The sequence below is a fragment of the Cohnella sp. OV330 genome, assembly GCF_900112065.1.
In the GTDB taxonomy this organism is placed as follows: domain Bacteria; phylum Bacillota; class Bacilli; order Paenibacillales; family Paenibacillaceae; genus Cohnella.
In genome coordinates this window covers 605,527-720,869 of the sequence record NZ_FOKE01000002.1, presented here as the reverse complement: position 1 = coordinate 720,869, position 115,343 = coordinate 605,527, and the positions used below count along the sequence as shown (strand labels likewise).

At 59.9% G+C, this 115,343-nt stretch carries 98 protein-coding genes, 2 pseudogenes, 1 riboswitch and 1 other annotated feature (2 of these 102 only partly in view); of the genes and pseudogenes, 82 read left to right on the top strand and 18 right to left on the bottom strand.

What is annotated here, in order from left to right; genetic code table 11:
• A protein-coding gene (locus tag BM235_RS06925) for an SRPBCC family protein (protein ID WP_090110884.1) crosses the window boundary here: on the bottom strand, positions 1-366 show its 5' portion. 60 nt of this gene lie to the left of the window's left edge; 366 of the gene's 426 nt are visible here — the first part of the coding sequence; its start codon is at positions 364-366; the stop codon falls past the left edge of the window.
• Positions 367-771: 405 nt separating this feature from the next.
• Positions 772-1,956: a conserved virulence factor C family protein gene (locus BM235_RS06920; protein WP_090110882.1), complete on the bottom strand. Its 1,185-nt coding sequence runs from the start codon at positions 1,954-1,956 to the stop codon at positions 772-774.
• A 167-nt stretch (positions 1,957-2,123) separates the two neighbouring features.
• Between BM235_RS06920 and BM235_RS06915 the strand changes: the two genes are divergently transcribed.
• The 10 genes from BM235_RS06915 (at position 2,124) to BM235_RS06870 (ending at position 16,190) form a co-directional block, all read left to right on the top strand.
• Complete coding sequence (locus tag BM235_RS06915) at positions 2,124-3,095, top strand: MBL fold metallo-hydrolase (RefSeq protein ID WP_090110880.1); 972 nt, start codon at positions 2,124-2,126, stop codon at positions 3,093-3,095.
• Positions 3,092-4,711, top strand: coding sequence for an ABC-F family ATP-binding cassette domain-containing protein (locus tag BM235_RS06910; RefSeq protein ID WP_090110878.1), 1,620 nt, complete (start codon positions 3,092-3,094; stop codon positions 4,709-4,711). Before BM235_RS06915 ends, BM235_RS06910 begins: the two co-directional genes overlap by 4 nt.
• Positions 4,712-4,943: 232 nt before the next feature.
• The gene (locus tag BM235_RS06905) at positions 4,944-6,764 is read left to right on the top strand and encodes a sensor histidine kinase (protein WP_090110876.1); all 1,821 of its coding nucleotides are present in this window, start codon (positions 4,944-4,946) and stop codon (positions 6,762-6,764) included.
• Complete coding sequence (locus tag BM235_RS06900; RefSeq protein WP_090110873.1) at positions 6,739-8,394, top strand: response regulator transcription factor; 1,656 nt, start codon at positions 6,739-6,741, stop codon at positions 8,392-8,394. The genes BM235_RS06905 and BM235_RS06900 overlap by 26 nt, the downstream gene beginning before the upstream one ends.
• A 65-nt stretch (positions 8,395-8,459) precedes the next feature.
• Positions 8,460-9,374, top strand: a complete 915-nt coding sequence (locus BM235_RS06895) for a carbohydrate ABC transporter permease (protein WP_090110871.1) — start codon at positions 8,460-8,462, stop codon at positions 9,372-9,374.
• Between the two features lie 6 nt (positions 9,375-9,380).
• On the top strand, positions 9,381-10,223 hold the full coding sequence (locus tag BM235_RS06890) for a carbohydrate ABC transporter permease (protein WP_090110869.1): 843 nt from the start codon (positions 9,381-9,383) through the stop codon (positions 10,221-10,223).
• Positions 10,224-10,361: 138 nt separating this feature from the next.
• Entirely contained in the window at positions 10,362-11,714 is a 1,353-nt protein-coding gene (locus BM235_RS06885) for an ABC transporter substrate-binding protein (RefSeq protein ID WP_090110867.1), read from the top strand.
• Positions 11,715-11,831: 117 nt separating this feature from the next.
• Positions 11,832-13,475 carry an MGH1-like glycoside hydrolase domain-containing protein gene (locus BM235_RS06880; protein ID WP_255374109.1) on the top strand — a complete coding sequence of 548 codons (1,644 nt, stop codon included), beginning with the start codon at positions 11,832-11,834 and terminating at the stop codon, positions 13,473-13,475.
• Positions 13,476-13,487: 12 nt separating this feature from the next.
• Positions 13,488-14,405, top strand: coding sequence for a glycoside hydrolase family 43 protein (locus tag BM235_RS06875; protein WP_255374108.1), 918 nt, complete (start codon positions 13,488-13,490; stop codon positions 14,403-14,405).
• Positions 14,406-14,777: 372 nt separating this feature from the next.
• Positions 14,778-16,190, top strand: a complete 1,413-nt coding sequence (locus tag BM235_RS06870; protein ID WP_158543880.1) for an SH3 domain-containing C40 family peptidase — start codon at positions 14,778-14,780, stop codon at positions 16,188-16,190.
• Positions 16,191-16,255: 65 nt separating this feature from the next.
• On the opposite strand, the gene BM235_RS06865 is transcribed toward BM235_RS06870, so the two are convergent.
• The gene (locus tag BM235_RS06865; RefSeq protein WP_090110863.1) at positions 16,256-17,395 is read right to left on the bottom strand and encodes an MGDG synthase family glycosyltransferase; all 1,140 of its coding nucleotides are present in this window, start codon (positions 17,393-17,395) and stop codon (positions 16,256-16,258) included.
• A 178-nt stretch (positions 17,396-17,573) separates the two neighbouring features.
• Between BM235_RS06865 and kapB the strand changes: the two genes are divergently transcribed.
• From kapB to BM235_RS06845, 4 genes are all read left to right on the top strand, one after another.
• The gene (gene kapB, locus BM235_RS06860; RefSeq protein WP_090110861.1) at positions 17,574-17,957 is read left to right on the top strand and encodes a sporulation phosphorelay system protein KapB; all 384 of its coding nucleotides are present in this window, start codon (positions 17,574-17,576) and stop codon (positions 17,955-17,957) included.
• 116 nt (positions 17,958-18,073) lie between these two features.
• Positions 18,074-18,670, top strand: a complete 597-nt coding sequence (locus BM235_RS06855; protein ID WP_090110859.1) for a TetR/AcrR family transcriptional regulator — start codon at positions 18,074-18,076, stop codon at positions 18,668-18,670.
• An 88-nt stretch (positions 18,671-18,758) separates the two neighbouring features.
• Positions 18,759-20,864 carry a YhgE/Pip domain-containing protein gene (locus tag BM235_RS06850; protein ID WP_158543881.1) on the top strand — a complete coding sequence of 702 codons (2,106 nt, stop codon included), beginning with the start codon at positions 18,759-18,761 and terminating at the stop codon, positions 20,862-20,864.
• Positions 20,865-21,059: 195 nt separating this feature from the next.
• Positions 21,060-23,300, top strand: coding sequence for an Ig-like domain-containing protein (locus BM235_RS06845; RefSeq protein WP_090110855.1), 2,241 nt, complete (start codon positions 21,060-21,062; stop codon positions 23,298-23,300).
• Between the two features lie 244 nt (positions 23,301-23,544).
• Here the strand turns inward: BM235_RS06845 and BM235_RS06840 are convergent, their stop codons facing one another.
• On the bottom strand, positions 23,545-24,849 hold the full coding sequence (locus BM235_RS06840) for a stalk domain-containing protein (RefSeq protein WP_090110853.1): 1,305 nt from the start codon (positions 24,847-24,849) through the stop codon (positions 23,545-23,547).
• Positions 24,850-25,204: 355 nt separating this feature from the next.
• On the opposite strand from BM235_RS06840, the gene gltB reads away from it, so the two are divergent.
• A complete protein-coding gene (gene gltB, locus BM235_RS06835) occupies positions 25,205-29,809 on the top strand; it encodes a glutamate synthase large subunit (RefSeq protein WP_090110851.1) in 4,605 nt (1,534 codons plus the stop codon).
• 703 nt (positions 29,810-30,512) lie between these two features.
• Here the strand turns inward: gltB and BM235_RS06830 are convergent.
• The 4 genes and pseudogenes from BM235_RS06830 to BM235_RS06820 all read right to left on the bottom strand — a co-directional run bounded on the left by BM235_RS06830 (position 30,513) and on the right by BM235_RS06820 (position 36,735).
• The gene (locus BM235_RS06830) at positions 30,513-30,884 is read right to left on the bottom strand and encodes a helix-turn-helix domain-containing protein (protein WP_090110849.1); all 372 of its coding nucleotides are present in this window, start codon (positions 30,882-30,884) and stop codon (positions 30,513-30,515) included.
• 200 nt (positions 30,885-31,084) lie between these two features.
• Complete coding sequence (locus BM235_RS32490; RefSeq protein WP_255374134.1) at positions 31,085-32,566, bottom strand: hypothetical protein; 1,482 nt, start codon at positions 32,564-32,566, stop codon at positions 31,085-31,087.
• A gap of 1,002 nt (positions 32,567-33,568) precedes the next feature.
• A pseudogene (locus BM235_RS32900) lies at positions 33,569-33,745 on the bottom strand (glycosyl hydrolase family 28-related protein); the annotation flags it as partial.
• A 98-nt stretch (positions 33,746-33,843) separates the two neighbouring features.
• Complete coding sequence (locus tag BM235_RS06820; RefSeq protein WP_143106640.1) at positions 33,844-36,735, bottom strand: hypothetical protein; 2,892 nt, start codon at positions 36,733-36,735, stop codon at positions 33,844-33,846.
• 205 nt (positions 36,736-36,940) lie between these two features.
• On the opposite strand from BM235_RS06820, the gene BM235_RS06815 reads away from it, so the two are divergent.
• From BM235_RS06815 to BM235_RS06670, 31 genes are all read left to right on the top strand, one after another.
• A complete protein-coding gene (locus tag BM235_RS06815) occupies positions 36,941-38,926 on the top strand; it encodes an asparagine synthase-related protein (RefSeq protein WP_090110843.1) in 1,986 nt (661 codons plus the stop codon).
• Positions 38,886-39,008: a paeninodin family lasso peptide gene (locus BM235_RS31600; RefSeq protein ID WP_110468933.1), complete on the top strand. Its 123-nt coding sequence runs from the start codon at positions 38,886-38,888 to the stop codon at positions 39,006-39,008. The genes BM235_RS06815 and BM235_RS31600 overlap by 41 nt, the downstream gene beginning before the upstream one ends.
• Positions 38,983-40,035 (top strand): phosphoenolpyruvate carboxykinase (ATP), encoded by a 1,053-nt coding sequence (locus tag BM235_RS06810; protein ID WP_255374104.1) that lies wholly within the window; start codon positions 38,983-38,985, stop codon positions 40,033-40,035. The genes BM235_RS31600 and BM235_RS06810 overlap by 26 nt, the downstream gene beginning before the upstream one ends.
• Positions 40,032-40,349 carry a lasso peptide biosynthesis PqqD family chaperone gene (locus BM235_RS06805; RefSeq protein WP_090110839.1) on the top strand — a complete coding sequence of 106 codons (318 nt, stop codon included), beginning with the start codon at positions 40,032-40,034 and terminating at the stop codon, positions 40,347-40,349. Before BM235_RS06810 ends, BM235_RS06805 begins: the two co-directional genes overlap by 4 nt.
• A complete protein-coding gene (locus tag BM235_RS06800) occupies positions 40,336-40,812 on the top strand; it encodes a lasso peptide biosynthesis B2 protein (protein WP_090110837.1) in 477 nt (158 codons plus the stop codon). Before BM235_RS06805 ends, BM235_RS06800 begins: the two co-directional genes overlap by 14 nt.
• On the top strand, positions 40,809-42,014 hold the full coding sequence (locus BM235_RS06795; RefSeq protein WP_090110835.1) for a nucleotidyltransferase domain-containing protein: 1,206 nt from the start codon (positions 40,809-40,811) through the stop codon (positions 42,012-42,014). Before BM235_RS06800 ends, BM235_RS06795 begins: the two co-directional genes overlap by 4 nt.
• Positions 42,011-43,810 carry an ABC transporter ATP-binding protein gene (locus BM235_RS06790; protein WP_090110833.1) on the top strand — a complete coding sequence of 600 codons (1,800 nt, stop codon included), beginning with the start codon at positions 42,011-42,013 and terminating at the stop codon, positions 43,808-43,810. The genes BM235_RS06795 and BM235_RS06790 overlap by 4 nt, the downstream gene beginning before the upstream one ends.
• Positions 43,811-44,164: 354 nt before the next feature.
• On the top strand, positions 44,165-44,932 hold the full coding sequence (locus tag BM235_RS06785; protein ID WP_090110831.1) for a YveK family protein: 768 nt from the start codon (positions 44,165-44,167) through the stop codon (positions 44,930-44,932).
• Positions 44,932-45,582: a CpsD/CapB family tyrosine-protein kinase gene (locus tag BM235_RS06780; protein ID WP_090110829.1), complete on the top strand. Its 651-nt coding sequence runs from the start codon at positions 44,932-44,934 to the stop codon at positions 45,580-45,582. The genes BM235_RS06785 and BM235_RS06780 overlap by 1 nt, the downstream gene beginning before the upstream one ends.
• Positions 45,583-45,790: 208 nt before the next feature.
• Positions 45,791-46,681: a UTP--glucose-1-phosphate uridylyltransferase GalU gene (gene galU, locus BM235_RS06775; RefSeq protein ID WP_090110827.1), complete on the top strand. Its 891-nt coding sequence runs from the start codon at positions 45,791-45,793 to the stop codon at positions 46,679-46,681.
• 9 nt (positions 46,682-46,690) lie between these two features.
• Complete coding sequence (locus tag BM235_RS06770; RefSeq protein ID WP_255374103.1) at positions 46,691-47,386, top strand: sugar transferase; 696 nt, start codon at positions 46,691-46,693, stop codon at positions 47,384-47,386.
• 30 nt (positions 47,387-47,416) lie between these two features.
• Positions 47,417-48,784: a UDP-glucose dehydrogenase family protein gene (locus BM235_RS06765; RefSeq protein ID WP_090110825.1), complete on the top strand. Its 1,368-nt coding sequence runs from the start codon at positions 47,417-47,419 to the stop codon at positions 48,782-48,784.
• Between the two features lie 55 nt (positions 48,785-48,839).
• Positions 48,840-49,910, top strand: a complete 1,071-nt coding sequence (locus tag BM235_RS32480) for a glycosyltransferase family 4 protein (RefSeq protein ID WP_158543883.1) — start codon at positions 48,840-48,842, stop codon at positions 49,908-49,910.
• 71 nt (positions 49,911-49,981) lie between these two features.
• Positions 49,982-51,403 carry an O-antigen ligase family protein gene (locus BM235_RS06755; RefSeq protein ID WP_158543884.1) on the top strand — a complete coding sequence of 474 codons (1,422 nt, stop codon included), beginning with the start codon at positions 49,982-49,984 and terminating at the stop codon, positions 51,401-51,403.
• Positions 51,400-52,515 carry a glycosyltransferase gene (locus BM235_RS06750; RefSeq protein ID WP_090110819.1) on the top strand — a complete coding sequence of 372 codons (1,116 nt, stop codon included), beginning with the start codon at positions 51,400-51,402 and terminating at the stop codon, positions 52,513-52,515. Before BM235_RS06755 ends, BM235_RS06750 begins: the two co-directional genes overlap by 4 nt.
• Before the next feature lie 24 nt (positions 52,516-52,539).
• A complete protein-coding gene (locus tag BM235_RS06745) occupies positions 52,540-53,850 on the top strand; it encodes a lipopolysaccharide biosynthesis protein (RefSeq protein WP_158543885.1) in 1,311 nt (436 codons plus the stop codon).
• A gap of 28 nt (positions 53,851-53,878) precedes the next feature.
• Positions 53,879-54,838 carry a glycosyltransferase family 2 protein gene (locus BM235_RS06740; RefSeq protein ID WP_090110815.1) on the top strand — a complete coding sequence of 320 codons (960 nt, stop codon included), beginning with the start codon at positions 53,879-53,881 and terminating at the stop codon, positions 54,836-54,838.
• Entirely contained in the window at positions 54,775-56,019 is a 1,245-nt protein-coding gene (locus BM235_RS06735; RefSeq protein ID WP_158543886.1) for a glycosyltransferase family 4 protein, read from the top strand. The genes BM235_RS06740 and BM235_RS06735 overlap by 64 nt, the downstream gene beginning before the upstream one ends.
• A gap of 140 nt (positions 56,020-56,159) precedes the next feature.
• Complete coding sequence (locus BM235_RS06730) at positions 56,160-57,182, top strand: glycosyltransferase family 4 protein (protein ID WP_158543887.1); 1,023 nt, start codon at positions 56,160-56,162, stop codon at positions 57,180-57,182.
• 5 nt (positions 57,183-57,187) lie between these two features.
• Positions 57,188-57,868 carry a CatB-related O-acetyltransferase gene (locus BM235_RS32835; RefSeq protein WP_304441392.1) on the top strand — a complete coding sequence of 227 codons (681 nt, stop codon included), beginning with the start codon at positions 57,188-57,190 and terminating at the stop codon, positions 57,866-57,868.
• A complete protein-coding gene (locus BM235_RS06720; protein ID WP_090110807.1) occupies positions 57,865-58,596 on the top strand; it encodes a CatB-related O-acetyltransferase in 732 nt (243 codons plus the stop codon). The genes BM235_RS32835 and BM235_RS06720 overlap by 4 nt, the downstream gene beginning before the upstream one ends.
• A complete protein-coding gene (locus BM235_RS06715) occupies positions 58,593-59,780 on the top strand; it encodes a glycosyltransferase family 4 protein (protein WP_090110805.1) in 1,188 nt (395 codons plus the stop codon). The genes BM235_RS06720 and BM235_RS06715 overlap by 4 nt, the downstream gene beginning before the upstream one ends.
• Positions 59,777-62,119: a glycosyltransferase family 4 protein gene (locus BM235_RS06710; RefSeq protein ID WP_090110803.1), complete on the top strand. Its 2,343-nt coding sequence runs from the start codon at positions 59,777-59,779 to the stop codon at positions 62,117-62,119. Before BM235_RS06715 ends, BM235_RS06710 begins: the two co-directional genes overlap by 4 nt.
• Positions 62,116-63,489, top strand: a complete 1,374-nt coding sequence (locus tag BM235_RS06705; protein WP_090110802.1) for a sugar phosphate nucleotidyltransferase — start codon at positions 62,116-62,118, stop codon at positions 63,487-63,489. The genes BM235_RS06710 and BM235_RS06705 overlap by 4 nt, the downstream gene beginning before the upstream one ends.
• Before the next feature lie 203 nt (positions 63,490-63,692).
• Complete coding sequence (locus BM235_RS06700; RefSeq protein ID WP_090110801.1) at positions 63,693-64,223, top strand: VanZ family protein; 531 nt, start codon at positions 63,693-63,695, stop codon at positions 64,221-64,223.
• Positions 64,224-64,312: 89 nt separating this feature from the next.
• Positions 64,313-64,789, top strand: a complete 477-nt coding sequence (locus BM235_RS06695) for a PilZ domain-containing protein (protein WP_158543888.1) — start codon at positions 64,313-64,315, stop codon at positions 64,787-64,789.
• Between the two features lie 187 nt (positions 64,790-64,976).
• Positions 64,977-65,204: a hypothetical protein gene (locus BM235_RS06690; RefSeq protein ID WP_090110797.1), complete on the top strand. Its 228-nt coding sequence runs from the start codon at positions 64,977-64,979 to the stop codon at positions 65,202-65,204.
• 102 nt (positions 65,205-65,306) lie between these two features.
• Complete coding sequence (locus BM235_RS06685; RefSeq protein WP_090111105.1) at positions 65,307-65,915, top strand: P-loop nucleotide/nucleoside kinase family protein; 609 nt, start codon at positions 65,307-65,309, stop codon at positions 65,913-65,915.
• Positions 65,916-66,159: 244 nt separating this feature from the next.
• Positions 66,160-67,083, top strand: a complete 924-nt coding sequence (locus BM235_RS06680; RefSeq protein WP_090110795.1) for an ABC transporter ATP-binding protein — start codon at positions 66,160-66,162, stop codon at positions 67,081-67,083.
• Positions 67,067-67,882 carry an ABC transporter permease gene (locus tag BM235_RS06675; protein WP_255374101.1) on the top strand — a complete coding sequence of 272 codons (816 nt, stop codon included), beginning with the start codon at positions 67,067-67,069 and terminating at the stop codon, positions 67,880-67,882. Before BM235_RS06680 ends, BM235_RS06675 begins: the two co-directional genes overlap by 17 nt.
• 165 nt (positions 67,883-68,047) lie before the next feature.
• A complete protein-coding gene (locus BM235_RS06670; protein ID WP_090110793.1) occupies positions 68,048-72,121 on the top strand; it encodes a choice-of-anchor I family protein in 4,074 nt (1,357 codons plus the stop codon).
• Here the strand turns inward: BM235_RS06670 and BM235_RS06665 are convergent, their stop codons facing one another.
• Positions 72,122-72,478, bottom strand: a complete 357-nt coding sequence (locus tag BM235_RS06665; protein WP_090110791.1) for a hypothetical protein — start codon at positions 72,476-72,478, stop codon at positions 72,122-72,124.
• A 179-nt stretch (positions 72,479-72,657) separates the two neighbouring features.
• Between BM235_RS06665 and cls the strand changes: the two genes are divergently transcribed.
• Positions 72,658-74,088 carry a cardiolipin synthase gene (gene cls / locus BM235_RS06660; protein WP_090110789.1) on the top strand — a complete coding sequence of 477 codons (1,431 nt, stop codon included), beginning with the start codon at positions 72,658-72,660 and terminating at the stop codon, positions 74,086-74,088.
• 16 nt (positions 74,089-74,104) lie between these two features.
• Here cls and ligD read toward each other — a convergent pair whose 3' ends face one another.
• On the bottom strand, positions 74,105-75,001 hold the full coding sequence (ligD, locus tag BM235_RS06655) for a non-homologous end-joining DNA ligase (RefSeq protein WP_255374100.1): 897 nt from the start codon (positions 74,999-75,001) through the stop codon (positions 74,105-74,107).
• Between the two features lie 242 nt (positions 75,002-75,243).
• On the opposite strand from ligD, the gene BM235_RS06650 reads away from it, so the two are divergent.
• Positions 75,244-75,474 carry a hypothetical protein gene (locus tag BM235_RS06650; RefSeq protein WP_143106639.1) on the top strand — a complete coding sequence of 77 codons (231 nt, stop codon included), beginning with the start codon at positions 75,244-75,246 and terminating at the stop codon, positions 75,472-75,474.
• A 77-nt stretch (positions 75,475-75,551) separates the two neighbouring features.
• Here the strand turns inward: BM235_RS06650 and BM235_RS06645 are convergent, their stop codons facing one another.
• Together BM235_RS06645 and BM235_RS06640 are read right to left on the bottom strand one after the other, a co-directional pair.
• The gene (locus BM235_RS06645) at positions 75,552-76,376 is read right to left on the bottom strand and encodes a CAP domain-containing protein (RefSeq protein ID WP_090110785.1); all 825 of its coding nucleotides are present in this window, start codon (positions 76,374-76,376) and stop codon (positions 75,552-75,554) included.
• Between the two features lie 10 nt (positions 76,377-76,386).
• Positions 76,387-76,514, bottom strand: a riboswitch (cyclic di-AMP (ydaO/yuaA leader).
• A gap of 259 nt (positions 76,515-76,773) precedes the next feature.
• Positions 76,774-77,778 carry a non-homologous end joining protein Ku gene (locus BM235_RS06640; protein WP_090110783.1) on the bottom strand — a complete coding sequence of 335 codons (1,005 nt, stop codon included), beginning with the start codon at positions 77,776-77,778 and terminating at the stop codon, positions 76,774-76,776.
• A 135-nt stretch (positions 77,779-77,913) separates the two neighbouring features.
• On the opposite strand from BM235_RS06640, the gene BM235_RS06635 reads away from it, so the two are divergent.
• Together BM235_RS06635 and BM235_RS06630 are read left to right on the top strand one after the other, a co-directional pair.
• Complete coding sequence (locus BM235_RS06635) at positions 77,914-78,099, top strand: hypothetical protein (protein ID WP_090110781.1); 186 nt, start codon at positions 77,914-77,916, stop codon at positions 78,097-78,099.
• Positions 78,096-78,272 (top strand): H-type small acid-soluble spore protein, encoded by a 177-nt coding sequence (locus BM235_RS06630; protein ID WP_090110779.1) that lies wholly within the window; start codon positions 78,096-78,098, stop codon positions 78,270-78,272. Before BM235_RS06635 ends, BM235_RS06630 begins: the two co-directional genes overlap by 4 nt.
• A gap of 68 nt (positions 78,273-78,340) precedes the next feature.
• Here BM235_RS06630 and BM235_RS06625 read toward each other — a convergent pair whose 3' ends face one another.
• Entirely contained in the window at positions 78,341-79,171 is an 831-nt protein-coding gene (locus BM235_RS06625) for an immunoglobulin-like domain-containing protein (protein WP_090110777.1), read from the bottom strand.
• 330 nt (positions 79,172-79,501) lie between these two features.
• Between BM235_RS06625 and BM235_RS06620 the strand changes: the two genes are divergently transcribed.
• Positions 79,502-79,702, top strand: a complete 201-nt coding sequence (locus BM235_RS06620) for a CsbD family protein (RefSeq protein ID WP_090110775.1) — start codon at positions 79,502-79,504, stop codon at positions 79,700-79,702.
• A 176-nt stretch (positions 79,703-79,878) separates the two neighbouring features.
• Positions 79,879-80,325, top strand: a complete 447-nt coding sequence (locus BM235_RS06615; RefSeq protein WP_090110773.1) for a hypothetical protein — start codon at positions 79,879-79,881, stop codon at positions 80,323-80,325.
• 150 nt (positions 80,326-80,475) lie between these two features.
• Here BM235_RS06615 and BM235_RS06610 read toward each other — a convergent pair whose 3' ends face one another.
• Positions 80,476-80,685 carry a hypothetical protein gene (locus BM235_RS06610; protein ID WP_090110771.1) on the bottom strand — a complete coding sequence of 70 codons (210 nt, stop codon included), beginning with the start codon at positions 80,683-80,685 and terminating at the stop codon, positions 80,476-80,478.
• Between the two features lie 230 nt (positions 80,686-80,915).
• Between BM235_RS06610 and BM235_RS06605 the strand changes: the two genes are divergently transcribed.
• Complete coding sequence (locus BM235_RS06605; RefSeq protein WP_090110769.1) at positions 80,916-82,346, top strand: aminotransferase-like domain-containing protein; 1,431 nt, start codon at positions 80,916-80,918, stop codon at positions 82,344-82,346.
• Between the two features lie 56 nt (positions 82,347-82,402).
• Here the strand turns inward: BM235_RS06605 and BM235_RS06600 are convergent, their stop codons facing one another.
• On the bottom strand, positions 82,403-82,963 hold the full coding sequence (locus BM235_RS06600) for a hypothetical protein (protein ID WP_090110767.1): 561 nt from the start codon (positions 82,961-82,963) through the stop codon (positions 82,403-82,405).
• 655 nt (positions 82,964-83,618) lie between these two features.
• Here BM235_RS06600 and tsaE point away from each other — a divergent pair.
• The 6 genes from tsaE to BM235_RS06570 all read left to right on the top strand — a co-directional run bounded on the left by tsaE (position 83,619) and on the right by BM235_RS06570 (position 90,364).
• Positions 83,619-84,161: a tRNA (adenosine(37)-N6)-threonylcarbamoyltransferase complex ATPase subunit type 1 TsaE gene (gene tsaE / locus BM235_RS06595; RefSeq protein WP_090110765.1), complete on the top strand. Its 543-nt coding sequence runs from the start codon at positions 83,619-83,621 to the stop codon at positions 84,159-84,161.
• Positions 84,145-84,948, top strand: a complete 804-nt coding sequence (tsaB, locus tag BM235_RS06590; RefSeq protein WP_090110763.1) for a tRNA (adenosine(37)-N6)-threonylcarbamoyltransferase complex dimerization subunit type 1 TsaB — start codon at positions 84,145-84,147, stop codon at positions 84,946-84,948. Before tsaE ends, tsaB begins: the two co-directional genes overlap by 17 nt.
• A complete protein-coding gene (gene rimI, locus BM235_RS06585) occupies positions 84,945-85,433 on the top strand; it encodes a ribosomal protein S18-alanine N-acetyltransferase (protein WP_255374099.1) in 489 nt (162 codons plus the stop codon). Before tsaB ends, rimI begins: the two co-directional genes overlap by 4 nt.
• Complete coding sequence (gene tsaD, locus BM235_RS06580; RefSeq protein WP_090110761.1) at positions 85,430-86,476, top strand: tRNA (adenosine(37)-N6)-threonylcarbamoyltransferase complex transferase subunit TsaD; 1,047 nt, start codon at positions 85,430-85,432, stop codon at positions 86,474-86,476. The genes rimI and tsaD overlap by 4 nt, the downstream gene beginning before the upstream one ends.
• Before the next feature lie 630 nt (positions 86,477-87,106).
• Positions 87,107-87,388 (top strand) — a binding site (T-box leader).
• Between the two features lie 141 nt (positions 87,389-87,529).
• On the top strand, positions 87,530-89,179 hold the full coding sequence (locus tag BM235_RS06575; RefSeq protein WP_090110759.1) for a 2-isopropylmalate synthase: 1,650 nt from the start codon (positions 87,530-87,532) through the stop codon (positions 89,177-89,179).
• A 378-nt stretch (positions 89,180-89,557) separates the two neighbouring features.
• Positions 89,558-90,364, top strand: coding sequence for a class I SAM-dependent methyltransferase (locus BM235_RS06570; protein ID WP_369803483.1), 807 nt, complete (start codon positions 89,558-89,560; stop codon positions 90,362-90,364).
• 17 nt (positions 90,365-90,381) lie between these two features.
• Here BM235_RS06570 and BM235_RS06565 read toward each other — a convergent pair whose 3' ends face one another.
• Positions 90,382-92,316 carry an ABC-F family ATP-binding cassette domain-containing protein gene (locus BM235_RS06565; RefSeq protein ID WP_090110755.1) on the bottom strand — a complete coding sequence of 645 codons (1,935 nt, stop codon included), beginning with the start codon at positions 92,314-92,316 and terminating at the stop codon, positions 90,382-90,384.
• A 193-nt stretch (positions 92,317-92,509) separates the two neighbouring features.
• Here BM235_RS06565 and BM235_RS06560 point away from each other — a divergent pair, with 193 nt between their 5' ends.
• The 21 genes and pseudogenes from BM235_RS06560 (at position 92,510) to rbsK (ending at position 110,852) form a co-directional block, all read left to right on the top strand.
• Positions 92,510-93,145 (top strand): 5-formyltetrahydrofolate cyclo-ligase, encoded by a 636-nt coding sequence (locus tag BM235_RS06560; protein WP_158543889.1) that lies wholly within the window; start codon positions 92,510-92,512, stop codon positions 93,143-93,145.
• A complete protein-coding gene (gene moaC / locus BM235_RS06555; protein ID WP_090110751.1) occupies positions 93,145-93,633 on the top strand; it encodes a cyclic pyranopterin monophosphate synthase MoaC in 489 nt (162 codons plus the stop codon). The genes BM235_RS06560 and moaC overlap by 1 nt, the downstream gene beginning before the upstream one ends.
• 59 nt (positions 93,634-93,692) lie before the next feature.
• Positions 93,693-94,187 (top strand): MogA/MoaB family molybdenum cofactor biosynthesis protein, encoded by a 495-nt coding sequence (locus tag BM235_RS06550; RefSeq protein WP_090111088.1) that lies wholly within the window; start codon positions 93,693-93,695, stop codon positions 94,185-94,187.
• Complete coding sequence (locus tag BM235_RS06545) at positions 94,187-95,215, top strand: molybdopterin-binding protein (protein ID WP_090110749.1); 1,029 nt, start codon at positions 94,187-94,189, stop codon at positions 95,213-95,215. Before BM235_RS06550 ends, BM235_RS06545 begins: the two co-directional genes overlap by 1 nt.
• Positions 95,216-95,324: 109 nt before the next feature.
• A complete protein-coding gene (tatA, locus tag BM235_RS06540; RefSeq protein ID WP_090110747.1) occupies positions 95,325-95,552 on the top strand; it encodes a twin-arginine translocase TatA/TatE family subunit in 228 nt (75 codons plus the stop codon).
• A gap of 128 nt (positions 95,553-95,680) precedes the next feature.
• The gene (gene tatC, locus BM235_RS06535; RefSeq protein WP_255374098.1) at positions 95,681-96,472 is read left to right on the top strand and encodes a twin-arginine translocase subunit TatC; all 792 of its coding nucleotides are present in this window, start codon (positions 95,681-95,683) and stop codon (positions 96,470-96,472) included.
• Between the two features lie 587 nt (positions 96,473-97,059).
• Positions 97,060-98,337 carry a methyl-accepting chemotaxis protein gene (locus BM235_RS06530; protein WP_090110745.1) on the top strand — a complete coding sequence of 426 codons (1,278 nt, stop codon included), beginning with the start codon at positions 97,060-97,062 and terminating at the stop codon, positions 98,335-98,337.
• Between the two features lie 242 nt (positions 98,338-98,579).
• Positions 98,580-98,864, top strand: a complete 285-nt coding sequence (gene groES, locus BM235_RS06525; RefSeq protein WP_090110743.1) for a co-chaperone GroES — start codon at positions 98,580-98,582, stop codon at positions 98,862-98,864.
• 84 nt (positions 98,865-98,948) lie between these two features.
• Positions 98,949-100,583 carry a chaperonin GroEL gene (gene groL, locus BM235_RS06520; protein WP_090110741.1) on the top strand — a complete coding sequence of 545 codons (1,635 nt, stop codon included), beginning with the start codon at positions 98,949-98,951 and terminating at the stop codon, positions 100,581-100,583.
• 147 nt (positions 100,584-100,730) lie between these two features.
• Positions 100,731-100,847: pseudogene (locus BM235_RS06515) on the top strand (MgtC/SapB family protein); the annotation flags it as partial.
• A gap of 31 nt (positions 100,848-100,878) precedes the next feature.
• The gene (locus BM235_RS31970; protein ID WP_158543890.1) at positions 100,879-101,055 is read left to right on the top strand and encodes a hypothetical protein; all 177 of its coding nucleotides are present in this window, start codon (positions 100,879-100,881) and stop codon (positions 101,053-101,055) included.
• A gap of 137 nt (positions 101,056-101,192) precedes the next feature.
• Positions 101,193-102,152, top strand: a complete 960-nt coding sequence (locus BM235_RS06510; protein WP_090110739.1) for an alpha/beta fold hydrolase — start codon at positions 101,193-101,195, stop codon at positions 102,150-102,152.
• Between the two features lie 91 nt (positions 102,153-102,243).
• Entirely contained in the window at positions 102,244-103,458 is a 1,215-nt protein-coding gene (locus BM235_RS06505; RefSeq protein ID WP_090111084.1) for an MFS transporter, read from the top strand.
• Positions 103,455-104,381: an AEC family transporter gene (locus BM235_RS06500; protein ID WP_090110738.1), complete on the top strand. Its 927-nt coding sequence runs from the start codon at positions 103,455-103,457 to the stop codon at positions 104,379-104,381. Before BM235_RS06505 ends, BM235_RS06500 begins: the two co-directional genes overlap by 4 nt.
• A gap of 70 nt (positions 104,382-104,451) precedes the next feature.
• Complete coding sequence (locus BM235_RS06495; RefSeq protein ID WP_143106636.1) at positions 104,452-105,291, top strand: hypothetical protein; 840 nt, start codon at positions 104,452-104,454, stop codon at positions 105,289-105,291.
• 198 nt (positions 105,292-105,489) lie between these two features.
• A complete protein-coding gene (locus tag BM235_RS06490) occupies positions 105,490-106,020 on the top strand; it encodes a YceI family protein (RefSeq protein ID WP_090110734.1) in 531 nt (176 codons plus the stop codon).
• 137 nt (positions 106,021-106,157) lie between these two features.
• Positions 106,158-107,003, top strand: a complete 846-nt coding sequence (locus tag BM235_RS06485; protein WP_090110732.1) for an AraC family transcriptional regulator — start codon at positions 106,158-106,160, stop codon at positions 107,001-107,003.
• Between the two features lie 106 nt (positions 107,004-107,109).
• On the top strand, positions 107,110-108,519 hold the full coding sequence (locus BM235_RS06480; protein WP_090110729.1) for an ADP-ribosylglycohydrolase family protein: 1,410 nt from the start codon (positions 107,110-107,112) through the stop codon (positions 108,517-108,519).
• Between the two features lie 269 nt (positions 108,520-108,788).
• The gene (gene yunB, locus BM235_RS06475) at positions 108,789-109,544 is read left to right on the top strand and encodes a sporulation protein YunB (RefSeq protein ID WP_255374097.1); all 756 of its coding nucleotides are present in this window, start codon (positions 108,789-108,791) and stop codon (positions 109,542-109,544) included.
• A gap of 77 nt (positions 109,545-109,621) precedes the next feature.
• Positions 109,622-109,897 (top strand): Fe-S cluster assembly protein HesB, encoded by a 276-nt coding sequence (locus BM235_RS06470; protein WP_090110715.1) that lies wholly within the window; start codon positions 109,622-109,624, stop codon positions 109,895-109,897.
• A 40-nt stretch (positions 109,898-109,937) separates the two neighbouring features.
• Entirely contained in the window at positions 109,938-110,852 is a 915-nt protein-coding gene (gene rbsK / locus BM235_RS06465; protein WP_090110713.1) for a ribokinase, read from the top strand.
• A gap of 540 nt (positions 110,853-111,392) precedes the next feature.
• Here rbsK and BM235_RS06460 read toward each other — a convergent pair.
• On the bottom strand, positions 111,393-112,436 hold the full coding sequence (locus BM235_RS06460; protein ID WP_090110711.1) for a M23 family metallopeptidase: 1,044 nt from the start codon (positions 112,434-112,436) through the stop codon (positions 111,393-111,395).
• A 108-nt stretch (positions 112,437-112,544) separates the two neighbouring features.
• Here BM235_RS06460 and lipA point away from each other — a divergent pair, with 108 nt between their 5' ends.
• Both lipA and BM235_RS32895 read left to right on the top strand, forming a co-directional pair.
• Entirely contained in the window at positions 112,545-113,477 is a 933-nt protein-coding gene (gene lipA, locus BM235_RS06455) for a lipoyl synthase (protein ID WP_090110709.1), read from the top strand.
• An 85-nt stretch (positions 113,478-113,562) separates the two neighbouring features.
• Complete coding sequence (locus tag BM235_RS32895; RefSeq protein ID WP_369803478.1) at positions 113,563-114,783, top strand: YutD family protein; 1,221 nt, start codon at positions 113,563-113,565, stop codon at positions 114,781-114,783.
• 152 nt (positions 114,784-114,935) lie between these two features.
• Here BM235_RS32895 and BM235_RS06445 read toward each other — a convergent pair whose 3' ends face one another.
• A protein-coding gene (locus BM235_RS06445; protein WP_090110707.1) for an NAD kinase crosses the window boundary here: on the bottom strand, positions 114,936-115,343 show its end. It continues 453 nt past the right edge of the window; only the last 408 of its 861 coding nucleotides appear in the window; its start codon lies off the right edge, out of view; it ends in the stop codon at positions 114,936-114,938.

The following is a 115,343-nucleotide window of genomic DNA, read 5'->3' as shown; positions in this document are numbered from 1 at the left end:
CTCGCGGATCGAGCCGTGCGGCTGGCCGAATTCGGTCAGTGCGTCCTCGTCCCAGCCGCCGTGAGTTAGCGTGAATGAAGTACGCGCATTTGCCAGCGGCTTTAGATCGAACGACAGCGTCCAGTCCTTGCCCCAATTAAAGGAGAGCCGCTCGGGCGGATCGAACGCCGTGATTTTGCACGGAGACATGCCGAACTGTCCCGCGTTCAGCGTGAATTCATGGCCGACGACCGGCTCGAAGCCGTTCGGTGGCATGAACCAGGCGGAGATGCCTTCTGCCGTGGATACCATGTTCCAAACCTTCTCGATCGGCGCGTTCAACTCAAGGGTACGTACGATATCGGGCAATTTGCGGGATTCGTTCATTCCATTTAACCTCCTTGAAATAAAGGAAACCATTTGGTTTCGCAAACACATCATACGAAACTAAATGGTTTCCTGTCAACAGGGTGCCATACAAAAGTTTCTTGGGCCTATGGCATGCAGATACAACCTCTATTTTTCCCGTTTTAACGATATCCCCTTCAAACAGGAAAGCGAATGCGGACATCGTCCGCACTCGCCTCCATCGCTTGTCTCGCTTGCATGCCTGTATCGATTGACTCGTTGCTTGCCGAATGTATGGAAGAGCAAGGTTCCGTCGGCGGGAACCCGCCTTCCTTCGCTTGCCCTCGAATTTTCGCTAAGAGACGCCCGACGGTAATCGACCGAACCTGCACAGCGGACGAGATGTTCAAGCGCTTCGAATCGCGGGAGCGGGCAAGCTTGCCTTTACGCTTCGTCTTCGCCTTGCCGCTGCTCGCGCATCCGCGTCATCTGCTGCCAGACCGAGCCGGCGGCTTCTTCGCCGCTGCGGATGCGGGCGATGGCGATCTCGGCCTGCAGCTTCACCTCGAACTCGGTCTCGGCCGCAGCCAGTCGCTCCAGCGCCTCCACCGCGGACTCGTCGCCGGCCTCGTACAGGAAGCGCGCGGCGCGCCAGCGCACGAGCTTGTTGGCGTCGCCCAGCGCCTCTGCCATCGCCGGACCCGCGGCGGGATCGCCGATGTCCGAGAGCGTGTCCCCGGCCGTCCGGCGCACGGCCGCCGACGAATCCTTCAGCGCGGCCAGCAGCGGCGGCAACGCTTCGGGAATGCGCAGGTCGCCGAGGTAAACCACGGCGAGCCGGCGCACCGACACCTGCGGGTCGCGCGCGGCCTGCGCGAGCAGCGGCAGCAGCTCCGCGTCCGGCTTCGCCCGCGACAGCGCCGCATAGCGCGTCTGCCAGTCCGGCGCGCCAAGCGCCGCCTCCAGCTCGTCCGGCGTCGTCGCCCGGCTCGCCGCGGCGCCGCCTTCGGGCGCGTCGGCCGCGGCTGCGCCATCGCCTGCGCCGGCCGCCTGCGCGGCCGCGATCAGCTCGCGCAGCCGCTCGTCCGGGTAGGCCGCGTCCAGCTCGCGCGCGACCTCCTCCAAAATCTCCTGCGGCTCGCCGTAGCGAACGCCGAACTCGGCGAGCCGCCGCTCGCGAATGAACGTGCCGCCCGCGGCCTCGTTCACGGCGTCCGTGAACCGCTGGCCGAGCGCGGCTCGCGATTCTTGGCCGCCGCTCTGCACGCGGATCTGCATCGGGACGCCGCGATACATCTGAACGAGCACGCGGGCTTCGCCGAAGCTATAGGCCAGCGCGTCGTCGCCCGCGCCGGCGCCTCCGCCGTCCGCGGCGGCGCCGAACAGCTCGCGCACGGCCGCAAGGATGCCGGCCCAGTCCGCGCTCGGGCGGCGGTCCAGCGCGAAGAAGTCGGCCGTCCTGAACGCCGACTTCACGCCGGGAATGTCGAGCAGCTTCGCCACGAAGGGCGGCAGCTGGTCTTTTTTGTCCATCGTATAGGTATGGCGCTCGCCGGCAGGCAGCTTTTCGTCCACGTTCAGCTTCATTGAATTCGGGCTGGGCGTCGGCTCAATTGACAGCAGCTTCATGTACACACGACCTCGCTTTGCATATGGTGATCTCGCCAATCTCTCTCTATACAATACCGCACCGCGTTCCGTATTGCCAAAGGAGGGGTATTTAAGTGACAGATCGGTCTTGGAACATTGGCCTGATTCCTGCTATAGTAAGATTAGTACGTCAACGGAGGGGTACCATGCCTAAGAGCCGCTTCGGCAACCTGGATTCCATTCGCGCGGGCGCCGCGGGGAAGGACCAGTTCGCGCGATGGCGTCAGGAACGCCTGCAGAAGATGAGGAACAAGGGATATCTGGAATGCGTCCCGAACGTGAAGCCGGATCTGCCATTCCTTCATCATAACCGTCAAGAGCCGTCCGTTACCTGGATCGGGCATTCTACGTTTTTGCTGCAGATGGGCGGCCTTAATATCGTCACCGACCCGGTATGGGCGCGCCGCATGGCGCTGCAGAAGCGGCTGGCGCCGCCCGGCGTCGAGCTGTCCGACATGCCGTCCGTCGACCTCGTGCTCGTCTCCCATTCTCACTACGACCACCTGCACTTCGGATCGCTGCGCCGCCTGCGGGGGCCCAAGCGGCTGTACGTACCGGCCGGCCTGAAGCGCAAGATGGCGGTCAGGGGGTTCGGCGAGGTTCACGAGATGCACTGGTGGGAGAACTGCACCGTGCACGGCGTGAAGTTCACCTTCGTGCCGGCCCAGCACTGGACCCGGCGCAATCCCTGGGACATGAACAACTCCCACTGGGGCGGCTGGGTCATGGAGACGCATCACGGTCCGACGATCTACTTCGCGGGCGACAGCGGCTACTTCAGGGGCTTCGAGGAGATCGGCCGCCGCTTCAAGATCGACGTGGCGCTTATGCCGATCGGCGCCTACGACCCCGAGTGGTTCATGGCCGCGCAGCACGTGAGCCCCGAAGAGGCGCTCAAGGCCTATCAGGACCTGAAGGCCGATATTTTCGTCCCCATGCACTACGGCGCTTTCAAGCTGTCGGACGACACGCCGATGGAGGCGCTCGAAAGGCTCGAGGCGGAGCGCGCGCGCCTCGGCATTCCGCAGGAGAAAATCTTCCTGCTCCAGCACGGAGAGACCATGCGCTTCTCGCGGAGCCATGTCATCGATAACGAAGCAAAGGATGGATTGGATTGATCACAGTTAATAACGTCAGCCTCAGATTCGGCAAGCGTCCGCTCTTTGAGGATGTCAACATCAAGTTCACGCCAGGCAACTGCTACGGCCTGATCGGCGCGAACGGAGCGGGCAAGTCGACGTTCCTGAAGATTCTGTCTGGCGAAGTGGAGCCTTCTAGCGGCGAGGTGTTCATCACGCCTGGCGAGCGCTTCGCGGTGCTCAAGCAGAACCACTTCGAGTACGACGAATTCAAGGTGCTCGACACCGTTATTATGGGCTACGAGCGCCTGTATCAAGTGATGAAGGAGAAGGACGCCATCTACGCGAAGGCAGACTTCACCGACGAGGACGGCATGCGCGCGGGCGAGCTCGAGGCCGAGTTCGCGGAGATGAACGGCTGGGAAGCCGAGAGCGACGCGGCCGAAATGCTGAACGGCCTCGGCATCACGACCGACCTTCATGACAAGCAGATGTCCGAGCTTGACGGCAACGCAAAGGTTCGCGTTCTGCTGGCGCAGGCGTTGTTCGGCCAGCCGAACATTCTGCTGCTCGACGAGCCTACCAACCACTTGGACCTCGAATCGATCAACTGGCTCGAAGAGTTCCTGGCGCGTTACACCGGCACCGTCATCGTCGTATCGCACGACCGTCACTTCCTGAACCAGGTTTGTACGCATATCGCGGACATCGACTTCGCCAAGATCCAGATGTACGTGGGCAACTACGACTTCTGGTACGAGTCGAGCCAGCTCGCCACTCAGCTGATGCGCGACCAGAACAAGAAGAAGGAAGACAAGATCAAGGAGCTGCAGGCGTTCATCCAGCGCTTCTCGGCGAACAAGTCCAAGGCCAAGCAAGCGACCAGCCGCCGCAAGATGCTCGACAAGATCTCGCTGGACGACATCCGTCCGTCGAGCCGCAAATATCCGTTCATCCAGTTCAAGCCGGAGCGCGAAGCGGGCAAGCAGATCGTCACGGTCGACAACGTCAGCCTGACGGTCGACGGCGAGAAGCTGCTGGACGGCGTGTCCTTCGTCGTGAACAAGGGCGACAAGATCGCGCTGGTCGGTCCGTACGGACAGGCCAAGACCGCCCTGTTCCAGGTGATGATGAACGAGGTCGAGCCGGACGAAGGCTCCGTGCAGTGGGGCGTCACGATTACGCCGGCGTATTTCCCCAAGGACAACTCGGCTTACTTCGAAGGCAACGACGATTCGCTCGTCGACTGGCTGCGCCAGTACTCCAAGGACCAGGACGAGTCGTTCATCCGCGGCTTCCTCGGCCGGATGCTGTTCTCCGGCGACGAAGCGCTGAAGAAGGCGTCCGTGCTGTCGGGGGGCGAGAAGGTCCGCTGCATGCTGTCCAAGATGATGCTGACCAGCGCCAACACGCTGCTGCTCGACGAGCCGACCAACCACTTGGACCTCGAGTCCATCACGGCGCTGAACAACGCGCTCGTCGACACCGACGAGACGATGATCTTCACGTCGCATGACCATCAGTTCATCCAGACGATCGCCAACCGCATCATCGAGATCACGCCGAACGGCTTGATCGACCGGATGACGACGTACGACGAATACCTGGAAAACCCGGAGATCGCGGCCCTGCGCGCGCGCATGCTGCCGGCTTGATAAGCCGACGGAGCGCCTGACGGTAAGGCCTCCGGTACATTTTCGAAGCTTCGACATTTCTGTAACACAATTGTAATGTGCATTTTCGTTTCAACTGCGGTCGATTTGTACAATGTATGAGTGACCCCCCTTTTCAATATATCTTTCTTAAGAGCCTTCCGGCCGGATGCCGGGGGCTCTCTTTTTTTTGTGGTATGATGGTTAAACTCATACCGCGATGAAGGGGACGACTATGTTCTATTCGCTCAGAAACCGGCTGATCGCCTTTTTTGTCCTGCTGTTCGTCCTGTCGTTCGGCGCGCTGTCCGTGCTGATCTTCAACGAATCCCGCTCGATCATCCGCTCCTACATCGAATCTTCGGCGCTGGAGAAAATGGACGAGTACGGCTCGTACGTCGACATGGTGCAGACGCAGATCTACGACCTCGCTTCGCTCATCTTCAACAGCGACCTGACGGACGAATGGGACGAGGCCGCGTCGGACCCGAATCTGCCGGAAGGCGAGAAGATGCTGGCGCATCTGCAGATGAGCAAATATCTATCGCAGACGAACAACAGCTACACGAGCGTCTCTTCCGTCGCGATTTATCGCCAGGAAGGCCTGTGGGTCAGCATGAGCAATCAGGTCGTGCGCGACAAGTCGTTCCTGGACCAGCAGTGGTATCGCAGCTTCAAGACCGCGAACGAACGCTGGCTGCCGGCGCATACCGACGACGTCGAGCTGCAGATCCGCGGCAACGCGCATCCGGTCGTCAGCATGCTGATGCCGCTCGGCGTCTTCGAGCCGTCGCAGGCGCGCAACGTGCTGAAGGTAAATGTAAGCGCCGACTATTTCCTCGAGCCGCTGAACCGGATTCACCTCGGGGAGAGCGGCACGATCTACTTGCTCGATCGCGGGGGCAACCCGCTGCTCTCCCAGAGCGAGTACGGCTCGCAAGGAGAGGCGCAGAGCCAGGTCGAAGCCGTGCAGAAGGGCTGGCGCAAGCAGGGCGTCGTTTATTTCAAAAACGAGCAGGGACAGTCCCAAATCCTCGTATATAAGAAGCTGGCGTTGACGGACTGGATGCTGGTCGGCTTCGTCTCCGAGCGTGACCTGTATGCGCAACTGCTGAAGCTGCGCAACAGCATCGTGTTCCTGTTCGCGCTCCTGCTGGTCGTCTCGCTGTTCCTCGCATTTTGGCTGTCGCACGGCGTCACCAAGCCGCTCTCTCGGCTCGTGTCCGCGATGCGCCACGTGCAGCGCGGCGACTTCGACAGCGCCGAGAGCCGGCTGCCGCCCGCGCGGCGCGTCCGGAGCGAGGTCGGCTTCGCCACCGCGACCTTCCGCACCATGATCGTTCGCCTTCGCCAGCATATCCAAAGCGAATTCGAGCTGAAGCTGCTGCGGCAGCAGGCCGAGTACAAAGCGCTGCTCATGCAGATCAACCCGCATTTCCTGTTCAATACGCTGGAACTGCTCAGCAGCCTCGCCATGCAGAAGCGGACGGACGACACGGTCAAGGTGATCGTTTCGCTCGGCAAAATGCTGCGCTTCTCGCTTCGCCTGAGCGACGACCTGGTCGGCCTGAAGGAGGAAATGAAGTACGTGCGGGATTACGCGTCGATCCTGCAGGTGCGCTTCGGGGATAAGCTGCGTCTTTCGATCGTGGAAGAAGGAGACGTAGCGTCGCTGACCGTCGTGAAATTCATTTTGCAGCCGCTCATCGAAAACGCCGTGAAGTACGGCTTCAGGCAGCATCCCGAGGCGATCGTGGAAGTCCGGGCGTTCCGGACGGACGGGCGCCTGCATCTGTGCGTATCAGACAACGGGCCCGGCATGCCCGAGCAGCTGCGCCTGCAGCTGATCGAAGGATCCGCGTCCAGGCTCGACGAGATTCTGAGCAGCCGGGAGCGGCAGATCGGGCTGGGCAACGTGCTCGCGCGCTGCCGCTTGTATTACGGCTCGCTGTTTGAAGTGCGAATCAATGCCGCGGACGGAACGGGCACGCGCATTGAACTCATCATTCCCGTACAGGAGGCGTCCAGCGATGTACCGAGTATTGATCGTGGATGACGAACCGGAGATCCGGCAGGGCCTGAGGCTGAAAATCGATGCGGGCAAGCTCGGGCTTGAACTGGCCGGGGAGGCTTCGAACGGCGTCGAGGCGTTGGAGCGCCTGGAGGACGAAGCCTACGACATCGTTATCACGGATATGAACATGCCGGTCATGGACGGCGTCTCGTTCCTCGAGGCGTGCCGCGAGCGCCATCCCGACATCCGTCTCGTCGTCATTACGGGCTACGAGGACTTTCAATATGCGAGAGCCGCGCTGCGGCACCAGGCCAGCGACTATCTGCTGAAGCCCGTCGCCGCCGACGAGCTGGCCGACGTGCTCTCGAAGGTGACCGGCGAACTGGACGGCGAACGGCAGGAGACGGCGCGCGAGGAGCGGACCCGGTGGGAGCTCTCGCAGTACTACAAAGAGATGAAGGAGCACTTCGTCGTCCGTCTTATCAAAGGCGAGGTGGACCGGGAGGCTGCGGCTTTGGAGCGGGCACGCAGATTCGGGCTGGACGCTTGGTCGGAGGCGGAGGTCCGCTTCTTGACCGTCGGCTTGCGAGAGCGGGCGCCTGCGAACCGCCAGCCTGCGCAGGCTGAAGTGGATGGCGCAACGATCGGCGGGAACCCGGACCGTTCCCCGGACCAGTTCCGCCTGCCGCTCGAGCTGATCTGCAGGGAGCGGGCGCTGGAGAGCGGCGGGGCTTGCGAGGCGTTTCGCGATGCGGGCTACCCGGGTCTCGTCCACTTCGCGACCGTCGAGAGCGAGGCTTGGCTGGGGGACTTCGCTGCCCAGCTCGCGGAGCAAACGGCCGCGCTGCTCGGCTTCGAGCTGGCCGTCGGAATCGGCCGGCCCGCGATCGGCTTCAAGCAGTGGAAGGAGGGCTACCTCTCGTCGCTGCTCGCCTGGAATCTGTCCGGGAGCGGGCTCCACGAGGAGGACCGCCGGTCGCCCGCAGGCCGGACAGCGATGACCGGCGAGGAGCTCAAGGTGATCGAGCGCTATCTGGAACGCGGAGAACCCGAAGCGTTCGAGCGCGCGATCCGCCTGCCGCTGGACGAGGCGTTCGCGGCTTCGCAGGCCGGCTTCGTCAAGGTCATCTTCCAGCTGTACCTGCAGCTCGAGTCGCAGGCGAACGAGTCGGGCATCGCGCTGGACCACGCGGAGCAGCTGTGGCTGCGCCCCGAGATGGCGCTCGCGCTGGATACCGCGGACAAGGCCCGCGTATTTCTGACGCGGATCGCCGAGAAGGTGGCGCTGCAGCATCGGCACGAAGCGGAGGAGAGCGATCATGCGCTCATCGACGCCGTGCTGCGCTTTATCGACGAGAATTATATGACGGACCTGAACCTGACCGACCTGGCCGAACGGTTCAACTACAACCCCTCCTATTTCTCGGAAATGTTCAAGAGCAAGGTCGGCAAGACGTTCATTCAATACGTGACCGACGCCCGGATGGCACAGGCGATCCGGCTGCTGGAGGGTACGCAGCTAAGCCTGTGGGACATCGCGGAGCTGACGGGCTTCTCCAACGCCAGCTACTTTAGCTCGAAGTTCAAGCGAACGTACGGCGTGACGCCGTCCGACTATCGGCAGCGGGCGTCCGCAACCGGAAAAATTGATAGCGAATTGCCGAAGAAATAGAATTCAGCCATCCGCCTCCGATGCTTATGATGAGGATATCATCATCGCAAAGGAGGCGTCGCGATATGCGGACTGCGCGCCGGCAACGGATTTATCCCCACAACCGTACGGCTTATTTGTTTTTGCTGCCCTGGCTGATCGGTCTTTTTTGCCTGACGCTCGGGCCGATGCTCGGCTCGCTGTATTTGTCGCTGACGAAGTATAATCTGCTCAGCGCGCCCGAGTGGATCGGCTTCGCCAATTTCAAAACCATTTTTACCGACGACTCGACCTTCACGGGATCGCTGAAGCTGACGTTCAAATACGTCATCCTGTCTGTCCCGCTGCGGCTCATTTTCGCGCTGCTCGTGGCTATGGCGCTGAACAAAGGGATCAAGGCGCTCGGCATTTACCGCACCGTCTACTACATCCCGTCCCTGCTCGGAGGCAGCGTCGCCATCTCGATCGTCTGGCGCCAGATCTTCGACACCGACGGCCTGATCAACGGCTTCCTCGGCTGGTTCGGTATCCACGGGCCCGCTTGGATCGCCCACCCCGACTACCTGATCTACCCGATCGTGACGCTGTCGATCTGGCAGTTCGGCTCCGCGATGGTCATCTTCCTGGCGGGGCTCAAGCAGATTCCGGCCGACCTGTACGAAGCCTCCCAGGTGGACGGCGCGGGCAAGGTCCGCCAGTTTTTCAAGATCTCGCTGCCGATGCTGACGCCCGTCATTTTCTTCAACCTGATCATGAGCATCATCAACTCCTTCCAAGCGTTCACGCCGGCCTACGTCATCGGGGACGGACACGGAGGACCCCTCGACGCGTCGATGTTCTACACGTTGTACCTGTACCTGAAGGGCTTCTCTTACTTCGACATGGGCTATGCCAGCGCGCTGGCCTGGATCATGCTCGTCATCATCGCCGTCTTCACGGGGATCATCTTCGCCACGTCCCGGTTCTGGGTGTTCTACGGCGACGGCAAGGAAGGGAGGTAATCGGGTATGCTGACGTTTAGACGCTATTCCGGCAGCGGACTGCGGCATCTGCTTATCGTCGCGATCGGCCTGGCGATGCTCTACCCGGTGCTGTGGCTGCTTGCGAGCTCGTTCAAGCCGAACCAGGATATCTTCACGGATACCGGCCTCTGGCCGAGCACGTGGACGCTGGATAATTACCGCAACGGATGGAGAGGCTTCCAGGGCATCACGTTCGCCCGTTTCTTCGGCAACTCGGCTCTGGTCTCCATCTTGGCCGTGCTCGGCAACATCGTTACATGTTCGTTCGCTGCCTACGCGTTCGCACGGCTCGAGTTCCGGTTCAAAAAGATCTGGTTCGCCATGATGCTGGTGACGATCATGCTGCCGTACCACGTGACGCTCGTCCCGCAATACATCATCTTCAGCGAGCTGCACTGGATCAATACGTACCTGCCGCTCTTCCTGCCGAAGTGGCTGGCGCACGATTCGTTTTTTATCCTGCTCATGGTCCAATTCATCCGCGGCATCCCGAAGGAGCTGGACGAGAGCGCGACGATCGACGGCTGCAGCCAGCAAAAGCTGTACTTCCGCATCATCATGCCGCTGCTGTTGCCCGCGCTCATCACGACCGCGATCTTTACCTTCATCTGGACGTGGGACGACTTTTTCAGCCAAATGATCTATATCAGCGACATCAAGCTGTTTACGGTGCAGCTCGGCATCCGGGCGCTGTTCGACCCGTCGGGCACCTCGGATTGGGGGGCGCTCATGGCGATCTCTGTCCTCTCGCTTCTGCCGATCACGCTGATTTTCCTCGTCTTCCAGCGCTACTTCCTGGACGGCATCGCGACGACGGGCCTGAAGTGAACGAGGCTCGGGATCGGGGCCGCCTGAAAAAATTGATAGCGAACAGCCGAAGGAATGACATTCAAGCGGCCGGCGAATCCAAGTAGGATGAGCATTGTAAACGCTTCTCATCTCAATACGATTAGGGGAGAGCTCACGATGAAAAAAAGATGGCTTCCGATCGCAGTAACCGCCATGGCGGTCGCGCTCAGCGCTTGCGGCAATTCCGGCGGCGCAGGAAATAACGCGGCAGGATCGAGCTCGCCGGCAGGCTCGAGCGATTCGGGCGGCGCCAGCGGAGAGCAAAAGCAGGTCGAGCTCCGCATGATGTGGTGGGGCGACCAGAAGCGCGCCGACCTGACGAACAAGGCGATCGAGCTGTTCGAGCAGAAAAATCCGGGCATCGCGATCACCGGCGAATTCGGGCCGCAGGACGGCTACTTCGACAAGCTGAACACGCAGCTCGCCTCCGGCACCGCGCCCGACATCTTCTTCCTCGGAGGCAACGTGGTCGACTACGCCAACAAGGGCGTGCTCCTCGATCTGGGACCTTACAAGGACAAGGAACTGAACCTGTCCGATATGGATACGACGATGGTGCAGTACGGCACGCTCGGCGGCAAGCTGGTGCACATTTCGGCAGGCGCGAACGCCCGCGGCATCGTCATCAACAAGACGATGTTCGAGAAGGCCGGCGTCGAGTTGCCGCAGGACGGCTGGAACTGGGACGACTACGCCCGCATCAGCAAGGAAATTTCCGACAAGCTGGGCAAGGGCTACTACGGCACCTACAACTTCACGACCGACAGCCTGGACATTTACCTGAAGCAAAACGGCAAGCAGCTGTACGATATGGCGAACAACAAGTTAGGTTTCGAGGAAGCGGACTTGCTGCCGTGGTTCCAGTATTGGGACAAGACGTCCAAGGCCGGAGGCGTCGTGACGCCGGACCTGCAGGTATCCAATCCGCCGACCGACGCGAGCAAGTCGCTCATCATCACCGGCAAGGTCGCGATGACGCTGCTCCCGTCCAACATGCTGGCTTCGTTCCAAAGCACGACGAAAGACGAACTGACGATGGTGCAGGTGCCTCGCGGTCCGAAGGGAACTGGCGTCGTCTTCGAATCGAGCCAGGGCATCTCGGGTTACGGCAAGACGGAGCATCCGGCGGAAGTCGCCAAGTTCATGAACTTCTGGATCAACGATCCCGAGGCGGCGAAAATTCTCGGCAGCAACCGCGGCGTGCCGGTAACGGCTTCGAGCCGCGCGGCCCTGGAAGCGGAAGCGACCGCGGCCGACAAGATCGTGTACGACTTCACGAGCCGAGTCTCCGAGGCGAACAAGAAGGAGCCGTTCGCGATCAGCTACAATCCGCCCGGCAACGCGGAGTTCATCAAGCTGTCGGACAACACGGTTCAGAAGATCGGCTTCGGCAAAGAAAGCGTGGAGAAGGCGGTCTCGGAATTCTATAGCGGTACGGTCAAGATTTTCAACAGCAACAGCAATTCTTGATTGCGAAATAACAGGCCATGATGCGCGAATAATCCCCCGCCGCTGCGGGACCGGCCGTTGTCGCCGGCCCCGCGGTCGCGGGGGATTCCAATTTGATGAAGGCGGGGCGATGGCAGGATGGTCTTGCAAGCGGAGCGATTGCTCGACAAGTTAAGGGGGCTGCGCCAGGCGGACGGCGACGGGCAGGAGCGCCTTATTCCCGAGGCGCTGCGGCGCTCGGGCGTCAGGTTCGCGGCGTCGGAAGGCCGGCTCGAAGGCGTCTATTACCGGGCGATGCGCCAGCTTATGGAATGCATCAAACCGACGGGCGGCGGCGATCCGATCCTGCAGGAGGGGGGCATCTACTTCGGCTGCTGGCTGGAGAGCACGGGGACGATCAACGCGGAGCTGCTCTCCCGCTTCCTGCCGGAAGTGTCGGAGGCGACGTACCGGTCGTTCGCGAAGCATCAGCGCGGGGACGGCTTATTCCCGTATAAGGTGACAGAGCGCGGTCCGTCCTTCAGGCAGATCCAGCTCGTCACGCCGCTCGCGCGCAGCGTTTGGAACCACTATTCGCTCAACGGCGGGGATCCTGCATTCTTGCGCGAAATGTACGACGCCATGGTCCGCTATGACGGCTGGCTCGCCGCGAACCGCAACACGCGCGGCACCGGCTGCGTGGAGGCGTTCAGCGCCTTCGATACGGGGCACGACCTGTCGCCGCGTTTTTGGCACGCGCCGGATGCGCCTTACCAGGGGGACGCCTCCCGATGGGATCCGGATTCGCCGGTGCTGCCGTTTCTCGCGCCGGACTTGACGGCCAACGTCTATTGCCAGCGCCGGTATTTGGCACGGATCGCCGAGGAGCTGGGCGAGTCGGGCGACGAATGGCGGGAGAAGGCAGGCGCGAGCTTGCAGAGCTTGTTCAGGGAGTGCTTCGACGAAAAGGACCATTTCTTCTACGACCGCGACCGGCACGGGCGATTGGTGCGGATACAGTCCGACATCCTGCTCCGCGTCATGGCATGCGAAGTCGGCGACAGGGCTTTCTTCGACGAGATGCTCGAGCGATATCTGCTGAACACGAGGAAGTTTTTCGCCAAATACCCGTTCACCTCGATCGCGATGGACGACCCGCGGTTCGATCCTTTTTCCAACTACAACAGCTGGGCCGGGCCGTCCAACTACCTCAGCCTGATCCGTGCGCCGCACGCGTTCGAGCAGCACGGCCGTCATGTCGAGCTGACTTGGGCGATACAGCCGATTCTGGCTTCGTTCGCCCGGGCGCCGCGCTTCGCGCAGACGGTGAGTCCCTGGACGGGGGAGGCGGGCTTCACCGAAGCCTATTCGCCTTCGATCCTGTGCCTGCTCGATTATGTGGAGAGGCTGTGCGGCATCCTGCCGACGCCCGAGGGCGAGCTCTGGTTCACGGGACTGCTGCCCGACGCCAGAGATCACGGGGAAGATGCGACGGGGGAGACGGCCTACGGCAGAACGGTGGACGGCGTCGTCTACGAATTGGTCAATACTCGCGAGACCTCGCAGGTATATCGCGACGAACGTCCGTGGATGACATTCCCTTCCGGCGTCCGCGCGATCACGGACCGCGCGGGCCGGCTGACGGGGCTGCTCGGCATGAGCGCGCGCGCCGTTACGGGCGAGCTGGCGTGGGACGGTCGAACCGTGCCCTTCAGCGTCAAGGGCAACGAACTGCTCGCCTATGCGGACGGAAGCTTCGAGAGCGTGCTTGATATCGGGCTCGTCTATCCGACTTACGAATAAGGAGGTGCGGTCGTGCTGAAATCCGCTTTGAAATGCAAAGACATTCAGATCCGCGACCCGTTCGTGCTGCCCTTGGAGGAAGCGGGCAAGTATTATTTGTTCGGCAGCACGGACAAAAATATCTGGGGGCCGGGAACGGGCTTCGACGCCTATGAGAGCGACGATCTGTCGAACTGGGAAGGACCGCATCCGGTATTTCGCCCGCCGGCGGACTTTTTCTCCGACGCGAACTTCTGGGCGCCGGAGGTATACGCGTACGGGGGACGCTTTTATATGTTCGCCACGTTCCGGCGCAAAGACAACGCGAGGCTCGGCACGGCGGTACTCGCCTCGGATCGCCCATTGGGACCGTTCGAGCCGCTAAGCGAAGGTCCTGTCACGCCGGAAGCCTGGAGCTCGCTCGACGGCAGCCTGTTCGTGGATGAAGCCGGCGATCCGTGGATGGTATTCTGCCGCGAGTGGCAGCAGATCGGGGACGGGGAAGTGTGCGCGGTTCGGCTTGCGCCTGATCTGTCCCGCGCCGAGGGAGAGCCGGCCACGCTGTTCAGCGCTTCGGAAGCGCCTTGGACGACGCCGTTCGTGTCGCCGCGCTACCCGGACACGGTCAACTACGTGACCGACGGGCCGTATTTGTTCCGCGGGGATGACGGCGAACTGTACATGCTCTGGGCCAGCTTCATCGACAACAGGTATGCGCTCGGCGTCGCCAAGTCGGAAACCGGCGGTGTCCTGGGCCCGTGGACGCATCAGCCGGAGGCGCTCTACCGCGACGACGGCGGGCACGGAATGGTGTTCCGCCAGTTTGACGGCCGCCGGGCGCTGGCGATCCACGCGCCGAATCGGTCGCCGGAGGAACGGCCGCTGTTTCTGGAGATGAAAGAAGAAAACGGCGCGATATCGGTCGGCGAGCCGCTGGACGAGCGGGACTGATCGCGCGGCAGGAGACGCTTTCGCAGGGTGCGGAAGCGTCTTTTTGTGTTCTTGAGGCTTTGCCGTCGTTGGAGGTCAGCGTTCGCTGGATAGGCGCCCTGGCGGGAAGCGTCCGGCAGCGACAAAACGCAATGGCATCGCGCATACCCAGATGACGAATTTTTAAACCTGGTAAATTAATGAAATGAATTTTAGCTAGGCTTGGGAGACAAGGGGTCCCCTACTTTTTTCCTATAAACCCATGGAACTGTTTTCCTACCCGCCGGCGCTCGCCTAAGCATTCCGCATGATGGAGCGGAATGCGCCGCCTCTTATAATGAAGCCAGGGAAAATCGACACATTTCCCCAAAAATCAACATGGGAGGCATTGGCATGAGCAGGAAGCGTTGGGCGGCTGGATTGATTTTGGCAACGATGCTGACGGCGGCCGTACCGGAGATGGCGCTGGGCGCTTCGCCGCAGGCAACGAAGGTGGAGATCGTATCGACGGTCAGCCTGCGCGAAGCGCCGAGCACGAGCGGGGATCTGATCCGGTACTTGAAAACCGGGGAGTCCGTGACGCTGGTGCAAGTGGTCAACGGCTATTGGCTTCAAGTGCGGGATGGCAGCGGCGCGAACGGATACGTATCCTCGGACGCGAAATACGTCAAAACGACGAACGCGCCGGCCGACACCGAGCAAACCGCAACGATCCTGGCAACGGTCACTTTCCGGACGCAGCCCTCGACCTCCGGAGACAAAATCCGCTATCTGAAAGCAGGCGAGACGGTCGTCGTCACGGACCAACCCAACGGCTATTGGTTCGCCGTACGAGACAATGCGGGCACGAATGGCTATGTGAGCACCTCCTCGGAATACATAAGATTGAACGGCGCGACGCCAACGCCAACGCCGACGCCAACACCGACACCGTCGCCAACGCCGACGCCGACGCCAACACCGACGCCAAAGCCGGCGGCTTCGCCCACGCCCGCGCCGACGAAAGCGCCGGCGCAAACGGCAACGATCCTGGCGGCGGTCAACTTTCGAACCCAGCCGTCTACTTCGGGGGACAAGATCCGCTTCCTGAAAGCCGGCGAAATCGTCGTCGTGACCGGCCAGCCTAACGGCTACTGGTATGCGGTTCAGGATGCGGCGGGCGTGTCCGGGTACGTAAGCGCCTCCGACGCGTATATCAGCCTGAACGGCGCGACGACAACGCCGACACTGACACCAACGCCGACACTGACGCCAACGCCGACGCCAACACCAACGCCAACGCCAACACCAACACCAACACCAACGCCAACACCAACACCAACGCCGACGCCAACACCGACGCCAACGCCAACGCCTTCCGATTCGGCGAAGGTCGAAGCGGTGATCGCAGCCGGGCTGAGGTACCTTGGCACGCCTTACGAGTACGGTTCCGACCGGGGCAACACCGACACGTTCGATTGCTCGGACTTCGTCCGGCAAGCGTTCAAGGACGCGCTCGGTCTCGTTTTGCCGGCGGACTCGCGCAAGCAGGCGGCTTACGTGAAGGAAAACGCGAACGGGGTCACGACCGACTGGCACAAGCTCAAACGCGGGGACATCATGTTTTTCATGAGCTACAAAGGCTCCAAGGCTTCGCTCTACGAGGGCAAGCAGCCGTTCGGCGAGACGGTCACCCATACGGGCATTTATCTCGGGAACGGCCAGGTGCTGCAGACATACTCCGTCGCATCGGGCGGCGTGCGCATCGACAGCATCGAAGGCAAGCACTGGGAATACCGCTTCCTGTTCGGCGGCAGCGCGCTATAACCTTCAATAAAAAAAACGGCCTAACGTCGAGCGGACGTCAGGCCGTTTTTATGCATTTCCAATCGTCATTCGGCCGCGGGCGCGACATCCTCCAGCAGCAGGGACAGGACCGCCTCCGAGCACTTGGCCGGGTTGTACTCCGCGTTGCGGAGCGCAAGCAGGTTGCCTCTGTGCTGGTCGGAAGCGTAGGGCTCCTGAATCAAGCGGAACCAGCGGTCGATCGTATCCGTCGACGTGAGCGGCTCGCCGAAGCCGTGGGTCACGAAGTACTCGAGGTTTTCTTCCTCCTGGCCCGGGATCGGTTCGTAGAACAGCATCGGGATGCCCTTCGACATCCCCTCGGTGCAGGTCATGCCGCCGGGCTTCGTGACGAGCAGGTCGGATACGTCCATCAACTTGGATATTTCCTTCGTGAAGCCGAGCACCTTAATGTTCGGATGCTGGAACCTGGCGTCCGCGAGCAGCTTTTCCCTGGCCTTGTCGTTGCTGCCCATGCAGATGATCAATTGTACCCGATCGGCGAACGAGGTCATGTATTCGACCTGCTGCTCCTCCGCCATCAGTCCCCAGCCGCCGCCCATCACCAGCACCGTCGGCATGTCCGAGAGCTTGAACTGGGACAGAATCTCCGCCCGGTCGTGCGGATGCCAGAAGTTCGGATGCACCGGGATGCCGGTGACCACCACCTGCGCAGGCGCCACGCCCTGCGTGATAAGCCGGCTGCGCACGGTCGGAGAGCTGACGAGGTAGGCGGTCACCTCGGGATTGGTCCAGGTGGCGTGCGCGTCGTAGTCCGTGATCAATGTATAGAGCGGCACGTCGAGCCCCAGGCGCTTGAGCCGGCTGACGACCGCGTTCGGAAAAGGATGCGTGCATACGATCATATCGGGCTTCAACTGCCGTACGACGTCCGAGACATGATTGTAAAACAGGCGGTGCAATGCGAAGCGGGTCAGTCTGTTCAGCGATTTGTGATAGTGGCCGCGATACAGCTTGCCGACCAGCTTGGGCTGCTTGCTGACGGTCTTGCGGTAGGCGGACAGGATGAGCGGTCCGATGACGGGGTTCAGGAACGTCCCCAGCTCGATGACCCTCGTCTGCACGCGGGGCGACAATTGCCTGAGCCCAACGGAAAGGGCGTAAGCCGCCTGCGTATGTCCGGTGCCGAAGCCTTCGGAGAGCAGTAGAATTCGTTTTTTGCGCATCGGAAGAGATCCCCCACTTTACCTACTACCATATTACGCGAAATGGAAGCTCTCGTACAAGTCCGTCGGATAACGTTTACAAGATTTAAGCGTTCCAGACAGATTCCGCCAGCGCGGCATGCAATCCGGGACGGGGTCCTGTACAATGGTGGCAATACGATACGGGAGGCAAAACGAGATGCTGGACGTCGGACAAATCGTGAAGGCGGAGCACAAGACGGGACAATATATAGGAAAGGTTGCGAGCGCGGACGAGCGGCGGGTGCTGGTAGAAATCATGGCGGTGCTCCGGCATCCGCAGCAAGGGGACCTGCACAGCGCCTACGATCCGGACGCGGCGCTGTTTCACGAGCGGAGAGCTTCCGCGGAGCGGGAGAAAGTATGGGTCATGCTGCGGGACGCCGTCCCTTATGCCGGAGAGGTGCCGGCTTATCGGGAATCGCTCGCGGCCGCCTGGGAGGCCGAGATTCGCAGGATCGACCGGATGCGGCGCTGGTCGGAGCAGTGCCTGCAGTGCCTGGATACGCTCGGGAAGGATTATGGCCTGCACTCCGAATCGTGAGCCAAGATCGCGCTTGGAAGAGGGATTGAATCGCGGCGGCGAATGTGTTATCCTTCTGCTTAGAACGAATTGACCGGATTGTTAAATTGGTCACTTTTTTTGGAGGAGGGGGCGCCGTGGATACGACGACCGAGCGCAAACCGACGGACCGGCGCAAACAGGTGCTCGAAGCGGCATCGCGCTCCTTTGCCGCATTCGGCTATAAGGCGACGACGATGGACCAAGTCGCGAAGGCGGCCGGCGTGGGAAAGGGGACGATTTACACCTTTTTCGCCAACAAAGAGGAACTGTTCGAGCAGATCGTGAAGGATCTGATCGCCGAGCTCAAGTCGGTCGCCGAGCGGACGCTCGATCCCGCGCTGCCTTTTGCGGACAATTTGCTTCGCATTCTCCAGCAGGTATTGGCTTATCGCGATCGGCACGGACTGGTCGTCAAGCTCTCCCAGGAGGTCAAGGAATTCGGCACCCCGATGGCGAACGGCGGTCTGGCGGCCGTCGAGCGTTCGATCATCGACTATATCGCCGGTCATGTGAGCGTCGCGATCGCCAAAGGGGAGGTTCGGCGGTCCGATCCTGTGCTGACGGCGTACATGATGCTGAAGATGTATCTTGCGTTGACCGCGGAGGGCGACCACCTGCACGAGCCGTTGGACGCCGATCAGGTGCTCGCGAACTTTCGTTTTTACTGCCTGGAAGGATTGGCGGTCGATTGATCGCTTCTTTTTTTGGTTAAAAGTGACCGAATGAGGAAAATAGTCATTTTGTATATTGTTCTAATTAAGAGATGCGGGAGAGATGAACGTGAAAAAAACGAAAACGGCCGGAGGCGTCATTGCGGGCGAATTCAAAAGGTTGACGGGCAGCAAGATGGCCATGATCTCGATTTTGGGCCTTGCGCTGATTCCGCTTATGTACAGCGGCATGCTGATCGGCGCGTTCTGGGACCCGTACGGCAAGCTGGACGCCATGCCGGTCGCGGTCGTCAACGAGGACAAGGGCGCTTCGCTTAATGGGGAAAAGCTGACGGTTGGCGGAGATCTGGTCGAGGAGCTGAAGAAAAACGGGGAGTTCAAATGGGTGTTCACGGACGAAAAGGACGCGATGGACGGACTCGCCGATCATCGCTACTCGCTGGCTTTCGTCGTGCCGGAGGATTTTTCGGCGAAAACCGCGACGCTGCAGGACGCAGCCCCGCAGCAGGCCGATGTTCAGTATTACGTCGACGACGGCTGGAACTACCTGACGAGCCGGATCGGCGAATCCGCGGCGGAAAAGCTGAAGACCGACGTCGGCCGCGAGGTGACGAAGGCTTATGCCAAGGCGACGCTCGAGTCCGTAGGCCGGGCGGCGAGCGGATTCGGCGATGCCGCCGAAGGCGCGCAGAAGCTCGCGGACGGCGCCAAAGACGCGGCGGGCGGCGCGAAGACGCTGCACGATAATCTGGCGAAGCTGGCGGACGGCACGATCAAGCTGCAGCAAGGGGTCGGCAAGCTGGCCGGCGGCGCTGCGAGCCTGAAGAGCGGCGCGGGTACGCTGGCGAGCGGCTCCGCGGAGCTGGACGGCGGCCTCAAGCAGCTGGCCGCGGCGCAAGGCAAGCTGGCGACGGGCGCTTCGCAGGCGGATTCGGCCGCCGGCAAACTGGCCGCGGGCGCCGGCAAGCTCGCCGACAACTCCGCCAAGCTGGCGGCAGGCGCCGGACAAGCGGAGAAGGGCGCCGCCCAAGTCGCCGACGGCGCGGGACAGCTCGCCGCCGGGTTGAAGCAGTACGCGGCGGCGCATCCTGACGACGAGGCGCTGCAGCAGCTGGTCGCCGCCTCGCAGCGCGTTGCGGACGGCGCGACGCAGACGCAGCAGGGCGCTGCGTCTGCCGCGGCTGGCGCCGAGCGGCTAGCCGCCGGGCAAAAGCAGCTGGCTAGCGGAGCGGCCGAGCTCCATGCGGGCACGTCATCGCTCAGCCAGGGGCTGGGGCAGTTCGGAGCCAAGCTCGGCGAGGCGGAGTCCGGCGCGGCGCGACTGGCTGGCGGCGCAAGCAAGCTGGCCGCGGGCGCGGGCGCGCTCGCGAGCGGCATCGAGAGCGCCGGCTCCGGCGCGGGGACGGTGAAGAGCGGGGCAACGCAGCTGGCGGACGGCTCGGCGTCGCTCCAGAATGGCTTGCAAAAGCTGGAGAACGGCTCGAGCGAGCTGGGCGCCAAGCTGCAGGATGCTTCCTCGGAAGCCGGCAGCGTGAAAAGCGGAGACGGACAGACGGAGATGTTCGCCGATCCGATCGCCGTCTCCGAGCACAAGCTGACGGACGTGCCGAACTACGGCACGGGCATGGCGCCGTACTTCCTGGCCCTTGGCCTCTATGTCGGCGTGCTCATGTCGACCGTCATCCTGCCGCTCCGCGATGCCGCGGGCAAGGTGAAAAACGGCTGGACCTGGTACGCGTCCAAGCTGCTGCTGTTCGCGCCGGTCGTGCTGCTGCAGGTGGCGCTCGCCGGCACGGTGCTAATCTACGGCATCGGGCTGAAGGTGCCGGACGTCGCCGCCTTTTACGGCATCAGCGCGGTCATCGCCTTGACCTACATGACCATCGTGCAGTTCCTCGTCTCGCTGGCGGACACGGTCGGGCGCTTCGTCGCCGTCGTCCTGCTCACGCTGCAATTGGCTGCAAGCGAGGGCACGTATCCGAAAGAACTGCTGCCGCACTGGCTGCAAACGATCGGCGAATGGATGCCGATGACGCACGCGATCGAAGCGCTGCGTCTCGCGCTCGCAGGCCGCTCGGCTTCGCTGATCGGGGAGCAGCTGCTCGATCTGGCGGCGTTCGCGACGGCGTTCGTCGCGCTGACGCTCGGATTGTTCGCGCTTCGCAGCCGCAAGATTCGGCCGTCGCAGACCGAGCTAGGTGCGCTGCAGGCTTAAGCCGAGTAAAGCAATATAGAGGAAGGGAGCGACATCCAGCCGAATGGGCGGCGGGGGTGTCGCTCTTTTTTTTGAGACTTATGTCCCGATTTTTGGCGTTTTTATTCATTTCCATCGCTTGCAAGCCGTTATTGATGATAAGACTGTCCTTTTTGCCAATACCGGGAATTCAAGATTAGGAGGCACGAACACAAGATGAGGATGACCCAAAGACCGCCGCGAAGCCGGATCGGAAGACTGGGACGGCTGACGGCGGCGCTTCTGGCCGCGCTATTGTTTTCGGGAGTGCTGGGCACGACGGGAGCCGTTAAGGCCGCTACGACGATTACGTCCGTCAAGCTGGACGAGCTGAGCGACACCGAAAAAACGATATACGTCGACGACGGCACGCTGGTCCTTCTCCTGTGGGCCACGAGTACGGATAGCACGACCAGCGGAAGTTCAACGAGCAACGTGACGAACGACGCGACATGGGTATCGTCCAATTCGGCGGTCTCCGTCTCCAAGGGCATCGTGACCGCGACGGGCGAAGCGAACAACGTCGTCATCACCGGCAAATACCAAGGCTACTCGGCGAGCGTGACGCTCACCGCGAAGTATCATTACTCCGAACTCAAGCTACGCGTCGGGGATTCTACGGCCGACGCGGCGGACAAGCTGGACGTCCAGCTCGGCCAAAACATCACGCTCAAAGCCAAAGGCGTCAACGGCGGAACGCTGGACGATTTGGCCGACAAGGCGACCTGGACCTCTTCGGATGCGTCCGTCGTCAGCGTCAGCGCAGGCAAGCTTACCCTTAACGCAGCCGGCAAGGCGACGATCACGGCGAAGTATCAAGGCCGCACGGATACGATCGAGCTGACGGTGACCTCGCCGTACAAGTCGATGTCGATCGCGGACGCGAGCGGCGTCAAAGGACCGTTCGAGATGCAGGTCGGCGAAGCCGCCAAGGCGCTCGTCGCGACTACGCTGAGCGCCGCCAGCGCGAACGAAAACGTGACGGCCAAGGCGACTTGGAAAAGCAGCAACGAAGCTATCGCGACCGTAGACGAAGCCGGCAAGGTCACGCCGGTCGCCGCGGGTACCGCGACGATCACCGCGTCTTATCTTGGCGTGTCGGCCACGGCTATCGTGGCTGTCCGCACGCCGTTCGAAGCCATCGTCTTCACGCCGAGCACGGCGCAGCATCTGGCTCTGTCAGGCGCGCAGCTGAAGATCACGGCGAAGACGGTTAACGGCTCGGTCATCGATCCGGACCTTGTAGGCGCGCAATGGGAATCCACGAACCTGAACGTAATCTCCGTCAGCGGCAGCGGCGCCACGGCGACCGTCACGCCGCGCGGCAAAGGCACGGCGACGATCAAGCTGACGTACAAGAGCGCGGTCAAGGAGCTGTCCGTCACCGTCTATCCGACGGTCAGCGAGATCGAGATCGCAAAGGACAAGCTCGAAGTGTACGTGGACGATACAGGCGATCTGCCGCAGGTAACGGGCAAAGCGCTGGACGAGACGAAGGCCGACGTGAGCAAGCTGGCCAAGTGGACCTCCTCCGACAGCACGGTCCTCAGCATCGACGAGGACGGCAAGTGGACCGCGCTGAAGGCGGGCAAGGCGACGCTGACCGCGACGGTGACATCGGGATCCGCCTTTACGGACACGCTCGAAGTCACGGTGAGCAAAAAAGTGCTCACGCTGCTGCCTGAGCAAGACAACATCAGCCTGATTATCGGCCAGACGGTATCGCTGCCGAAGGTAACCGCGGTCTATGAAGACGGCGACGAAGCCGACATCAGCGCGGACGTCGCCTGGAAGTCCGCCTCCACGAGCGTGCTCGTCAAAGACGCTTCCTTGAAAGGCCTGCTGGCGGTCAAGACGACGCTGACCGGCACGTACCTGAACAAGACGGTGAAGGTGACGGCTACCGTCGAGGAAGAATACGTGAGCTACGCGATCGAGCCTTCGGCCCTGTCTCTCACGCTGAACAAGACGCAGAGCGTCAAGGTAACCGGCAAGACGAAGTCCGGCAAGCTCATCAACCTCAGCTCGCGCATGGTCTGGACGTCCGAGGACGAGACGATCGCTACGGTCAAGGGCAGCTCCGCGAAGTCGCTCGCCGAAGGCACGACCAAGCTGACGGCAAAGTACCAAGGCAAGACGTTGAGCGTACCGGTGACCGTAAAGGCGAAGTTGACCAAGCTCACCGTATCGGATCCGTCGCTGGATCTGGCCGTCGGCGCGACGGACGCGGTCAAGGTGACGGCGATCTATGAAAACGGAAGAACGCTGGACGTGACCGCTTTCTCCGCCTGGACGGCTTCGTCCACCAAGGTCGCCAAGGTGACCGGAGGCGTCGTGACGGCGGTCGGTAAAGGCAGCGTGACCGTGAAGGCCGCTTACGGCGGCAAAACGGTTAACGTGCGCGTTAAAGTGAAATAAGGCATCGGCTTTTGTAAGGCCGCCTCCGGTCCGATTGGACTGGAGGCGGCCTTTAATCTGCGATACGAAAATCAATATGCGCATAGTCGATCGGCGGTCGTGCCAACCTATAAAGTATAAGTGAACAACGAGCTCGTAATTGCTTGATTGCACGAGCGGAGAACCCGCAGGAATGATCGACATGAAAAAATCGCCCGCGAATGGCTCGCGGGCGACTCCTTAATTAGGAAGGAATTTTTTGAAATCAGGAATTAATGAATGCGGTATGCAGCTTGGCCTGGTAGACGACCTGATAGTCGAGGCCTTGGGTGATCGCGGCGAGCGGGACGTACGTTTTGCTTTCTTTGCCGACCGTCTGCAAGTAGGCGGGCACGTTCAGCGCCTGCTTCACGCCGCCGATGACGATGGTCTTCGCGCCGATCGCGAGCTTCACCTCGCGGCCGTTTTGCTTGAACGTGGCGGTCTTGGTCTTGTTGTCCCACTGCAGCTCGGCGCCGGTCGCCGCGGCAATGTCGCTCAAGGCGAGGAAGGTCGTGTTGCTCTTCAGCTGGGGCTTGTTCTTCGTCGTGAGCAGCTTGCCTTTAATGTAGACGGTCGGCGCGGGATTCGCCGCCTTATCCGAAGGGGCAACCTCCGTATATTCCGGCCAGACCGGGGCTGCGAACGCTCGAGCGAACGTTTCGTAGCCGGCTTGGGTCGGATGGATGTCGGTCACGCCGAAAACCGGGCTGAAGTGCGTGTACAGGGCTTCCTTGCCTTGGAACGCGCCGCCGATATGTACGATGTCGACCGCGACCCCTTCGGCCGCGAGCGAGTTCTTGAGCTCGTCGAGCTTGGCGCTCAGCTTGGCGATCGTGGCGTTCAGCTCGGCGTACATCGCGTCGCCGACGATCTTGGACACGGGCGAATATTGATCGGCGACTTCAATGCGCGCCTGAGGCGCCAGAATGTGAAGGGTGCGGAGATTCGCTTGCAGTTGTTCTGCATAATTATTCAATTTCTCGTCGAACGTCTTCTCGAAGGAAGCCGTGGCATCGGCGTCGGTTTTGCCGACCAGGTCGCGAACGAGCGCCGCAAAATCGTTGCCGCCGATCGTAAGCGTCACCAGGTCCGCGTCGGCCAGGCTGTCCCGAAGCGCGGGGGCGCCGGCGGCTACCGCATCCGCCTGGGCTTTGGCGGCGGGATCGTAGGCGGAGTAGTCCTGCAGTTCGTCCGCCGTCAGCTTGCGGCTCTCGGCGGCGCCGGCGAGCAGCCGGGTCAGGCCGGCGCTCTGCAAGCCGAGCGCGCCGTAGTTGGCGAGCTCCGCGCGTCCGTGAAGCAGCGCGTTGACATATAACCTGTCCGCATAACCGTAGATGTCGGCGGCGCGGGTCACGCCAGGCTCATAGCCCAGCGAGATCGAGTCGCCGAGCGACACGATCTTGAATGCGTCGTGCGCGGCCGCGGTCGGCGCGGTCTGCTCGCCCGCGGCATGAGCTGCGACCGGCACAGCGCCTACGGCGAGGGCGACGAGCAGCGCCGCAGAGCGGCGTCTTGCTTGAATCATCATTGCGTTCTCCTCCCGAAGGCGGGCTGCGGGATCAGCCAAACATTGATTATCGCCTTCATAAAAATATTAAATTGCCTTTGCCGACGCTGTAATGTTAAAATAGCATAACAATAAAAAGGTATATTTATTAGTTTTGCACGAATTTTCGAAGCAAATCCCGAACGATTTCCCGTTACCTCGCCGTTTTCCTTCGATTATTCGGGCGTTCATGCGCTGCCAATAATATTGTAGCAGATCATATTATTCCGCGCCGCATCCCGCCTGCCGTTCGCCGAACTTTATTTAACCGGCCGGACGCCGTCGAACCGTTGGCTCTCGACACCCCATTTTTTCTATAGAAAGGTTGCGCTTCATCATGACACAATTCGTGAACGGATTGCCCCCGAAGCAGGGGCTGTACGATCCGCAATATGAGCGGGATGCTTGCGGGATGGGATTCGTCGCCCATATCAAAGGCCGGAAGTCGCATGAGATCGTCGAGCAAGCCTTAAGTCTTCTTATTAACATGGAGCATCGCGGCGGCCAAGGCGCCGAGCCGAACTCCGGCGACGGAGCGGGCATTCTGCTGCAGATTCCGCACGATTTCTTCGCGCGCGAGACCGGTTCGCTCGGATTTTCCCTGCCGGTGCCCGGACAGTATGCGGTCGGCATGGTATTCCTGACGCAGGACGATTCGCGCCGCGCCGAGCATGAAGCGCTGTTCGAAGGCATCGCGGCGGAAGAAGGCTTGTCCGTCATCGGATGGCGTACGGTTCCGACCGACGACAGCACGCTGGGCATATCCGCGAAGCGCGTCAAGCCGTTCGTGCGCCAAGTATTCATCGGGCGTCCGGCCGTTCTCGGAGACGATCTGGCCTACGAGCGCAAGCTGTACGTGCTCCGCAAGCGCGCCGAGAAGGCGATCCGCTATTCCGGCATTCCGGACGGCGAGATCTTCTACGTGCCAAGCCTGTCGTCCAAGAAGATCATCTACAAAGGCATGCTCACCACGGAGCAGGTCGGGCATTTCTATACGGAGCTCCACGATCCGGCGCTGGTATCTGCGATCGCGCTCGTCCACTCCCGTTTTTCGACGAATACGTTCCCTAGCTGGGAGCGCGCGCATCCGTTCCACTATCTGATCCACAACGGGGAGATCAATACGCTCCGCGGCAACGAGAACTGGATGCATGCCCGTCAGACGTTGTTCGAATCCGAACTGTTCGGCACCGATCTGGAGAAGGTTAAGCCTGTCATCAACCATGACGGCTCCGACACCGGCAAGTTCGACAACACGTTCGAGTTCATGTACCTGGCCGGCCGTCCGCTCGCGCACTGCGCGATGATGATGGTACCGGAGCCTTGGCAGAACGACGAGCAAATGGACGACGACAAGCGCGCCTTCTACGAATATCACAGCACGCTGATGGAGCCGTGGGACGGTCCTGCCGCGATGGGCTTTACCGACGGCGTTCAGATCGGCGCGGTATTGGACCGCAACGGTCTGCGCCCTGCGCGCTACTGCGTGACGAAGGACGACATCATCATCATGGCTTCCGAAGCCGGCGTCATCGAGATTCCGCAGGAAGAGATCGTGCTCAAGGACCGTCTGCGTCCGGGCCGCATGCTGATGGTCGATACCAAGGAAGGCCGGATCATCGCCGACGAGGAACTCAAAAAAGCGATCGTCTCCGAGCACCCTTACCGCGAATGGCTGAACGAGCACCTCGTCGACCTCGAAGAGCTTCCCGAGGCGCTCGAGCTGCCTGAGCTCGACCACGCTACGGTACAGCAGCGCCAGCAGGCGTTCGGCTACTCGTTCGAGGACGTGCGCAAGATCATCGAGCCGATGGCGACCGCAGGCGTCGAGCCGCTCGCTTCGATGGGCTACGACGCGCCGCTCGCGGTGCTGTCCGACCGTCCGCAGCGGTTGTTCAACTACTTCAAGCAGCTGTTCGCGCAGGTGACGAACCCGCCGATCGACGCGATCCGCGAAGAGATCGTCACGTCCACCTACACGACGGTCGGACCGGAGCGCAACCTGCTCAATCCGGAGCCGGAGAGCTGCCGCCATATTCGTCTCGTGTCGCCGATCCTGTCCAACGAGGACTTCGCCAAGCTGCGCCATGTCCATCGTCCGGGCTTCAAGTCGATCACGCTGCCGATCTATTTCCCGGCAGGCGAGGGAGAAGAGGGCCTGAAGCAGGCGCTCGTCGACCTGTGCGCTGCGGTCGACCGCGTCATGAAGCACGGCCACAACATTTTGATCTTGTCGGACCGCGGCATCGACGCGGACAATGCGGCCATCCCTTCGCTGCTAGCCGTATCGACGGTCCATCACCACCTGATCCGTCAAGGCACGCGGACCAAGGTCAGCATCTTGCTCGAATCCGGCGAGCCGCGCGAGGTGCATCATTTCGCGCTGCTGATCGGCTACGGCGTCAGCGCGGTGAACCCGTACCTGGCGTTCGAGACGCTCGACGACCTAATCCGTCAGGGCATGATGCGCAATATTTCGCACGAGAAGGCCGTCAAGAACTATTTGAAGGCTGCAAATAAGGGCGTCGTGAAGGTGCTGTCCAAGATGGGCATCTCCACGATCCAATCGTACCGCGGCGCGCAGATCTTCGAAGCGATCGGCCTGCGCGGCGACTTGATCGACAGCCACTTCACGTGGACCCCGTCCCGGATCGGCGGCGTCGGCCTCGAGACGATCGCGAGCGATACGCTGAAGGCCCATGCCCGCGCGTTCGCGACGCAAGAGGGCGCGGAGCACGAGCTCGACTCCGGCGGCGATTACCAGTGGCGCAAGGACGGCGAGGATCACCTCTTCAACCCGAAGACGATCCACACGCTGCAGATGGCGACGCGGTCCAACGACTACAATCTGTACAAAAAGTTCTCCTCGCTCGTCCAGGGCGAATACGAGGAGATCCGAACGCTGCGCTCGCTGCTCGACTTTAAGTTCGACCAGCAGCCGGTGCCGATCGAAGAGGTCGAGCCGGCCGAATCGATCTTCAAGCGGTTCAAGTCCGGCGCGATGTCGTTCGGCTCGATCTCTAAGGAAGCGCACGAATCGCTCGCGATCGCGATGAACCGCATCGGCGGCAAGTCCAACTCGGGCGAGGGCGGCGAAGATCCGGCGCGCTTCATTCCGGACGCCAACGGCGATTCTCGCCGCAGCGCGATCAAGCAGGTCGCTTCGGGACGCTTCGGCGTCACGAGCTACTACCTGTCCAACGCCGACGAGATCCAGATCAAGATGGCGCAAGGCGCGAAGCCGGGCGAAGGCGGACAGTTGATGGGCCGCAAGGTCTATCCTTGGGTCGCCGAAGTTCGCGGCACGACGCCGGGCGTCGGTCTCATCTCGCCGCCGCCGCACCACGATATCTATTCGATCGAGGACCTGGCCGAGCTGATCCATGATCTGAAGAACGCCAACCCGAAGGCGCGCATCAACGTCAAGCTCGTCTCCGAGGTCGGCGTAGGCACGATCGCGGCCGGCGTAGCCAAGGGGCGCGCGGACGTCATCCTCGTCAGCGGCTACGACGGCGGTACCGGCGCTTCGCCGATCGGCTCGATCCGCCATGCGGGCTTGCCGTGGGAGCTCGGCCTCGCCGAGACGCACCAGACGCTGATTCTGAACAATCTGCGCGACCGCGTCGTCGTAGAGACGGACGGCAAGATGATGACCGGCCGCGACATCGCGATCGCCGCGCTGCTGGGCGCCGAGGAGTACGGCTTCTCGACCGCTCCGCTCGTCGTGCTGGGCTGCATCATGATGCGCGTGTGCCAGCTCGACACCTGTCCGGTCGGCGTCGCGACGCAGAATCCCGAGCTTCGCAAGAAGTTCATGGGCGATCCCGAATATGTCGTCAACTACATGCGCTTCCTTGCCGAAGAGCTTCGCGAGATCATGGCGCAGCTGGGCTTCCGCACCATCGAGGAGATGGTCGGACGTACGGACCGTCTCGATACGAAGAAGGCGATCTCGCACTTCAAGGCGAGCGGCGTGGATCTGACCGACCTGCTGTACATGCCGGAGCTGCCCGAGGGCTCGTTCCGCCACAACCGCAAGTCCCAAAACCATGGCCTCGAGGAGTCGCTCGACATGCAGCATCTGCTGCAGGCGGCGCTCCCCGCGATCGAGAGCGGCGAGCGCGTGCGCGGCACGTTCCCGATCAAGAACACGAATCGCGTCGTCGGCACGATCGTCGGCCACGAAGTGACGAGCCGTCACGGCAAGGCCGGCCTGCCTGAAGACACGATCGCGTTCCACTTCGTCGGCACGGCCGGACAGAGCTTCGGCGCGTTCATCCCGAAGGGCATGACGCTGACGCTCGAAGGCGACGCCAACGACTACATCGGCAAGGGCCTGTCGGGCGGCAAGCTCGCCGTGTTCCCTTCGCAGTCCGCGACCTTTAAGGCCGAGGACAACATCATCGCCGGCAACACGGCGCTGTACGGCGCCACAGGCGGCGAAGCGTATATCCGCGGCGTCGCGGGCGAGCGGTTCGCGGTCCGCAACAGCGGCGCGAACGTCGTCGTCGAAGGCGTCGGCGACCACGGCTGCGAATACATGACGGGCGGACGCGTCGTCATCCTGGGACGTACCGGACGCAACTTTGCCGCCGGCATGTCCGGAGGCATCGCGTACGTCGTGGATTGGAACGGAGACTTCGTCAAACGCTGCAATTTCGAAATGGTCAGCCTGGAGTCGCTCGAGGATGAACGCGAGATCGCCGAAGTCCGCGGCCTGATCGAGAACCATGTCCGTTATACCGACAGCGAGCTTGGCGAGCGCGTCCTGAGCGATTGGGAAGCCGTCCTGCCGAAGATCGTCAAGGTCATCCCGAAGGACTACAAGCGGATGATGGAGCAGATCGAGAAGGTGAAGGCGCAGGGTCTGAGCGGAGAGCAAGCCCTCCTGGCCGCCTTCGAAGCCAATATGCGCGACTTGTCGCGAGTCGGCGGCAATTGACGATTTTCGCGGTATGACGACAATCGGCGCAATCGTTCGACTGCAGAAAAAGCGGGAAGAACGAGAATAAAACAGACTTTTAAGACATAAAAATACGGAATGAAGCGGGTTGTTTTCCGCTCCGTTCCGTATTTTTTTTATACCGGAAATACGTTAATGCCGATTGCAAGAATGCGCTTTTTGAAAACGGCTTCATAGGACGGCCTGCGCCTTCAATCCCGCGCGATTCGCGGGTTCGCCGACTTTTAGCCCATATGTCAGAGAAGCTTCCTTAGAGCCTTGAGTCGTTCTCGCGTGAGCCGGAGCGCATGTCTCAGGTAGGATCGGACGAGGTATTTAAGCCCTCGAATCGACGTAACGATAAAAAAAATCCCGCGACATACATCACTCGACACCCTCCGCATTCCTTGTCCCTTATAATAAGGATTAGTTGAATTAGGTTTCATTTTCCAGAGAGGGGATTTTGGTGCGGAGATGGAGAGGGAGAGGGATCCACGCTTAGAATCGTCCGGGAATACCCCCGTCGAGATTAGCATTCATACCATTCTTACCCAGCTTGGCATCGACGTCAGCAAATGGGAAGCGTTCGAAAAGGAAGAACAACGGAAAGAACAACAACAGAAAACCGTGTAAAAAGAAAAATACCCCGTCCGCTCCCAAGCGGCATCGGGGTATCTTGCACATGACGCGCCAAATCGTGCGTTCAGCCCAGCGACCTCTCGGCTCTGATAAAAGCGATAAAGCGCTTGGCTTCTTCTTTGGACAGCCGCCGGCCGTCGATCGTTAGCGCGAAGCTCTCCAGCAGCTGGTCTGCGTCGGAGAGCTCTAATTGATCGGTGAACTGGCGCACTTCAGCATCTAACGTCATCTGGGGCTGGTGCGTTCTTCCCACAAGATAGTCGATCGAAACTTGAAAGAGATCGGCCAGCTTGGTCAGCATTTCCGTATCAGGTTCGCGCCTGTTTTTCTCGTAGTGCGAGAGGGCGGCCCTAGTAATGCCAAGGGAAGAGGACAATTCTTCTTGTGTCCAGCCGGATTGATCACGAAGATAGGCGATGCGGCTGCCGATATTCATACGAATTCCCTCCTTTTATCCCGTCACTTTATGATAAACGTTTGGCGATACATTTGCATTAGTTGATACAAAACGTCACATTAACTTATGTTAAGCTGTCATTATTGTCAGTATACGTTATGTATCTAATTGATATACATATGCCCGCAAGAAGGCCCTTGTCCGTATTACGGGCAAGGGCCGAGCCGTTTGTCTCGCGTTTAGGTTAGCGGCGCAAGGTTTATCTGGCCCTGATCGTCGACGGTCAGCCGGTACCGTTTGCCTCCGGGCGAAGTCAGAACCAAACCGTCGCCCGGACGCACCAGTTCGATGTCGTCGTCGGCGGCGATATGATAGCGCGGCGAGTAGGAGGCAACCGGGCCTTCGGAGACCATCAGTCCGGCCAAGAAGGTCGGACGGTCGCGAGGGAGCTCGATGGACACCATCTGAAAAGCTACGGTGCCATTAATCGGCGTCCCGTCGACGCCGGTAATTTTGGACCAAGCGCCTTTGGGATATACGGTTTGATTGTAGAAAATTCGATTAACCGTCGTACCTGCGTCCGTTGCGTTCAGCTTGACGTTTATACCGCTTAGGGAGTCCGTATAGGTCCATAAACTTAACGACAAAGGCACGGCGGGCGCAGCGTAGGGTGCCTTTGCAAGCAAGATCTGAATTAAACAAGGAGACGCTGCTTGCGATGACGGCGTGAATTGCAAAATGACCGGAGAAGATCCCAATTCATCTCTTACTGCGCCTCCAAGCGAAGCGAGCGTTCCGGGGCTCGCAGCGCTCAAACGCCCCCCGGTTACTTTATAAGACGCCGGATTTTCCGGATTTTGCAGCAGGTTGCCTCTCCCGACAGGGTTGAAAACCCGATTCGTTCGATCGCGATAAAGGGTGCCGGCATTCAAATTGATTTCGACATAGGGTTCCTTTGTTACGACGGTCGTATAATCCGGCGTCAGTCCGTCCAGATCGGAGGTCGTAGCAAGCTTTTCGATTCTGGTTGAACCGAGGGCCCCGGGCGCAGACGATAGTCTAAGATTGCCGGTGACAGATCCGCGAGGTATGTCGCTGTCTCGCAATATACCGAACCAAGCGGCGTATTGTTGGCGCTTGTCCGCAGGCATCAGGGAGTCGGGGAGCGCGAACTGCCATCCTTGGCGCGGACTTGAGTAAGTATGCAAACTCCAGCTCAATCCGAATCCGCCGGTCACTCTCATTTTCGATTCTGATTTAGGCAGTAATTTAATCGCCGCTTCTCCGATTTGCTCGTGTTGAACCGTATTGAAAATGCAACTAAGTCCGATTACGGTGCTTGCGGATCCATATACGTCCGCGTCATCTATGGCTTGATAAATCGAATAAGGAGAAAAGCCCATATGAACGCGATTGAGCTGGGCGCCGAACCCTCCGTTATGATTGGCATAGGATTTGACTCCGAACAGCACGCCGCAAAACGCGCCCGTGATGTCGCATCCTTCAAAATAATAATCTCCGGAATTACGCCGACAATATACGCCAATGAGACCGCTTAACATACAGTCGTAAAAATAGACGTGGCCGACGTCATTATCGAGCAAAACGCCCGCTTTAAGCGAGCTGATACGAGTGCCTCTAAACGAAGGCCTGGCCGATCCGACAATCCGGATCCCGCAGCTGCCGGTCACGAACATATCGTAATTTTGCGCGGCAAACAAAGCGGGGTCCGCCCACGTGGGCGCGTTAAGGGAATACGCTTCTCGTCCGCTCCCGATTCCAATACCGGTAACGACGGTATTCGTCTGAGAAATTTCAAGGCATGGCTTTAAATCATACGGAGCATATGGCTTAAATAAAAGCGTGGCCTCTCCTTCGCCCGCGAATGCAGCCGCTTGACATACGATCGTATCCCAGACCGGATAGACGCCTGGCGGCAACTTTACATTTCCCGTTGTTCCTGCGGTGGCGAATGCGCGCCTGAGCGGAAGGGTATCGTCATGTTCGACGTATTTGTTGACGGCCGTCGGCGAGGCTGCAGACAACGTTAAATCGGTCGTACCGCCGCCGCCGATAATACGGGCAACGAACGAGCCCGATGACGGCAACAGCGCGGGAATCGAAGGCGCATCGCTGCGGACGGCCGCACCGCTATCCGTCCAGGCCGGGTTGAGAACGCGGGTCAATAGCTTGACGGAATCGGCCGTTCTTCCATATACGGCATAGGCTGCCGCATTCGCGGCAGGCGACCATGTCAGCACGACGGCATTTTGGGGAGAAATGACTGCGGGGCCGTTGTTGACGGTAATCGTTGCGGATGCCGATATGCCGCCTGTATCGTCGAGCGCTACGACACGATAACGGTATACGGTTTTTCCCGCTTGGCCTTTGACAGCCGCTTGCAATTGAGATGGCGCCGCCGCACGGCAGGGAGCCGCATCGGGGATCGATACATATTGCCCGTTTCTAAAGTCGAGCTTGTTTTGAAGTTTTAATTGATTCGCGTTTTTTCCGATCGATCCCATGACGCTTTTCCTGCTGCCGGACGCTCCATACCACTGCGGATAAATCTCCGATACGTTCATAGGACCGGCTACTTGTCCCTCTCCGCCGAATATCGGATAAAGCCCGGCAGAAATCTGACTAAACATGGAGATGGTCACGCCGGCGTCCGGCCATAACATAGCCTGGTCGGCGAAAAGCACGGTAAGACTCTGGGGGAATTCGATTCCCGTGCCTAATCGATAACGCCCCGGAGGGAAAAAAACGCCTGCCGTTTTGGGCATTGTCCCCGTATTCGATGAATTGACTGCGGCGATCGCATTCGCGATCGCTCGCGTATCGTCGGTTATACCATTGCCTACGGCCCCGTAATCCTTAACGCTCAGGTAGCTATCCATGGCGGTCATCACCTTCCGATACGATAGATTGACCATAAATTCGGCTACTCTATGATATTCGGACTAGGAGGATCGGCCACGGCGCTTGTACGGCGGGATTAGCCTGCTAGAGGCCAAAGCACGCCTTTTACATCGTAACTCCATGCGGGATATCGCGTTTGAACGGACGCCGTGCCATCGTTCCATTCAATACGGACACCGTCCCCAACCTGGAAGCCTGGCAGAAATAAACTCGCCGGGGCTCCTTCCTTCACGATGATTTCCGCGACATGAACGTCTCCGTCTATGGCGGTCACGGGTTCTTTGACCTGGCTTGCGCTTGCCCAATACGCGATATAGTCAAAAGGCCTATCTTGGTTGTTTTCTATCGTAAGCGCGAAGTCGTAAGATTGACCGGCGATCAGTCGAATCGAACCGGACTTATTGCTATCCGCGCCGCAGCCGTTAATTACGTATTTGCTGTCTATCATCAACGAGAGTTTGCAAGAACTCATGTCGATCAGAAACGTGTATTCTTCGGAGAATTCGGGTCGAATGGTGCCTTTGAACACCCACACGCCTTTGCCGAGCGGTGCTTTGGCGCTAGCAATCATGGGCACGGAGACGGTCGACGTTGGAATTTGCGCGGCGGTATTTTCATAGCGACTGAGAGTGAACGATCCTCCGCTTCGAATCGGGTACGGACCCCATCGTATTTTTGCCGTGCCGGATCGATTGGAGCTAAAACTCAAACTCGCGCCTTGATCCTCTTTCTCGAGACGGACATCGCCGATGAGCGGACCTGGGTTAGCGCGATTTTCTTCGAGCATTAAAAATCGGGGATAGTCCGTGCTTTCGACCTCAATCGTCAACGAACGAGACGTACTCGCGAGGATGAGCGCCGGCATTCGTTGGTCGGTGAGGGGATCGTAGGAATAAATCGTCGCGCCCTGACCGTTCACGTTGCTCAAGGTAATCTTGAATTTTTGGCCGGGCATGGCATATCGCGCCGGATCGAGGACTGCCTTGTCTTTTTGCCATTCCTTAGTCAGGTCCCGCGTTACCACATAGTATCCGATCGCGAACTGATTGTCTTCGAGCTGATACGGCAGGATGGCGAGATCGTCCATGTTGTTGGTGTCCGGGTGATCGGCCGTGCCGTTGCCGGGAAGCGCGATTTGCGGATTAACCTCGATGACGCTTGACACCTGAACAGGCCTGGGGTTCTCGATTTGTTGCCCTGACCTCATGATCTTGGATATTCTGGCGAGCGCGTCTATTTGAGGGCCGGCAAGCGACCTCGCCCGTTCAGTGAGCTTGTAGCCGTTTTTACTCAATTCTTCGAAAAAAGAGTCGTTAATAAGTCCATAATTGAGATCTCCTCCCTTGGCGGAAAAGAGCTCTACGGTTTGCACGCCTTTATGGCTGTAGAACGTGAAGATTCGGAGCGTAGATTTTGCGCCGATTTGTTGCATGAGCGATCGTAGGCGATTGTCATTTTTCTTTATGCCGGTTTGTGCGACGATTTTATCCGAGAATGGATTTCGCCACCAATTGGTTTCCGTCATCCATACCTCGGCTTGCCGTCCGTCCCCGGAGTTCGCATAGCGGCCATGGTTACGGAAAGGCCCGGGGAACGGCTGCAGGTCTCTGACAATATACTCGGTATGGTACGCGTAGAACCAATATTCGGGCATTGCAAAAGTATGGGCAAGAAGGTAATCGTCCATCCCGGGCGTCGTTTTTCCGGTTGCGGATAAATACTTTTTGTTGTTCGTCTGCGCGTTGTGCGAGAACAACGATTGCGCTCCGTTATAGCCCGTATAATAGTGTCTGCTGAAGCCGGCTTCCCCGGCAAAGAGCTCGGCCCCGTTTTCCCATGGGCGCTGGTTGGAGAATCCGCTGATGACGCGCACGCCGGCCAGATTTTTTTGCTTGGCGAAGGAGAGGGTCATCGGCAACAGGACTTCGCCGCCGGAAGCTTTGCGATCGCCTAACGCATACACGGGATATTCAGAAAATTGAAGCTTCGGATCGTAGTAATTGCCGATATCGAGAAACTGGCTTCCGAACGTCATTTCATTCCAAACTTCGAGATCGAAGCCCTTGTCTATCGCGTTATTTTCGGTTCCCAAAGTGCGTATGAGCATTTTCGTGACCGTATTCAAATAAACGTTCCATCCGTTCAATGTTTGTTGGGCGGCCGGATTGTCCTTTCCATCGGTAAATTTAGTCCCGGAAAGCGGGCGGTATTTGAGGCGAACGAGCTCCAATGCGCCGGCCTTTACGTTGTTTGCAAGCGGTGCCGAGAGCGTCAGCTTGCCTGTCTGGGGATCAACGGCCGTAATGACAGGGTACATGGTCTGATAAGCTTGGCCGCTTAAACCGGTATATTGGGGGACAATGCCGGTCACGTTGTCGACATAGATGGCTTTGTCGCCTTTGGAAGCGCTTTTCTTTAAATGAAGCTTTATCGTTTTACTGGGAACCGGATTGCCGGCGTTGGCGTTTAGGAGGACGATTGGCCGAATGCCGTGTTTCTTGAGCGCGGAAACGATCGCTATAAATCGGCTGCCCTGCGGCTCGCTCAGCGCATTTTCATTGTCGAACGAAACGTTGCCCCAGCCGATCTCGATGCGGGCAGAACGAAATCCGGCTTCAGAGAGCAGTTGAGCCGTAGCGTCCGCTTCTTGCGGACTCACTCCGTTCAGGACTACGCCAAGCGTGTCGAGGAAACGGCTGCCATCCCAGGTGTCCATGTATGAGCGCCAAGGCGCACGGTCGATCGAGGAAACGCCGAACGGTATTTCTTGCTGTTTCCAGTCTTCATAGGGGCGATTCAGCGTTTTTTCGTTGGGACCGGTTTGGTCGATTGCCGCTGAAGTACGAGGCTCCGAAAATCCTATGATTTCGTAGCTGATTGCGCCAAGCGACAGCAACAATCCGACAATCGCTATGCTTGTCCATAGCGAGCGCAATTTACGGTATCTCTTAAACATAATGACAAGCAAAATGAACACCTGCCTTACGGGTCAGTAGGATCTTCGTTACATACTGTATCATATAAAACGGGAAAAATCGAGGAAGCGATCGTATTCTCTTTTTCAAAAAAGAGGTTGACACATCCTGATGCGTAAGTTAAATTAAAACCACAAACGATACAGATAGTATCAATTTTGAAAAAAAGATACGAGTAGGATCGAGAGGGGGATTGGCATGAGCGCAATCGCGGGCGTATTTAATTACGGAAGCGCAGAGCCGAAGCGCGCGTACGATGAAGGGATTTCGCTCATGGGTTCCCTCTCCCGATATCCGGCGGATGACGTTCGATTATGGAGCAGCGGAAGATTGTTTCTCGGTTGTCATGCGCAGTGGGTGACGCCGGAATCGATCGGGGAAATCCTCCCATGGTATGACGGCCAACGCGGACTTGCGATCACCGCCGACGCGATCCTCGACAACCGCGAGGAATTGGCGAATAAATTGGGAGTTCCGCTAGCAGAACTTGCCGAGCTGCCCGATGCACGCTTGCTTTTATTGGCTTATGCCAAGTGGGGAGAAGACATGCCTCGGCATCTCATCGGGGACTTCGCCTTCGCCATATGGGACGAATCCGAGGAGTCGCTTTTTGGGGCAAGAGATTTTACGGGAAACAGGACCCTCTATTATAACGACAACGGTGCGCGTTTTGCTTTTTGCACGACGATCGCTCCTCTGCTGCCGCTCGAAGGTGTCGGCGAAAAACTGAATGAAACATGGATTGCGGAGTATTTGGCCAGCCCCAGCCGATTGGAGACCATCGACGCTTCCTCGACCGTTTTCGGGCGCATTAAGCAGATACCTCCGTCTCATTGTTTTACGATACGCGGCGGGAATCTGCGGATGAAACGGTATGGCGCATTCGAGCATTCGCGTACGTTGAAACTCTCATCCGACGAAGAGTACCAGGAAGCCTTTCTGGATGTATTCGGAAAGGCGGTCACCAGTAGATTACGGACCCACAAGGAAGCGGGCTCGTTCTTAAGCGGAGGCCTCGATTCGGGTACGGTCGTTGGATTGGCGGCGAGGGAATTGCGGCGAAGGAACAAGGTCCTGCATACATACAGCGCGATACCGCTCGAATCCGGGGGGGCTTGGACGTCTAAAAATAGGGTTGCGGACGAGCGTCCTATGATTTCGGCGACCGTATCGCATGTAGGCAATATTCGCGAAAAATATTTGAGATTCGAGGATCGAAGCCCGCTTTCCGAGATGGACGATTGGCTCGAAACGATGGAGATGCCTTACAAATTCATTGAAAACTCCTATTGGTTCGGCAACATTTTCGAGCAAGCGGCTAAGGACGGCGTTGGCGTTCTGCTCAACGGCGCCCGAGGGAACTTCACCGTGTCATTCGGTCCGGCATTGGAATATTACGCGATATTGCTCAAGCGTCTCAGGCTCGTGAAGCTCTACAGGGAGATTTATCAGTACAGCAGGTTTAAAGGCATTGGTCGCAAAAGAGTGCTGTCCTTCATGAAAGATCGGTTGTTTCCCGCAAAGATCCCGTCAGACGAAAGAGGCGCGCTGACCGGATTAATCTCGCCGGAACTTGCCGCGCGAACCGGAATATTCGGGAAATTGATCGAGGCAGGCATCGATTTGTCCGGGAGGAGGTTACCCGACATGATCTCTGCCCGCCGCGATCAATTCGAGCAGGTTCATCATTGGACGAACAGCGGCACGAGCGGTACAAAATTGTCGCTGCGGCATGGGGTCTGGTATCGCGATCCCACCAACGATCTGAGGGTCGTTCAATTCTGTCTGTCCGTGCCGCTCGATCAATACGTGAGGGACGGCATGGACCGTGCGTTGATTCGAAGAGCCACTCAAGGCTTGCTCCCCGACGAAGTGCGGCTGAACGGCAAGACGAGAGGGATTCAAGGCGCGGACGGCATCGCACGACTCGCCCCTTCATGGCCGCAGTTCATTCGAGAGGTCGAGGAGATGTGCGGGGATGACGCCATGGCCGAATGGCTTTGCATGCCGGTCGTCCGCGCTGCAGTGTCGAAATACAAGGAGATACCCGGTCCGGCAGCCATCTACGAAACCGATCTTACGCTGCTTATGCGCAGCCTCGTGCTATACAGATTCGTTAACCGATTGAAAGGAGGTGATTTAAATGAACAAAGAATGGACGAAGCCTTCGTTGGAAGTGCTTGAGGTAAAACTGACGTTCGCCGGCCCAGGTGTAACGATTCCGGACTCTCTCGATCCGGATGAAGCGACCCAGCATCATAGCTAATGCATCCTCTGCAAGGGCCCTTATACGCAAGCGTATGAGGGCCTTTGCAATGAAAATCCCCGTTGGAGTGAAGCGGATGACGATAACTACGTTAAAAAAGCAAGCTTACAAGGCTTTCGGATGCATGATGCTGAGCGATATTGAATTTCCTGAATTGCCCAGGTGGCACGTGCAAGAAGCAGATTCCGAAGCTGATAGCATACGCATCGAACTGGCTGATCTAACGGAAGATTGGTCGGCGCTGTCGCGGACCGGACGCAGTTCGTACGCAGCACCCGGCCGGGTGATGTTCAGGGTACCGGGGACGGCAATCTTCGATATACGGGATGGGCGGCATATCGCGATATGCCCGGAGGAAGGTGCGGACCAGGACGAATTGCGCTTGTTCATTCTCGGTTCATGCATGGGCGCGGCGTTAATGCAACGAGGGCTGCTGCCGCTTCACGGCAGCGCGATCGCGATCGACGGACAGGCATACGGCGTCGTCGGCGATTCGGGAGCGGGCAAGTCGACATTGGCTGCAGCGTTTCTCCAAGCCGGGTTTCCGCTCGTTAGCGATGACGTCATCGCGCTCGACTTTTCCGGCGGGTATTCAAGGCCGCTGGTCATACCTTCTTATCCGCAGCAGAAATTATGGCAGCAGAGTTTGGACGGCTTTGGAATCTCGAATGAATCGCTCCGGCCTATTTTTAAGCGCGAGACTAAATTCGCCGTGCCGCTTAAAGCGGGCTATCATTCGCAGCCGCTTCCGCTCGCCGGTATCTTCGAACTCGTCAAATCGGACCAGAACGAACCGTCCCTCGTTCACGTATCCAAGCTGGATAGACTGTCATTGATGCGGCGTCACACCTACCGGCAATTTTGGCTGGATCGGTTGGGGATGACGGATTGGCATTTTCGCATGACGGCCGGACTGGCCTCGCGCATCGATGTATATAGGCTCGAACGTCCGACCGTGGGCTTTACGGCTCCGGATCTGGTCAAACGCATGCTTCATATTTTATCAACGGAAGGTTGGTCACCATGACGATCGAAACGACGATTCCGCAAAATGCTTCTATTCAGCAGGCGCCGGGCAATATTGTCAGCGATATGGACGGCGAGAAGGTTATGCTGAACGTACAGCTCGGCAAATATTTTAATCTTGGCGAAATCGGCGGGAGAGTTTGGGAGCTGCTCGGAAATACAACGACCGTCGAAGCCCTTGTCGATCGCTTGACAGCCGAGTATGCGGTCGATCGAGAGACTTGCGAGGATCACGTCCGATCCTTTCTGGCGGAGCTCTCCGAGCAACATTTAATTACGATATCGGCCGCGGGAGGGCCGGATGAACGCGCTTAGATGGGTAACGCGCATCACGTCCACGGACAGTCAAGATCGCAAAATGTTCTTGGAGGCACTGGCCTACCTCACATGGGCACGGCTTCTCATCCAACTTCCCTTCCAAAAGTACGCGCGCCTGCTAGGTCAACCTATGTCGGAAACCTCCCATGAAACGGAACAGGGCAACAAAGAATTCGCGACCCGCGTATCCTCCGCCATACGCAGAGCCTCAAGAGTGTCTCCACTCGATACGAGATGCTTGGTCCGCGCGATCGCGGCCATGAAAATGCTTAAGCGGAGACGGATCGAAAGTACATTGTATTTAGGCACGGCGAAGGACAAAGACGGACGCATGATTGCTCATGCCTGGCTTCGGTGCGGGAACCTATTCGTGACCGGGGCCGAAGAGATGCGGGGGTTCACGGTGGTCGGCAAATTCGCGCGACATATCATTCCAGCAGAACATGAGGGATCGCAATGACAGTAATCGTTAGGGACGAACATTCAGCATTCTTTTGCGACGAGAAGACGCTCCTACTGAACTTATTGCGTCATCGCGCAGAAGAAGAGCCGATGGATGCGATTCAACTTGCCGCGGTGGATTGGTCCCGTTTTTTGCGGCTCGCAAAAAGCCACCGGGTCTATCCCGTATTGGCGGCATTCCTCCACAAACGAATGATTGAAATTCCCGACAACGTAAAGGCCGAATTGGATGCGGAAAGCCGCTATAACCGTTTAAAAATGCTTTCTTTGGCTGCCGAAATGAGCAGAGTTTCGGCATGTCTCTCATCGGGAGGTATACGCTCGCTTGTGCTCAAAGGGCCCCTGCTTGCGCAGGATCTTTATGGGGATCTCTCCAAAAGGACTTCTAAGGATCTCGATATTCTCGTTCCCGCAGAAAAACTCGGCGAGATCCGTATTCTATTGGCGGATTTGGGCTACGAATGCGAGAAAGAACAGCTCCCGAACGTACTGAACGGCTGGAAGTGGAGGCACCACCACGTCTCTTTTTATCATCCCTCGCATTCGCTGCAGATCGAGATTCATTGGCGTCTGGCGCCGGGGCCCGGAAGAGAGCCTGATTTTGAAAAGCTGTGGTCGCGCCGGCGCGAGCATTCGTTCGGCAGCGGACATGTCGCTTATCTTGGGCCGGAGGATCAATTTTTGTATCTGGTTCATCACGGAGCGCGTCATGGCTGGTTCCGGCTGCGCTGGCTCTGCGATATCGACGTGTTGGCCCGCCGCGGGCTCGACTGGTCCTCCTGCGCGCAGCTTGCCGTCATGTACGGGACGGAACACTTGGTCGGACAGGCGCTTATACTTGCTTTCCAATTGCTTCAAACGCCTACTCCTAAAGAGCTGGAAGGCTTTACGCGTTTAAAGCGGTCCGGCGCGCAAATTCCGCAAGTGCTTTCGTTTATGCGGGATTCGCTGGAAAACGCGCCGCCCGAGCGGGTGCGGACATACGAGCGGTATTTGTTCGCGATTAAAACGCGGAGGCAAAAGCTTCTTTATTTACTCGGCTTGTTATACCCGTACCCGATGGATGCGAAGACGCTCCCTTTGCCCAAAACGTTTCACTTTTTGTATTTCCCGCTGCGCCCGTTGCTATGGACATGGAGAAAGCTGGACAAAACGGGCAAGCCCTCTCTCGTCAAAGGCGGTGAATCCAAACTCCTATGAGATCCGTTCTGTTTTTTTTGACGCAGCTTCGTACTTTTGCGGGAAGAGCGCTTTACTGGAACGTGCTGGGCATGATCACGGTCAGCTTGTTAGAAGGAATCGGGTTGATTTTACTCATCCCTATGCTCGGCATGGGCGGAATCTCCGGCATTGACGCAGCTTCGTCGCCAATATCGGCTTGGCTCGCTCCGCTCAACCGCCTCCCTTCCGAATGGCGGCTCCCGGTCGTGCTCGGTTTATTCGTTGCCATCGTGCTCGCGCAAGCGCTGCTCAAGCAAAGGGTCTCTCTGCAAAATGCCAGAATGAACCATAAGTTTGAATTCCGGCTTCGCAGCGATACTTATCGCGGCATTTTGCAGGCCAACTGGGAGTATTTCATACGTACGCGCAAATCCGATCTCATAAACGCGCTAACCGGGGAGTTGGCTCGCGTAAACGGAGGCGTCACGCTGTCACTCCAACTGCTGGCTTCCGTTATTTTTACCATTATACAGATCGGTTTGGCATTCTGGTTATCGCCGACCATTACGCTGATCGTGATCGTTTGCGGGACCGGTTTGGCTTTTTTCATGCGCCGCACGCTACGTAAAGCCAAAAAGCTCGGCAACCGTTCATCCGATCTGGCAAGACAGTACTTGGCAGGCATTTCCGACCAGCTCAGCGGCATTCGGGAGATCAAGACGAATGCGTTAGAGCGGTCGCGCCTTTCCTGGCTGGAGTCGGTAAGCGCGAAGATTCAGGAGGAGCAATATGAATTTTTAAAGCTTCGAAATAAATCCCAGTCTGCCTACCAGGCGGCCTCCGCCGTGCTCATTGCGCTTTTTTTGTTCGTATTCGTGCATATGCTCCATACCCGGCTTGAGCAATTGATTTTAATCGTGCTTATTTTCTCGCGACTATGGCCGCGTTTTACCGGCATTCAGTCGAATCTCGAGCAAATCGCCTCCTACTTGCCGTCATTTCGTTCCGTACTGGGGATTCAGTCCGATTGCAAGGCTGCTGCCGAAATGTCTTTTGGCGACGAGGTTCAGTCCGAAGGCATCGCGATCCGCCATGCGCTGGACTGCCGGTCCGTTTATTATCGGTACGATGCCACTCGGCCGAACTATGCCCTGCGCAATATAAACCTATCCGTTCCCGCTTTTGGCATGACGGCCGTCGTAGGGCGTTCTGGTGCGGGCAAGAGCACGCTCATCGATCTTCTCATGGGATTGACCGCGCCTGAACAGGGCAGTATCGTCATCGACGGCATCCCTCTCGCCAAAGAACGATTGCGCGCGTTTAGACAGTCGGTGGGCTACGTTCCCCAAGATCCCTTTTTATTTAATGATACGATCCGCAATAATCTCCTGTTGGTAAAGCAGGACGCTTCCGAAACCGAGCTTTGGGAGTGCTTGGAATTTTCCGCTTCCGCAGATTTCGTGCGCAAGCTTCCGCAAGGACTCGACACTTTTATCGGAGACCGTGGCGTGCGATTGTCAGGGGGGGAGAGACAAAGACTGGTGCTCGCGAGGGCTATTCTCCGCAAACCGTCGATACTTATTTTGGACGAAGCGACAAGCGCGCTGGATTCGGAAAACGAGCTGAAAATCCAGGAAGCTTTAGAAAAGCTGCGAGGCCGCATGACGCTTGTCGTGATTGCTCATCGCTTATCCACGATTAGAGGGGCGGATCAGGTTATCGTTTTAGATCAAGGCGCAGTCGTACAATCGGGCTCGTTTTCCGAGTTGGCCGCAGAAAAAAGGGGTTTATTCGGCAGTCTTTTGGAAAACCAAACCTTGGCTGCTTCGAGTTAATACTAGCTTTTAGTCTCGCTCCGATAATAAAAATGAACGGAACATGCGATTATTTTCGCTTGTTCCGTTTTTCGCGTTTTTGAGGCAAAAGCGGCGTCAGGATTCGACAAACGCCGGCGAAAATTTATCAGGCTTAATGGAAGCGCTTAAGCAAAAATGGCTGTCATATCGCCGTTTTATCGCCGCCAAAGGACGATGGAGAAGCCGACAAAACTCCAAAAAATCATTTGACAGGATACAATTTGTATCATAAACTAAGGCTGTCTAAAGATACGTATTGTATCTTTCTTTTAAACCACATCGTCCGAATCACTCTTCTGTACGACCACACTTAACGCTTAGGGGCGGATAAACATGGATCTGGAATTAAAAAAGTACATGACGGCAATCAAGAAGCGCTTCTGGGTCATTGTTCTTGCGGTGTTGGTGGCCTGCGCTTCCGCTTTCTTTTATTCGCGGAGCATGGAGTCCGACTACTATTCGGCTACCACCAAGTTGATCGTGAACAAAACCTCCCAGGTGCTCGGCGGCGAACAAATGGATCTTAATGCGATCGGCGTCAGCATGCAGCTCATGGGAACTTACGCGCAGATCATTTTATCTCCGGCCATTATGGACAAAGTCGTCGAGCAATTTCCCGATCTGGGTTTGACCTCGAATCGGCTCATGGGCATGGTGACCGTTCGGCCCCTTGGCGAGACGCAGGTCATGGTTATTGCCGCGCGCGACACGAACTATGCCAGAGCCGCCGAAGCCGTAAACGCGGTGACGGACGTATTTCAGGCGGAAATTCCTAAAATCATGAAGGTGGACAACGTTACGGTCCTGAACAAGGCGAAGGAAAATGAACCGACATCCCCCACCGGGCAAAACCTGACCAAAAATATGGCGATCGCTTTTCTTGTGGCATTCACGCTTGCGACCGGCGTTATCGTTCTTCTGGAATATTTGGATACGACGATCAAATCGGAAGAGGAAATTTGGCAGCTATTCGGCGTGCAAACCTTTGCGGTCGTTCCCCGCATGAGAACGAGAGATTTTCGCAAAAAACCCAAAAAAGCAGAAGGAACCGATCGGCCGGTTCACGCCGCTGCGGCGATTAGAACGGAGGGAAAAGCCTAATGAGCACGCCCGCATTGAAATCCGCGACCATCATGGACAGCAATCCCTTTTCGGCAGTATCGGAAACTTATCATACCCTGAGAGCCAATATCGAGTTTCTGTCCAACAAAAATCCGATTGAAGCGATCACCGTCACCTCGACCGAATGGGGCGAAGGCCGGACGACCACGGCGGTCAATCTGGCGCTAGCCTACGCGAGGTCCGGCAAAAAGGTGCTTTTGATCGACGCGGATTTGAGAAGACCTACCCTGCACGCGATTCTGGGGCAGCTTCGCAGAGACGGACTTAGCAATTATTTGGCGAATCAACAGACGCTTCAAGATATCGTTAAAGAATCCGGCTACTCGAATCTGCATGTGATTACGGCAGGCGCTCAACTGCCCGGGCCGACCGAATTGCTGTCCTCGGGCAGGCTCGCAGAGCTGTTCGATGAGCTTAAGGGGCGGTACGACCGGGTCATCGTGGACGCTTCGCCCTTGAACGTCGCGGCTGACGCGCAGATCGTCGCCGCATCTACCGACGGCGTCGTGCTTGTCGTCGCATACGCGAGCACCAAGCGGGCCGAGCTACAGAAGACCGCGAAGACGCTATCCCAAAACGGTACGCCGCTGCTCGGCATCGTGCTGAATAAAGCGGATCGCAACAGATAGGAAGATCTTTTTTCAAAATCAGTGCGCCGTTCGACGGGCGCGAAGGTAATGTCTACCGGACCTTTATCACCGTAGGCACTCGGCCATGCTGTGGGTGATTCGTCACCTTAGGCGTGCATCGTCAAGGGTGTGGCGTGAGGTGGGGTTTGATGCCCTGTTTTTCTTTATTTTATTTATTTCCGAGGACTGACCGGAGGCGATACAGCTAATGAAAAAAGTCCGTAAAGCGATTATTCCCGCCGCTGGGCTCGGTACCCGGTTTTTGCCCGCTACGAAAGCTATGCCGAAGGAAATGCTTCCGATCATCGATAAACCTACGATTCAATATATCGTAGAAGAAGCGGTGGATTCGGGCATCGAAGATATCATTATCGTGACGGGCAAAGGAAAGCGGTCGATCGAAGATCATTTCGATCACGCTTTTGAATTGGAGAGCAACTTAGCGGAAAAGGGAAAGCTCAAGCTGTTGGAAGAGGTTCGGCGATCTTCTAAGGTCGAGATCCACTATATCCGTCAGAAGGAACCGAAAGGCCTGGGGCACGCGGTTTGGTGCGCAAGACGGTTTATCGGAGACGAACCGTTTGCCGTCCTGCTTGGCGACGATATCGTTCGATCCGAGGTGCCTTGCCTCAAACAGCTTATTCATCGGTATGAGCACACCGGATCGCCGATTATCGGCGTGCAGCCTGTATCGGATACGGAGACGCAACGCTACGGCATTATTGATCCCGCAAGCAAAGACGGCCGCATGTACAAAGTGGCCAGCTTCGTCGAAAAACCGGCACTAGGCACGGCGCCGTCCAATCTGGCCATTATGGGGCGATATGTTCTGACGCCCGAGATCTTCCGTTTTCTCGAACTGCAGGAACTAGGAGTCGGCGGCGAGATTCAACTGACCGACGCGATCTCCAAACTGAATGAAATCCGGCAAGCGTATGCCTATCATTTCTCGGGAAGGCGATACGATGTCGGCGAAAAGTTAGGCTTCATCTTAACGACGATCGACTTTGCCTTGCAGAACGAAGAGCTTCGTAAGCCGTTGTTGGAAGCCATGGAGAATCTCATGCAGTCCGCATATACGGCCGGCACGATCAGTTAAGGGGGACACATGGCGAAGTCTTCGAAGGATTTGGAGATGGCATACGCCGGCGTGCCTTATCATTCGGCCGGGATCGCGAGGAGCGCGCCGGGAACGCATCGATCCTATGAACGTTCCAAGCGGATGCTCGATATCCTGATGGCGTCTATTGGATTGGTTACGCTAAGTCCGCTTATGGTTATCGTGGCAATCTTGATCAAAATCGACGATCCGCGAGGAAGCGTCTTTTTCCGGCAGGTGCGAGTCGGTAAGTGGGGACAAGAGTTCACGATGTTCAAGTTCCGATCGATGGCGACTGATGCGGAGCAAAGGCTGGAACAATTGCTCCGACTTAACGAGATTCAAGGCAAAATGTTCAAAATGAAAAACGATCCTAGAATTACGAGAATCGGCCGACTGCTGCGAAAGACGAGCCTAGACGAGCTGCCCCAGCTCTGGAACGTGCTGACGGGAGAGATGAGCCTCGTCGGGCCGAGGCCTTCGCTGCCGAGAGAGGTGGAGCAATATACGATCGCGGAGCGGGAACGGCTGCATGTCATTCCGGGCTGCACGGGATTGTGGCAGGTCAGCGGGAGAAGCCGCCTGAGCTTCGAGCAGATGGTAGCACTGGACTTATACTACATCCGCCACCGGAACCTGCGCATGGATATCGGACTGATATTCCGTACGTTCAAGGTCATGATTCTGAAAAGCGATGCGTATTGAGAGAACGCATGGCGACTCCGGAGGTAAACGATGAAGGTAACGGTTATTGGCACGGGGTACGTTGGACTTACGACGGGCGTATGCCTGGCTTATATCGGGCATGAGGTCGTGTGCGCGGATACGAACGAAAGCAAGATCCAAGGCTTGCAGAACGGCCGCATTCCGTTCTATGAATCCGGATTGTCCGAGATGCTGGAAGCGAGCAGGGAGCGGATCCGCTTTACCGCGGATTGCCGGGGAGCTGCCGGGACCGCCGATATCGTCATCCTGGCCGTGGGTACGCCGGCAAAGGCAGAGGGCGCTCCGGAACTCGCGTATCTCTACGGTGCGATGGAAACGGTTCTGGACGGCATAGCCGACAAGTCGACCCCGACGCTCATCGTCAATAAAAGCACGGTACCCGTCGGCACCGGCGACAAGCTGGCGGCGCTTATGGCTTCCCGCGGGATCTCCCAACGCGCGGACGTCGCCTCGAACCCGGAGTTTCTTCGCCAAGGCAGCGCGATACCGGATACGCTCTATCCGGAACGAATCGTCGCCGGCGGCTCTACGACGGCTCAAGCCGCGTTGAGAGAGCTCTACGGTCCGCTCCTCAGACAGGAATTTACTCCTCCCGATTTCGCTCCCAGGCCGCCGGGCCTCGCGTCGGTTCCCTTTTATGAAGTGGATTTGAAAAGCGCGGAGCTCGGCAAATACGCGGCTAACGCGTTTCTGGCCATGAAGATCAGCTTTATTAACGAAATGGCCAACCTCTGCGACCGAGTCGGCGCGGACGTTTCGGAGATCGCCTCGATATTGGGTTCGGACTCCCGCATCGGGAAGGCGTTTTTGCAGGCGGGCATCGGATACGGCGGAAGCTGTTTCCCGAAAGACACCAAAGCCTTGCATCATATTGCGGGCACGAGCGGCTACGATTTTAAGCTGTTGTCCTCCGTGATCGAAGTGAATCGGTTTCAAAAATACGTGCTCATCGGAAAGCTGCGCGGCGCATTAGGTTCGCTTGCCGGCCGACGGGTGACGGTACTGGGATTAACCTTCAAGCCCGAGACGGACGATATGCGCGAAGCGCCGAGCCTGTCGATCATCGAGGCGCTGCTCGCCGAGGGCGCAAGCGTGACGGCGCACGATCCCGTAGGCTTGAATGCGGCGAAGTCTTTACTGCCGGCCCAGGTGAAGACGACCTTGAATCTAGATGAAGCGATCCAAGACGCGGATGCGGCGGTGCTCGTTACCGAATGGCCGGTCTACCTTAATTATGGAGGACGTACATACCGCGAGCGGATGAAGCAGCCGATATTCGTGGACGGCCGCAACGCGCTGCCGGCGTCCGACAGAAGCTGGCTTGACTATTACGGGGTAGGGATGCGCACGTTGCCGTCGGCAGCGCTCTCGACATGATCGGCTGGCAACAAGGATGCTGGGAGAAAGGATGTTGCGGTAAAGGATGAGGATCTTGGGCGCTACAAGCAAGGCGATCGCGGTCATTGCTTACGAGCTCCCCTCCGTCCGGGAGCGAACGGGAGGCGTGAGCCATTTCAACCATCGCTTGTGCAATCGGTTAATCGAAATGGGCCATCGCGTTACCGCCTATTCGGTGAGAACGCCTGACGAGGTGCAGGATGCCGCGTACCGGATCGAGACCGTAGCGGAGAATGCGTCTCAAGGCAGACTGCGTCGTTATTATGCGGCTCCGTTATTAGGTCGGAAGTTGTCGTTCGACGCGTACGATCTCGTGCTTTCCAGCGGCGACGATTGGGCCATGAGAAGAACCGGGACCCCATGGGTCAGGATCATGCATGGCAGCGCATGGCGGGAGTTGACGCACAACAAACGCGCGCTCCGAAAGGTCAATCTGCTGCTGCAATACGCGCTCGAACAAGTATCGGCCGCCCGTTCGGACATTACCCTGTTTAATTCGCGAGATACTCGCGGGCTGTATCCAAAGAGAAAAAGCGACAAGGTCGTGCATCTCCCCATCGATGCCCGGCGCTTTTCTCCGGGTCCTAAAAGCGACGCGCCTACGCTTTTGTTCGTAGGGGGGCTTGATAGCCGCAAGCGAGGGAGATGGCTGCTCAAGCTGTTTAACGAGCGAATTCGGCCCTCGATTCCGGAAGCCCAGCTATGGATGGTTTGCGATCCCTCCGAGGAAGCCCCGGGCGTTACTTATTTTCGAATGGTTACGCAGGATCAGCTGGCCGATTTGTATAGACAGGCTCATGTCTTTTGCATGCCCTCGACTTACGAGGGGTTCGGCCTTCCTTATCTGGAGGCGATGGCCAGCGGCACGCTGGTCGTAACGACCCCGAATCCAGGCGCTATCGAGTTATTGGCCGGCGGGGAGTATGGGCGAATCGTAGAAGACGGCGCTTTGGCGGATGCGTTAATCGAGTCGCTGCTCTCGCCCGTCAATCACGGGCGTTGGACGGTACCGGCTCTTCGGTGGGCAAGGAATCACGACTGGTCCGTGCTGGTTGACGAATTTTTGCTGGCGGGCGCGGGGCAGGTCGGGGTTAATACGCGATAAATGAGGGATAACGGTTGAGAATGACGGACGTTGCAAGCATACGAACGAAGCAAAAAAAGGCGTGGATGCCGGTGGTCCAAAAAGCGGCGATGCTAACGATCGGCTTGGGCGTCTCCGCGTGGATCGGCAAGACGGTCATTTTAAGGCCCGAGTGGCTGCTGCAGGCTTCGATCCTGGTCATGATCCTTATCCCCGGTTTTATTCTCGCGGCGACGAACTCCTCGAAGTTGATTCCGTACGTCATCCTGATCTGGCTAGTGGGGCCGGAGATACGCAGATTGATGGATTGGGGGCTCCTGGGCTCGTATTCCTCGATGACGCTGCTGAGCCTGTCTCCTGTACTCACGACTTCGCTCCTGGCGCTGCCGCTCTTCCGAAAAGAACGCGCGCCGTCGAGAAAAGAGCTTCGTCTGCTCAGGGCCTATATGCTTCCCTTTGCCTACGCAGGCGCGGTCGGCTTGCTTCTGAACAAGCTCGCGGGTATTTACGGCTTGTTAAATTATGTTGCGCCTCTTTTTCTCTTCTTCTACATGATGCTGCGCAAGTCGGACGACGGGGAGCGGGCGGCGTGGATTCGGTTTTATGTCACGATGGGCTCGCTGCTATCCGCCTATGCTTGGTTTCAATATCTATACTTGCCGGCTTGGGACAAAATGTGGATCGAAGGGGCCAAAATGGTGTCTATGGGTACAGCCGAGCCGCTGAAGTTCAAGGCGTTTTCCACGCTGAACGCCAACGGCGCTTTTTCTGTTTTCCTCGTTTCCGCGATCATGCCCGCGATCATCAACCGCAAATGGCGCGGTCCGTTCGGTTGGGCCGGCATCTTGTTAATGATCTCCGCGCTTTCCATCACGCTTGTCAGAGCGTCATGGATCGTTCTGATCATCGAGATCGTTTTCTACGCGCTGCTTGCTACCGGCGCCGGCAGGTTACGAATGATCAGCATCGTGGGCGTGCTCGTCGTTGCGGGTTTCCTCGTGTTTCCGCATCTTCCGGGCGGAGAGGCGCTGTCGGATCGAATCTCGACGATGGGCAATTTGAAGGAGGACGCTTCTGCGAACGCCCGCCTGCTCATCGTGTTGAATACGATTCCCGATCTGATCTCCCATCCTTTCGGGAGCGGACTCGGAGGCATTGGCAGAAGCACGCTCCTCAACGGAGGCTCCACCGGTTTTTCAAGCCTTGCATCCGTCGATAACGGATATCTAGGCGTCTTTGCTACTTTCGGTTTGTTAGGCGGCGCGCTCGTGTTCAGAGCGATGTTCCTGCAGGGCTTGCTCATACGCGGCAGCGGAGCCGGACCGCTGAGAACCTTGGGACTGATCGTTCTCATCGGTTTGCTCGCAAGCTTCTTTTTCGGGGGAGAGCTTGCGGCTTTGCAGGCGGTGATCTTTTGGTTGTTCACGGGACTGGCGCTTGGCAGAATACCGGATCAAGGCGCCGGCCAAACGACGGAAGGGCTGAATTCGAGGCAGGAAAGGATGACTGTATGAGCGCGATGCGAATCGTCGTCGTCAACCATGTCGCGGCGCTTGGCGGCGCCGAACGCGTGCTGATGAATTGGCTTGAACGGGTGGATCGCGAACGCTACCGCCCTGAGATCGTGCTGCTTGACGAAGGCCCGATGGCGGCACAGGTTGGCGCGTTGGGGTTCAACGTCCATGTCGTTCCTTCCGGTCGCATCAGACAGCCGTTGAGATTTGCCCGAACGGTCGGCGCCATCCGTCAAGTGATACGGAATTCGGCGGCACAATTAGTGGTGAGCTGGTCGCCTAAGCCGCACTTTTACGGAGGAACGGCCGCATGGTTGGAGCGCGTTCCGGCCATTTGGTGGCAGCATGGCGTGCCTTCCGGCGGGCTGTTCGACAAGTCGGTGAGCTGGCTGCCCGCTAAAGCCGTCGTATGTCCTTCGTCGGTCGTATCGGAAGCCCAGCGCAAGGTGCGGGCAGCAAGGCGGACCTTCGTGCAGCCTCCGGGAATTCCGATCGCCAAATACGAGGTGGACTGCGAGATCAGGCGTTCGATTCGCGACTCCCTCGGGTTGGCGGATTCTACGACGCTGTTTTCGTTCATCGGCAGACTTCAGAGATGGAAGCGGACCGATATGGTCATTCGATCGTTTCATGACGCGCTGAAAGGAAAGGACGCACGGCTGCTGATCGTAGGCGGTGCGTTATTCGGCGTAGATACCGACTTCGAGGATGAGTTGAAACGGATGGTCGCGAACGCCGGATTGTCCGGGCAGGTGCACTTTGTCGGGCATCAGAGCAGCATAGAACCCTATTTATGGGCGAGCGACGTGGTGGTCAGCAGCTCGGTTTCCGAGCCCTTCGGCATGGTCGTCGTCGAGGCGATGGCTGCCGGACGGATCGTATTGGCCGTTGACGGCGGCGGACCGGCCGAGATCGTGCGGAACGGCGTTAACGGCATTTTGTACGACGGCAGCGCGGATGATCTGAGTCGATGGATGGCTCGAATCGCCGAGAGCCCCGGATCCTACGAGAGGATCGGCGCGGCGGCGGCGAGCCGCGCCAGGGAAGCTTACGCTTCGCAGGTGATGAGCGAGCGGTTCGGCGAATTTCTCGAGCAGTCGCTGACATCGTAAATGCAACAGAAAGGGGACCTCCTCATGAAGCGCCTATTCATATCCAGTTTCATGCTTAATATCGCGGTTATGGCGCTCAACATCGTAACGGGCATCATGATGGCAAGATGGCTGGGCCCCTATTCCAGAGGGGAGTTCGCCGCGGCCACGCGTTGGGCGATGCTGCTCATCGGATTGTTCGCGGTAGGTTTGCCTGGCGCCATGATTTATTTAGGCAAGCAGTATCAAGGGCGTCAGCGGGAGCTTCTCGGGGCCTATCTGCTGCTGGGCCTTGGATTCGGCGCGCTAGGGGTGGCTGTCGGCGAGATGGCGCTTCCTTTATTACTGGGCGATGAATCGGGCGAAGTCCTGAAGTACGCTCGCATTGCCATGCTATGCTTGCCCTTCGCCGTTCTGACCGACGGATTGATCGGAGCGCTGCAAAGCCGCAATCAATTTAAAAAGGTGTTGATCCTTCGCGTTCTCAGTCCGCTTGGACAAATCGCGGTCATCGGGGGGCTGGAGGCGACCGGCCGTTTAACCGTAGGAGGCCTGATCTGGTTCAACACGGTACTTTGGGGAGGACTTACGTTTCTATTGACCATGATATGGGTCGTTCGCGCGATCCGTCCCTCGTTGCGCGATTTTCGGACGCAAGCTAAGGATCTTACGTCGAACGGCGTCAAGATTTTCGGCGGCTCCATCGTCGCCATTTTCGGGGGGAACTTCGATCAGCTCGTGCTTTCGCTGGCACTATCGCCGTATTCGCTCGGCCTGTACGCGGTAGCTTCGAGCATAGGCGGCTTGCTGCCTTCGATTGTCTTCGGCGCGCTTGGCGTTTTTTTATGGCCGAAGCTGATGGATCTGAACGAAGAACAGCGTCAGCGCAAGGTGGAGAGTATCCACGCCTTGTTGTTCTACGGCAGCTTGGCGGTTACGGCCGCCGGCGCCTCTCTTCTTCCCTTTGCGCTGCCGCTGCTCTACGGGCGAGAATACGAGCCTGCCGTTTGGATGGGACTTTTACTGCTTGCCGGTTCTCCGCTAAGGATATGCAGCGCGGTATTCATCAATTATTTGAACACTATCGGCAAGTTCCATGCCGTAACGCTGTCCGAGATCGTCAGTTTGTCCTCGGGATTCGCGATCATGTTGGCGCTGCTGCCCGTCTCGGGCGGGACGTCGGCGGCGATTGCCATGCTGGCTGCATCCGCCGTCAAATGGATCTATGCGGCAATCGTCGCTTGCCGATCCGGTTTGTCCCTAACGGATTTGTTCAAACCCGATATGCGCTTGCTTAACTTGAGAAGAATCCGGGCCGTGCGAAGGCCCGCGATAGACGCCAGGTCCGAAGGATAAATTCAATAAATACAATGGAGGGTGCGGGATGACGAGTGTGACCGTCGTTGTTCCCTCGTACAGGCGTCCGGACGATTTGTCCAAGTGCCTTGAGGGGCTTAATCGTCAGTTATATCCGAGATATGATGTCGTAATCGTTGTTAGAAGCGGCGACGAAGAAACGAAAGCGTTGGCGCTGCGCTGGCTCGGCACCGATTCCAGCTACGGCAAATCGGTAACCGAGGTGTCGGAATCCGGCGTGCTTGCGGCCATGAAGGCAGGGACGAATGTTGCGCTAGGGGACATTATCGCTTATACGGACGACGATGCCGTCCCTCGTCCCGACTGGCTGGAAAAGCTGGTTCGGCATTATGCGGACCCGCGGGTGGGCGGCGTGGGGGGGAGAGATATCCAGCCGGGCATCCCGGCAAAGCCGGGGTGCGGCGTGGGCATCGTCACCTGGTACGGGAAGTTGATCGGCAACCATCATATCGGCGACGGTCCCGCGCGCGAAGCGGACGTTCTTAAGGGCGTGAATATGTCCCTTCGCAGGGAACTGACCGAATTTCCCCAAGGTTTGCTCGGGACGGGCGCGCAAGTGCACTTCGAGGTCCATATGTGCCTGAGAGCGAGATGGCTTGGCTACAAACTGATTTATGACGCGTCGGCCATCGTGGACCATTATCCCGCGCCTCGCTTCGATGAAGATCAGCGGGGGAAAGCCGTTCCCGAAGCTGCCGTGAATGCCGCTTACAATCTTCAGCTTGGCATTCTCAGATGGGGCGGCTTGCTTCGAATGATGTCGCGTTTCGTATATGCGGCGTTCGTAGGCGATCGGACGACGCCCGGTTTGCTGCGGCTTGCGGTCGCATGGACTCGCGGCGAGCGCCTCGTCGTATCCGCGTTCATACCGGGGCAGCAGGGGTATTGGCGGGGACTGAGACGGTGGATGAAAACCGGCAGGGATCGGTTCAGATCGGCGAGCGCGGGGATCGGTGGTCGAGATTGAACATCCTGCAGATCGCGGATCACTTCGGTCCAACGGGCGGGCTCGAAAGATTCATATACGAATTCACGAGACGCCTGACAGATCGCGGAGTCTTGTCCCAAGTCGCGGTGATGGAATTAGATTCGCGACACGATTGGGGAGAAGAGCGAATCGACGTGAGCGTTCTCCCGGACGATAGGGAAGCATGGGAGGCGTTGGCGACTCGATTCCGACCGGACATCATCGTTTGGCACGCAGGACCCGAAACGGCTAAAATGGCCGAACTATTGTCGGCTTATGCGCCGGTTACGGCTACCGTTCACCGTCCGCTTTGCCCGTCAGGCGCGCGGCTATTTCGCGACGTCGACGAGATTTGCGTTCACCCCACAGGCGCGGGGTGCTTATACCGATGGTATGCGCGCAAATGCGGTACGGACATTTCGCCGCTGGAGGCGCTGCGCGCGTTGAAACGGAGCGGAGGACTGATCGGGGCGCTCCGCGGCTGCTACCGCGTATATGCGGTCAGCCGTTCGATGAGCGATTTTCTATCTCTGGAAGGGATTGATCCTGCACGGCTGAGCGTGATCGATAATTCCTTCGGAGGCAATGACGCGGCGGGATATCCGCCTCTGCAGGGACGGCGCGTCAAGGAAGAGCTGGAATTGTTGTACGTCGGAAGGATTAACTATACCAAAGGCGTGCAGTATCTTTTAAGAGCGGTTCGGCGACTTTTGGATAACGGATATCGCGTTCGGGCGACGATCGTCGGAGACGGCTGGTTTGCGGACGACATGAGGAATCTTGCCCTTGAATTAGGCTTGCGCAAAGAGGTCGTTTTTACGGGCCACGTGAACGGTTCGGCCATCGACGCTTATTACGACAATGCGGACATTCTGGTCGTGCCGTCCGTCTGGCCGGAACCGGCGGGACTCGTCGTGCCGGAGGCGAGACGCAGAGGCAAGCCGGTCGTCGTATTCGACGCGGGCGGATTATCGGAGTGGCAATCGTACATGGACGGCGTATATACGGCGAAGCGCGCAGATGTACAAGACTTGGCGGACAAGATCGTCGAAGCGTCGGAGAACGATCATTCCCGGGAAGCCGTACGGCCTATCCATCTGAACGCCGACAAGCGCACGAATCTGATCGAGGACTTGATGGCGATGAGCCTCATGCTCGGAAAGGAGGTCGCCGGAAAATGATATTGCCGATCTATGCCGGAAGTTCGTCGGGTTTCGGCGAAGGCGGACTTGGCGGCCATCTTAGTTTTATTCATAAAGCGGCTATCGGAGCCGGTCGACCAATTCAAATCTTGTGCCGGGAACAAGCGGCGAAGCCTCCCATGGAACGCTGCCAAACCATTCCGGCACCGGCTTGGACGCGGGCGATGAAATATACGCCGATCAGGTGGTCTCCGGCCATTCAGTCCAACCTGACCGGTCGCCAATTCGACGCCGGCGCCGCTGAACGTCTGCCGGAACGTCCGATCGTTTATCATTGTTTTCCCGGATTCGCAGAACGATCTTTCGAAAAAGTGAAGCGCTGGGGAGGCGTCGCCGTACTGGAGGCTGCCACGACGCATGCCGACCATGTCTACGAGGTGACCGAGGCCGAGCATAGAAAATATCGCATGGGCGGATCGCCTTTCTCCCGCCAATGGCTGCGCCGAGTCCGGCGAGAATACGAGCTTGCAGATTTTATTACGATTGCATCGGCTCTTCAGCGGGACAGCTTTATCAGCCGCGGCGTGCCTGCGGAAAAGTTGCTTTATGCGCCTCTGGGGATCGATACCGCCAGATTTACGGGACCCTCGCCCGAATTCCGGCGCAGAGCGAACGGTTCGAAGTTCCGCATCGTACAAGTGGGGCAGATCTCGCTTCGAAAAGGGTTCATTTACCTGCTCGAAGCCGTACGTCTTCTGAACGATCCCGAGATCGAAGTCGTGCTGGTCGGCGGCATCGGTTGGCGGGCCGTACGGGAAACGATCGAACAATTCAAACGGATGGGCGTATCGATTCGCCACGCGAGCGGCGATCCGCTGCCGGCGCTTCGGGAAGCCCATCTTTATGTACACGCATCCGTGGAGGACGGCTTCGGCCTTGCGCCGCTCGAAGCAATGTCTTCCGGATTGCCTGCCGTCGTGACGAACCAGACGGGCATGCAGGATCTGATCGAAGACGGCGAGGACGGTCTCGTCGTGCCGAGCAGAGATCCGCGGCGACTTGCCGACGCGATCGCGCTGCTCAAGAACGACGAGGCATTGCGGCTCGCCATGGGCGAGGCGGCGGCGCGCAAGGCGCGCAATCACGACGCAGGCGCTGCGGCCAGGCGCTACGCAAGCGCGCTGCGTCCGGCATGGGGTTGAACGGAATGTTGACGCGTTCGTTCAAAATCTCGCTTGCCGCGTATATGCATCGGCTGCTTCGTTTTATTCAATATTGGTCGGTACAGCGTAAAGGTCCCGATACGGATCTCACCGTCACGATCGAGAGCGGGAGCAGGATTCATCCGGACGTAAAGATCGGACGCCATACTTATATCGGACATAATGTCCATGCCGACGCCGGTACGATCGGGGCATTCTGCTCGATCTCCTGGAACGTGACCATAGGCGCGGATGAACATCCGCTTTCGGGCGTGTCCAGGCATCCTTTTTGGTATGCGCCCGATCATCGCGGCCTTCGCGCCACCGAGCGCAGATGGTCGCAAACCAAACCGGCCCCCGTCATCGGCAACGACGTATGGGTTGGCGCTGGAGCGACGATATTGCGCGGCGCAGTCATTGAAGACGGCGCGGTCGTGGCGGCCGGCGCGCTTGTGACCGGGCATGTGCCGGCTTATTCGGTCGTAGGCGGGGTGCCGGCCAAAGTTATCCGAACGTTATTTGACGATGAGACCGTCTCGGCGCTGCGCGAAATGCGCTGGTGGGAATGGGAGACCGACAGGCTGCAAGAGATGGCCCCCTATTTCGGTAATCCGACGGCTTTGCTTCTGCGCTGGAAGCAATCGTGCGGCGATGCGCCGGGAAAGTCGGAGGATAAGGCCATATGAACGGTCATTTTAAAGGCTTGATTGGATTAAAGAGCCGTTTCGCGCTGACTTTTCATGCTTTTCTACAGTACTGGACCGCTCGGGCGGTTCAAAATCAGCCGCTCGTCCACGAGACGGCTTTTATTTTGCCGCTTGCTAAGGTTAGCCCGACCGTTTCGATCGGCCGTTACAGTTACGTTCGCGGGGGAGCCTTGATCGACGCCGGCAGCATCGGCGCTTTTTGCTCGATTGGGCCGAACGTGCTGATCGGCGGCGACGATCATCCGCTGGATGCGGTGTCCACCCATCCTTTCTGGTATTGCGAGGACGGCTTGACCCTGCCTCGCGAAGCGGCCGCCGAGCCTGGTTGGACACAACCTAAGCCGGCACCCGTCATCGGGAACGACGTATGGATCGGCGCCGGCGCTCAGGTGCTTCGGGGAGCCGTCGTCGAAGACGGCGCCGTCATCGGCGCAGGCGCGATCGTCACGGGCCGGATACCGGCGTACGCCATCGTCGTCGGCGTGCCTGCCAAAATCGTACGGTATCGCTTCGGCGCAGAGGAGAGAGAACGGCTGCTGCGGAGCCGCTGGTGGGAAAAAGATGCGGATGAGATCGCGCGAATCCGGCATCTGTTCGCGGATCCGCAAGCGTTTCTGGACGGATTAACGACCGAAGATAAGCTCCGGGCAGCAGATAAGCGGCATACGGATCAAGCGAAGGCTGCCGAGAAGGGGGAAGCGATATGAACATTTTATCGACGGGCATGGGATGGATCGATCACAAGCCCGGCGGTTTAAACCGGTATTTCGCGGACTATTCGAGAGCGATGACGGAAGCGGGGCATGATCTGCGGGCCCTCGTCACCGCGGACGGAGACAGGCGCACGGCGCCCGCGTACGTCGAGGCCGTCCCCGGCAGCGGCGACGGAACGGGAACTTGGGATCGCATGCGAGCGTTCAGAAGGGCGATTGGCGAAGAGAACCGGAAGTCATGGGTTCCCGACATTTACAATCCTCATTTTGCGCTGTATGCATCTCTGGTCAGTAGAGGCTCGCTGCCTCGGGACATTCCGATAATCACCCATTTTCACGGTCCCTGGGCGGAGGAATCGATGGTCGAGGATAAGGGAGCATCGACGGCTCGATTGCTCCGCTATCGCATGAAAAAATCGGTAGAGAGCTTGGCGTACCGGCGTTCGGACAGGTTTATCGTGCTGAGCCGACATTTTGCCGAGATTCTGAAGCGAGATTACGACGTTCCCGAAGAACGCATCGTACGTATTCCGGGCGCGGTGGACGTCACGCGCTTTCGGCCGGCCGAAGACGTGCGTCAAGTTCGGGAGGAACTCGGAATCGGAGAGGGGCGGCGCGTACTTTTCTGCGTGCGCAGGCTAGTGAGAAGGATGGGGATCGACAGGCTCATTCAGGCGATGGCGGCGGTCTCGGCGGAGCACCCCGAAGCCGTTCTTATCATCGCGGGGGACGGTTCGATGCGGAGCGAGCTGGAAGCGTTGTCCGACAAGCTGGGGTTAGCGGGGAAGGTCATCTTTACCGGACGCTTATCCAACGAGAAGTTAGTGAAGTGGTATCAAGCCGCCGATTGCAGCGTCGTGCCGACCGTTACGCTGGAAGGCTTCGGATTGGTAACCGTGGAGTCCCTCGCTTGCGGCACGCCCGTGATGGGGACGCCGAACGGAGGCACGCGGGAGATCCTGGCGCCTTTCGAACCTTCGCTGCTCTTCGACGACGCGTCAGCGGAGGCGATGGCGAAGTCGATCAAACGCTGGTTGTCCGGCGACGCCCGCCTGCCGAGCCGCGAGCTTTGCAGAATGCACGTCCTGGAGCGCTATACGTGGTCCGAAGTTGCCGAACGCGTCACCGAAGTTTTTGAAGCGACTTTAGAATCGCGCAGGAGGAGGTCTGCTCGATGAAGGTCGGTTATTACAACCATACGGCCGACGTTAGCGGCGCGGAGATCAGTTTGCTGACGATGGCCGCCAATCTTTGGGAGAACGAGGCGGTGATGCTCTGCCCGGAAGGAGAGCTTGCGGACAGAGCGCGTGCCGCCGGACTTCAATGCGCTGTCGTGCCCGGCTACCGGGCGCGCCTGACGCGGAATCCGCTGAAGCTGCTTCGCCACGCGGTCGGCATGGCCGCGGAAGGCAGGCGTCTGGCCAAGCTCATTCGCGAGCACGAGCTGGATATCGTACATGCGAATTCGATTCGCGCGGGCCTCATCGTCTCCTTGTTCGCGCGGCCAAGGAAGCTTCCCGTGGTCTGGCACATTCGGGACCACATGCCGCAGGGCTTGGTCGGCAAGCTCGTGAGAGCCGTAGCCGCGCGCAGCGCGTCGTCGATCGTTTGCATCTCCGAAGCGGTCAGGCAAGGCACGGGCGAGCTGGCCGGCAAGACGGCCCGAAGGTCCGCTTCGGGCGCGCCGCGCGAGCTGGTCTCCGTCATTCACAACGGCGTCACCCTCGACCATGCCGACGACGCCGAACGCGAGGCGGATCGCGTCCGGATCCGGCGCGAGCTCGGCGCGTCGCCGAATACGGCCGTCGTGACGATCATCGGCCAGATCGCGCCGTGGAAGCGGCAGGAGGACGCGATCGAAGCGCTCCGGCTGCTGCTCGCGCGCGGGCTGGACGTGCAGCTGTGGATCGTCGGCGAGCCGAAGTTCCGCGAGGAAAACATGGCGTACGCCGAGCGGCTGAAGACGATGGCCGCCGCGGCGGACTTGGCGGGAAGCGTCGTATTCACGGGCTTCAGAAGCGATATCAAGGAGATCTGCCGGGCGGCGGATCTCCTTGTCTTATGTTCGGACAACGAGCCCTTCGGCCGCGTGCTGATCGAAGCCATGGGCGAAGGCATACCGGTCGTGGGCACGCGGGCGGGCGGCGTTCCCGAGATCGTGACCGAAGGCGTGAGCGGACTGCTCTATGAGGTCGGCGACGTCCGCGCGCTGGCCAACCGCATCGGGGAGCTGATCGCGCGGCCCGAGCGGAGGCTGATCATGGGACGGGCGGCCTACGACCGCGCGCGCCGCAAGTTCGGCATCGCCTCGACGGTCGCGAAGGTCGAGTCTCTCTATCGCGAGCTTCGGCCCGTCCGGGGCGCGGGACCGCGGGTGGCGATCGTGCACGACTACCTGAACCAGATGGGCGGCGCGGAGCGCGTCGTCTCCTCGCTGCGGCGCATGTATCCGGATGCGCCGATCTTCACGACGATCGCCGATCTATCCAAGCTGCCCGCGGATCTGCGATCGGCGGATATCCGGACGACGTGGATGCAGCGCATTCCGGGCATCAACAAGCGATTCAAGCTCTTCTTCTGGCTATATCCGCTCGCGGTGCGGTCGATGAACCTGAGCGGCTACGATCTGATCGTCAGCTCGAGCAGCGCGTACGCCAAAGGGGTGCGCGTGCACGAAGGCGCCGTGCACGTGTGCTACTGCCACACGCCGATGCGCTTCGCCTGGGACTTCGAGCATTACGTGAAGGACATGGAGCTGCCCGCACTGGTGAAGAAACTGTCGCGCCTCATGGTCGCCCCGCTCCGCCGCTGGGATGCGGCGAACACCGCCCGGGTGGACGAACTGATCGCCAACTCGAGCATCGTGCAGGAGCGGATTCGAGACCACTACGGCAGGCAGGCAACGATCGTCCATCCGCCGGTCGACACGGGGCGGTTCGACCATGCGGGCGCGGAGGAGCGCGCTGCCGGAGACTACTATCTCGTCGTGTCGAGGCTCGTCTCGTACAAGCGGATCGATCTGGCCGTAGAGGCCTGCTCCTTGCTCGGCGAGCGGCTGATCGTCGTCGGAGACGGCCCGGATCGCGAGCGGCTCGCGCGGCTGGCCGGTCCGAACGTCTCCTTCCCGGGACGACTGCCGGACGGCGAAGTCGGGCGCCTCATGCGCGGTTGCCGCGCGCTCCTTTTTCCGGGCGTCGAGGACTTCGGCATTACGCCGCTCGAGGTCAACGCATGCGGACGGCCCGTCATCGCTTACCGGGAGGGCGGCGCGCAGGATACGATCCGCCAAGGCCTGAACGGCCTGTTTTTTGAAAAGCAGACGCGAGAGTCGCTCGCGAGGACGCTGCTCGGATTCCAGTCATGGACGTGGGATTCGGCGCGCATCCGCGCGTATGCGGCAAGTTTCGGCGAGGAGCGGTTCGAGCGCGAGATCCGGGCTGCCGTATCCGCGGCGCTGTCCGCTAGAGAACAGCCGGCGGCAAGCCCGGCAGGACAAAGAAAGGAAGCGGTCGTATGAAGCTGGTTTTACTGTCGGGAGGATCGGGCAAGCGGCTGTGGCCGCTCTCCAACGAGACCCGGTCCAAGCAGTTTTTGAAGGTGCTCGAGCGCGAGGACGGCGCGATGGAATCGATGGTTCAGCGCGTCTGGCGCCAGCTCGGCGCTTCGGGGCTTGCGGGAGACGCCTATATCGCGACCGGCAGCAACCAGGCGGAGATGATCCGCTCGCAGCTCGGGGACGTGCCGATGGTGCTGGAGCCGAATCGCCGGGATACCTTCCCCGCGATCGCGCTGGCCGCCGTTTACCTGTACGCGATCGAAGGCGTCTCGCTGCAGGAGACGATCGCCGTGCTGCCGGTCGATCCGTTCGTCGAAGATCGTTTTTTCGACCGCGTCGCGGAACTGGACCGGGTGCTTCAAGCGTCCGGCGCGCCGCTCGTCTTGATGGGCGTGAAGCCGCTGCACCCTTCCGAGAAGTACGGCTATATCGTCCCGAAGCCCGCGGCCGCCGAGACTCCGTCCGCTTGGCAGCTCGTCGGCCGGTTCACGGAGAAGCCGTCCGAGGAAGAGGCGAAGCGGCTCATCGCGCAGGGCGCGCTGTGGAATTGCGGCGTATTTGCCTTCCGGCTCGGCATGCTGATCGATCTGCTGATCGAAAAGCAGCTGCCCATCAACTACGAAGAGCTGGTCCGCAACTACGAAAGGATGCCGAAGATCAGCTTCGATTACGAGGTCGTCGAGCAAGCCGACACGATCGCGGTCTCGGAGTATGACGGGTACTGGAAGGACCTCGGGACGTGGAACACGCTCACCGAAGAGATCAAGACGGGCGTCATCGGCAACGGAACGAAGTGCGAGGAGTCGACGGGCTCGCATATCGTCAACGAGCTCGGGCTGCCGATCGTGCTGCTCGGGCTGCCGAACGTGATCGTCTCCGCCAGTCCCGACGGCATATTGGTGGCGGACAAACAGAAGAGTCCCAAGGTGAAGGAAATGGTCGGGAGCCGGGACGACGAACCGATGTTCGAGGAACGTTTGTGGGGCTCTTACCGGGTGCTCGACTGCAACGTTTCCGGGGAAGACAACCGCACGAAGGTCGGCTTGATTCAAATGCACGCCGGCAAGCAGCTGCCGTATCATGCGCATCGGCATCGCAGCGAGACGTGGACGATCGCGTCAGGCGAAGGTGAACTGCTGCTGGACGGACTCTGGCGCAGCGTCCGCGCGGGCGATGTCGCGCATATCCCGGCGTCGGCGAAACACGGCATCCTTGCGCTGACGGACTTGTCCCTGATTGAGGTGCAGATCGGTGCGGACCTGTCCGCCGAGGATGTCAGGGAAATGGCCTGGGACGGAAAAGACCGGGCGTCTATCGGCGGGGGAGAGTGATATCCGATTGGCAAGAATAAATTCGTCAAGTGGGGCTTGCATTACAAGGACGGAACGTACTGCGCGGTTTACGGCAAGAAAAAAGCCCACGATATGTTGTATCGCCTGAGCTACTGCGTCAATGGATTGTCTGTCGTGCCGATGAGCACCCGCCGAAGGGCGGCGGCCTCCTTACGTGACAACGGCGGTGAAGGAAGGGAAGCATGAGCCGCTTCAAAGCCGCGCAGCTCGCGCAGGCGCTGCCGGCAGTCGCATGCCTCGCGCTGATCTTTTTTTTCTCTTCCCAGACCTACGACGAGCAAACGATCATCCCGCTGCTGCAACGACATATTTCTGAATTTCGGTTGTCGGAGCTGCTGCCCGACGTCACGTTCAGGTACGGCCATTCGCTGGTTTCGGCCAAGCAGGCGCCCTACCAATTCATCGAATTTTTGTTTCGCAAGAGCGCGCACGTCTTTTGGTACGCCTCCCTGTGCGCCAGCTTGTATCTCGCGCTGAAGTCGCTGCCTCGTCTCGCGCCGCGCGCGCTCTATCGGCTGGGCGCGGCGGCGGCGCTGCTGTCGGCGGCCGCGTGCGTCGACGAATGGAATCAGGCTCGCATCGCAGGCAGAACCGGCCAGCCGGTCGACGTGCTGCTGGACGTGGTCGGCGGGCTGCTGCTGACCGCGATCTTCCTGACGATCGTCGGCGCGATCCAAGCGGCCCGCCGACGGACCGGATCCTCGTCTCGCTGAAATCGCGCGAGGGTCGTGCAACGCAATGACGCAACAAGATGCGCAGCGCGCGGCGGCGGCCGCAATTCTCTCATGACGGAGGGCGTACCATGCAACTCGAATCATCTGAATCCGAGCAAAAGAACCGCGTATTGACGCTGTCGGACACCAAGCGGGAGCAGCGCCGGCAGATACGGCTGCGACTGGCCGGTCGAGCCTTGGCCCGCATTCATATCGTCCGGATCGGCGAAGTTCGTCCGGCGCTGCCGCCGGCCCCGGTCGAACTGGTCGACCTGAGCCCGGCGGGCTGTTCCTTCCGCACGGGACTCCGGTTTCCGGTACGCGACGACGCGGTTTACCGCATGGAGTGGCAGCTGGAAGGCATGACCATGAAAATCAAAGGCCAGCTCGTCTGGTGCCGCGAGGACGAATACGGATTCCGCTACGGCGTGAAGTTCGCGTCCGGCGCAGTGGAGACGATCTTGCTCGTTCGATTGCTGAATGCGTTGATTCTTAAGGCTTGCCCGCATCAAGGCCGTATTCATCGCATCTACCGCTCGCAACTGGACCACTTGTTGCGGCGGTAGTTTTCTTTTTACTTATTCAAGAAAGCGCTATCAAGAGCAAAAATTATTTTAATATTTTTGAATGAATCGTGCTTGACAAGCAAGAAAAGGGTAAGTAAGATCAAGTAATAAGATACGATGTGTATCAAAATGTTACAGATCGTGTAATGGAAGGCGATCCTGAGTCTAGAACGGGAGGCTGCTCGCGATGATCCAAGGTCAATTCTACTGCGTGGCATGCAACGAGCTGATAGGATTGCAAGAAGCGAGATTGCTTTTTAAATCGGGCTATTACACGGTTATCTATCCGCTTGGCTGCTGCAGGAGCTGCTGCGCCAAGCACGGCCTGAGCGACGCGGGAAATTCCGCGGAACTGCTCCGGTTGCAGAAAAGCGACGACTGGCGCTCGCCGTCGTCCGGAATGATCGCGATTTAGTTTCTTTGACGGAGGAAGCGTCGTCCTCCGATCTTCCGCTTGACCCCATCCAGGCGCGGACCGATAATGAAATCAAAAGTCGGACGGGCGGGGATCGGGACGATGGCAAACTTGGTGTTCATAGTAGGCGGCGCAGGGGCGGGCAAGACGACGCTGGCCAAGCGAGTAGCGGCTGCGCGTCATGCGGCCTTATTCGACATGGACACGCTGCTCCGTCCGGCGGCCGAAGCGCTCATGACCCAGGCGGGGCTCGATCCGGCGGACAGAGATTCGGAGGCTTACAAGTCGCTGTGCCGTGACCTCGGCTATCGGATTACGATGGACGCCGCGCTGGAAAATGTGGCGCTGGGCACGGATGCTATCGTGATCGGTCCGTTTTCCCGGGAATTGAACGATCCGGGCTGGCTGCGATCCGAGCTTGACCGGGCAGGCCTGAATCCGGCTGCCGTTCGGGTCAAGGTCGTATCGGTCTTTCTCTCGGACGAGTCGCGCTACAAGGAGCGCATCGCGGGCAGGGGCGGCACGCTGGACAAGTGGAAGCTCGCGCATTGGGAGCGGTTCAGCCTGAGCCTCGGCCGCAAGGCGGTCGCCTGGCCGTTGCCGTCGAATGCCGTCTTGTATGTCGACAATTCGACGGCATCTCCCGAATTCGCCGCCGGCAGAATCGAACGGTTTATCTACGGCGAGACCTTTGCGGACGGCGCGGACTGACCAGATGCCGGCTCGTTCGTCGGCGTTCGCGGTCCTTCGCGCCCAAAGCCTCCAATCGACAATCGACTGGCTGTGCGAATGGCCGTCTCCCTATCGCCTTCCCCCGATCGCTTTCTCCTTCCTTAAGTCCTCTTCTTCCTCATCCCGAGCTCCCGTAGCGCGCACTCTATTTCTTTTTTGGTCGCGCCTGTCGACATTTGCTATAATGGTGAAGATTTACAAATCTACGTACGGAGGAGAAATCATGTCCCAAGCGCCAGTCGTCAGCTTGCAGAACGTATCGAAGCGCATTGGCGGCCGAACGATCATCGATCGTCTCACGCTCGAAGTGAATCCCGGCGAAGTGTTCGGATTCCTCGGCCCCAACGGTTCAGGCAAGACGACGACCATCCGCATGATGGTCGGCTTGATCACGATGTCGGGCGGCGATATCACGATCGCCGGCCACAGCGTCAAGACATCCTTTCCCCAAGCGATCGCCCGCGTCGGCGCGATCGTCGAGAACCCGGAGATGTACAAGTACCTGACGGGCTATCAGAATCTGATTCACTTCGGACGCATGAACCCGGGCATCACCAAGGCGCGCATCGACGAGGTGGTCGCGCTGGTCGGCCTGCAGGACCGCATTCACGACAAAGTCAAAAAGTATTCGCTCGGCATGCGCCAGCGGCTCGGCGTCGCGCAGGCGATCCTGCACCGTCCGGCGCTGCTGATCCTGGACGAGCCGACCAACGGCCTCGACCCGGCGGGCATCCGCGAGCTGCGCGATTATCTGCGCAAGCTGTCCAGGGAAGAAGGCACCGCCGTTTTCGTATCGAGCCATTTGCTCTCGGAGATGGAGCTCATGTGCGACCGCGTCGCCATCATCCAGAAGGGCGAGCTCATCGACATCCGGTCGCTGCGCGCCGAGTCCGCGGGCGCCTCCATCGGGCTGGAAGAAGTTGTGTTCGAGGTCGATCGCCCGAGCGAAGCCGTGACCGTGCTGGAAGGCCGCGGCTCCGCGCGCTTCGTCGAGGGCGGCTTCAGCGTGACGGCCGACCGCGAGACGATCGCCGACATGAACGCCCGGCTGGTCGAAGCGGGGATCCGGGTCTACGGCATCCGCGTCAAGATCAAGTCGCTCGAGGACCAATTCCTCGAGGTAACCGGGGGTGAGACCATTGGCTAGCTTCTGGAATCTCGTGCAAAACGAGAATATGAAAATATACCGCCGGATCAGCACGTGGATCATGCTGGGCATTACGGTCGTCATTCCGCTGCTGCTCACGGTCGCGTTCGCGCTGTTGGCCGAGGAAGAAAATGCGAACAACTGGGAAGTAATGATGCTGGAGTCCCAGATCGTATTCCTCCTAATCACGATCTTCGCGGTCGTCAAGTCTTCGGAGACCGTCGCGGGAGAGTTCTCCCGGGGCACGATCAAGCTGCTGCTGATCCGCCCGTGGAGCCGCTCGTCGATTCTGCTGTCCAAGTTTATCTCGATTATTTTGTTCGCGCTGCTGTTCACCGTCGTCAGCTTTGCCGTGACCTGGCTGGCCAACGTGATCGCGTTCGGCAATACGGCGAATCCGGCCAACCTCATCTCCGAGCAGTCGCCGCTCGCAGGCAGCTCGCCCTGGGCTTACGCGCTTCGGTACTATCTGGATGAATTTATCACGCTTATCGTAGTCGTCACTTTCGGCTTCATGCTGTCCTCGGCGTTCCGCAGCAGCGGCCTCGCGATCGGACTGTCGCTGTTCCTCCTGTTCTCCGGCAGCATGATCTCGGGTCTGCTGTCGCTGACGGACAAAGAATGGGTCAAATACGTGCTATTCCCGCATTTGGGGCTGTCTACTTACGTGAACGGCGGCACGCCCGTACCCGATCATCCGACGACCTACGCGTTCTCGCTTGGCGTGTTGGCGGTGTACTTCGTCATCTTCAACGTCATCTCTTGGACGGTGTTCACCAAGCGAGACGTATCGGCTTAACGATTCGAAAGGTCTTTGGGCGCGGCTTCCGCCATCACGGCGGAGGCCGCGTCTTCTTTGTATTTGCGAGCGCTATTTTACCTCCCGTTAACGCGCAGGACATGTCTGCGTTAATACTTCCCTACTACGATGAAGTGTAACGTTACATAGGGAGGGCTATATTCCATGTTGAAGCATTGGCGAAAACGTACGGCGATGGTCGCGGCGGCGGCGATCCTGGCGGGCACGATCGGATCGGCGGGAGGGGCCCCGGCGGCATCGGCCGCGACGGCGGTCGCAGGAACGCCATACAACGATGCGGGGCAATATGATGTCACGGTGCCGCATGTCGTGATTAATCAGGTATATGGCGCGGGTTTGGTCTCCGCTTCCGATGCCTGGGTTTCGCACGGCTTTATCGAATTGTACAATCCGACTTCGGCAACGGTCGATTTGACCGGTTGGTCGCTGCAATATGCGGACAGAGGCACCACTGCTCCGACCGGATCGACAAAAGAATGGGAAAAACTCAATCTTGCCGGAGCGATTCCGGCCGGCGGCTACTTCGTAATCGCAGGGAAGGCCACCGGCGCGGCGACGCCCGTAGTCGACCTGACGGGCAGAGTCGATCTGACCTGGGACAGATATATCAACAACAAAGGACTTAAAGTGGCGCTGCTCAGTAACCAGACATTACTGACCGACGTTAATCCGTTCGACATCGACGCTGCGCATCATAAGGCTCCCGGCTATGTCGACATGGTGGGCACGGGGAGCAACGATGATCAGAGCACGATCGACGGATACGAGACCGCTTATCCGACTGGTTCGGCGCAAGGCACATCCAAGAAAAAGGCAATCAGACGTAAAGTTAAGGATAACGTCGATGGCCAAGATTTTGACAACAACCAATCCGACTTTAAGCAAATCGACTATTCCTCGAGCTCGCTGAATCTGGCGGCTGACGGTCCGCACCTGAAGCCGATCGTCCAACCGCTCGAGCTGCGCACAAGCGCGCTTTCCGCAGCCTACGTTGGATCGCCTTATTCCGCGACGATTGCGGTATACGGCGGTACCGCGCCTTTTACATTCGCAGCCGAGGGACTTCCCGAAGGCCTTAAGCTGGACGCGGTCAAGGGCAAGATCACCGGCATTCCGCAAGCGGCCGGAGAATCGACGGTGAAGCTGTCGGTGAAGGACGCGGTTTATCCGACGTCCAAGGAAGTTTCCGCCAGCGTGACGCTGCGCGTGAACGAATCGACGACCGGCACGATTTTTAAAAATGGCATCGAAGTGACGAAGCTGGGCGGCTTCATCGCGGACAAGCCCAACGACGACGGCGGCGTCGCCGAGATCGTCAAGTACAACAAAGACAACGGCAAGTTTTATCTGGTAGACGGCGCGGGCGACCCGCCTTCGCTGAAGATCGTCGAGCTGGGCAACGGTACGAATCCGAAGCAGACCGGCGAAGTCGAAGTGAAGGATCTGGCCGAGACGAACGGCTTCGTCTACGGCGATCTGACCAGCGTCGACATCAATTCGGCCGCCAAGCGGATCGCGGTCTCCGTGCAGGAAGAAGACGGCATGAAGCCCGGCAAGATTCTGACGCTCGATTATGACGGCAAGCTGCTCGCTACTTACGAAACCGGCGTTCAGCCGGACATGATCAAGTCGACGAAGGACGGCAGGTATATCCTGACGGCTGACGAAGGCGAGCCGCGCACGGCGGGCAATGATCCCGAAGGCAGCATCACGATCGTGGATACGCAGACGGGCACCGTAAAACACGTCAAGTTCGACGATCCTTCCGTCATCGCGGACGACGTGCACATCCGCGGCGCGGCGGATCCCGCGACGAAGCAAATTACCGGTAGCGGCACGAAGGCGGATGCGGTTCGCGACCTCGAGCCGGAATACATCGCGCTCTCGTCCGACGAAGGCACGGCTTACGTGACTTTGCAGGAAAACAATGCGGTAGCCGCAATTGACATCGTGAAGGGCAAAGTGACGTGGGTCAAAGGTTTGGGTCTTAAGAATCTGAACGATCCGGCCAACCAACTGGACCTGGTCAAGGACGGCGTTATTCAACTGGAAAACGTGCCGTTCTACGGCGTCTACATGCCGGATGGCGTCGCCTCCTTCCAAGCCGGCGGCAAGACGTACCTGGTGACCGGCAATGAAGGCGACGCGACGGAGTGGGAAGACCGCCTTACCGCGAGCACGGTCAAGGCGATGAAGGGAAGCCTGGATCCGGACTCCGCGGCAGCGAAGTTCCTGAAGGGCACGACAAGGTACGATAGCGTGGAAGTCATGAGCGACATGGGCAATGGCGGTATCTATCTGTACGGCGGCCGTTCATTCTCCATCTGGGATGCGTCTACGATGAAGCAGGTATCGGATACGGGCAGCGATTTCGAGCGCATCACGGCGCAGCGCTATCCGAACAATTTCAATGCCAGCAACAGCAGCAGCAAGACGGGCATCGACGAGCGCAGCGGCAAAAAGGGACCGGAGCCCGAGGACGTGAAAACGGGAACGGTCGGCACGAAGACGCTGGCCTTCGCAGGCCTTGAGCGCATCGGCGGCGTCATGACGTACGACGTGACGGATCCGGCGAAGCCGCAGTTCCTGAACTACACGAATACGCGGAATTTCTCGGCTGGCGCCAATGACAATACGGACAGCGCGCCGGAAGGCCTGGAGTTTATCCCGGCAGCGGACAGCCCGACCGGCTATCCGCTGCTGCTGGTCGCCAATGAGGTCGGCGGCACGGTGTCGATACTGCAGCTTAACGTATCCAAGATCGCGCTCGACCGTTCGAACCTGTCACTGACCGCAGGCGGCTCCGTTGGCAGCCTGACAGCGACGGCGACCGCTGCCGATGGCTCGGCGACTACAGTAGCATGGACCAGCTCTAATCCGGCAGTCGCCACGGTGGACAGCCAAGGCCGCGTGACGCCGGTCTCGACAGGCACGGCGGTGATCGCGGCGGTCACGGCGGATGGATACGCGAAGGCGGAAGCCGTCGTTACGGTAACTTCGGCCGGCGGGCCATACGTTCCGACGACGCCTTCGCCTTCGCCGAGCCCGACGCCTACGCCAACGCCGTCCGGTCAGACCGAGACGTACGGCGACGTGACGGTTAATCTGAACGGTAATGCCGCGGTCATCAAGCTGTCCGGCGAGTCGGCCGGAGATGGCTCGCAAACGCTGGTCGAGCTGCCGGCGGAAGCCGTCGCCAAGCTGACGAGCGGCGCGATCAAGACGCTGACCGTCGAGACGGGCGCCGCGACGCTGTCGTTCGACGCGGACGCCATCGCGGCGATCGGTTCGGCTGCGGGCAAAGGCGCGCTGAAGCTGGAGGTTCGCAAGCTGACAGGAGCAGACGCGGCATCCTCACTGCCAGAGAGCGCGCGCGGCGGCTTGCAAGCCGCGGTGGGCGACCGTCCGGTCATCGAGCTGAAGCTGTCGGCGGACGGCAAGTCGCTGCATCAATTCGGCAGTGGCAAGGTCAAGATCGAACTGCCGTACGTGAAGCCTGCGAACGAAGACGTCTCCGGCATCGTCGTCCGCTATATCGCCGACGACGGCCGGATCGAGACGCTGCCTGGCGGCGTATACGATGCGGCATCGGGCACGCTGCGCTTCTCCGTCTCGCACTTCTCCATGTACGGCGTCGGCTACGAGAACCGTTCGTTCGCCGATACTGCTGGCAGCTTCGCGGTTAACGATATCGCTTATCTGGCGGCCCGCGGCATTCTGGACGGCGTCGGCCAGAACGTCTTCGCGCCGAAGCGCAGCGTGACGCGCGCCGATCTGACGGTCATGCTCGCCCGGATCGCAGGCGCGGATCTGGCTGCCTACCAAGGCAAGGCTTCCGGCTTCAACGATGTGAAGAGCGGCGACTACTTCGCCGGTGCCGTCGCTTGGGCGGTAGATAGCGGCATCGTGTCCGGCACGAGCGCAGGCCGCTTCGACCCGCGCGCCGCGCTGCCGCGGGCGGACCTTGCGGTCATGCTCGTGAAGTTCGCTGCAGCCCAAGGCATCGCGCTGCCGTCCGCGCAAGCGTCCGCAACATTCACGGACGCCGCCGCGATCCCGGCCTATGCGTCGCAAGCCGTTGAGGTCGTGCAGCGTGCCGGCATCGTCTCCGGCCGTCCGGCCGCAGGCGGCGCGGGACTCGCCTTCGCGCCGAAGTCCACGGCTACGCGCGAAGAGCTGGCGAAAATGCTGGCCGCCTTCGTGAAGCTGTCGGTTTAATTAAAGCAGCACCCGGTTCCACGGCCATCGCCTGCTCTTCGAAAGGCGATGGCCCGCGGAGCCGGTCAACAGCCGCATCGACTGCTCCACGAAAGGCGATGGCCCCGCGGAGCCGGTCAACAACCGCATCGCCTGCTCTTCGAAAGGCGATAGCCCCGCGGAGCCGGTCAACAGCCGCATCGCCTGCTCCACGAAAGGCGATGGCCCCGCGGAGCCGGTCGACCGCCGTATCGCCTGCTCCACGAAAGGCGATGTCCCGCGGCCCCGGCTGGACCGCACCCAAAGCTTCTCCCCCAGCGGAGCCTTGCTCGCGTCATCACTCTCGACGCGAGCGAGGCTCTTTTTCGCCGCCGCCATCGTTGGCGCCCCTCTGCCTAAACCGTGCCTCCCGGGTTATACTGTTTATCACGGACGAGCGCCGCCTGCGCTTTTCCTTAAGAGATCCTGGATCCGGACCGTCCGAGCAATCGCCCACATCAACCGTGGGTAAAGGGTAGGGAGATACCAAAGACAAACAAACGGGGAGGTTCGTACGGGTGACGACGTGGCTGCTGCTGGCGCTGCTTATTTTCATTTTTCAGTCCGGCACGATCCTCGTGCTGGAATATCGCCGCCCGGCCAACGCCATGGCATGGCTGTTCATCTTGTTTTTGTTTCCGATCGTCGGCTTCATTCTTTATTACTTCCTCGCCCGCGAGTATGTTCGGCGCCGCAAGGTCCGTCGCAGAGGCGGCCTGGACGAGCAGCGCAGGGGCGAGATCTTGACGAAGAGCCATCTGATCAACGAGCCGGGAGAAATACCGGGCGGCGGGTTCGCGGACGAGGCGCGGTTGTTCCGAACGCTTCGTAAGGCGGGGGCGGCTCCGATCACCGGGTGCAATAAATCGAGGGTGCTGACGAACGGGCAAATGACGTACGACGCAATGATGGAAGCGATCCGCGGCGCCCGGCACCACATTCACTTCGCTACATACATATACCGCGACGACGAGATTGGCCGCATGTTCCGCGATGCCATGATCGAGAAAGCGAAGGAGGGCGTCCAGGTCCGGCTCATCTACGACGGGATCGGCAGCGTCAAGCTGAGCAAGTCCTTTTTCGCCGCGTTCGAGGAGGCGGGTGCCGAATACGCGTGCTTTTTCCCGCTCCGCCCGGCCTTTATGAAGAAGCGCATGAACTATCGCAATCACCGCAAGATCCTTGTCGTGGACGGCACCAAAGGCTTCGTCGGCGGGATCAACGTGGGGGAGGAATATTTAGGCAGGCATAAGAAGCTCGGCTTTTGGCGCGATACGCATCTCGAGCTGGAAGGCGACGCGGTATACGGGCTGCAGGAGGTATTCCTCAAGGACTGGGAGCTCGCGACCAAGCAGCGACCGAGCGACCCCGGTTATTTGCCGGAGCATGCCTGTACGGGAAACGAGGTCGTGCAGATCGTCGCAGGCGGCCCGAACAGGCGGGCGGACGCGATTCACGAGACGCTGTTCGCGATCCTGGCGACGGCCAAGCGGCGGATCTGGATCACGACGCCGTATTTCATTCCCAGCGCGGGCGTCGTTATGGCGCTCAAGACCGCCGCCATGAGCGGCGTCGACGTGCGCATGATCGTGCCGCTCATCCCGGATACGAAGCTCGTGCATGCGGCTACGATGTCCTACGTGGACGAGATGATGAGCTGCGGCATCCGGTTTTGGCAGTACGAACGGGGCTTCATTCATGCGAAAGTCGTCATCGTCGACGACCTGATCGCGTCGGTCGGGACGGCGAACATGGATCTGCGCAGCTTCTTCAGCAATTTCGAGACGAACGCCTACTTATTCCACCCGGACGCGATCGCCGCGCTGGAGCGCGACTTCCGGCAGGACCTTAAGGACAGCAGGGAGCTTGAGCTGTCGTCGTTTCGCAAGCGCTCCGGCGGACGCAAGGCCGCCGAGGCCCTCTGCCGCATGCTGTCCCCGTTGCTATGAGGCTTAAGAAGGATCTTTAATTCGGCTTGATCTGCTTCAGCACGTCTCCAAGCCGCTGCGGTTTCATCGACCCGATGAGGTCGCCGCGCTCCCGCAGCCGCTCGGCGATGTTCAATAAATTGAAGTCGGACGGGCTCGGGTTGGCGCGCACCTCGCTCCAATCGAGCGGCGTAGATACCGGCGCTCCGGCGCGGGCGCGGGGCGAGTAAGCCGCGACCAGGGTGCGGCCGGGATAATACTGCAGGTAATCGAGGTAAATGAGCGATCCGCGGTTTTTCTTCAGCCGTTCGACGGTGAAGAGCCGCGGATTTTTGGCGGTCAAATAGTCGGAGACAAACTTGCCGAACCGGCGGAGGTCGTCGTAAGTCGGGCCGGGCTCGATGCGCATGACGACTTGAATGCCCGTCGCGCCGGAGGTTTTGGGCACGGCCTCAAGTCCGAGCGAATGCAGCAGGTCGCCGACCTTGTCCGCGGCTTCCATGATTCTCGGCTCGACCTCGAGGCTCGGATCGATATCCAGCATCCAGCGGTCGGGCAGCGGCATGCCGATCCGTTCGCAGGACACGTGAAATTCCAGCGCATACAAACTGCCCATCCAGAGCAGCGTCGGCAAAGAATCCAGGACGACGTACCGGATGCCGCCCTCCGTCTCGGTTCTGACGAACTCCGGAACGGGCGTCGGCGCGTTTTTCTGATAAAAGGACTTGCCTGCATAGCCCTCCGGGAAGCGAATCGTCGTTAAATAGCGGCCTTCGCCGTGGGGCAGCAAATAGGGCGCCAATTCGGCCAGCGTCCGGACATAGCGAAGCTTATCGATGCCCATGTCGGGCCATAGCAGTTTGTCGGGATGGGAGACGAGCAGCTCGCGGTCGCCGAGCCGCAGCGTTACCGGGGACATCGTGGCCGGCGCCATAGGCGTTCCTCCGTTCTGAAGCCGCCCCGTTGCCTCGAGGCGATCGTCTTCCTAGTGTAGCCGGTAATCCGGCGCCCCATTCCCCGTTCGATCCGCTATTCGAGGCGACCGCCGCGCGGCGATTGGCGGGCGATGCAGCCGCGGCGAACGGCCCTTCGATTAAACCCGGCGAATTCCGCACTTTTGCCTCCGGACGCTCATACAACAATAAAGAAAGCGCTTGGGGAGGGATCGCTACGGATATGCCGCTGCTGCATCATGCCGGCGCGCTGCTGTCGCTCGCGTTGGTATTTTGGACGGGGTCCTCGCTGTTCGCCGTGCTCCACCCCGCTACCGTGCTCGTCTTGGCCCGCGGCGGCCGGGACGGAGAGACGGCGGGTCCGGCGCCCGCGTCCGAATGGCGAATACGCCTGCAAGGCGGCTTGATGAGCTTGGCGGGCCTGATCTTGCTGGCGCTGCCGATGCTGCTGTAGGTCGGCCGCCGACGCAAAAAAAGATGCCGCCGAAGTCATTTGCATGACTTTCGGCAGGCATCTTTTTATTGTACCGATCAGCCCGTGAACTCTTGTACCCATTCGCCGTTATAATAGGCGACCCCGATCGACTTGAAGTTCGCGTTCAGGATGTTCGCCTTGTGGCCAGCGCTGTTCATCCACGCGGTCATGACTTCCGTCGGCGATTGCTGGCCCATCGCGATATTCTCGCCGGCGTAGCTGTACGTCACGCCGAACTGCTTCATCATGTCGAACGGCGAACCGTACGTCGGCGAAGTATGGTCGAAGTAGTTATTGTTGTACATATCCTTCGCCTTCGCGTCGGCGACCGTCGTGAGCTTGGCATCGGACTTCAGCGCGGACAGGCCGGCTTTGGCGCGTTCCTGATTCACGAGATCGACGACTTGAGCGGCGAAACCGGATTTTTGAACGCTCGTGCCGGAGCCGGAAGACCCGCTGCCTGCCGGTACGGAAGGCGAGGTCGTCGGCGCTGGCGTGACGGTCGGAGCCGGGGTCGTCGTCGGCGCTGGCGTGGCGGTCGGAGCTGGAGTCGTCGGCTTAGGCGTAGCCGTAGGGGCAGTCGTCGGCTTGGCCGGCGTCGGCGTGGCCGAAGGCGCGGTCGTCGTCGGCGTCGTTGCCGGTGTGGAAGGCGTCAAACCGCCAGTCGTGCCGCCGGCCGTGCCGCCGTTCAGCTGCGACAGCAGCGATTGCCAATCGAACGAACCAAGATATTGCTGAAGCTGCGAAGCGTCGAACTTATATGTGTAAGTTTGGGTCGTCTGGGTCGTCGTCGCGGCATTCGCGGAAGCGCCGAACGGAACGGCGAGCGACAGCAGAAGCGCGCCGGAAACAGCCAGTTGACCGATACGATTGTTCTTCATATAAGAGAATTCCTCCTTGGAATGTAAGCCTGCGAGGTTAGCTGACGGGTTAGGTCGGAGTACGCCCTGCCGCGGCTGCGGCTTCACCCCGTATACTTGGTTCCCCCGCGCCCTGTCGGGCTTCGGCTCGGATGTCTCACATTCTATCAGCGGAATCTCGTAGGTTCACGGCATAAATATTACCACGGCCCATATGCTGGGAAATATGAAAACGGCCGATCCGCGCCACGCGCGAGGTTCGGCAGCGTCGGCCGTCGCTTCTTAGAATATTCTCATCGTATCAGGGCGACAAAAAGGAGCGCCTCGAAATGAGGCGCTCCCGCGTCATCCGGCCAATCGCCGGCGAATGATCCTCGAATCTGCCTTTAGCACGAGGCATCTGGAAGCCGATCGCCGATCAAGGCTTCGGCTCGGTCGCCTTGCGTCTGCGGGACGGCGCAGCCTTGGGGCTTGCGCCGACGGCTTCCCCGCCGCCTGCGGCAGCCGCCTCCGGCATGGCGGGCTTTGCGCGCGTGCGCTTCGGCTTGTCCGCCGCAGGCGCCAGATTCGCTTCGCCGGTATCGCCCCGAATCGCCGACTTGCGTCCGGCGCTGCGGCTCGCCGTCGCTCCGCCGGCGGGCGCCTCGCCCGTCTTGACTGCGGCGAGACTGGCCTGCAGCGCGGACATCAAGTCGATGACATTGGTCCGCTCCGCCGCCGGCGCGGTCACCACGTCGACGCCTTGTCCGGCGACCTTCCGGTTGATGGCGTCCAGCATCGCCGTCCGATAGTCGTCCGTGTATTTGGCCGCGTCAAAAGGCGCAGACAGCTGCTCGATCAGCAGCTTGGCCATGTCCAGCTCGCGGTCGTTCACGTTCTGGTTTTGCGGCAGCCCGGGCACGCCCGAGATCGCGCGGATCTCGTCCGGATAGAACATCGTCTCCATGCAGATGCAATTGTCTACGCAGCGAATGGCGGCCAGGCTGCTCTTGCTGCGGATCGCGATCTTGGCGATGCCGATCCGGCCGGACTGCCGCATCGCTTCGAGCAGCAGGCCGTAAGCGCCCGCGCCGGCCTGATCGGGCGACAGATAGTACGTTTTTTGATAGAACATCGGATCGATCTCCTCGAGCGCGACGAAGTCGAGGATTTGAATCGTCCGCGTGTTTTCCGGCTTGACGGCTTCGAGCTCATCTTCGTCGAACAGCACGAACCTTCCTTTTTCATATTCGTAGCCTTTCGTGATTTCCTCCCACTCGACCGCCCGTTCGCAGTGCGGGCAGCTTTTCGCGTAGGAGATGGGCGTGCCGCAGGCCTTATGAATTTGCCGCAGATGCACGTCCTTGTCCTCGGTGGCGGTGAACATCTTCACCGGCACGTGCACGAGTCCGAAGCTGATGGCGCCTTTCCATACCGTATGCATGACGCTTAGCCCTCCTTATAATTCCGTATACCATTCAGGATTCCCATCGTTGTATGGGATTCATACCGTCTGGGCATCCTGTACCGGACGATCTTTCGTGCCAAACGAAGAACGAGGGCGAAGGGAGAGGCGTTCATGTACGATGAGCAGGCGACGGACGGCCAAGATCATATCTACGAAGGCCGCGACAACTATGACATGGACATCGACCGGATGATCAACGAAGGGCTCGGCGGCGGCCAGGTGACGTTGGACAACGGTCTCATCGAAGAGACGACGACCGATACGATGCGGGAAAAAGAGGGGGACGATCCGTCATGAACACGCAGCGGGCCAAGCAAATTTTCGATTCTAAGGATACGATCGCCGTCAGTCTGGAAGGACAGCCGGTTTGGATCGAAGAAGTGGACGAAGCGAACGGCATGGCCACCGTACAGGTCGGGCAGAAGCCGACCAACGTACAGACGGTGTCGGTCGACCGGCTGACGGAGTAGCGGCGAGCGGCGTCAAAAATAGAGATCGTTCCCAATGTGAGGTCAGCTCACGGGGGGACGATTTTTGTTTATTTTGCGGGGATGTCGAATTCGGCGGCCAGTTTAACTTTCGTTTTCCCGATTGTCGCTTCTTTCACGACACGGTAGCGTCCGGGCTCAGGCGATGATTGAAGCATGTCGAAGCTGAAACTGGTTTTATTGCTTTCCCCTTTTTGAAGATGGGCCAGGTTGGCCGGGAAACCGATATTGTCTTTGTAAGATATCGGGACCCACGTGCCGTAAGCCTGCAACTCGATTATGTAGTCGGAGCCGCATTCAAGGATTCGGTCGCCAAGGTTGAGCATCTCGATTCGGTAAGCGTCAATCGTACCGTTCTTTTTTCTTCCCGTCAGCACCGGTTCAAGCCTCAGCTCCGCGCCATAATCGGCGGTTTCAACACGCGACGCAAGCGCAAGGTTAGGTACGACGGCCAATTCCATCTCCCCGCCTCCGCAGCCAGTCACCATATAGGTGTCCACTGTCTCGCCGCTCCTTTTCTCGACGCCGCCGCAGGTTGTGGTCATGCGCGCGCCGCCGCCCTCAAGATGCTGATCTCGAATCAAATGAACCGTCTGTCCGTCGTAGTCGGCGGTCATTATGCTCGGTTCACCTTCGGCGGGAAACATAGTCACTTTTACGATAGCGGGCTGCCGAACCGACACCGACCGTACGAATTCGGAGAGCGGGCCCGGATTAAGTACGCGTCCGTTCGCTTCGACGACGGCGCCGCGCGTCAGGGCTGCGTCATGCGACCAGTCGATTTCTTCCTCGCCCTTGCATGCGGCGGCCACGATCGTAAGGGCAGCGACAAAAAGGTAGCATCGAGCAAACCTTCTCATTTCCCGTCCTATAGGTACCATCGCTTTTCTCCTTTTTGACGAAGCATTTGGATATCGTTTACAAAAGATACGTTAATCTCCTCGAAAAAGTTGCTACCTCCTTTTGAAAGCCCCTATCCGGCGCATAAGCGAAGCAGGAGAAGAATAGGTATGAGGATGCGTTTCGCTGCGCCGATTTTGGTGGAGCAAGGCGACGGGACTTTGCGGCGGGATACGGCGACTGAACGCCGGGGGCGGAGGCGGATAGCGATCTACGATCCCCGTTACGCGCCCGTCCGGTGTTTGGAAACGCTGTCTCCCGGGTAAAGACCACGTATAACCAACTCATGCACGAGAAGGGAGAGTATTCATATGGATCGGCATACGGAAGGCTGGAGCGACAAAATCAAAGGTGCTGTCAACCAGGCGAAGGGCGAGGCTAAGGACCAATGGGGCAACCTCACCGACGATCCGGGTCTCCAGGCAAGAGGCAAATGGGACAAAGCCAAGGGCAAGGTACAGGAAGAGATCGGCGAGTGGAAAGAAAACACCAAGTCGCGCACCGATCGCTGACACAATCCTCCTTATATAAGGTTCTGCACGGCCCCTCGCGCCGGCGGAACGCAAAAACGCAGCCTTTGGGCTGCGTTTTTGCTATAATCTAGCAATGCGTGCGAATAGAAAGACGTTGCTAGGCATACAATCGAGTATAGACAAGGACAGGCCGTTGGCCTGAAAGGGCGGTATAGATGGAAAAGAAGGCGGCGATCCGCAAGATTCCGGTGCAATACCCGTTAGGAACGAAGCAGATATCAGGGTTCGTCCTGCTTTTCCTGCTCTCGCTGGGCAACGTGATACATGGCGCCGAAAATTTATTGTTATACGCCCAAGCGGGGCTCATGACGATGAGCGGCGGATGCCTCGTCTATCTGCTTATTCGACGCAAGGCGTTGAAGGCGGAGCTCACGCTGGCGGGCAGCCGGTTGACCGTGAACGGCCTATCGATCACGGGAGACTCGCTCCGGGAGCTGCGGATCGATCGGGGACTCGTCGGCCTGCTGCCGCGCGGCAAACGAGTCGTGCCCGTGCGCCTCTGCCTCGATCTGAAGGACAGGAGTGCCAGCCTGTTGCTGCTGCGTTGGGCGGAGAAGCAGGGCGTGCCCGTCAGGCAGGGGAGCTTCATGCGTTGGCTTTAAGGGCGAAGTCGCGCCGCGGCCGTCTTGCGTCATTCCTCTTCGGAAGAGACGATCGACTTGCCGGCGGCGAAGAGCACGGCGAGACCGGCGACCATGCAACAGGATAAGACGATGATATATAACATGCTGCGCGAACACCTCCTCGAACGATCAGCGATTCCACAAGGCGAAAAAGACGGACAACGCGACGACGACGCAAAGCGCATACAACAAGCCAAGGCGCGTCCACTTCTTGCCGGTGCCGCTGCCGTAGCCCGCGTTTTCGCTCCGGTTGGCTTGGGACCAACCGACGGTTAGTGTACCCGCGAGCCCGGCGATCATGACGATGCATACCAATCCAATCAGATAAACCATGCTCATCGGTCTCCATCTCCTTTTTCGAAGGCTCCAGCCGCAGCCGGATTCCGGCTGCGCGATTCGCCTCCTTATCGCTGCTACAAGCATAGGAGGCTTTTTGTCTGCCGGCATCCTCCAATCCGCCAGTTTTTATGCCCATCCAATTCATCCTCCAATTAAAGGGGAATTTCCTGTCTGCGCGCTTGCCGGCGCTACCGCGTAAGCGGATAATGGAAGCATTGGAGGGACGGCGCATGTGGCAACCCGATCGCGCGTTGGACAAGCCGGTGTACCGGCAGATCGCCGAGCATTTCGAACAAAGGATCAAGTCGGGAGAGCTGACGGCAGGCAGCGCGCTGCCAGCGGAGCGCAAACTGGCCGCGGAGCTGGCGGTCAACCGCACGACCGTGATCCAAGCCTACGAGGAATTGCGCGCTTCGGGCTGGGTCGTGAGCAAGATCGGCAGCGGTACCGTCGTGGCTGGCGGTGACGCTTCTCCGCTGCGTCCGGCGGATTGGCGGAAATATTTGGACGTCGGCACGATGCTGCCCAATTCGGACGCGATGCGCCGCATCCGGTCCGGCTTGCGCAAGGAGGCGGGCCTCGTGGATTTCGCGAGCGGGGAGTTGTCAGAGGCGTTATTCCCGGGAGAGACGGTGCGCGGCATTTTTTCCGAGCAGCCCTACGACGGACCGCTTGGCTACGACGACCCGCAGGGCTATGGTCCGTTTCGCGAAGCGCTGGCCGCCTTCTTGTCGCGGCATCTGCGTATCCGGACTTCGGCTTCTTCGCTGTTGATTACGTCGGGTTCTCAACAATCGCTTTTTTTAATCATGCAATGCTTGATGAATCACGGCGATGCCGTGGGCGTCGAGACGCCTTCGTACTGCTTTTCGCTGCCGCTGCTTCAATCGGCGGGGCTGCGGGTCTATCCGCTGCCGGTCGGCCCGGCGGGCATCGATCCGGAAGATGTAGAGCGGCTGCATCGCCGGCACCGGCTCAAGATGCTGTTTTTGAATCCCAACTTCCAGAATCCGACGGGAACGGTGCTGACCGCCGAACGGCGAGCCGCATTGCTTAGAATCGCGGAAAAGGAAGGCATTCCGATCGTGGAGGACGATCCGTTCAGCTTGACCGCGTTCGACGGCCGGCCGCCGCTGCCGCTGAAGGCCGAGGATGCGGGCGGCCGCATTTTGTACGTCGGCTCGTTGTCCAAGATCGCCGCGTCGGGCCTTCGGGTCGGCTGGCTGGCGGGACCGCAGGAGATCGTCTCGCGGCTGGCGGACGCGCGGCAGCAGATGGACTTCGGGATGAGCGTCATCCCGCAGTGGCTGGCCGCCAAGCTGATCGAAGGATCGGCGTTCGACAGGCAGATCGGCCGGCTGCGCATCCGATTGGCGGAGCGTCTCGACGAGCTGCGCGCGAGCCTCGATTATCATCTGCCGGGCCTCGTATCCTTCGAACCGCCGGGCGGCGGTCTGAACCTGTGGGCGAAGTGGCTCGGAGATTCGGATCCGCGGCAGCTCCGGGTGCTCGGACGCGCGATGTCGACGGGCGTCGCCTACGTGCCCGGACAAGTATTCGGCGCTGAAGAGCCGAGCCTGCGGCTATGCTATGCGAAGCCGGACGCGGGACAGATCGAGCTGGGGGTCATGAGGCTGAAGGAGGCGCTGCTGCGGATCTAGCCGCGGGTTCGGCGCGGGGCGTGCAGCGGCTGCCGGTTGTCCGCCGGGCGATGCGGTTAGCGCGATACGGGAGCGGCTTCGTGCTTGATCCGTCGCCGGCGGAGCATCCATAGCGCTGCGAACAGCGCTGCGTAAGCGAGCGCGGGAGCCGCCGCGCCCCAGCTGGCCGGCGCGTAGAACGCGAGGCTGGCGCCGGCTCCGTACGCAGCCGCGCGGTAAGGCGCGACAAGGGCGGCCGAAGCCGAACGCGACGCGAGCCGGGACGGCACGGGAGCGCCGTTCAGCCGGGCGGCCCCCCGCCACAGGCGCCAGACGCCTGGCAGGGCCGTCAACCAGACGGCCGCGATCGGCAGCCCGATTAGCGTCAGCTGCAGCGCAGCGCGTTCGGTCGGGAGGGCGCCATTGTACGATCGCGCCAGCAGCCAGACGGCCGCGGCTGCGCCGATCGCCGACAGCGAAGCGAGCGCGGTCCACGTGAGCAGCTTGCGCGATCTGCGGGCGAGCCGTTCGGCCGATCCGAACCATTTCAGCTTGCCGGCTTTGTTTCCGGCGGTCCATGCGAAGGCAAGCAGGAGCAAAGTGAAGCACGCAGCCATGGCGTTCAAGGCGCTGTACACGATTCATTCCCCCGATCCATTCGTTCATTGTCTACCGACATCATAACCTGCCGCGCAAGTCGGCCGGCACGTCCCCAAGGATAAAATGTCTCCCGACTTCGGACGGGGCGGGCGTTAGACTCGCGACCAGACGCAAATAGCGGCGGTGAGGGCCGTTAATAAACCAGCGTGCGGTCTTCCAAGACAAATAGCGGCAGTGAGGGCCGCTATTCTACCAGCGTGCGGTCTTCCAAGACAAATAGCGGCTGTGAGGACCGCTATTCTACCAGCGTGCGGTCATCCGAGACAAATAGCGGGAGTGAGGGCCGCTATTCTTCCAGCGTCGAGGTCTCTCAAGACAAATAACGGCGGTGAGGACCGTTATTGGTCCAGCGTGCGCTCTCCCAAGGCAAATAGAGGCGGTGGAGATGTATACATGATTGGATGAACAGGACCCAGTTCGAAGATCCATCTGAGGGGTTATTCGCGGATGCAAGAACTTATTCCCGTGATGGCACGCCGATGGCTCGAAGTTGCATTGACTTACATGGAACGTCTTCGGATCCATTACTATTCTCCTATCCTTCGCGCCCTTCTTCGCTTTGCAAGTTCGCCCTTGCACCGATATAATTAAGGACAACCTGCGGACAGTCCGCATTGAAGGAGAACGATCGACATGCACGACTGGAGCGAGGGCGGCGGACAAGCCGCCGGCGCCGGACGATTCGTGCTGGAGCTGCGGTCCGAGGCGGATACGGTGCGTTTTGCCGAACGGCTGGCGGACCTGTGCGTCCCCGGCGCGCTGATCGCGCTGGACGGCGATCTCGGCGCGGGCAAGACCCGCTTCGCGAAGGCGTTCGCGGCCGGGCTAGGCGTGCCCGGGATGGTGAACAGCCCGACGTTTACGATCGTCAAGGAGTACGAGGGCGGCCGATTGCCGCTTTATCATATGGACGTGTACCGCTTGTCGATCGAAGAAGCCGACGAGCTGGGGCTGGACGAATACTTCGAGGGCAAAGGCGTCTCGCTCGTCGAGTGGGCTTCGCTCGTCGAACCGCTGCTGCCTCCCGAACGCCTGCATATCCGGCTCGAGCTGACCGGCCCCGAGAGCAGGCTGGCTTCCTGCGAGCCGATCGGCGCTCGATACGAGGCGTGGTGCAGGGAGCTTGGGCTTCGAACGGCCAAGGAGGAGGGAAGCGGCGATGACGTTAACGGATAAAAGGACGGCAGGCGAAAATCCGCTGATGCTGTGCTTCGACACGTCTACGGCCGTGCTGGCCGCGTCGGTCTGCCGGGGCGCGGAGGTGCTGGCGAGCCGGCACTCGCATGCCGAGCGCAACCACGCCGTGCGCATCGTTTCCGATCTCAAAGCGCTGCTTGAAGAGGCGGGCGGCGGAGAGATCGACGCGATCGCGGTCGGGCAGGGCCCGGGTTCGTATACGGGCGTGCGCATCGGGGTGTCCGCGGCCAAGACGCTGGCTTGGGCTTGGGACAAGCCGCTCGTCGGTCTCTCTAGCCTCGAGACGCTCGCGATGGCGGCAGGGCCTTATTTGCGCGGCGAAAAACAGGCTCCGGAGGCGGAACCGTTCGCCGCGCGCCATGCGGGGCAGCCGGTTTGGATCGTCCCGATCATGGACGCGCGGCGCGGTCAGGTTTACGGCGCGCGCTTCGAGACGGCCGACGGATCCGTCTGGCGCAGGCTCGACGAAGACGCGATTCGCCTCATCGGCGAGTGGGGCCCTTCCCTTGCCGCGAGCGCGGCCGAAGCGGGCGCGGTGCTCTCGTTCGTCGGCGAGACCGGTCCGCATGCGGATGCGCTAGCGGCGCTTCAAGGCGCCGTCGCGATGCCGCTGACGATGGACGCGGGCGAGATGGGGCGCCTGGCGGCGGAACGACTGGTACGGGGGCTCGTCGACGACGTTCATCGCTTCGCGCCCAACTACACGCAGCTGACCGAAGCCGAGACGAAGCTCGGCGGCGGCGCTCGGACGGAGGGACAGGCTTGAACGACAAGATCGAATTCCGGTCGATGACGCTGGCCGACATCGACGCCATCGTAGAGATCGAGCGCGAGGCGTTTACCGCGCCGTGGACGCCGGAGGCCTTTCATAACGAGCTGACGCAAAACTTGTTCGCCAAGTATATGGTGATGTCCAAGGGCGACGAAGTGCTGGGCTACGGCGGGATGTGGCTTATCGTGGACGAGGCGCACGTGACGAACATCGCGGTCCGCGAGGCGTATCGCGGCAAGGGGCTCGGGGAGCGGCTGATGCGCGAACTGATGCGAACCGCGGCCTGGCTCGGGGCGGCGCGCATGACGCTCGAGGTGAGAGTGACCAACGACCGCGCGCAGCGGCTCTACCGCAAGCTCGGCTTCGGTCCGGCAGGTCTTCGTCCGGGCTATTATTCGGACAACAACGAGGATGCGCTCATCATGTGGGCGGACCTGGATCCGTCGCTTGGCCGGGAGCGCGGGGGAATGTCGTCATGACGGGCGCATCGGAAAAGAAGGACGGAAGCATGCTGCTCGCTATAGAAACGAGTTGCGACGAAACGTCCGCCGCCGTCGTGCGAGGCGGACGCGAGGTGCTCTCCAACATCGTCTCCAGCCAGATCGAGACGCATCGGCGCTTCGGCGGCGTCGTGCCGGAGATCGCTTCGCGCAAGCATGTCGAGAGCATCACGATGATCGTTCAGGAGGCGTTGACGGAGGCCGGCGTATCCAGGCGGGACATCGACGCGGTCGCCGTCACGCAGGGACCGGGCCTGATCGGCGCGCTGCTGGTCGGCGTCGTGGCGGCCAAGGCGCTGGCGCTCGCGCTGGACGTTCCGTTGATCGGCACGCATCATATCGCGGGGCATATCTATGCGAATCGCCTCGTCGGAGACATCGTATACCCCGCGCTGGCGCTCGTCGTATCGGGAGGACACACCGAGCTGGTGCTCCTCCCGGAGGAAGGCGTCTTCCGCATTGTCGGCCGCACGCGGGACGACGCGGTCGGCGAGGCTTACGACAAAGTCGCGCGCGCGCTGTCCTTCCCCTATCCGGGAGGGCCGCACGTGGACAAGCTGGCGCAGCAGTCCGAGGAAGAGATCGTGCTGCCTCGCGCCTGGCTGGAGGAAGACTCGTACGACTTCAGCTTCAGCGGATTGAAGTCGGCCGTACTTGCGGAGATTAACCGGACCAAGATGAAAGGGCTGGACCCCGATTTCGCGGCGCTTGCCCGGGGGTTCCAAAACTCGGTCGTCGACGTCGTGACGACGAAGGCGATGAAGGCGGCTGCCGAGTTCGGCGCCCGCCAGCTGCTGCTGTGCGGCGGCGTCGCGGCCAACCGGGGCATCCGCGAGCGGCTGGCCGCGCGCTGCGAGGAAGCCGGATTGCCGATGCTCGTGCCGCCGATGTCGTTGTGCAGCGACAACGCGGCTATGATCGGCGCCGCCGCTGAACTGAAGTGGCGCAGGGGACAGTTCTCGTCGCTGGATCTGGCAGCTTCCGCGCAGGTGTCGCTGGAGGAGTGGTCCGTTAATTCTTAGGTTCATGTCAGGTTTAATTTTTTTATGTAAACTTAGTTGACATAAACCTGCAGCCATGTTAAAGTAATGGCATACCCCCTTTTGAAAAGCGCTTGAACGACTCGACACCGACCCCGTCGATCGTTCCGGCGCTTTTCTTCGTCGTCTTGACCGCCGCTTCGCCCGATCCATGTTTTGCGATCAGGCCGGTAAAGCAAGAACGGCTCCGCTGCAAATTGTCTGCGAAAAGCGTGTTGACTTCCGCTCTGCAGCCCGCATATAATAATGACCAATCAAACACGCGTAAAACGCGTTGAACGGGAACAGTAGGGAATTCGCCTGAATCAGAGAGCTGCGGGTCGGTGCGACGCAGCGGACGGCAACCCCGAACTCGCCCGGGAGCGGATGGACTGAGCGCCGATAGCGCGTTAGGTCCATACGGTTAGCCTCCGTCAGAGGGCGCGGCGGTGCGTTTATCGCGCTGCTGCTAAGGTGGACCTTCGTTCGCCCGCTTCGGCGGCCGGGACGATCGTCAACGAGAGTGGTACCGCGGTAGGCTTTGGAGCCCGCCGTCTCTTAGGAGGCGGCGGGCTTTGTGTTTTTGCGGGCATCGCTTGCCGTTGGGAAAAGGCATAAAAACGGCATAACGTGATCAACGCGAAGAACAGGAGCAGTAGGATTGGCCCGGGAAATGCAGAGAGCTGCGGGTTGGTGCGACGCAGCCGACGGGCATCCGAACTCGCCTGGGAGCGGATGAGCGGAACCCGAACGCACGAACAGGTGCGGCGGCAGTACGATCATACGGCCGGCCCCCGGTACAGGGCGCCGTCGTCCAAGGGAAAAGAGCCTTGGGCGGCGCATCGAGAGGGAGCGCTTGATTGCGCTTCAATGAGAGTGGTACCGCGGCGGCTTTTGTAGCCCGTCGTCTCTTTTGACAGGGAGACGACGGGCTTTTTGTATTGTTCACCGTTCACTTGCCTTGGGGAGGCACCGTGCCAGGAGGCAGGGCTTCACCCGTTGCCCCATCCCGATTCTGACGATTCTGAATATTCACACCAAAATGGAGGTTTTAACATGACGCCATCCAACGACAAGCAAGCTTCGAACGCCGCAACTAAGCTCTCGAATGCCGTTTCACTCGCCCAGATTGCCCAGTCAACGTTTTCTGCGGAGCCCGCTGCCAAAAAGAAAATCCGGATTTTCGATACCACGCTGCGCGACGGCGAGCAGGCGCCGGGCGCTTCGCTGCGACCGGAGCAGAAGATCGTCATCGCTCGGCAGCTGGCGCGGCTGGGCGTGGATACGATCGAACCCGGCTTCGCCGTGTCGAGTCCCGGCGAGTTCGAAGCGATCCGCCAGATCTCGCGGGAGCTGCAGCAGACGGAGATCTGCGGCTTCGCCCGCTGCGTCCGCGGCGATATCGACGCGGCCGTAGCGGCGACGGCCGACGCGGCGTTCAGGCGTCTGCACCTCTTTATTTCCTCGTCGCAGATCCATCTCGATTACCAGCTGCGCAAAACGCAGGACGAAGTGGTGAATCAGGTGCGCGAAATGATTGCCTACGGCAAGCAGTTCGTCGACGCGCTCGAATTTTCGCCTATGGATGCCTCTCGGTCCGATCGGGAATTCCTGTACCGAATTATCGAGGCTGCGATCGACGAAGGCGCCACGATCATCAACATTCCGGATACGATGGGCTATGCGCTGCCCGATGAGTTCGGTCCGCTGTTCAGCGCGGTCAGGCAGCATGTCCGAGGCGGCGAAAAGGTCGATTATAGCGCGCACTGCCACAACGATCTCGGCATGGCGCTGGCTAACAGCTTGGCCGCGATCCGTCACGGCGCCACGCATGTCGAGGTAAGCGTCAACGGCGTTGGCGAACGCGCCGGCAACTGCGCGCTCGAGGAGCTCGTGATGGCGATCGAGACGCGTGGCGAAGCGCTGGGCGTAGAGACGGGCATCCGCTCCTCCGAAATTTTCGAGACGTCGCGAATGGTCAGTCGCGCGATGCACTTCCCGATCTCCTTCAACAAGCCCATCGTCGGTCGCAATGCTTTCCAGCACGAATCGGGCATCCATCAGGACGGCCTGTTGAAAAACCGCAACACTTACGAAATCATGGATCCCGAAGCGATGGGAATTCCGCGAAGCATGATCATTTTGGGCAAGCATTCGGGACGGCATGCGATCAAGCACCGAGCGGCGGATTACGGAATCGACCTGGCGGACAAGGAGCTGGAGGACGTATACGCGCGATTCAAGGCCAAAGCGGACGAGACCAAGATCGTAACGGACGACGTCCTGCTCCGCTTGATCGGCGAATCGACGCAGACGCAAATCGAGCCTTATGCGCTCGTCGACCTGCAGGTACTGGCTGGCACGAACCGCACGCGAATCGCTTCGGTGACGATCCGGAGGAATGAAGACGGCAGTGAACGTACCTACACGGGAGCCGGCGAAGGACCGTTGGAGAGCGTCATCCGTTGCATCCGGGAAGCGATGCCGGCAGACGCCTCTTTTGAAGATTTGGAACTGCACTCCCTGTCAACCGGCGAAGACGCTGCGGGCGAAGCTGTCGTTACCGTGCGGCAAGCGGGGAGACGATTCCGCGGAACGGCCATCCATAGGGACATTATACTGGCGGCTGCCCGTGCGTACGTAGCGGCCTGCAATAGCGCGATGATGGCTGTCGGGGTAGAGCGAAGGACGGAATCAAGAGCCTGATCGTGTAAAAGTCAATGGCTGCAGCTCCCAAATCAGCGCATGGAGGGTGTGGGCAAAGTTATCCACACCCCCTGTGTGTAATGGGGATAAGCGTCCGAAATGTGTTGGGAGAGTAAACGCTGCGTAATTTTGAAAACGTGGATTACATTTTCATTACAGTCGCATCGAAATTGGGGATTGTGGGGGTAACTTGGGAAAGCAAAGTTTCTTATGGCCCGATTAATTGTAGAATAGTGCGATCTGAGGCCTTTTACTCGACTAAAAGCTTGCCGCCGATAATACCGAAGTCAAAGGTTAATCGTGGATAAAGTTGTGAATAACCGATTTTATAAATTTTTTGTGAATGATTGCGTAAAGGGGGGAGTCAACTTGAACGATATGCTGAAGTATTACGATTATTTCGATGAGTGGGGCAGGCTGGACCGCGAACCGATCGAGTTTTTGATCAACATGCAAGTGATCGGAAGCCATATTCCCGCGGGAGGACGCATACTCGACAACGGCGCAGGTTCCGGGAAATACGCGATGGCGCTCGCGCAAGCCGGGTACCGGGTCACGCTGACGGATCTGTCGGCCCGATTAGTCGAGGATGCCGAGCGCCGCATCGAAACTTGCGAATGGCGCGACCGAGTGGAGGGGTGCCATGTTGCCGACGCGCAGGATCTAAGCCTGTTCGCGGATGCATCATTCGACGCGACGCTGATGATGGGACCGATGTATCACCTTCAGCGGGAGGCGGAGCGAGAAAAAGCCGCCCTGCAGCTTCGTCGGGTGACGAAGCCGGGCGGCGTCGTGTTCGTGGCGTTTATGTCCCGCGAGAAGCAGGCGGCGACGTATTTGCTCGATCCCGATCGGTGGCCGCCATGCGACACTTATGCGGGTATCCGGGCATTTCTGGACACGGGTGTATTCAACCACCGGGATGAAGGTCGATTTACGGGCGCTTATGCTTTTCCGCTCGCCGGGATCGTGCCGTTCATGGAGCGGATGGGCTTCGAGACGCTGAAGCTGATCGCCTCCGAGAGCATTGGCGGTATGACAGCCGAAAAGCTGGAAGCATGGCGCGCCTGCGGCGATGCCGAATACCGCGATATCGTAGATCTTCTCGTCGAACTGGCCGAGAATCCCTCGATTCTCGGCGCGTCGCCGCATTTGCTTTACGTGGGCAAGGTGCCGGAATTCTGAGCGACGGGCGCCTTCGCTCACTCCATCAACGATTCCCACAAGGCGAAGGCAGTCTCTAGCGCCTGCTGTTTTTCTTCCAGCTTCGACTGAACCTCGCGAAGCCGGACGAAGTCCGTGCAAACTTCCGGCAGCGCCATCTCTTCCTCGAGCGCCGCGATCTCCGTCTCCAGCATCGAGATGTCCGCTTCGGCTTGCTCCCGTTTGCGCTGCTTCGCGCGCTCTTCGCGCTTGGCCTGCTTATCCGCCTCATAATCGGTAACGGGCGACTGAGCGGACTGGGCGGCGCCGGATGCCGAAGAAGACCCGCCGGCGGCCGAAGCGGCTGCCCACTCCTCCAATTCGCGCTTTTTCGCGACCATTTCGTCATAATTTCCCAGGAAATGCACGGCCCCTTCAGGACCGAGCTCCACGACGCGATCCGCGAGCCTGTTCAGGAAGTAACGGTCGTGGGACACGAACAGCAGCGTGCCGTCGTACTCCTCCAAGGCGCCTTCGAGCACCTCGCGGCTCCATAGATCCAGATGGTTCGTCGGCTCGTCGAGCACGAGTACGTTAGCCTTCATCAGCATGAGCTTGGACAGCGCCACGCGCGCCTTCTCCCCGCCGCTGAGCGATCCGACGGTCTTGCGGACGTCTTCCCCGCTGAACAGAAAGTTGCCGAGCACGGTACGGATCTCAGCCTCGGGCAGCATGGGATATTGACTCCAAACTTCCTCAAGCACCGTATTGGCCGGATTGAGGCCGCGCTGCTCCTGGTCATAATAGCCGAGCTGCACGCCAGTGCCCCAGCGGATCGTGCCCGCCGTCAGCGGAAGCTGGCCGACCAGCGCGCGCAGCAGCGTCGTCTTGCCGACGCCGTTGGGACCGAGGAGAGCGATGCGCTCGCCGCGTTTGGCCTCGAAGCCCGCATGCCGGAACAAGGGGCTGATGCCTTCAACTGGCGCAGCCGACGCGTCGTACACCTGAAGCACGTCCTTGCCCGTGCGCCGTTCGGCCGTGAAGGAGAAGCTCGCCTGCTTCAGCGTGCCCGGACGTTCCAGCCGTTCGATGCGTTCCAACGCGTTCCGGCGGCTCTGCGCGCGGCGCGTGGTGGTCGCGCGAACGATGTTTTTCTGGATGAACTCCTCCATCCGTTGGATCTCCTTGCGCTGCTGATCGTACAGCTTGACCTTCTGCGCGAAATCCGCAGCCTTCAGCTCCATGAAGCGCGTATAATTGCCGGTGTAACGCGTCGCCGCATGGCGCTCGATCTCTACAATAGAAGAGACGGTCGCGTCCAAGAAATAACGGTCGTGCGAAACGATGACCATCGCGCCCGAGTACGTGCGCAAGTATTGTTCAAGCCACGTCAGCGTGTCGATGTCGAGGTGGTTCGTCGGTTCGTCCAGCAGCAGCAGCTCGGGCTGCACGACGAGCAGCCTGGCGAGCGCGAGTCGCGTCCGTTGTCCGCCGCTCAGCGACGAGACGACCGTATCGCGCGAAAAGTCGCCGAAGCCCATGCCGTGAAGCACGGCCTTGATGCGGTTGTTCATCTCAAAGCCGCCGGCCTCGCGGAACCGGTCGTTCGCGTCGGCGTACTGGGCGAGCAGCGCTTCGTAACGGGCTGCGTCGGCTTGCTCGGCCGGATCGGCGATGCGCGCTTCGAGGCGTCCGAGCGCCCGCTCCTGCTCGAGCAGCGGGCCGAACGCGGCATTCATCACTTCTTGGATGGTCAGCTGCGGGGCCAGCCCGCTGTTTTGCGCCAAGTAGCCGATCCGCAGCTCGCGCGGCTTGGACACCGAGCCTTGATCGGAGTCGAGTTCGCCCGCCAGGATCTTAAGGAAGGTGGACTTGCCCGCCCCGTTCACGCCGACGAGGCCGATGCGGTCGCGTTCGCCGATTTGCAGCGAGACGCCTTCTAATATAGGGGTGACGCCGTAGTGCTTGACGATGCCGGATGCCTGTAAAAGCAAGAGGATTCCCTCCGAACGAGATCTTGTAGTTGAATCAAGTTTATCGCAAATCCGCTTGAACGTCCAAAGCGAATGAGGGCAGGCGGAGGAAGGGGGCGCCCTTTTCTGTGAAAAAGCTCTTTGGCGTACCGTACGGAAAAATGATACACTGTTGCTATCTATGAATATGAATGGCATGGACGAGGGATGGCGGATGAGTGCAAAGGAGCCGGGCGGCGCGGGGAAGCCGGCGCTGCGCAAAGCGATGGCGGCCCGGCGCGACGCCCTGACGCCGGACGAGCGCGAGGCGCGTTCGCGCAGGCTTTGCGACGTCGTCGTCGCGCAGGCGTTGCAGCCGCTCAGCCAGAAGCTGGGGCGTCCGCTGACCGTGGTCTTGTACGGCGCATTCCGCTCGGAGGCCGATCCGGCCGGCGTGCTGGATTGGTGCGTCGCGGCAGGCCATCGGGCGGTCGCTCCCCGCATTCGGGAGGATGGCGGCGGCATGGAGCTGCGGGTCGTCGCTTCGGCGGCGGACTGGCGTCCGGAGCGCTACGGCGTGCCGAGCCCGGATCCGGTACGCACGGAACCGCTTGACGCGGGCGAACGTCCCGACGCGGTGCTCGTCCCGGGCATGGCCTTCGACCGGCAGGGCGGCCGGCTCGGGTACGGCGGCGGTTATTACGACCGCTTGGCCGAGGCGATCGGTCCTGGGCGACTTCCCTACTGGATCGGCTTCGGCTATGCGCTCCAGCTGTCCGACGAAGACCTCCCGAAGGAGGCGCACGATCTGGCGCTGCAAGGCTTGGCGACGGAGGAAGGATTGATTTGGTTTGCGGAGGAGGGGCCTTGATGACCGACGGCGAAGGACGATTGACGCATTTTAACGAGCAGGGCCGCGCCGTCATGGTAGACGTATCGGACAAGGCGGTGACCGCGCGTACGGCCGTCGCGGAGAGCCGGATTAAGATGGCGCCTTCGACGTTGTCGCGGATTTTGGATCGTACGGTGGAGAAGGGCGACGTGCTGGCGGTAGCGCAGGTCGCGGCCGTTCAAGCGGCCAAGCGGACGTCGGATTGGATCCCGATGTGCCATCCGCTGCCGCTGACGGGCGTGAACGTGAAGTTCGGCGCGAGCGGCGACGACACGCTGACGATCGCGGCCGAGGTCAAGACGACGGGCAAGACCGGCGTCGAGATGGAGGCGCTGACGGCGGTGTCGGCGGCCGCGCTGACGGTCTACGATATGTGCAAGGCGCTGCAGAAGGACATGGTGATCGGGCCGACCCTGCTGCTGAGCAAGACAGGCGGCAAGAGCGGGGATTACCGGGCGGAAGGTTAGGCCGTATCGAGCCGAACCCGCCTGCGAAGTTTGAGGAGACGCGAATCGGGGGGATGGGCATGATTTGGAAAGTAGCGCTGCTGACAGCCAGCGACAAAGGCTCCCGGGGCGAACGCGAGGATACGAGCGCGCAGGTAATCCGGGAGCTGGTCGAGGAGGAGCTTGGCGGGGAGATCGTCGACTATCGCGTCGTGCCCGACGAACAGGACGAGCTGCGCGCAGCCTTGATCGAGATGTGCGACTACTTTCAGGCCGACCTGGTGCTGACTACGGGCGGGACCAGTCTCGGACTGCGAGACGTGACGCCGGAGGCGACGCTGATGGTGTCCGAGCGGACGGTGCCGGGCATGACCGAAGCGATGCGGGCCGCGGTCATGCAGCGAAGCAGGCATTATATGCTCTACCGCGGCGTCATCGCCATTCGCGGACGCTCGCTGATCGTTAATCTGCCGGGCGACCCGAAGGGCGTCAACGACATGCTGATGGCGATTATGGATCAGCTGCCCGACGCCCTGCTGCTCGTCTCCGGCATCGGGAAGGACCGGGATTACTGATGAGCGACCCTTCCAAGCCGCATGAGACCGTGCTGCGCGAGGTGAAGGTCGAGGAAGCCGTCGGGCTGACGCTTGCGCACGACCTGACGCAGATTTTGCCCGGCTCCTTTAAGGGGAGGCTGTTCAGCAAGGGGCACCGCGTCACGGCGGACGACATTCCGAAGCTGAAGGACATCGGCAAGGAGCATTTATACGTGATCGAGCTCGCGCCGGGAGATCTTCACGAGGACGACGCCGCGCTTCGGCTGGCTGCCGCGCTCGGCGGAGAAGGAATCGTATACGGCGAACCCCATGAGGGGAAAGTGACGCTAAAGGCTGCGGCGCCGGGGCTCGCCGTCATCGCGCGCGAGGTCGTGGACGGGATCAACGGGTTGGGCGAGATCGCGCTCGCCACGATCGTCGGCGGACGATTCGTGCAGGCCGGAGAGGCGCTCGCCGCTTCCCGGGCGATCCCGTTGGTCGTGCCCGAGGCCAAGATCGCCGCGGCGGAGGACATCGCGGCGAGCTACAGGTCGGCGCACGGCGGCGCGGATCCCGTTAGCGTCAAGCCGCTGCGCCGGATGCGCGCCGGACTGTTATCCACGGGGACCGAGGTGTTCACGGGGCGCATCGCCGACAAATTCGGGCCGGCCGTCCGGGCGAAGCTGGAGGCGTTCGGTTCGGAGCTGGCCGAGCAGCGCTTCGCGCCGGACGACCGACAAACAATTGTCAACCACTTGTACTACTTCCTGGAACGGCGTTATGATATGATACTGGTATCCGGCGGAATGTCCGTCGATCCCGACGACCGGACGCCGGGCGCCATCGCCGACGCGGGCGCCGAGATCGTCAGCTACGGGACACCGATGCTCCCGGGCTCGATGCTGCTCTTCGGCTATTTGGAGGGCGTACCCATCTTCGGGCTGCCGGGCTGCGTCATGCACGATCCGTATACTTCGTTCGACGTGCTGCTCCCTAGGGTGTTGGCGGGAGAGCGGATCACGAGGCAAGAGATCGCCGCGATGGGCTATGGCGGACTGCACCGTTGACCGGCCAGAACTTATTCATTTCGGGCGCGATGTATAGTTTTGAAGCATGCGCCATTTCGTTTTTCGGTTTTCACGCATTCCAAGACACCACGATAGGGGAGGGATAACCATGGGAGGTATTGGCGCATCAGGCTTGATCCTGCTGATCCTAATCGCCTTGCTGCTGTTCGGACCGAACAAGCTGCCGGAGCTGGGCAAGGCTTTCGGCCGCACGCTTCGCGAGTTCAAGAAGGGCGCGAACGATCTGATGGACGACAGCGAGCGTCCGGCTCGCCGCGAGGTCGCAGCCGCTCCGGAAGCGGAGCCGCTCAAGGCCGAACGCCGTCTGCCTGAATAACGGGCGGCAGATCGCCCGAACGGCATGAATTCGGGTAGCCCGAATGAACGCAATTCTTGAATACGGAGGGCGGCTTGATTTTCGGGAGCCGTCCTGATTTTTTATGCCCGGTGGGGCGGAGGTCGCATATGGCGGAGCGCTCGGGCGCAAAGGCCGATACGTTGGAAATGGGCGGAATGCCGCTCATGGAGCATATCGGAGAATTGCGCAAAAGGGTTATTTATATCATCATCGTGCTGGTCCTCGCGCTGGTCGGGGGCTTGTTCGGCGCGGAGCCGCTGTTCGATTATCTCATCGACGCCGCGCCGTCGGGGCAAATCGACCTTAGCGCCTTCTCGCCGTGGGACGCGATCAGCCTTTATATGAAGTTCGCTTTTATCATTTCGTTCGTCGTCGCGATACCGTTTACGCTTTACCAGCTGTGGGCGTTCGTGAAGCCCGCGCTCGGGAAAAAGGAACAGCGCGCGACGCTGCGTTACATACCCGGGGCGCTTTTTATGTTTTTGGCCGGGTTGGCTTTCGCCTATTACGTGATTTTCCCGATGGCGTACTCGTTCACGGAGAAGGTCACGAGAAACTTGGGGCTGAAGCAAGTATACGGGGCCAACCAATACTTCAGCTTCCTATTCAATATCCTGGTGCCGATGTCGCTCTTGTTCGAGCTGCCGATCGTCATTTTGTTTCTCACCCGAATCGGAATCTTAAGTCCGGCTTTGCTGCGCAAGCTGAGGAAACTGGCGTGGTTCGTCATGGCCGTCGTCGGCGTCGTCGTGACGCCCCCGGACGTTATCTCGGATTTGCTCGTAGCGGTGCCGCTCATTTTGCTCTACGAGATAAGCGTGCTGCTGTCGGCGAGCGCCTACCGCAAGCGATTGCGGCGCGCGGCCGAACGGGAAGCCGCATTTGACGAAGACGATTAGCGATCATAGAAGCGTTTGCCGTAGAGAGGGCTGACTCAGCCTTCGCGGCGGGCGCTTTTTTGTTTATTCCTGATATATCCGATCGAGCACGGCGGGGCTTCCTCCATGCGTTTGAACAATATCCCCTTGGATCAGGAAATGGCAACTGGAGGCATTAACCACGGAGAGAGCCTCCGACTGCGAGTATACGCCTGGAACGAATCTCTCGCCTTTGTACAGTGCCCTTTCCCGTCAGGCGTTCCTCGCAACGCATGCATCTTCGCAACACACGCATCTTCCGCAGCTCGTTTCTTCCCCGCCGCTCATCGGCTCCGCGAGTCCTAATGGGCTATGCCTAGGCGATTTGGCGGGCTTCCCTGACCGAAGGGGATACCGTTAAAACGGGAAAGGAACCGTCTTATAGGGCATGAGAACCGTTCGCTTAGGGCGATCGATTCAAATTTGCCGACAAAAAATTAAAATCCTTTCATGTATTCGACATATTCCGATATTATCCAGTGCGGACTTGTGCTAAAATGTGTCTGTGATTTGAAATGGAAGTGCTTACATAGAAAAGGGCAAGCGACATTCATTCGGAGGGGTAAAGCATGCGCAATTCGGGACTCAGCTTGCAAACGAAGTTTTTAATCGGTTATGTCGCGATGGTCGTTCTGTTGGTGCTGTCGTTTATTTTGCTGGCAGCGGCTTCGGTGTTCAAAGGGCATTCGGCGTTATTAGTTGAAGTAATCGTCATTTACGCGCTTATCCTGGTGGGCGGCGGCTTTGCGATGCTGACCGTCTCGCGCAAGCTCCTGCATTCGATCGGAGGCGTGACGGGCACGCTCAAGAACATCGCGGGTTCGGGCGGCGACCTCACCCAGCGGATTCCGGTTTACACGAAGGATGAGGTCGGCGACCTGGCTACGGCTGCCAACGCTATGCTGGACGGCCTTCAGAAGATGATGAAGGAGCTTCGGGAAAACACGGCCGAGCTCGCGGCGTCCGCCATCCAGCTGAAAACGGGCGCGGACGAAAACGCGAGAGTAAGCAGCGAAGTGTCCAGAGCGGTCGAACGGGTAGCCGCAGGCTCGGAGACGCAAGTGTCGCAGTCGCAGCAAATCTCGGCCGTCATGACCGAGACCATCGGCGGGCTGACGCAGGTCGCGTCGACGACGACCGGCGTGTCGGATGCGGCGCAGCTCACGAGAGACCGGGCAGAAGGCGGTTCAACCCTGCTTCAGTCGGCCTCGCGCGACGTCGTGCAGGTGGAGTCGGCGTTCCGCTCGCTGCAGGAGACGGTTCGCGGCCTCAATCACAAATCCGAGAAAGTCATCGAAGTCATCGGATACATTTCGGAGATCTCGAGCCAGACGAACCTGCTCGCCTTGAACGCGGCGATCGAGGCCGCTCGCGCGGGCGAGCACGGACGCGGCTTCGCCGTCGTCGCCGGCGAGATTCGCAAGCTGGCCGACCAGACGCAGCAGTCCGCCGTGCAGATCGCGACGACGCTCGAAGCGATGTCCGGCGACATCACCAAGGTGGCCGCGATGTTCGAGCAGAGCGCGGAGCAGGTGTTCGGCGCCGTGTCCGGCATGCAGCACGCGGAATCCGCGTTCAGAGAGATCGTCGGCGAGGTCGGCAAGCTGAGCGCCAATATCGGCGACGTCGCCGCAGCGGTCGAACAAATGTCGGCGGGCAGCCAGTCGGTGCAGCAGTCGATTACCGACATTACCCGCATCACTGAGGAAAACGCATCCTTCACCGAGCAAGTCACCGCGATGAGCCAGCAGCAGCAGTCCTCGACGGAAGAGATGGCCCGCACGGCGGACAGGCTTAGCACGATGGCAGCCCGTTTGAAGACGTTGGTCGGGAACTTCAGAACGTAAGATGAAGTTAAATGCCGCGACCTAGGCGTATAGTCCGGGGCGTTTTGCGGAAACGATAAAAGGATGTCGAATGAGCGCGGGTCCGCACTTGATGCGGATCCGCCTTTATATTTTTAACGCAAAGGGACTTGAAATGGTTATCCAAAATCAGTATTATAGGTAGTGGTTATTAGCACTTAACTTGATTGAGTGCTAAACTTCGCAAACTTCTCCGTAACGGAGTACAAAAGGAGGCTATTTTCATGATCAAACCTTTGGGTGATCGCGTGCTTGTCGAAGCAAGCGCCAAGGAAGAAAAGACGCTGAGCGGTATCGTTCTGCCGGACACGGCCAAGGAAAAGCCGCAAGAGGGCACCATTATCGCGGTAGGCGCCGGCGCAGTCGGCAAAGACGGCGCGCGCATCGCGCTGGAAGTCAGCGTAGGCGATCGCGTTCTGTTCTCCAAATATGCGGGAACCGAGATCAAGTACGAAGGCAAAGAGTATTTGATTATGAAAGAAAGCGACATTCACGCGATCGTCGGCTAAGCCGGCGGATAACCGCTGACATAAGCAACCGCAAGCAGTACCTAACCTATTATGCGAACCAATTTCGAGGAGGGTTATTGAAGAATGGCTAAGGAAATCAAGTTTAGCGAAGACGCGCGCCGCGCAATGCTCCGCGGTGTGGACGCACTGGCCAATGCCGTTAAAGTAACGCTCGGACCGAAGGGCCGCAACGTCGTGCTCGAGAAGAAGTTCGGCTCCCCGCTGATCACGAACGACGGCGTGACGATCGCCAAGGAGATCGAGCTCGAAGACGCGTTCGAAAACGCGGGCGCTCAGCTCGTCAAGGAAGTCGCAACCAAGACGAACGACGTGGCCGGCGACGGCACGACGACCGCTACGGTTCTGGCGCAAGCCATCATCCGCGAAGGCCTGAAGAACGTGACCGCCGGTGCCAATCCGATGGTCGTCCGCAAAGGCATCGACAAGGCCGTACGCGCCGCAGTCGAGCAGCTGAAGGCGATCTCCAAGCAAGTCGAAGGCAGCAACGACATCGCGCAAGTCGCTTCGATCTCCGCGGCTGACGAAGAAGTCGGCAAGCTGATCGCCGAAGCGATGGAGAAGGTCGGCAAAGACGGCGTCATCACCGTCGAAGAATCCAAGGGCTTCCTGACCGAGCTGGACGTCGTCGAAGGCATGCAGTTCGACCGCGGCTATGTCTCCCCTTACATGATCACCGACACGGACAAGATGGAAGCCGTGCTCGACAACCCGTACATCCTCATCACGGACAAGAAGATCTCCAACATCCAAGAGATCCTGCCTGTCCTGGAGAAGGTCGTACAATCCGGCAAGCAGCTGCTGATCATCGCCGAGGACGTCGAAGGCGAAGCGCAAGCGACGCTGATCGTCAACCGTCTGCGCGGCACGTTCACTTGCGTAGCCGTCAAGGCGCCTGGCTTCGGCGACCGCCGCAAGGCGATGCTGCAAGACATCGCGGCTCTGACCGGCGGTCAAGTGATCACCGAAGAGCTAGGCCTTGAGCTGAAGTCCACGAACGTGAACCAACTGGGCTCCGCCCGTCAAATTCGCGTCAACAAGGAAAACACGATCATCGTCGACGGTGCCGGCGACTCGAACGACATTAAGGCGCGCGTCAACCAAATCCGTGCCCAAATCGAAGAGACGACCTCCGACTTCGACCGTGAAAAGCTTCAAGAGCGTCTGGCGAAGCTGGCCGGCGGCGTAGCCGTCATCAAGGTCGGCGCTGCTACCGAGACCGAGCTGAAGGAGCGCAAGCTCCGCATCGAGGACGCGCTGAACGCGACTCGCGCAGCCGTCGAAGAAGGCATCGTATCCGGCGGCGGCACGGCGCTGGTTAACGTATACAACGCGGTTGCGGCCGTTAACGCCGAAGGCGACGAGAAGACGGGCGTCAACATCATCTTGCGCTCGCTCGAAGAGCCGATCCGCACGATCGCTGCTAACGCCGGCCAAGAGGGCTCCGTTATCGTCGAGCGTCTGAAGAAGGAAGAAGTCGGCGTCGGCTACAATGCCGCTACCGGCGAATGGGTCAACATGTTCGAAGCCGGCATCATCGATCCGGTGAAGGTGACACGCTCCGCGCTGCAAAACGCGGCGTCCGTCGCCGGCCTGTTCCTGACGACCGAAGCGGTCATCACCGACAAGCCCGAGAAGGACAAAGGGCCTGCCGGCATGCCTGGCGGCATGGGCGATATGGGCGGCATGGGCGGATTCTAATCCACGCCCCCTCGAATACAGCAATACTGGCCGGACTCCAATCGGAGTCCGGCTTTTTGCGTTGCGGGATATCGGCAGCAGGGGTAATAAAACGGTTATGGGCACCTATTTCGCCCAAAAAACTATTTGGAGAGGGGCGTGGTCCGGATGGAATGGGAATGGCTGCTCCGAATCGCGTCCGCGGGGTTATGCGGAGCGATCATCGGCTACGAGCGCAAGAGCAGAATGAAGGAAGCGGGCATTAAGACGCACTTTATCGTCGGCACTGATCGACGATGACGGCGCGATCCAACAATTGCTCGGCCGGCTGAAGGAGCTCGAGGTGCCTCTGATCGGCATTCAGACCAACCGTGACGGCAGAGGCGAGGTCGCCGTCGACCTGTCCGTCAAGCTGCCTGCTTCCTGCGACAAGGAACGATTGCTGACCGCGCTCCACGGACTCGGGCACGTACGCCATATCGAATGGCAATAAAGCCATAAAAGAACGCAAAATACGCAAGATATGCAGGGGGACAGTTTTTCCAGTCTATGGTACAATGAATACGCTTCAATACGGACGGAGCCGGGAATGCCATCCCGCTATACCAATCGTCAAAGGGGAAGATCGTTGTGCCTGCACTTGACATGCCTTTAGAGCAGTTAAAAGAGTACCGGGGACGCAACCCGCGCCCGGCCGATTTCGACGAGTACTGGGAGCGCGCGCTAGCCGAGCTGAAGGCGACCGATCCGCAGGTCGAGCTCGTTCCGAGCGAATTCCAGACGCCGCAGGCAGAGTGCTTCGACTTGTACTTCACGGGCGTCAGAGGCGCACGCATCCATGCGAAGTACGTTCGTCCCAAAAACGTGCAGGAGCCGCATCCGGCCCTCGTGCAGTTCCACGGCTATTCGGGCAGCGCAGGCGATTGGAACGACAAGCTCGCATACGCCGCGCTCGGCTATTCCGTGCTGTCGATGGACGCCCGCGGTCAAGGCGGCCAATCCGAGGATGTCGGCGGCGTGAAGGGCAATACGCTGAACGGCCATATTATCCGCGGTCTGGACGATCATCAGGACAACCTGCTGTTCCGCCATATTTTCCTTGACACGGCGCAGCTCGCCGGCATCGCGCTAGGCCTGCCCGAGGTCGACCCTGCCCGGGTCTATGCGGCCGGCGGCTCGCAGGGCGGCGCGCTTACGATCGCTTGCGCGGCGCTTGAACCGCGTATATCCAAGCTTGCACCGGTCTTCCCTTTTCTCTGCGACTACAAGCGGGTCTGGGAGATGGATCTGGCGAAGGACGCCTATCAGGAGCTGCGCGACTACTTCCGCCGCTTCGACCCTACGCACGAGCGGGAGGAAGAGGTATTCACCAAGCTCGGCTATATCGATCTTCAATACCTGGCCGACCGCATTCAAGGCGAAGTACTCATGTTCGTCGGGCTGATGGACTCGGTCTGTCCGCCATCGACGCAGTTCGCCGCCTACAACAAGATCACGGCTAAGAAGGATCTCGTCATTTATCCGGACTTCGGTCACGAAGGCCTGCCGGGCTCTTCGGACAAGACGATGCAGTTCTTTATGCGGGACTAATCCGATCGATCGTGGTATACTTATTAGCGTACGGACTCCCCCAGCGCGGGGGGGTCTGCTTTTGTTATTTCACCCGAGGAAGTGAATGGCTTTGAACGTTTCATGGAAGAGGAACCTGTACGTACTCTGGACCGGCGTGTTTTTTTGCAGCATGGCTTACTCGGCCGCCATACCGTTCATCCCTTTGTTCCTGAAAAACGACCTTGGCGTGGAGCATCACGTCAACCAATGGTCGGGGTTCGCGTTCGGCGTTACTTTTCTCGCAAGCGCGTTGATCGCCCCGTATTGGGGGTCGCTGGCCGACAAATACGGGCGCAGACCGATGCTGATCCGCTCGGGTTACTGTCTCGCGGCGCTGTACCTGGTCACCTTTTTCGTGAAAGACCCGTACGTGTTTCTGTTGGTCCGGGTGTGCCAAGGCTTGCTAGCAGGCTACGTGCCGGCTTCGATCACGCTCGTCGCGACGAACACGCCGGAGGAAAAAACGGGATACGCGCTCGGCGTCATGGCGACGGCAAGCGCAAGCGGCGGCATCATCGGGCCGCTCGTCGGAGGCGTCGTGAGCCATCTGACGAGCAACCGGGAGGCTTTTTTATTTTCGGCGGCGGTCGTGTTCATCTCGGCGCTGATCGCGAGCTTTTTCGTCAAAGAGGAGAAGTTCAACCGCTCGGCGAAGCGGTCGAGCATTCGCGAGGATCTGTCGCAGGCGGTGCACAACCGCACGTTCATCACGCTGCTCCTGCTCGTCGGCCTCAGCACCTTCTCCGTCATGATCCTCGAACCGCTTCTCACGATCTACATGACGCAGCTCGGCGGGGAGCAGTCGGACGCGTCGCTGCAGGCTGGCATCGTCTTCTCGGCCGTCGGCATAGCGACGCTCATCGCGGCGCCGCAGTGGGGCAAGATCGGCCAGCGAATCGGCTTCATCAAGGTATTGGTCATCGGTCTCGCGGGTGGGGGCATCGGCAATCTGCTCCAATACTTCGTCGGGCATTATACGGAATTCGGCGCGCTTCGCTTCGTGTACGGCCTGTTCTTCGCGGGCGTCTATCCCGCGCTTAACGCCATGATCGTACGGGTGACGGCGCCGGAGTTCCGGGGGCGCGCATTCAGCCTCAGCCAGTCGTCCACGCAGTTTGCTACGATGCTCGGACCGGTGCTCGGCGGCTTGCTCTCCGGCTGGATCCCGATCCGTTGGGTTTTCGTGCTGAACGGCATCATGCTGCTGTGCTCCGCCGTCCTGCTTTTCCGCAAGCGGCACTTGGACCGCCCTGAATCCCGCCCAGCCGGGGAGGGCGCTGCATGACCGTTTTTCTTCATATTCTCGTGAACAACGTGCTTCCGATTTCGATATTGATCGCGCTCGGGATCGTGCTTCAACGCAGCTTTAAACTGGACATTCGGACGCTTTCGAAGCTGAACTTTTATTTATTTTCTCCGGCGATCATGTTCAAGCTGCTGTACAATACGGCGATCTCGCTTTCCCTATTCGGGACGGTTATGGCGTTTTTCGCCCTTTTTATGCTGCTCCAGTACGCGCTCGTCTCGGCGGTCGTCCGTCTTCGCGGATACGATCCGTCGATGCGCAGCGCGATGCGGTGCAGCGTGCTGTTCTACAATAGCGCGAATTACGGGATCCCGCTTAATCAGCTGGCCTTCCACAACAATCCGTATACGCTGTCCGTACAGGTGTTGATCATGATGATGCAGTCCCTCATTCCGAATACATACGGCGTCTACAGCGTCAATGCGCACAAGTCGGATTGGCGTCAGATTCGCCGCGTGATTTTGTCGATGCCGGTCATCTACGTCATTCCCGTGGCGCTGCTCATGCGCTACCTCTCGGTGCCGCTGCCCGACTCCGTCGTGACCTCCGTCGACTATTTGTCTAATGCCTTCATCGGCACGGCGTTGATCACGCTCGGCGTCCAGCTTGGCAGCATGGCTTGGCGCATCAGCCGCAGGCTGCTGTCGGACATCGGCTTGTCTCTGGCGCTGAGATTGGCCGCCGGTCCGCTGCTCGCTTGGGGCGCTTGCGAAGCGATCGGCGCGCACGGCTTGCTCGCAAGCGCACTGATCGTCTCGTCGTCGGTGCCGACCTCGCTCAGCAGCGTGCTGCTCGCCGTCGAATTCGACAATGAGCCTGAGTTCGCCTCGCAGACGGTGTTCGCTTCGACCGCGGTCAGCACGGTGACGGTGGCTGCGGTTATCGCGATGCTGGGCGTTTAACGCACGCTGCAACTTTTGCCAAGCGGGTAGCGTCAGGACGTTATCAAGCCGGACAGGGGGCGAGGGCAAGGTGAGGAAGCTGATTGTCATGGGAGCGTTGGCCGTTCTGCTGCCGTTGCAGGGCTGCGGGGAGGGAGCGCTCTCGAAGGAGCTGTCTTCGCGCGAATCGTCGAGCTCGCCGCCTGTCTCGGCGGCAGCTTCATCGGGCTTGCCTGTGGCCTCGCCGGACCCCTTCAAGACGGTGGACGTCGTCCCGCGCCTTGAAGTGACGGCAGGCGGGGAGACCGTGGCTGCCCGGATGAGCAGCTATTGCTGGACCGAACGGGAAAAAGGCGTCGGACAATGCGCGGACGCGGCCACGGGTCCGACCATTGAGAACGTGAAAAGCAAGCCGCGCGTGCGCGCCGGAGACTTCGTCACGCTGGCCTGGTCGGTAGAACCGCCGGATGAAATGCACGTGACCGTATCCTTTCCCTACGAGGAACGTCCGGCCGAAGCGATTGAGACCGCAGGTTCGACGATTCAAATCCCTGCCGGCGAGGGCGACCGCTTGTTCGTGATTACCGCGACCTGGCCGGGCGGTACGGTGCCTTATTACTTTGGCGTAAGCGCCAGCGGGGACGAAGAGGCGGATGCCCTGCGCAAGCTCGCGTGGGACGCGATACCTAAAGGAGACAGAGCGTCGGTCGTGGACGACTGGCGGGAAGCCGCCGTGTCTGTCCGCGATGTCGGCGAAGCGGGCTTGTCTGCCGTTGACGGAGACGGCAAGCTGATTCGGATTCCGGGAAACGGAGCCGATCGGTTTATATCCGTCACGTTCCGGACGACCCAAGATGGTATGCTTGGCCCGATGGTCGCCGTGTTCGACCGGACCACGCGGGAGCTGATCGGGTGGCTGCTTCGATATTGAAGCGACATTCGATTCATGGGTATGAATGTAGGAGCCGGCCGATATCGGCCGGCTTTTTTAGTGATTTAATTGTGTTGTAAGTGTAAGGGGAAAATACACAGTTGACAGCTGCCCGATATTACTCTATATTTAGGATATGTTACTTAACTAAATAAAGCATGTTCCAAAATGTTAGTTAATTATAAGGAGGAAAATAAAATGGCAAAATCCGCATGGGGTATTGACGCTTCGCACAGCTCGATCGATTTCTCGATCCGCCACTTGATGATCTCGAAGGTAAAAGGCACGTTCCACACGTTCGAAGCGAACGTTAACGCGGATACGGACGATCTGACGACGGCCGATATCGAGCTGTCCATCGACCTGTCCAGCATCGACACGCGCAACGCAGACCGCGACGCGCACTTGCGCAACGCCGATTTCTTCGACGTCGAGAACCACCCGAAGCTGATCTTCAAGGCGACCAACATCGTCAAGACCGGCAATGGCGAATATGACGTGACCGGCGACGTTACGCTTCACGGCGTCACGAAGCAAGAGACGTTCGAAGTCACGTACGAAGGCGCTTCGAAGGATCCTTGGGGCAACCAACGCGCGGGTTTCAGCGCGAAGGGCAAGATCAAGCGCAGCGACTACGGCCTGACTTACAACGCGGCGCTGGAAACGGGCGGCGTCATGCTGGGCGACGACGTTGCGATCTCGCTCGAACTGGAAGCCGTTAAGGCGTAAGCAAGCAATTATCCCTAACGCGAGGCGGCGGAGCATAGGCTCCGCCGCTTTTTTTTGTTGCCGAATAACGCGGTTGGCAAGTATATTAGCGCTAAAAGCGCCGGGATGCGATCGGCGCGAACGCGAGGAGATTCGACATGCTCGAGATGTTCAGCTTCGACGCCGCGGTGCCGCTTCATCTGTTCGAATACGGATTGAAGAAGGAGCGTACCGAGCAGCATTGGCATTCTTTTTACGAGATCGGTTACTGCCTCGAGGGACGCGGCGCGTTTTTCATCGGGGAGGAGACGGTGACCGTCGAGCCGGGCACGCTGATGCTTTTTCCGCCCTACGAGCCGCACATCGCCATGGCGGAGGCAGAAGGATGCCGGTTCGCGTTCGTTTATTTCAGCGAGTCTTTATTTTCCTCCGAGGACCGGTATTTGCTGCGGCCGTTCGCGCGGGCGGCGACCTGGAGCGAGCCTGAATGGCGCTCGCATCGGACTTTGGCGTCCGAGCCCCCCGGACCGCTGCTCGCCGCCATGCTCGCCGAGTACGCAGCGAAGCCTTCCGCGTACGGCCCGCTCCTGCGGTCGTCGCTGCTGAGACTCGCCGTCTGGCTGTACCGGGCCGAAGAGGAGCGATACGGGCGCAGAAAATGGCGGGAGCGAAGCGACGCGCTGGAGCGACTGCGTCCCGCGCTGGAAGCGGTGGCCGAGCGGTTCAGAGAGCCCTTCGGCCTGCGCGAAGCGGCGGAGGCGCTCTCGCTTAGCGAATCGCGAACGCGTCATCTGTTCGTCGAGGGCGTGGGCAAACGATTCAAGGCGTACTTGACGTTCGTACGTATGCAGGAAGCGAAGCGTCTGCTGGCGACGAGCGACTTGTCGGTGACGGAGGTGTATCTGGCCTGCGGCTTTCAGAGCGCGGCGCCTTTTTATCGCTCGTTCCGGCAGCTGGTAGGCTTGCACCCCCAACAGTACCGGGAGAGGTACATGGACCGATGAATAGCCGTTTATAAGAACGGAAGCCGGCCAAAACGAGATGAATGCGTTCTCCGTTTCACGTTAAGGTGAGGATAGAAATCACCGATACCGAAGGGGTGCGTAAACGATGGCAGGATGGGAAAAATTGAGCGGGCTCGTGCGCAGGGAAATCATTCAACGGGGCGAGGAAGGCTGCGCCGTAGATGGATTCGAGAGCCGGCTGGCGCAGTGCGGGGAAGACGAAGAGAAGCTGATGTCGCTGTATGGGGAATTAAGCGCGCTCGCGCCGAAGCCGGATTTTCCTTTTAACGAGCCGTCGGATCTGGCAGCTATCCGCGCGCTTCGTCCCGGTGAGGGGCGGTCCCAAGCAGACAGCGGCCCGGAACCAAGCGAAGCGGCTTGGCGCGACAAGTTTCTCGGCGCCTGGCTGGGCAGGCTGAGCGGCTGCGCGCTCGGCAAGCCGCTCGAGTCGTGGCCGATGATGGGCGGCTCGAACGGCAATCCGGGCTGGCGCAACGTGCAGCTCTGGTTCGAAGGGGCCGACGCCTGGCCGATTCGCGGCTATACGCCGGAGCGGTCGCGGGCGGAATCCGAACACATCCACATTGTGGAATGGTGCTTGAAGAGCACGCGCGAGCAGATTCGTTTCATGCAGAGCGACGACGATGTCAGGTACACGGTGCTCGGTCTCCTCATGCTGGAGGAAAAGGGGCTGGACTGGGACGCTTGGGATATCGGCAAGCTCTGGCATAGCCGCTTGACTTACCAGCAGGTGTGCACGGCGGAGACGCAGGCTTATTTGAACTTCGGGCAGGTAACGTCTCATATAAACCGGGACAGGCCGGCGGATTGGGCGGCCAAGCAGGAGTGGGTGCGCACGCATCTGAACCCGTACCGCGAGTGGATCGGAGCGCAGATCCGGGCGGACGGCTTCGCGTACGGCGCGGCGGGCAACCCGGAATTGGCGGCGGAGCTGGCCTGGCGGGACGCTTCTTTTTCTCACGTGAAAAACGGCATCTACGGGGAAATGTTCGCGGCCGCGATGATCGCGGCAGCCTTCACGGAGACCGACCCGGAGCGGATCGTCGAAGCGGGACTGCGCGAGATCCCGAGCACCTCGCGGCTTGCCCGCGACATCGCGCAGGCTGTCGACATCGCGAAGGACGCGAAGGATCAGATCGAACTGGTTGACCGCATCTGGGAGGCGTTCAAACACTACGACCCGGTCCATACGAACAACAACGCGGCCCTGGTGGCGGCGGCGCTGATCCATTCGCAAGGCGACTTTGAAAAGGGGATCACGACCGCGGTGCTCGGCGGCTGGGACACGGACTGCAACGGCGCGACGGTCGGCTCGATTCTGGGAGCCAGCCTCGGCGCAACGGCTTTGCCCGCATCGTGGATCGAACCGCTGAACGATACGTTTTACGCCGACCTGACGGGATTCGATCCGATCTCGATCTCGGCATGCGCGGAGCGGAGCTACCAGGTCTTTCTGCGCATTCGCGAACAAGCCGCGACGCCCGCCGGAAGATAAGGCGAACGCCGATCTATTTTGCGCCTTCCCGACATAAGCATGAAGAGAGTTCGTCCTGAATTCGGCATGCTTAGGGAAGGGATGTGAAGTCCCGGATGCGCAGAAAATGGGGGCGCTGGCCGCCGGCCGGCAGAAGCTGGAGCTTGAGATTGCCCGCAGCGAGAGGCTGGAAAAGCGCGAGAAGCGCGTCCTTTCGGCCGAGGACGTCGCAAGCCTATGGCGGCAGAAGCAGAGGATTCGTTGCTCGCCCTTCCAGGAGCAAGCCGGCCGTGCCGGCGCGCACGTATCCCGTCAGGGCTCGTATGGCAGGCGGCCGCGCGGGTCGGAGGCCTCGTCTTCCGCGCAGGTATTTTTTTCTCGCGCTGCTGGCGATCGCATTATTCGCCGCGGTTCAATCCTTTATGTACCTGGATCGTTATCTGAGGGAGCCGCTCATGTTTCTCGCCAAGGAGCGCATCACCGAGATGGCCGTTCAGGCGATCAACGCCGCCATTACCGAAAATATCGCGGCTGGCTCGGACGGCAGCAAGATGGTGCAGTGGAAAACGAACGCGGACGGCAAGACGACCGGCATCGAGATCGATTATAAGGAACAAATGCGGATCACCGCGCAGACGATCACTGTCGTCGAAAACGCGCTGAAGGAGCAGGAGGCGCTCCATGAGCGAATCCCGATCGGCCATGCCGTAGACAGTCCGTTTCTCTCGTCGCTCGGCCCGAGCGTGGCGGTCCGGCTGCATCCGATCAGCACCGTGCAAGCGGAGGTGCGGACCCGCCAGACGAGCGCGGGCATCAACAATGTCCTCGTCGAGGTGTATATTCACGTGACGACCGATATCGCGATCGTCATCCCGTTCGACCGGGAGCCGAACCGGATCGAGACGGACATCCCGCTCTCCTACGTGATGGTAGCGGGGGACACGCCGCTTTATTATTACGACGGAAGCGGCAATCCCGTGGGCAGCGGCGCTTCGCAGGCGCCGATTCTAAGCTTGCCGGAACCTCTTGCGCCCGCCGGCCGATGAACGACGGCTTGTTCCCTCCGAAGCCGGACTGCTATAATACTGGCAGCAAGCATCGAGCGAGAATGGAGGTCGGCGACATGGAGCTTCGCATATCGAAGGCCGCGGCGGCCTGCTTCCTGGAGGAATGGGAGTACAGGCGGGGAGACAAGGTTCGCGTCTACGTCCGTTATATTAGCGGAGGAAGCGAGCCCTACGGCTTCGGCATCATGCTGGACGATCCGGTAGATCCCGCTGCCGAAGCGGACGCCGACGGTCTTCATTTTTATATGGAGAGCAAGGATGTCTGGTTCATCGAGCACGGCACGCTTACGATCGACCGGGACGAGGGCGGCATCGCCTTCAAGATCGGTTAGACGTGACAAGCATACCTTACTATCGCCGGAGGTTGGACTCTTGAGCAAGATCGCAGTCATTGGCAGCATCAATATGGATATCGTGAACCAGGTCGAGGCTTTCCCGCAGCCGGGCGAGACGATTCACGGCCGCGGAACCTCGTACCAGCCGGGAGGCAAAGGCGCGAATCAGGCCGTTGCCGCCGCATTGGCGGGAGACGGCGCGATCATGATCGGCGCCGTCGGCGACGACGCGTTCGGCAGCGTGCTGACCGATTCGTTGCGGTCGCGCGGCGTGGATACGGCGGGCGTGTCGGTCAAGGACGGCTCGTCGGGGCTCGCGTTCATCACCGTTTCGGGGAGCGGTGAGAATACGATCGTCTTGTCCGCGGGCAGCAACGGCAAGCTGACGGAAGCGGACGTCTCGGGCGACGCGCTGGCGGGCGCGGAGATCGCGCTGCTGCAGAACGAGATTCCGGCCGAGGTCAACTTGCATGCGCTGAAGCTGTGCGCGAAGTTCGGGATCAAGGCTTGCTACAATCCGGCCCCGGCGGCGAAAATTCCTGCGGAGGCGCTTCCGCTCATCGACACGCTCGTCGTGAACGAGACCGAGGCGGAAGTCGTGAGCGGCTTGCCGGTGGACAGCTTGGAAGACGCCGAGCGTGCCGCGCGCACGTTGCAGGCCGAAGGCGTCGGGCGGGTCATCGTGACGCTGGGCGGCAAAGGCGCGCTCGCGCTCGATCGCGATGGCGCCGCGCTGCGCGTGCCGGCCTTCAAGGTCGAGCCTGCGGACACGACAGCTGCGGGCGACACCTTTATCGGCGCCTATGCGGCGGCGACGGCGGCCGGCCAGGCCCTGGCGGAGGCGCTGCGCTATGCGGCCGCCGCGGCGGCGATCTCCGTTACGCGGCACGGCGCGCAGAGTTCGATCCCGGCGAAGGCCGAGATCGAGCGATTTCTGCAGGAGCGGGCGTAGCGACCCACGCGCGGTGCTGAAGAGGTCGGGTCGGCAGGTGAGACGGAATGCGGAAAACGGCGCTCAGCGGGCGCCGTTTTTTGTTTCAGGGATGCATTTTTCATACAGCGGTTCTTCAGAACGCCTTCTTCGTTGATTCTACCGCGCAAGGCTGCGCCGATAAGCGCATATGGGAGCTAACGGAGGCTGCGTGGCGGTCGTTGCGGCGCCGATAAGCGCAAATAGGCGCTAACGGCGCACCTCAGTCACTTGGAGCATGATGACGATTAGCGCAAGTTCGGCTATCATGCTGAGCTGGTCCACTGGAGCTGCCGTTAGCCGGAAAAACCGGCTAACTCGTGCTCCGCCAGGCCCCTTAGGCTGCCGTTAGCCGGAAAAACCGTCTAACTCGTGCCCCGCCGGGCCGTTGAGGCTGCCGATAACCGGAAAAACCGGCTAACTCTCGTGCCCCGCTGGGCTGCTGAGGCTGCCGATCGCCGGAAAAATCGGCTAACTCGTTCTCATCCGGTCCCGTTGAATCCGTTATTAGCCGATACGGACTCACCCGCCGCCCCCTTTGCGGTTCCGTAGCGCCTTGAGCTCGGACCGCTCCCAGCTGTGAAGCATCGGATACGGGTCGAACGCCCATTCCACCAATCCTCGGTCCCGGTAGACGCCGTAGTGCAGATGCGGCGGGAATTTGCCCTGCGTACCCGGTCTCCCGTAACCCGAGCTGCCGACCCACCCGATCACGCGGCCGGGCTCCACGACATCCCCGGTCCTGATGCTTTTATCGAATCCCGACAGGTGCGCGTAGTAATGATACAGGTTGTCGATATCCCTGATGCCGATGCGCCAACCGCCGAATTTGTTCCAGCCTTTGACCTCCACGACGCCGTAGCAGGTACTGCGCACGGGTACTCCCTGGCCGGCGAAAATGTCCGTCCCTTCGTGGATTCTCGCGCCTCCCCATCCGCGCCTGTTGCCCCAGGTGCTTCGGTAGGAATAGACGCTGTTCAGCGGCAGCGGGAATACGTGCTTGGACAAGTTCAGCGTACCGAACGACGAGTAGAGCTTGTCGAATTGCTGGACTCTTTGCACGGCTCTCGAGCTCTGGTAATACTCCCACAGCCCGATCGCCATATTGTCGGCGCCCGGCCCCTGGAGCATGGTCTGCCGCACGACCGAATAGAGCCTGTCGACGTCGTTGTTCCTGTCGGCCTTGCCGTCGCCGGACCCATCGCGGCCGATGCCGCCGAATATAGCGATCGAGAGCGGCGAGCGGTCCTCCGGGTCCGGATTGAGCGCGCCGGCCCATCGCTCGGGCGCGACGTAAGCCCCGCTGACCGCATGCTCGCCGAGCGGGCGCTCCTTGGGCCGAAGACGCGACATCGAGCGCTCGTATTGATCGACGGCGGCCACCTTTTGCCAGGTCATTCCCGTGATCGCCGCGACATGGTCGTACAGCTCGCGCCGCGCTTTGTCCTCGGCACCGGGCTCCTGCCCGTGAACATGAGATGCCAACGCAAAGCCCAGGGCAGATGCCGCCGCCACCCGCAGCGGACGCCGGAGGCAGCTTGCCTGCCGTCTTAACCGTTCTAACATGACGCCACCTCGCATCGACTCCCCTTTCCCAAGTATCCGTAGCCTTTGCAGAACGTTGGTTTTTATGTGAATCATGCTATAATAAAGGACAGAAAGCGGGGGAATGGCATGAAGAACGGCGAGAAGACGCCCAAGCCCGACTGGCTGCGCATCAAGCTGACGACCGGCGACAATTATCAGGAAATCAAGCAGATGATGAGGACCAAGACCCTCCACACGGTCTGCGAAGAAGCACGGTGTCCCAATATATACGAATGCTGGGCAAATCGCACGGCAACCTTTATGATACTAGGCGATATTTGCACGAGAGCATGCCGCTTCTGCGCGGTGAAGACGGGGCTGCCGACGGAGCTCGACTTGCAGGAGCCGGAGCGGGTGGCCGAGGCCGCCGAGCAGATGAACCTGCAGCACTGCGTCGTCACCTCGGTAGCGCGGGACGACCTGAAGGACGGCGGGGCATCGATCTTCGCGGCCACGATCAAGGCGATCCGGCGCAAGCTGCCGCTTTGCAGCGTCGAGGTGCTGATTCCGGATTTTCAGGGAGATCTCGAATCGCTGCGCATCGTTATGGACGCCAAACCGGACATTCTGAACCACAACATCGAGACGGTAGCGCGGATGTCGAACCGCGTGCGCGCGAAGGCCAAGTATCCGCGGTCGCTCGAGCTGCTGCGCAGAGCCAAGGAGCTGGCGCCGAAGATTCCGACGAAGTCCAGCATCATGCTCGGCGTAGGCGAGACCTACGAGGAAGTGCTGGCCGCGATGGACGATCTTCGGGCGAACGACGTGGATATCCTGACGCTCGGTCAGTATCTGCAGCCGAGCCCCGCGCATATGGCGATCGCGCGCTACGTCCATCCGGACGAATTCAAGCAGCTCAAGGCCGAAGGCCTGGCGCGCGGCTTCTCGCACGTGGAGTCAGCGCCGCTCGTGCGCAGCTCCTACCATGCGCATTCGCAGGTGAAGTCCGCGGCGGCGACCGCGTCCGCCGCTCAAGCGACGCCCGAGACCGTACCGGCGACGGCGGCATCTGGCGGCTGACGGCTATCGCGCCGACGGCCATGAATACCTTATTCGCGCGCGGCCGCCTGCGGCCGGTGCACGGGAGACGGAAGGAGAGCCTTGCGTGATCTATCTGACCGGGAACAGCGCCTATTCGGTTGTTCACGACCATAAGAACGGATGGAATCCCGAAGCGTTCCGGGAAAGATTCAGCGAGGTGCTGGAGCGATACGATTATATCGTCGGCGACTGGGGCTACAGCCAGCTGCGGCTGCGCGGGTTTTTCCGCGATCCGCAGCCGAAGGCGCCGAAGGAATCCGTCATTTCGCATCTGTATGAATATATACACGAATATTGCAATTTCGGCTGCGCTTACTTCGTCATCGAAAAGCTAGATCCTGCCGCCGTGCCCGAAGGCGCGGGCGTACGGCTGGAAGAGCTGCCGACCGGCGCGCCGGCCGCGGAGCAAGCCGCAGGCGACGGCGAAGACGGCCAAGAGGGCGAGCCGGCCGCTCAAGCGCCCGCAGCCGCGATCTCGCTGCCGTCGGGCGGCATGCTCATGCGCTGGCCGCTGAAGGAAAGGCCGGGAGGCCGGGTGCCGGGGACGAGCCCGTCCGCGGTCGCGCGCGCCGTATCCGAAGGCGCGGAGCGGCGGGCAGCCGCGGCCCAGACCGCGGCCGCGAGCTCGCGCGACGAGATGTACGGGCGCGGCAGCCCCTTCGACGGCGCCCGCCAGGAACGCGGCGGCGACGGTCGTGACCGCAAGCCGGGAGGCGGCGGTTACCGCGGCGCTTCCGGCGGGGGATATGAGCGGCGAACCCAGTCCGGCGGCTACAACAAGCAAGAGCATCGCCAGCATCCTCGGGATGCCGGCGATCGCGCGTCGGCTTCCGGCGGCGAAGGCGGCGGCTATCGCGGCGGCGGCCAGCAATCCGGCGGCGCGCCGGGCGGCGGGCATCGCAGCGGCGGCGCGCCCGGCAAGTGGCCGAACAACAAAAACAGGCGCCGCGGGCCGCAAGGCGGGGGCCAGCCTGGAGGACCGTTGACGGGCGGCGGGAATGCGCCGCCGAGGTATTCCCCCGGAGGCGGGCAGCAGCAGGGCCAGTCCTCCGGCAAGCCGCGGCACGACGGAGGCCATCGGACCGAGCAAGGCCAGCGCGGCGAGCGGCCCGATCATGGCCAGCGGCCCGAACGGAGCGATCGCTTCGACCAGGGTCCGCGCCCTGAACGGTTCGATCATGGCCAGCGGCCCGAACGGCCGAACGGCGGCGCCTCCCGTTCCGGCGGCGGACCGCGTGCCGATGGCGGGAGCAAACCCGAACGGGGCGCTCCGACAGGCGAATAAGCAGAATTGGAAAGCAAAAAAGACCGGCAGGGCGGCGATAGACTGCAGCCTGCCGGTCTTTTTTGCATTTGAGACACGAAAAAGCCCGCTGCCTCCGCCATCGCACCGGGGTGCAGCAGCGGAGACGGCAGGCAGCGGAAGCCGCGCCAGCTTTACTTGGATTCCTCTTTTTCGTCCAAGCCGATGAACTTTTTGCGAGGGAAGTCCTGGCTCACGATTTCCTTCGGCGATCCGATGAACGCGTTGCGAACCCGATTCCAGAACGGATGCGGCCGATAACGGGCGAAGTGGATCTTTTGCTCCGCGACCGTGCAAATAATCGAGCGAACGCCTTGAAAACGCAAGGTCAGATGGTCGACGAGCAGCGAGAGATCGTCGGACGGGTCGGTCACGATATCGCAATGATGATGCTTCGGGAGGATGACGGACGACCCGAGCGTACGGTAAATCCGGTTGTTGATGGACGCCAGTTCCGCGATCTGCAGCGCCTCGAGCGACGGGTGGAGGATGGCGCCGTGCACGCTCTTGTTGTATCCCGTACTCCCCGAAGGCGTGGAGAC

Bases quoted from the DNA above. Each gene is read 5' to 3' on its own strand.
- BM235_RS06920 (WP_090110882.1), bottom strand. From the start codon at position 1,956: ATGAAGCTGCTGTCAATTGAGCCGACGCCCAGCCCGAATTCAATGAAG.
- BM235_RS06915 (WP_090110880.1), top strand. From the start codon at position 2,124: ATGCCTAAGAGCCGCTTCGGCAACCTGGATTCCATTCGCGCGGGCGCC.
- BM235_RS06905 (WP_090110876.1), top strand. From the start codon at position 4,944: ATGTTCTATTCGCTCAGAAACCGGCTGATCGCCTTTTTTGTCCTGCTG.
- BM235_RS06900 (WP_090110873.1), top strand. From the start codon at position 6,739: ATGTACCGAGTATTGATCGTGGATGACGAACCGGAGATCCGGCAGGGC.
- BM235_RS06895 (WP_090110871.1), top strand. From the start codon at position 8,460: ATGCGGACTGCGCGCCGGCAACGGATTTATCCCCACAACCGTACGGCT.
- BM235_RS06890 (WP_090110869.1), top strand. From the start codon at position 9,381: ATGCTGACGTTTAGACGCTATTCCGGCAGCGGACTGCGGCATCTGCTT.
- BM235_RS06885 (WP_090110867.1), top strand. From the start codon at position 10,362: ATGAAAAAAAGATGGCTTCCGATCGCAGTAACCGCCATGGCGGTCGCG.
- BM235_RS06880 (WP_255374109.1), top strand. From the start codon at position 11,832: ATGGTCTTGCAAGCGGAGCGATTGCTCGACAAGTTAAGGGGGCTGCGC.
- BM235_RS06870 (WP_158543880.1), top strand. From the start codon at position 14,778: ATGAGCAGGAAGCGTTGGGCGGCTGGATTGATTTTGGCAACGATGCTG.
- BM235_RS06865 (WP_090110863.1), bottom strand. From the start codon at position 17,395: ATGCGCAAAAAACGAATTCTACTGCTCTCCGAAGGCTTCGGCACCGGA.
- kapB (WP_090110861.1), top strand. From the start codon at position 17,574: ATGCTGGACGTCGGACAAATCGTGAAGGCGGAGCACAAGACGGGACAA.
- BM235_RS06845 (WP_090110855.1), top strand. From the start codon at position 21,060: ATGAGGATGACCCAAAGACCGCCGCGAAGCCGGATCGGAAGACTGGGA.
- BM235_RS06840 (WP_090110853.1), bottom strand. From the start codon at position 24,849: ATGATGATTCAAGCAAGACGCCGCTCTGCGGCGCTGCTCGTCGCCCTC.
- gltB (WP_090110851.1), top strand. From the start codon at position 25,205: ATGACACAATTCGTGAACGGATTGCCCCCGAAGCAGGGGCTGTACGAT.
- BM235_RS06830 (WP_090110849.1), bottom strand. From the start codon at position 30,884: ATGAATATCGGCAGCCGCATCGCCTATCTTCGTGATCAATCCGGCTGG.
- BM235_RS06815 (WP_090110843.1), top strand. From the start codon at position 36,941: ATGAGCGCAATCGCGGGCGTATTTAATTACGGAAGCGCAGAGCCGAAG.
- BM235_RS31600 (WP_110468933.1), top strand. From the start codon at position 38,886: ATGAACAAAGAATGGACGAAGCCTTCGTTGGAAGTGCTTGAGGTAAAA.
- BM235_RS06810 (WP_255374104.1), top strand. From the start codon at position 38,983: ATGAAGCGACCCAGCATCATAGCTAATGCATCCTCTGCAAGGGCCCTT.
- BM235_RS06805 (WP_090110839.1), top strand. From the start codon at position 40,032: ATGACGATCGAAACGACGATTCCGCAAAATGCTTCTATTCAGCAGGCG.
- BM235_RS06800 (WP_090110837.1), top strand. From the start codon at position 40,336: ATGAACGCGCTTAGATGGGTAACGCGCATCACGTCCACGGACAGTCAA.
- BM235_RS06795 (WP_090110835.1), top strand. From the start codon at position 40,809: ATGACAGTAATCGTTAGGGACGAACATTCAGCATTCTTTTGCGACGAG.
- BM235_RS06790 (WP_090110833.1), top strand. From the start codon at position 42,011: ATGAGATCCGTTCTGTTTTTTTTGACGCAGCTTCGTACTTTTGCGGGA.
- BM235_RS06785 (WP_090110831.1), top strand. From the start codon at position 44,165: ATGGATCTGGAATTAAAAAAGTACATGACGGCAATCAAGAAGCGCTTC.
- BM235_RS06780 (WP_090110829.1), top strand. From the start codon at position 44,932: ATGAGCACGCCCGCATTGAAATCCGCGACCATCATGGACAGCAATCCC.
- galU (WP_090110827.1), top strand. From the start codon at position 45,791: ATGAAAAAAGTCCGTAAAGCGATTATTCCCGCCGCTGGGCTCGGTACC.
- BM235_RS06770 (WP_255374103.1), top strand. From the start codon at position 46,691: ATGGCGAAGTCTTCGAAGGATTTGGAGATGGCATACGCCGGCGTGCCT.
- BM235_RS06765 (WP_090110825.1), top strand. From the start codon at position 47,417: ATGAAGGTAACGGTTATTGGCACGGGGTACGTTGGACTTACGACGGGC.
- BM235_RS06750 (WP_090110819.1), top strand. From the start codon at position 51,400: ATGAGCGCGATGCGAATCGTCGTCGTCAACCATGTCGCGGCGCTTGGC.
- BM235_RS06745 (WP_158543885.1), top strand. From the start codon at position 52,540: ATGAAGCGCCTATTCATATCCAGTTTCATGCTTAATATCGCGGTTATG.
- BM235_RS06740 (WP_090110815.1), top strand. From the start codon at position 53,879: ATGACGAGTGTGACCGTCGTTGTTCCCTCGTACAGGCGTCCGGACGAT.
- BM235_RS06730 (WP_158543887.1), top strand. From the start codon at position 56,160: ATGGAACGCTGCCAAACCATTCCGGCACCGGCTTGGACGCGGGCGATG.
- BM235_RS32835 (WP_304441392.1), top strand. From the start codon at position 57,188: ATGTTGACGCGTTCGTTCAAAATCTCGCTTGCCGCGTATATGCATCGG.
- BM235_RS06720 (WP_090110807.1), top strand. From the start codon at position 57,865: ATGAACGGTCATTTTAAAGGCTTGATTGGATTAAAGAGCCGTTTCGCG.
- BM235_RS06715 (WP_090110805.1), top strand. From the start codon at position 58,593: ATGAACATTTTATCGACGGGCATGGGATGGATCGATCACAAGCCCGGC.
- BM235_RS06710 (WP_090110803.1), top strand. From the start codon at position 59,777: ATGAAGGTCGGTTATTACAACCATACGGCCGACGTTAGCGGCGCGGAG.
- BM235_RS06705 (WP_090110802.1), top strand. From the start codon at position 62,116: ATGAAGCTGGTTTTACTGTCGGGAGGATCGGGCAAGCGGCTGTGGCCG.
- BM235_RS06700 (WP_090110801.1), top strand. From the start codon at position 63,693: ATGAGCCGCTTCAAAGCCGCGCAGCTCGCGCAGGCGCTGCCGGCAGTC.
- BM235_RS06695 (WP_158543888.1), top strand. From the start codon at position 64,313: ATGCAACTCGAATCATCTGAATCCGAGCAAAAGAACCGCGTATTGACG.
- BM235_RS06690 (WP_090110797.1), top strand. From the start codon at position 64,977: ATGATCCAAGGTCAATTCTACTGCGTGGCATGCAACGAGCTGATAGGA.
- BM235_RS06685 (WP_090111105.1), top strand. From the start codon at position 65,307: ATGGCAAACTTGGTGTTCATAGTAGGCGGCGCAGGGGCGGGCAAGACG.
- BM235_RS06680 (WP_090110795.1), top strand. From the start codon at position 66,160: ATGTCCCAAGCGCCAGTCGTCAGCTTGCAGAACGTATCGAAGCGCATT.
- BM235_RS06670 (WP_090110793.1), top strand. From the start codon at position 68,048: ATGTTGAAGCATTGGCGAAAACGTACGGCGATGGTCGCGGCGGCGGCG.
- BM235_RS06665 (WP_090110791.1), bottom strand. From the start codon at position 72,478: ATGGCGGCGGCGAAAAAGAGCCTCGCTCGCGTCGAGAGTGATGACGCG.
- ligD (WP_255374100.1), bottom strand. From the start codon at position 75,001: ATGGCGCCGGCCACGATGTCCCCGGTAACGCTGCGGCTCGGCGACCGC.
- BM235_RS06650 (WP_143106639.1), top strand. From the start codon at position 75,244: ATGCCGCTGCTGCATCATGCCGGCGCGCTGCTGTCGCTCGCGTTGGTA.
- BM235_RS06645 (WP_090110785.1), bottom strand. From the start codon at position 76,376: ATGAAGAACAATCGTATCGGTCAACTGGCTGTTTCCGGCGCGCTTCTG.
- BM235_RS06640 (WP_090110783.1), bottom strand. From the start codon at position 77,778: ATGCATACGGTATGGAAAGGCGCCATCAGCTTCGGACTCGTGCACGTG.
- BM235_RS06635 (WP_090110781.1), top strand. From the start codon at position 77,914: ATGTACGATGAGCAGGCGACGGACGGCCAAGATCATATCTACGAAGGC.
- BM235_RS06630 (WP_090110779.1), top strand. From the start codon at position 78,096: ATGAACACGCAGCGGGCCAAGCAAATTTTCGATTCTAAGGATACGATC.
- BM235_RS06625 (WP_090110777.1), bottom strand. From the start codon at position 79,171: ATGGTACCTATAGGACGGGAAATGAGAAGGTTTGCTCGATGCTACCTT.
- BM235_RS06620 (WP_090110775.1), top strand. From the start codon at position 79,502: ATGGATCGGCATACGGAAGGCTGGAGCGACAAAATCAAAGGTGCTGTC.
- BM235_RS06615 (WP_090110773.1), top strand. From the start codon at position 79,879: ATGGAAAAGAAGGCGGCGATCCGCAAGATTCCGGTGCAATACCCGTTA.
- BM235_RS06610 (WP_090110771.1), bottom strand. From the start codon at position 80,685: ATGAGCATGGTTTATCTGATTGGATTGGTATGCATCGTCATGATCGCC.
- BM235_RS06605 (WP_090110769.1), top strand. From the start codon at position 80,916: ATGTGGCAACCCGATCGCGCGTTGGACAAGCCGGTGTACCGGCAGATC.
- tsaE (WP_090110765.1), top strand. From the start codon at position 83,619: ATGCACGACTGGAGCGAGGGCGGCGGACAAGCCGCCGGCGCCGGACGA.
- tsaB (WP_090110763.1), top strand. From the start codon at position 84,145: ATGACGTTAACGGATAAAAGGACGGCAGGCGAAAATCCGCTGATGCTG.
- tsaD (WP_090110761.1), top strand. From the start codon at position 85,430: ATGACGGGCGCATCGGAAAAGAAGGACGGAAGCATGCTGCTCGCTATA.
- BM235_RS06575 (WP_090110759.1), top strand. From the start codon at position 87,530: ATGACGCCATCCAACGACAAGCAAGCTTCGAACGCCGCAACTAAGCTC.
- BM235_RS06570 (WP_369803483.1), top strand. From the start codon at position 89,558: ATGCTGAAGTATTACGATTATTTCGATGAGTGGGGCAGGCTGGACCGC.
- BM235_RS06560 (WP_158543889.1), top strand. From the start codon at position 92,510: ATGAGTGCAAAGGAGCCGGGCGGCGCGGGGAAGCCGGCGCTGCGCAAA.
- moaC (WP_090110751.1), top strand. From the start codon at position 93,145: ATGACCGACGGCGAAGGACGATTGACGCATTTTAACGAGCAGGGCCGC.
- BM235_RS06550 (WP_090111088.1), top strand. From the start codon at position 93,693: ATGATTTGGAAAGTAGCGCTGCTGACAGCCAGCGACAAAGGCTCCCGG.
- BM235_RS06545 (WP_090110749.1), top strand. From the start codon at position 94,187: ATGAGCGACCCTTCCAAGCCGCATGAGACCGTGCTGCGCGAGGTGAAG.
- tatA (WP_090110747.1), top strand. From the start codon at position 95,325: ATGGGAGGTATTGGCGCATCAGGCTTGATCCTGCTGATCCTAATCGCC.
- tatC (WP_255374098.1), top strand. From the start codon at position 95,681: ATGGCGGAGCGCTCGGGCGCAAAGGCCGATACGTTGGAAATGGGCGGA.
- BM235_RS06530 (WP_090110745.1), top strand. From the start codon at position 97,060: ATGCGCAATTCGGGACTCAGCTTGCAAACGAAGTTTTTAATCGGTTAT.
- groES (WP_090110743.1), top strand. From the start codon at position 98,580: ATGATCAAACCTTTGGGTGATCGCGTGCTTGTCGAAGCAAGCGCCAAG.
- groL (WP_090110741.1), top strand. From the start codon at position 98,949: ATGGCTAAGGAAATCAAGTTTAGCGAAGACGCGCGCCGCGCAATGCTC.
- BM235_RS06500 (WP_090110738.1), top strand. From the start codon at position 103,455: ATGACCGTTTTTCTTCATATTCTCGTGAACAACGTGCTTCCGATTTCG.
- BM235_RS06490 (WP_090110734.1), top strand. From the start codon at position 105,490: ATGGCAAAATCCGCATGGGGTATTGACGCTTCGCACAGCTCGATCGAT.
- BM235_RS06485 (WP_090110732.1), top strand. From the start codon at position 106,158: ATGCTCGAGATGTTCAGCTTCGACGCCGCGGTGCCGCTTCATCTGTTC.
- BM235_RS06480 (WP_090110729.1), top strand. From the start codon at position 107,110: ATGGCAGGATGGGAAAAATTGAGCGGGCTCGTGCGCAGGGAAATCATT.
- BM235_RS06470 (WP_090110715.1), top strand. From the start codon at position 109,622: ATGGAGCTTCGCATATCGAAGGCCGCGGCGGCCTGCTTCCTGGAGGAA.
- BM235_RS06460 (WP_090110711.1), bottom strand. From the start codon at position 112,436: ATGTTAGAACGGTTAAGACGGCAGGCAAGCTGCCTCCGGCGTCCGCTG.
- lipA (WP_090110709.1), top strand. From the start codon at position 112,545: ATGAAGAACGGCGAGAAGACGCCCAAGCCCGACTGGCTGCGCATCAAG.